Below are 112,955 nucleotides of genomic sequence, written 5' to 3'. Positions count from 1 at the left end.
TGCCACGGGCGTGGCAACGGGCTTCATCGTCGCCCCCGATCTGGCGCTCGACGGCGTGCGCTCGGTGATCGGCCGTTCCGTGCTGATCCACCGCGAACCGGACGATCCGGCGTTCCCCGATCACAGCGTCGGTCCGGCGCTTGCCTGCGGCACGATCCGCTAGCGGGCGCGGCGGCGAACGACGAGCGGCGGACGCCGCGAGGCGATTGAAACCAGCGAGCAGTGAAAGGCAGGCTCCGAGGCTAACGACACCTTTATGACAATCAAATCCGACAAGTGGATTCGGCGCATGGCCGAAGAGCACAAGATGATCGAGCCGTTCACGGCCGATCAGGTGCGCACGGCCGAGGACGGCCGCAGGATCGTGAGCTACGGCACGTCGAGCTACGGGTACGACATTCGCTGCGCGGACGAATTCAAGATCTTCACGAACATCAACACGACGATCGTCGACCCGAAGAACTTCGACGAAAAATCGTTCGTCGATTTCAAGGGCGACGTCTGCATCATTCCGCCGAACTCGTTCGCGCTCGCGCGCACGGTCGAGTACTTCCGGATTCCGCGCAACGTGTTGACGGTGTGTCTCGGCAAGTCCACGTATGCGCGTTGCGGAATCATTGTCAACGTAACGCCGTTCGAGCCCGAGTGGGAAGGCTATGTGACGCTCGAGTTCTCGAACACGACGCCGCTGCCGGCGAAGATCTACGCGAACGAGGGTGTCGCACAGGTGCTCTTTTTCGAGAGCGACGAGGTGTGCGAGGTCTCGTACGCGGACCGCGGCGGCAAGTACCAGGGCCAGCACGGCGTCACGCTGCCGAAGACGTGACGCGTCGTCCGTCATACTGTTGACGCATAGCGGCGAGAAGCTGTCAGGTTGTTCGAGCGACCGCTCGGCACGGAGCTGAAACCGGGCCGGCGGTCCTTGTTTTTGGAGATGCTTCATGAAGTTTCGTTTCCCCGTCGTCATCATCGACGAAGACTTTCGCTCCGAGAACATCTCGGGTTCCGGCATCCGGGCGCTCGCCGAGGCGATCCAGGGCGAGGGTGTCGAGGTGCTGGGGCTGACGAGCTATGGTGACCTCACCTCGTTCGCGCAGCAGTCGAGCCGCGCGTCGTGCTTCATCCTGTCGCTCGACGACGACGAGCTCATGCTCGGCGAGACCGGACCTGACGGCGAGCTGCCCGAGCTTGCGACGGCGATCATCGAGCTGCGCGCGTTCGTGACCGAAGTGCGGCGCCGCAACGCGGATATCCCGATCTTCCTTTACGGCGAGACGCGCACCTCGCGCCACCTGCCGAACGACATCCTGCGCGAGCTGCACGGCTTCATTCACATGTTCGAGGACACGCCCGAGTTCGTCGCGCGCCATATCGTGCGCGAAGCGAAGGTCTACCTCGATTCGCTTGCGCCGCCGTTCTTCAAGGAGCTCGTCAAATACGCGGACGAAGGCTCGTACTCGTGGCACTGCCCGGGCCACTCGGGCGGTGTCGCGTTCCTGAAGAGCCCGCTCGGCCAAATGTTCCACCAGTTCTTCGGCGAGAACATGCTGCGCGCCGACGTCTGCAACGCCGTCGACGAGCTGGGGCAGCTGCTCGATCATATCGGCCCCGTGGCGGCGTCCGAGCGCAACGCTGCGCGGATCTTCAGCGCGGATCATCTCTTTTTCGTGACGAACGGCACGTCGACGTCGAACAAGATCGTCTGGCACGCGACGGTGGCGCCGGGCGACATCGTCGTCGTCGATCGCAACTGTCACAAGTCGATCCTCCATGCGATCACGATGACGGGCGCGATTCCCGTGTTCCTCACGCCGACGCGCAACAACTTCGGCATCATCGGGCCGATTCCGCTCGACGAGTTCAGGCCCGAGAACATCCGCAAGAAGATTCAGGCGAATCCGTTCGCGCGCGAGGCGCTCGAGAAGAACCCGCGCCTGAAGCCGAGGATCCTCACGATCACGCAAAGCACCTACGACGGCGTCGTCTACAACGTCGAGATGATCAAGGAACTGCTCGGCGACTTCCTCGATACGCTGCACTTCGACGAGGCCTGGTTGCCGCACGCCGAATTCCATCCGTTCTACAAGGACATGCACGCGATCGGCGCGGGACGCCCGCGCACGGGCGCGCTCGTCTTCGCGACGCACTCGACGCACAAGCTGCTCGCCGGCATCTCGCAGGCTTCGCAGATCGTCGTGCAGGACTCGGCCGACGGTGCCTTCGATCGCCACCGCTTCAACGAGGCGTATCTGATGCATACGTCGACGAGCCCGCAATACGCGATCATCGCCTCGTGCGACGTGGCCGCCGCAATGATGGAGCCGCCGGGCGGCACGGCGCTCGTCGAGGAGTCGATCGCCGAGGCGCTCGACTTCCGGCGCGCGATGCGCAAGGTCGATGCCGAGTACGGCGACGATTGGTTCTTCCAGGTGTGGGGACCGGAGGCGCTCGCCGAGGAGGGGATCGGCTCGCGCGAGGACTGGGTGCTTCGCGCAAACGATCCGTGGCATGGTTTCGGGCCGCTCGCCGAGGGCTTCAACATGCTCGATCCGATCAAGGCGACGATCGTGACGCCGGGCCTCGATCTGGCGGGCGATTTCGGCGAGACGGGCATTCCGGCCGCGATCGTGACGAGGTATCTGGCCGAGCACGGCATCATCGTCGAGAAGACGGGCCTTTACTCGTTCTTCATCATGTTCACGATCGGCATCACGAAGGGCCGCTGGAACTCGATGGTGACGGAGCTGCAGCAGTTCAAGGACGACTACGACGGCAACCAGCCGCTCTGGCGCGTGCTGCCCGAATTCGTCGCGCAGCATCCTGCTTACGAGCGCATGGGGCTGCGCGATCTGTGTCAGGCGATTCACAGCGTCTACCGCGCAAACGACATCGCGCGGCTCACGACCGAGATGTATCTCTCGAACATGGAGCCGGCGATGAAGCCGTCCGATGCGTTCGCGAAGCTCGCGCATCGCGAGATCGACCGCGTGCCGATCGACGAGCTCGAAGGGCGCGTCACCAGCGTGTTGCTGACGCCTTATCCGCCCGGCATTCCGCTTTTGATTCCGGGCGAGCGCTTCAACAAGACGATCGTCAGCTACTTGAAGTTCGCGCGCGATTTCAACGAGCGCTTCCCCGGGTTTTCGACCGATATTCACGGGCTCGTTGCCGAACCGGTCAACGGTCGCTTCGAGTATTTCGTCGATTGCGTGCGTACGTGACCATGAGTGTTGCCGACCGGAGTTTCGGCCGCGCACTGTTGACAGTTGCCGCGGCCGTCGCCGTTCTTTACGGCGCTGCCATACCCACCCTCGGGCGCGCGGAAGCCGCGCCCGCGGACCCGATCGACACGGCGATGCGCGCTTGCCTCGCACGAGCCGATCGTTCGACGCCCGCGGGCCAGGCGCAATGCATGGACGCGGCGCGCGCTTCGTGGGAGGCGGCGATCGATTCCGCTTACCGGTCGATTATCGCCAATGCGCCGGACAAGGCGCGGCGCGGATGGCAGGAGAGCCAGAAGCGGTGGCTGGCTTGGCGCGAGCAGGAGACGCCGCTCGTGCATGCCGTGTTCGCCACGACAGATGGCTCGTCGTACCTGATCGCCGAAGCGAACGTGCTGTTGCAGCCCGTGCGCGATCGTGCGTTGCAGCTGCGGCGGGCGGCGGCGCAGTTTCAGGCGCAGGCGACGGGCGTGGCGGCCAGTGCTTCCGATCCCAAGTCGGAGAAGAAGTCTTCGCGTATGCGGTCTTGCGCGGCCGATGCTGCGTGCGAGCATGCGCTATTCGATCTCAATCGCTACGTGCATCGGCTCCGCGTGAAGCTGCCGGCGCAGTCGCGCACGGTACTCACGCGCGCGCAACGCGGCTGGCGCAGCTATTTCGATGCGACCGCGGGGCTCGGGTCGGAAACCGACCGCGTCGATCTAATCGGCGGGCGCGTCGCGACGTTCAAGCGGTTGTCGGATACGGTGGGGGGCGATTGAGGAGAAGCTGTTGCCAGTAGCCATCTCTCAAACACTGTGTCTGAATTCGTGCTGCAAATCTGGGCTACTGGCTCTTCGCCCAGACTTGCTAGTCAGCGATTGGCGCTCGAGAATCTCTTCTGTTGCTGCCTAATCTCGTCCCTATCGGGGAAAGTGCAAGTCGCTTGGCCGTATTCCTGCAGGCAGCGTAAGCCGACGGTCCGGAACGTTAACCTCGGAGTTCGGCCAGTGTGACCAGACCACGTCCGAACTTTTATCCAGCGTTACGGCTGTCCATGTCCCAGAGCTACCTTGCCGCGGAGCGCTAAGGTGCGGCGGCAGGTGAGGTGGCTGTACGCCGGCAGTTGGCCCAACCGCGACTGGATTTCTCCCAAGCGTCAAGCTGCTCGTATCGATTTTGCTGAAATCGAAGTTCGGTATTTCCGCTTCCGGCGGTAGCACGGCGATACCCTGACGAGAAGTGGCGAGGACCAAACCGCCATCTTTCATTTTCATGATTGTGGCTAGGCCTAACCGAGGATCGTAAAATTTTTCCTGGAACCGATCTCCGTTCCAAATCCGATCATGCGTCTGGTTGTTGTTATCGATCCAATGCTGCTCTGCCAATGGTGAATTGATGTCGGCAGAGGCATGGATCTCCTCGTAATACTTTCCATCTGGACGGACGATTTTTACGTGCAATCGACCCGCTGAATCAACGAATTGTTCTTGACTATTTGATGGGCGTATTTGTCTCACGTCGAATTCAATCAAATGTCCGAATTTGTCCCATGTCGCGGACTCCTTGAGGGTCCCGTCTGGATTGTAATTGAATACTGTTGCGCTGCCGTCCGCATTGAACATCCCGCGTACAGCATCTCGATTAAATTCCCCGTAGTTGGGTTGCATAATTTCTCCAGATGCGCTGACGACGATTATGCCGCTTCCATAATGTTGTATGCTGGTTTCCATAATTGCACCAGATGCGCTGGCGACGATTTGTTCTACAAATAGTGGTTTGAAGTTAGTTATCGTTCGAGTTCCATTGCGCTCTAAGACCATCCTGGCCGCCAAGCGGCCATCTGCATCATATAGCAGTGATTCCCAGTCCCCATCCTTATTCGCCGATTGCGTTAAGACGCTTCCTTCAAAATTGACGTGTGTTAGCGATTCTAAGATATTCCCCACATATGACCGGATCGAATTTCCGCCACTTCCGTTGTCCTCCACCGTGATGACTTGGTCTTCACTGAAGATTAACCAGGTGTAGTTGCGGCCATCGAGATCAAAGATGTGCTCGCCGACCAAGCGGAGGTTCGCTTGCACGCTCGGGGGCAAGGCCGTTCGGTCACGGACTGTGGGTTTGAAGCCAATCCGTTCAAGGATGGTCTGATGGAAAGAGGGACCTCTTTTGTCCAGCCCGATCGCTTCGGCATAAGCTTCCCAGGCAAGTTTTGCGACCGTAGCCGCAGTTACCGCTGCAAAGATGGCGGGTGCGACACTGACCGTAGCACTGCCGATGACTATCTCGGCCAGAATCGCCGCGCCCATCCCGGCCAACTCTCTGCCGACCGCGAACTCGCTCGCGTGCGGGTCGGCAATAGTCCACACGAATTGAACGCCTGTCACTACGGTGCCCAAACTACTCCCGATCTTGGCAATTAGCGAAGAGACATCTTTCGTTTTGGCCGCGGAGGCAAAGAGGTGGTCTGCTTTCCGTAGTTCTGTTCGGTAACTGTTTGCGTATGCTTGAAGTTGCGGCGAAAGCTTACTGAGATCCGCTTTTGACAATTGGCCGGAGATACCGACTTGCAACGCGTCTAGATTGTTGAGCAGCGACTTGATGTGTGCCGCCCGCTCCCTCGACTTGTCGGCCAGTGCTCCAATATCGTCCGCAATCTTTCGCAGTGCCGCTGCCGCCTCAGTGGAAACCTTTGCGGCGTATTTTGTGGCGGATTCTTGCGCCGCGGTGCTTGTAAATTCTTGATGATCGATTCTTATTGACATTTTTTGACTCCGATTTGTTTAAAAATGAGGATAAATGTGATAAGCGTGGTGCCGATCGTCCACCACCATGCACCGCCTCCGAAGACCCAACCGGTTAATGCAAGGTTGAGCTTGGAGTCTGCGACTGGCATCGATTCGAATTGAACTGGTGTGCTCGAGAAGAAAGTGATGTATAGACCTCCAAAGGAAATTATGGTTAGTAAGAACGCTGCAAAATAAGATTTGACAGGTTGCCTCGCCATCCGTGAGTGATAAAATATCCTCATTCTGTAGCTGTAAATCACGAATAAGGGTGTCAATAGATGCATCGTTGAGTAGTAGAGGCCCGCGACTTGTGGGAATTGAGACAGAGCCTGGTGTGATTTGATGGCAGGAAACCACATTGACATGTGGTCGACAAATTGGGCTAGGATTGCGTGACGGGTCAACACGTCGTCAGGGGCGACGAATGGAATGGCAATGCTAGATAGAAAGACTGTCAGGCTCTCCCAGCTGGTGAGCAGCAGCAGTAATTCGTTAGGTTTTCGTTGTTCGTCCTGCAAACCGGTAGCTCCTTTGCTCATAACAAGCCCCATTTCATTGATCGCAATGCGTTCTCCAAGCCGGACGACGAAGGTGGCTTGGTCGATCAGAAAGCTCAGCTTATGGCGAGCGCGCCGGAATTCCGGCTGCCTGCAACAAAATAGGACGAAGTGAAGGCCGCCCAAGTCGAAAGAGAAGTCTTCGCGTATGGGGTCTTGCATGGCCGATGCGGCCTGCGAACATGCGCTGCGACCGGAATCGCTCCGTTTGCTGACACGCGCGCAACGCGCCTGGCGCAGCTATTTCGATGCGACCGCGGGGCTCGGCTCGGAAACCGATCGCGTGGATCTAATCGGCGGGCGCGTGGCCACTTTCAAGCGGTTGTCGGATACGGTGGGGGCGATTGAGCGAGGCGGCTAAGGCCCCCGGGTGCAACGCCTGGGGACCTCGAGCCGCGCGTCACGCCAGCGGGATGGTCAGACCAGTTCCGGCTTATTGCGTTCGAGCCATTGCTTGACGTCGGAAAGCAGTTCGGTCGCGCTCTCGATGCAGGCTCTCACCGCCGAATCAGAGACGAGATCGCCCGAGTAGTCCGACAGGTTGCGCTGTTTGCGCAGAGCATCAAGCACGATGACCCGCTCCGCGGAAAGACCGACCGTCTTTGACAGCGTTTGAATCGCCGTCTGATGATGTCCGGAGCGGCTCGTCAAAGTACGGTAGCCGTGCGCGTGCAGTGCCAACATCGCCAATTGCATGACAGCTTTATATGCAGCATCGAATCGATTTTCGCTGCTGAGGCCAGCTAGCCTCGCGTCGGCCAGATTCCGTTCGGCTGCGGCGAGAAGTCTGGCAACGTGTCCGCGGTCGGGCTGAACGGCGTCGAGGCTAACGCCGAGCAAGTTCTCCAATGTCATGGTCATTACCAATCAGAAAGATTTTTGGTTTGCCCATGACATCTATCAGAAACGGCTCCAGATTACGTATAGCGTCGGTCCATTCGGACGGAGTCAGCACCTTTGGGTTGATCTCGCGACCGATGGTGGTTTGCGCCTCGTACAGTGCACGCACGGCATCGGCGAAGCTGATCGAGCCGATGATCATGACATCGACATCGCTGGCCGCGCTTTCTCGGGCGCGCGCGACTGATCCATAGATGAATGCAGCTTCGATCCCCTTCGACAGTGGGGCTAGCGCTTCGGCCAATACGTCTGCAAGCCCGGCTGTCTTGCGCATGATGCTCGCCAACTCCTCGAAAATCGGCGAGCTTCGGTTGGCGCAGTAGAGAATTTGATTGCCTCTTCGTTCGCGGCTGAGAATGCCCGCGTCGCCGAGCTTGCTCAGCTCCTTGTGAAGCGTTCCAGCGACGGTCCCCGTCAAACGAGCAATCTCGCGAACGTGATATGCCTTCTCAGGATGCAGCAACAGGAGGCTCAGCACGCGGCGGCGGTAGTGGCTAAAAAGAACGTCCGAGGGTGTCTGTAGCATGATCGGCTACAAATGTAGCACGTTTAGCTACGAATCCGCGAGAAACGATACTGTCGCCGCAGCGTGGCCGCTAGCCGACCCTAATTTCGCCGCTCCGCCGCTATCGCCTTCCGAACCGCGCTGGCGGCCGCCCGCACCTGTTCCGGCGCCGTGCCGCCGGGGTGATTGCGGCTTGCCACAGAACCTTCGAGCGTCAGATAGTCGAAGACATCCTCCCCGATCAGATGCGCGACGTTCGGCAACTCGCGACGCATTTCATCGAGCGTAAGGTCGGCCAAGTCGCACTGCCGGTCCACGCAGACGCGCACGGCGTGTGCGACGGCTTCATGCGCATCTCGAAACGGCAGCCCGCGCTTGACGAGGTAGTCGGCGAGGTCGGTCGCCGTCGAAAACCCCTGCAGAGCCGCCGCGCGCATCGCTTCGGGCTTCACCGTAATGCCCGCCACCATCTCGGCAAAGATCCGCAGCGTGTCCGCGACCGTGTCGACGGTATCGAAAAGCGGCTCTTTGTCTTCCTGGTTGTCTTTGTTGTAGGCGAGCGGTTGCCCCTTCATCAACGTCAGCAATGCCATCAGATGGCCGTTGACGCGCCCGGTTTTGCCGCGCGCGAGCTCGGGCACGTCCGGATTCTTCTTCTGCGGCATGATCGACGATCCCGTGCAGAAGCGATCGGCGAGGTCGATGAAGCCGACGCGCGGGCTCATCCAGAGCACGAGCTCTTCCGAAAAACGCGATACGTGCGTCATGACGAGCGCGGCCGCGGCGGCGAATTCGATCGCGAAGTCGCGGTCCGAGACCGCGTCGAGCGAATTCGCGCAAATGCCGTCGAAGCCGAGCGTACGCGCCACCGCGTGTCTGTCGATGGGATAGCTCGTGCCTGCGAGCGCCGCCGCGCCGAGCGGCAGGCGGTTCACACGCGCGCGGCAATCGCGCATGCGCTCCGCGTCGCGGCCAAACATTTCGACGTAGGCGAGCAGGTGATGGCCGAACGTGACGGGCTGCGCGACCTGCAGATGCGTGAAGCCCGGCATGATCGTCCCCGCGTGCTGTTCGGCAAGCTCGACGAGCGCCAGACGCAGATCGCCGAGCAAACCGCGGATGCGGTCGATTTCGCCGCGCAGCCAGAGCCGGATGTCCGTCGCGACCTGATCGTTGCGCGAACGGCCCGTATGCAGACGCTTGCCAGCATCGCCGACCAGCGCCGTGAGCCGCGCCTCGATATTGAGGTGGACGTCCTCGAGATCGAGCTGCCAGACGAACTCGCCGCGCTCGATTTCCCCCTTGATCTGCGCCATGCCGCGCTCGATGGCGGCAAGATCGTCGGCGCTGATGATCTTCTGCGCCGCCAGCATCTTCGCGTGCGCAAGCGAGCCTTCGATGTCGACGAGCGCCATCCGCTTGTCGAAGAAGACCGACGACGTGTAGCGCTTGACGAGCTCCGACATCGGTTCGGAGAAGCGTGCCGACCAGGCTTCGCTCTTTTTGTGCAGTTGGGACGTCATGGTGGTGGGACCGTTGGGTGGATCGAGGCGATGTTCGCTGATGCGGTGGCCTCAGTGGCCAGTACTCAGTACTATGCCCGCAGGGAAACGCTCGATTTTATCATTGCGCCGAGGCGCCACCGCGCAACGCGGGGTTGCCAGGCGGCGCGATTCGTCAAGACGAAGACGCGCTCAAGCCGTCGACATCAGCTTACCCGTGCAAACGACGGGGCCGCTCGGACCGTTGGCACTCGTCGAGCCGCCCGGCGGCTCGATCGACACGGCAAGCTTCACGAATGCGCTCATTCCGCGCACTTTCATATGAATGATCTTACCCGGCGGCAGCATGCCGAGCGATACGGGCTGTCCGTGCTCGGGGATTCCCCAAAGCTGCTCCGATTTGCCTGGTGGCGGAGCGTCGCCGCCGCTCATCCGGTGCGCGCTCATCATCGCGCTTTCGTCGTCCCACATGACGAACACCATCGTCTTGTTCGTCTTCACGTCGGCGAGGGCGGCGACATACGAGACGCGCTCGATAATGGGGCGGCCGGTGGCGGTGGTGACTTCGTCGTTGACCGCACCAGGCGAAACGGTGGGCGCCGTGGCCGGAGCAAACGGACGCACCGTCCAGGCGAGAACGACGGCGGCGACGAGTGCGAACCCTGTCGCGCCAATCGACCAGCCGCGCCAGAACGACAGGCTCTCGAACCAACGCGGGTTTCGGCGCTGGCCAAGAATCGACGTTGCGGTACCGCCACGGGCTTGCTGCTGGTCCTCTATCGCCGCGTTTGCCGAAGACAGGCCGAGCCGGCGCTCGAGCGATCGCCACGCACTCGCAGGCGGCTCGATTGCCGGCGCAAGCTCGGCGAGCGCTCCGATTCGCGCGGTCCACGTGTCGATGGCGGCGCGCACGGCCGGATCGCTTTCCGCGAGCCGCTCCAAACGGCGGCGCGCGCCGCCGCGCAGCACGCCGAGCGCGTACTCGCCGGCTAACCGGTCGATCAGATCGGGATACCGGTGCAGATCCATCTCACTGGCCTCCCATGCAAATTTTCAGTTTCTCGAGGCCTCTGCGTACCCAGGACTTGACGGTGCCGAGCGGCACGTCGAGCGTCTGCGCGATCTCGCCGTGGCTTTGATCGCGCAGGTAGGCAAGCGCCACGGCCTGCCTCTGGTTCGCATCGAGCCTCTTCATGCAAATCTCGAGTTGCCGCGCCGCTTCGCTCAAGAGCGCCGACTCGGCGGGATCTCGCTCGTCACCGGGCAGCAATTCCTCGAACGATTCGCTCCAGTCCTCGAGTGCGATCGTCGATCCGCCGCCAGCCGAGTTCATCCCTTCCGCACTTTCCCGCTCGACGGCTTCGGCCCGTCCGGTTTTCTGCCGGCGCAGGAAATCGAGGGCGCGATTGCGGACGATCGCCGTCATCCAGGTCAACGGCGCGGCGAGGTCTTCCCGATAGTCGCCGGCGTAACGCCAGATATTGATGAATCCGTCCTGCAATGCTTCCTCCGCCCATTCGCGCCTGCTCAATATACGAAGCGCGACGCCGAACAGTTTCGCGGCGGTGAAATCGTATAAGGTGCGCAACGCACCGGCGTCCTTCAGCGCGACACGCGCAAGCAGCGCCGTGAGGTCTCGCGGCGTGGGTTCGGGGGGCAGACGCGTCGTCATCGGGAAGGGTGAAAGGGCGGCATGGCGCGCAGTTTCGTCGGAATCCTGATCGCCAGAAAGCCGCTCGTTGCGGTCGTCGGCATTAAAGGGGCTGATCTCCACTGTCGGCCGCTATCTTAACCGCGCTTGACAACGTTCGCCCGCGCCGCGATCAGCGTCGAATCAGCACGACCAGCAGCAAGTCTTCGCGATGAGCGGGCTTGAACGTGATCTGGTGATAAACGATGCGCCCGTCGCGGGGATGATCGAACTCGCGCGCGCCGCCTTCGCGAACACCCACGTCCTGCGATGCCCAGAAGTGAGCGAACGCTTCGCTTTCGGCTGCCAGGGTGTCGATCAATGCGCGTGTCGGCGCGTCGTTGAGGTGACGAATCGAATCGGCGCGAAACTCGGCGACCAACCGTCGCGCACGCGTTTCCCAATCTACGATCAGTCTGCGCCCGGCGGGCTCCAGAAACGCGAAATAGAGCAGATTGCGGTCGTGGGCCGGCGCTTGGGCTTTGCCGGATCCATCGTCCGGCCCGGTGGGCTCGTCGAGCCAGCCGACGAAGAGCTCGGCCGCCTGCCTGTTCCAAGCCAGCGCGTTCCACTGGCGATCGAGCACGTAGGCGGGCGTGTCGAGGTGATCGACGGTCGCGATCAGCGTAGCCGGCGCGTCGGCGGCGGCCAGCGCGGGCTCCGCCGGATCGCGTTCGCCCGCGAGCTCGAAAAGATAAGCGCGTTCGGCACGCGAGAGCTGCAGCGCCACTGCGATGCGCGCCAGCGCCTCGGCCGAGGCGGACACGGGCCGGCCTTGCTCGATCCACGTGTACCAGGTCGCGCTGACGCCGCAAAGCTGCGCGACTTCTTCGCGACGCAGCCCCGGCGTGCGCCGCCGTGGTCCGGGAGGCAGGCCGACGGCGAGCGGGGACAGACGCTCGCGATGAGCACGGATGAACTCGCCGAGCGCGCGTGCCGGAGTATCGGTGATCGGTGTGGCTTTCGAGGCGCGCGCCTTTGCTGAGCGCCCGGCGAGGGTGGCGTTGGCCGGAGCGGGAGGCGCCGCTCGGTTGCGGGTGGTGGGTGGGCTAGCCATCGTTTTTCTCGTTGCGAATGCCAAAACAGAAACCAAAAGCCAAACAGATCGAAGCGCAAGCCATGGCGATTTCCTGACGATAATCGGGTGGCTTTGATACCAGGATAACTGGTTGTCTTGTACCGGTACTGTGACGACTCTATTGTAGCGACAAGCGCATCGCTTGGATCACGGTTATGCGGACTCGGTCGATGGCAGGTTTCCGCGCCGCGTGACGGGCGTCGCCCAACACAACTATCGCTGCTCGCGTGGCTAGCGTCACCGACTTTTCTGGAGGAACCTATGAAACAACACGATCAAGTCGCCGATGCCTTCGGCTCGACGGCCGCTGCCTATTTGGCGAGCCCTACGCATGCGAGCGGTGCCGATCTGGCGACGCTTGCTGCCGAGATTGCGTCGACGCCTGATGCGAAGGTGCTCGACCTCGGATGCGGGGCGGGCCACGTCAGCTTTGCCGTCGCGCCGCATGCCCAATCGGTGATGGCTTACGACATCGCGCCGCAAATGCTTGCGACCGTCGTTCTCGCGGCGCGCGAGCGCGGGCTTGCCAATGTCACGACGGAAGAGGGCCCGGCCGAGGCATTGCCGTTTGCCGATGCCTCGTTCGACTGGGTGGTGAGCCGCTTTTCGGCGCACCATTGGCACGACGTGCCGCGTGCGCTGGCGGAAGTGCGGCGGGTGCTCAAGCCACGCGGGCGAGCAATCTTCATCGATGTCGTGAGCGCGGCGCATCCCCTCTTCGACACGCACTTGCAGGCGGCGGAAGTGTTGCGAGACGGTTCGCACGTGCGCAACTATGGCGCTGATGAGTGGATCGCGTTTTTCGCGGGTGCCGGGTTCACCGCGAGCATTCGCGAGAACTGGCGCTTGCGGATGGAGTTCGACCAGTGGGTCGCACGCATGCGAACTCCCGAGGTGCGCGCCGCGGCGATCCGTTCACTGTGGTCCAACGCGCCCGACGAAGTGCGCGAGTATTTCGGCGTACAACCCGACGGGTCGTTCATGATCGATGTCGCGATGATCGAGGCAAGCTAGGCGGTCTCTCTTCGTTCCAGCATGCTCAACCACAATGAAAAAGCCGCCCTTTTTGGGCGGCTTTTCCGTCCTGAGCGAAGACTTGCACCCTCACCCCGTATTCCGCAACCCCGCCGCGATCCCGTTGATCGTCAGATGGATCCCGCGGCGCAACCGCGCGTTCGTATCCCCCGCGCGGTGGCGCTTGAGCAACTCGACCTGCAAGTGGTTGAGCGGATCGAGATACGGGAAGCGGTTCTTGATGGAGCGCGCGAGAAGCGGATTGTCGGCGAGCCGTTCCTCCTTGCCCGTGATTTGTTCGAGTGCCTGCGTCGTGCGTTCCCACTCTGCGACGATGCGCTCGAATACGTGCTTGCGCAGCTTCTTGTCCTCGACGAGTTGCGCGTAGCGCGAGGCCACGGCGAGATCGGTCTTGGCGAGCACCATGTCCATGTTCGAAAGCAGCGTCGAGAACAACGGCCAGGTCTTGTACATCTTCTTCAGCGTCGACAGGCGCCGCGTCCGCTCGGTTTCGCTGGAGGCGCCCCCGAGGTGCGCGGCGACCGCGCTGCCGAAGCCGTACCAGCCCGTCAGCAACAACCGGCATTGGCCCCACGAGAAGCCCCACGGAATGGCTCGCAAGTCTTCGATGCGGCGATTCTTCGGATCCTGCAGCTTGCGCGAGGCCGGGCGGCTGCCGATGTTGAGCTCGGCGATCTCCGCGATCGGCGTAGACGAGAAGAAGTATTCGGTGAAGCCCGGCGTCTCATAGACGAGCGCCCGATAGGCGCTCATCGCCGCGTCGGAAAGCGCCTGCATCGTCTCTTCGAAGACGGGCAGGTTCGTCGCGGGCGCGTTGCCGTGCGGCAGCAGGGATGCCTCGAGCGTCGCCGCGATGACCGTCTCGAGGTTGCGCCGGCCGATCTCGGGGTTGCTGAACTTGCTCCCGATCACTTCGCCTTGCTCGGTGAGGCGAATATGACCTTCAACCGTGCCCGGCGGCTGCGAGAGGATCGCCTGATAGGTCGGGCCGCCGCCGCGCCCGACCGTGCCGCCGCGGCCATGAAAGAGGCGCAGCTTGATGCCGTGCTCTTTGAAGAGCGAGACGAGCGCGAGCTCGGCGCGGTAAAGCTCCCAGTTCGACGTAAGAAAGCCGCCGTCCTTGTTGCTGTCCGAGTAGCCGAGCATGACTTCCTGCTCGCTCCCTTGGTGCGCGATCAGCGGCTTGACGCCGGGCAGCCCGAAGTACTCGCGCATGATGACGGGCGCGTTGCGCAAATCGGGAATCGTCTCGAAAAGCGGAATCACCATGAGCCCGCTGCGCGCGCCCGCGTGCTTGCCGGCGAGCGTGCCTTCGAGCAGCCCGGTTTCCTTTTGCAGCAGCAGGACCTCGACCAAATCGCTGACTGTTTCGGTGTGCGAAATGATGTAGTTGCGCACAGCGCGCGCGCCGAAGCGCTCGCGCACGACGCGCGCCATCTCGAGCACGCCGAGCTCGCTGCGAACGAGCGGCGAGTACTCGAGATAAGCCGAGCGCAAGAGGCGCGGCTGCTCGAGCTCCGCGAGCAGCAGATTCAGCTTGTCGGCCTCGGGCAGCGACGCATAGTCGTCGTGGACGTCCGCGCGCTTGAACAGTTCGGCGATCACGGCCTCGTGCACGTCCGAGCTTTGCCGCAAGTCGATGCTCGCGAGGTGAAAGCCGAAGACCTCGGCCGAGCGCGCGAGGGGGGCGAGCCGCGCGCCGACTAGGGATTCGCCGTGATGCGCGTTCAACGAATCGATCAGGACGTTCAGATCACGCGCGAATTCCGCGGCATCCGCATACGGCGTCGCGCGCACGGGCGGCACGCCGGGGCTCACGCCTCGCAACGGCACGGTGCCTTCTCCGAGCCGCACGCGCACGCTTGCCGCGAGCCGCGTATAGATGCCGATCAGGGCACGCCGGTAGGGCTCGTCGACGCGATGCGGCGATTGATCGGGCGACGCCTGCGCAAGCGCCTTCAATTCGTCGCTGCAGCCCGAGAGCAGGTTCGACACGGAAAGCTCGGCGCCGAGCGCATGCACTTCCTCGAGGTAATGCTCGAAGATGACGGCGGCCTGGCGCCTCAGCGCATGCTCGAGCGTCTCCGAGGTCACGTTCGGGTTGCCATCGCGATCGCCGCCGATCCAGCTGCCCATCTGAAAGAAAGGCGGCAGACGCCCTTCGAGCTGATGTCGTTCGGCCAGCGCCTCTTCGATGTCGGCATAAAGGGCCGGAATTTCGCGCAGGAACGTCGCCCGGTAATACGAAAGCGCGTTTTCGATTTCGTCGGCGACGGTCAGCCGCGAGTCGCGCAGCATGCGGGTCTGCCAGAGCGTCGACACGCGTGCACGCAACAGGGCCTCGTTGCGAGCGCGCTCGCGTGCGGTCAGCGGCTGGTCGCGCTCCGCCAGCAGCCACGCGATCTGGTGCTGGGCGTCGAGGATGCTCTTGCGTTGAACTTCGGTCGGATGCGCCGTCAGCACAGGTACGATCAATGCGTCGTCGAAGAAACGCTTCAGCGCTTCACCGTCGATGGTGCCCGCGAGCGCGAACCGCTCGAGCGCGTAGGCGATCGTGCCCGCCTGCGGCGCTGATCCCGCCAGCGCGTGAATGCGGCGGCGCCGGTTGTGATGACGATCCTCGGCGATGTTGGCGAGATGCGAGAAGTAGCTGAAAGCCCGCACGACGCTCACCGTCTGCTCGGGTGTGAGCGCGCGCAATTGCTTCTCGAGCGCGAGCGCGGCGCTGCTGTCGTCCTCGCGACGAAATTTCACGGCGTTCTGACGAATCGTTTCGACGACCTCGAAGACAGCGTCGCCCTCCTGCTCGCGGACGACGTCTCCGAGCAGGCGGCCGAGGTAGCGGATGTCCTGAAAGAGCGGTTGATCCTTGTCTTCGCGACCGCGGCTGGCGGGCTTCGGTGGCACGAGCGCGCCTGACGAAGCGGGGGGCACGGTCGCTGAAACGGGCAATGCATCGTTAGTGCGGCGGGCAGCGCGCGCCGATCCGGGGGACGTCACGATGGGTTTCCTCAGTGAAGCGCGGCGGCATCACGGCCGTCGCGAAAAATGGGGCAAGGCGTGCGTGCTACCATTCTTCGATGTTCGATCCCGTCATTCGAAGTATCTGTCGATGAATTCCGAGACGCATCATTGCGCGCCACCCGCCACGCTCGTCATCGCCTCGCGCGAGAGCCGTCTCGCGATGTGGCAGGCCGAGCACGTGCGCGACACGCTGCACAAATTATATCCATCTTGCGACGTGCGAATTCTAGGGATGACGACACGTGGCGATCGCATTCTCGATCGCACGCTCTCGAAGGTGGGCGGCAAGGGGCTCTTCGTGAAGGAGCTCGAGAATGCGCTCGCCGACGGTCGCGCCGATCTCGCCGTCCATTCGCTCAAAGACGTGCCGATGGAGTTGCCCGACGGCTTCTCGCTCGCCGCGATCATGGAGCGCGAGGATCCGCGCGATGCGTTCGTCTCGAACGCCTATGCGGCGCTCGATGCGTTGCCGCCCGGCAGCGTCGTCGGCACGTCCAGCCTGCGTCGCGAGGCGATGCTGCGCGCACGATATCCGCATCTCGCCGTCGAGCCGCTGCGCGGCAACCTCGACACGCGGCTCGGGAAGCTCGATCGCGGCGACTATGCCGCCATCATTCTCGCCGCCGCGGGCCTCAAGCGGCTCGGGCTCGGTGCGCGCATCCGCGGCTACCTCGACGCGGCCGACAGCTTGCCGGCGGCGGGGCAAGGGGCGCTCGGCATCGAAATTCGCTCAGGCAGACCCGAGCTCTCGGCTTGGCTGGCACCGCTGAACGACGAGGCGACGGCCCTTGCGGTCACGGCTGAGCGAGCCGTGTCGCGCGCGCTCGGCGGTAGTTGCGACGTGCCGCTTGCGGCTTATGCGCGCTGGGACGGCGGCGTTTTGCGCCTGGCGGGCCGTGTCTCGATGCCCGATGGCTCGCGCATCGCCGCGGCCGAAGCCGAATCACACGTTGCCGACGCCGACGAGGCGCAGGCGCTCGGCCGTGAAGTAGCAGGCGCGCTCGAGGCGCAAGGGGCGCGCGAGATCGTCGCTGTGCTCGCGGCGCAGCGGCCGGGCGAGTCGGCTGTTTGACCGGCGCCATGTTTACGGCCGTCCTCACGCGTCCCGCCGGTCAGTCGGCCGGACTCGCGGCGCGGCTGGCCCGCGACGGCATGGCCGTCCTCGAGTTCCCGCTCATCGGGATCTCGGCCGTCGAGGACGATGCGCCGCTTCGCGCCGCGCTCGCGGCGCTCGAAACTTACGGGCTCGTCGTCTTCGTTTCGCCCAATGCGATCGATCACGCGCTCGCCCGGTTGGACCGTGCGTGGCCGCGCGGCATCCCCGTCGGCGCGGTCGGCCCCGGCAGCATCGCCGCGCTCGCGCGGCACGGCATCGCGACGCCGGTGTATGAAGTCCTCTGTCCGAAGGGAGCCGATCGCGGCGAGGCCGGTTCGAGCGGAGGCGAACAGGACTTCGGCGCGCTCCCCGGCAACGAAGCGGCGACCAGCGCCGAGCACGCCAATGGGTCGGCGGGCACGGACGAAGGCACGCGCTTCGATTCCGAAGCGCTTTGGGCCGCGCTCGTGGCCCGATTCGGCGTAAAGGGCTTCGCGGGCCGCCGCGTGCTGATCGTGCGCGGCGACGGCGGCCGCGAATGGCTCGCCGATCGCTTGCGCGAGGCGGGCGCCGAGGTCGACTATGTCGCCGCCTATCGCCGCGTGGTCCCGCAGCCGTCGTCCGAAGCGTGGTCGCGCATTCGCGCGCTGCTCGCAGGCACGCCACACGCGTGGCTGCTGACGAGCTCCGAGGGGGTGCGCAACCTCGCGGTGCTCGCGCGAGCGCATCTGACCAAAACGGAGCGGGCGGCGCTTGCGAGCGCCCCTTTCGTCGTCCCGCACCCGCGCATCGCCGAGACGGCGCGGGAATTGGGTTTTGATAGGATTACGCCATCCGGCCCCGGCGACGAGCGTATCGCTACGGCGTTGCGCGGCTTGTCGGCATCGTCTCGCGCATCCCTCGATCAACCGGCTCACGCCTCATCCTCGGCTCATTCGCGCATGACTGATTCGAACCACGATTCACCCAGTACCGTTCCACCGCCGCCGTCGGCCGTGCCGCCGCTGCCGCCCAATGTCCCGTTTCCTTATGACGAACCGCGGCGCCGCGGCGGTGGCGTGCTGTTATGGCTCGTCGTGGTGCTCGTCGCCATCGCCACGGGCATCGGCGCCTACGCGCTCAACCGCAAGATGGACCGGCTCGATGCCCGTATGGCCGCGCGCCAGCAGGCGCTCGACACGCAGGCGGCGGAGCTGCGCTTGAAGATGGACGAAGCACTTGCGTCCGTGCATCAGATGAGCGGGCAGTTCTCGCAGCTCGAGGGCAAGCTCGCCGATGCGCAGACGGCGCAGCAGGCCTTGCAGAAGCAATATGACGATCTCGCGCGCAATCGCGACGACTGGACGTTCGCGGAAGTCGAGCAGATGCTGTCGGCGGCGAGCGAGCAGTTGCAGCTCACGGGCAATACGCAGCTCGCGCTCGCGGCGCTGCAAAGCGCCGATGCGCGGCTCGCGGCGCTGGCGAGCCCGCAGGCGCTCGTCGTGCGCCGCGCGATTGCGCAAGACATCGACAAGCTGAAGAGTGTGCCGTCCGTCGACCTCGCGGGCCTTGCGATCAAGCTCGACGATGCGATCGCGCGGATCGACTCGCTGCCGCTCGCCGGCGAAGCGCCAGTCGTTCACGCGGCGCCGAATACGGCGGCCCCCGCGACGGCGAGCTCGGCCGCGGCGGGCGAACCGCGCTGGAAAGCCTGGTGGCGAACGATTTCGGCTGCGGTCGGCGCCGAATTGAGAAGCGTCGTGGCAGTGCGGCGAATCGACAATGCCGATGCGATGCTGGCCTCACCCGATCAGGGCCGGTTCGTGCGCGACAACTTGAAACTGCGGCTCTTGTCGGCGCGCATTGCGCTGCTCTCGCGCGATCAGACGACGCTGAAGTCCGATCTGCAGGCGGCCGACGCGGCGCTTACGCGCTACTTCGACGGTTCGGCCAAAAGCACCGGCACCGTGCGCGAGCTCTTGAAGCAAGTCGGCGACGGTGCGGCATCGGTGCAGGCGCCCGACATCAACGCGAGCCTGCAAGCCGTACATAACGCGAAGGCCGGGGGGTGACGATGGCGGTGAGGGGACTCTTGTGGCTCGCGCTCTTGTTCGTGCTGGCGGCACTGCTCGCGACGGTGGGACGCTTCGACACCGGCCAGGTGCTGATCGTCTATCCGCCGTATCGCATCGACGTTTCGCTGAATTTCTTCGTGGTCGCGATCGTGGCGATCTTCGTCGCGCTTTATGCGCTCACGCGGATCGTCCGCAACGTCTGGATGATGCCGCAACGCGTGGCGGCCTACCGGGCGCGCTCGCGCACAGCGAAGGCGCATGCGGCGTTGCGCGAAGCGATCGGCAATCTTTATGCGGGACGGTTCTCGCGCGCTGAGAAGGCCGCGCGCGAAGCCCTTTCGAACGACGCGAACAAGGGCGCGGCGAATCTCATCGCGGCCGGCGCCGCGCATCGGATGCGCGAGTACACGCGGCGCGATGAATGGCTAGCGGCCATCGACGCGCCTGACTGGCAGGACGCGCGACTGATGGCGAGCGCCGACATGCGCGCCGACGGCCGCGATGCCGATGGGGCGCTCGCCGCGCTGACCGAAATGCAGTCGCAGGGCGCGCGCCGCATTCACGCGCAGCAGATCGCGCTGCGTGCACACCAGCAGGCGAAGAACTGGGGCGAAGTGCTCAAGCTCGTGAAGACGCTCGAAAAGCGCGAGGCGATCCATCCGGCCGTCGCGGTGCGGCTGCGCCAGCAGGCCGCCGAGCATCTGCTGCGCGACCGGCGTCACGATGCCGAAGCCTTGCTCGCGCTCTGGCAGTCACTATCGGCGACCGAGCGGCAGTCGCCGCGGCTCGCCGATCTCGCGGCCGAGTTGCTGATCGCGCTGAACCGGCACGACGAGGGGCGCAAGATCATCGAGGACGCGCTGCAGCACAACTGGGACGCGCGGCTTTTGCGCCGCTACCCGGACGCCGTGGCGGGGGATGCCCTGCCGCTGATCCAGAAGGCCGAGGCGTGGCACAAGACGCGGCCCGACGATGCCGACCTGCTGTTCACGCTCGGCCGTCTGTGCCTGAAACAGCAGCTCTGGGGCAAGGCCCAATCGTTCCTCGAAGGGGCGCTGCGGCTCTCGAACGACAATGAAGCATTGACGATCCGCACGCATCGCGCGCTCGCGCGGCTTTTCGAGGAGCTGGGCGACACAAACCGCGCGAACGAGCATTACCGTGCGAGCGCGCTCGCGATGAACGTCGTCTGAGATGTCTCCTCCCGAGCGCGCGGCCACATTGAAGCCGCGGCCGGGGGCCTCAGACGCAGCGGCCGCCGTCGACTTCCAGGCAGACGCCGGTCACGAATTCGGCCTCGTCCGACGCGAGAAAGAGCGAGGCGTTGGCGACATCCTGCGGCGTCGAGAACCGGCCGAGCGGAATCCCGGCGAGAAAGCGCCGGCGATTCTCGGGCGTGTCCTCCACGCCCATGAACTCGGTGAGCAGAGCCGTCTCGCCCATGACCGGGTTGACGCAGTTCACACGGATGCGGTCCGGTCCGAGCTCGGCGGCGAGCGCCTTGCTCGCGACGATGACGGCGCCCTTGCTGCCGTTGTACCAGACGAGGCCGGGGCGAGGCCGCACGCCCGCCGTCGACGCGATGTTGACGAAGACGCCGCCCCCTTGCTGACGGAAGTAGGGGACGAACGCCTGCACGCTCCAGTAGATGCCTTTCACGTTGACGGCGAAGACGCGATCGAACTCGGCTTCCGCGACTTCGAGCACGGGCTTGTTGCGATGCGTGGTGCCCGCGTTGTTGACGACGATCTGCACGGTGCCGAAGTCCTCGAGCGCCGCTTGGCGCAAGGTGTCCCAATCGGCGCGCTGCGTGACGTCGCCTGCAACGGCGATCGCACGCGCGCCGGCGAGCGCGATTTCGCTCGCCACGCGTTCGGCCGCGGCGCCGTTGAGATCGTTGACGACGACGTTCGCTCCCTCACGCGCGAACGTCTTCGCGATGCCTTCGCCGAAGCCCGAGCCGCCGCCCGTGACGATGGCCGTCTTGCCTTGCAGTCTCATCGGGATGTCTCCTGGTTTTCTTTCTTGCGTCTGGCTTGTTGATTCGGGGTGCCGCGCGTCTCGTGTGTCGCAAACCGTTGCTATCCGTGGCGAATCGCGATCGTTTTGAGGACCGTGAACCCGTAAAGTGCCTCAAAGCCTTTCTCTCGGCCGTAGCCCGATTGCCCGGTGCCGCCGAACGGCAGTTCGACGCCGCCGCCGGCGCCATAGTTGTTGATGAAGACCTGGCCGGCGCGCAGGCGCCGCGCGAGCCGCAGCTGGCGCGCGCCGTCGCGTGTCCAGACGCCGGCCACGAGCCCGTAAGCCGTGCCGTTCGCCAGCGCGACCGCATCGGCTTCATCTTCGAATGGCAAGGCGGCGAGCACGGGCCCGAAAATCTCCTCGCGCGCGATGCGATGCGTGCGCGGAACATCGGCAAGGAGCGTCGGCGGCTGGTAGAACCCGCCTGTCGGTGCTTCCGCGCTGACCGTGCCTTGTGCGGCGATGCGGATGCCGTCGCGCTTTGCCTCGTCGATGAACTGCGCGACGCGTTGCCGTTGCTTCGCGTTGATGAGCGGCCCGCAATCGGGATCGAGGCGTGCCGGCCCCGTGCGCAACGCGGAAAATGCCGCCGAGAGCCGCTCGACGAGCGGCTCGTAGATCGCTCGCTCGATCAGCAATCGGCTGCCCGCCGAGCACGTCTGGCCTGCGTTCTGGAGGATGGCCGACATCAGCGCCGGCATCGCCGCATCGAGATCGGCGTCGGCGAAGACGATTTGGGGCGACTTGCCGCCGAGCTCGAGCGTCACGGGCGCATGATGCTCGGCGGCCATACGCGCGACGAGCGCGCCCACCTGCGGTGAACCCGTGAACGAAATGTGATCGATGCCGGCGTGCTGCGCCAGCGCCGCGCCCGCTTCGGTGCCGTAGCCCGTGACGATGTTGAGCGCGCCCGCCGGCAGACCGGCTTCGGCCGCAAGCGCGGCGACGCGCAGCAGCGAGAGGCAGGCGTCCTCGGCCGGCTTGACGACGCAGGCGTTGCCGGCCGCGAGCGCCGCGCCGACACTGCGCCCGAAAATCTGCATCGGGTAGTTCCACGGCACGATGTGGCCCGTGACGCCGTGCGGCTCGCGCACGGTGAGAACGGTGTAGCCGGTTTGATAGGGAATGGTCTCGCCGTGCAGTTTGTCGGCGGCGCCCGCATAGAACTCGAAGTAGCGCGCGAGCGCGGCGGCATCGGCACGCGCCTCGCGCAGCGGCTTGCCCGTGTCGCGCGCTTCGAGTTCGGCGAGGTCGTCGCGGCAGGCGGCGACGAGCATCGAAAGACGGAAGAGCAGACGCCCGCGCTCGGCGGCGCTCAAGGCGCCCCAGTCGCCTTCGAACGCCGTGCGTGCCGCGGCGACGGCCGCATCGATATCGGCGGCGCTGCCGCGCGCAATCCGCGCGAACGGCAAGCCGTCGGCCGGATCGACCACATCGATGGTCTCGTGATTCGACGGCGCTGCCCACTGTCCGCCGATGAAATGCTTCACTTCCTCCATGCAGGCTCCTCCTCTTGGAAATCTTGGAAAGGTAGAACCGAGCGGCAATTATCGCGCCGATCAGCGCCGAAGTGGCGTGAGCTACGGGAATGCCCGCAGACATTGAAAGGCGGATGCAACGAAAGCAGGCATGCGAAAGCGCGCCGTGCCGGGCATGGAAGCTGGGCGTTTGCGACAGAGAATGAGGCGGGAGGGGCGTCACATGCGCTCGGCTATAATGGCGCGCATCGCCTTCGTCGGGCCGCCGCACCGTTTTTTACGCCTTTTGCCGCCCGTCGTCACCACGCTTCGTCAACGTTTTGTTTCCACCGTCCGTCGAGAAAACGTCATGAGCTTCAACAACGTCCCCGCAGGCAAGGATTTGCCGCACGACTTCAACGTCATCATCGAAATCCCCGCGCAGAGCGATCCGGTGAAGTATGAGGCCGACAAAGAACTCGGCCTGCTCGTCGTCGATCGCTTCATCGGCACCGGCATGCGCTATCCCGTCAACTACGGCTACATTCCGCAGACGCTGTCGGGCGACGGCGATCCCGTCGATGTCCTCGTCATCACGCCGTTCCCGCTGATTCCCGGTTGCGTCGTGCGCTCGCGCGCGCTCGGCATGCTGCAGATGACCGACGAGTCGGGCGTCGACGCGAAACTCGTCGCCGTGCCGCACGACAAGCTCTGCCCGATGACCGCGCACATGAAGTCGATCGACGATGTGCCCGCGTACTTGAAGGATCAGATCAAGCATTTCTTCGAGCAGTACAAAGCACTCGAGAAGGGCAAATGGGTGAAGGTCGAGGGCTGGGCCGATCTCGATGCAGCACACAAGGAAATCACCGAAGGCGTCGCGAACTTCAAGAAGTAATCGTCGTAGCTTCACCAGAGGCGAGCCTCGCGCCGAGGGGCTCGCCCATCCATCGGAACATCGCCCCTGCCGCGCTCCTTCGCGGCCCGGCTCTCGCCCCAATCTTCCCGCATTCCCCCTCTCCGCGAGCAGGTCGTTATCCGGCATTCGTGACTTCGGCGTGGTGGGTTCCCGAGCAATTCCTCTAATCTGTTACTAGAAATTACGTGCGCGCCTCAAATTGGTGCATTTCGGGCGCTCGTCCGCGCAACGACACGTCGCGACAACGTTGCTCAATGCGCCTCGGCGCGCAGTCAATAGACCCATCTGTACTGTTTGTGCACTAAAAGTGTGCGAGAAAAACGGCGCACTGCACCTGAACAGATTTTTATTCCATCAAACAAATTTTGACGCCTTCTTTGTGTCTTGATATGTTCGCGTCCATCTCGCGGCCGGGCAATTCGAGTTGAGCCAGCGAAACGAGCGGAAACGCTGGCGTCGGCTATTTGAATAGCAGTCCTAATTAATTTGTAAGCTAGACCGCGATGGAGAAGGCGAGGGGATGTCGGCGTATTGAATAGGACTCCTAATTAATTTGTAAGGAACGATCGACGTAAATAGCTAGGCATGCAGCGGCATGCCGACGGCTCTTGCTCGCCGATACGTTTCCTGCGCGACAACGGCATAGAAGGGGTGAAATGAAACTAACGATTTTGGGATCGGCCATACGGAAAATCCTATGGGCGGAAATGGCGCTGACAGCGGCATTGGGTGCGAATGCGGCGTTCGCGCAGACGGAGCCCGCCGCGACGGGGAATTCCAATGCTGCGCAAGCCGAGGCTCCGGCGGCCGCCTCCGGGGCAGCGGCCGCTGCGCCAGCTGCGGCGTCGGGGGCCGCGGCAACGGGTGCGGTTCACAAGATCCAAGGCATCCAGGTGACGGGATCGCTGATCCGCAGCTCCGACAAAGTCGGCTTCAACCAGGTTCAAACGATCACCCCGAAAGACATCCAGCAAAGCGGCGCGACGACTGTCGCCGACTTTCTGCGCAATGTCTCGGCCAATTCGGCCAATAGCTGGAGCGAAGGCCAGGCGGGCAACTTCGCGGCCGGCGCCGCCGGCATCGCGCTGCGCGGTCTGTCGGAGAAGTACACGCTCGTCCTGGTCGACGGCCAGCGCGTCGCGCCGTTCGCATTCTTCTCGAACAGCGTCGACTCGTTTTTCGACCTGAACACACTGCCGCTCAACGATATCGAGCGCATCGAGATCGTCAAGACGGGCGCCGTCTCTCAATACGGCTCCGATGCGATCGCCGGCGTGGTCAACATCATCACCAAGCACAACTTCCACGGTCTGCAGCTCGATGGCAGCTACGGCAGCGCCATCAACGGCGGCAACGGCGCCGGCACGACGAAGTTCGGCATTCTCGGCGGCTTTGGCGATTTGAACGCGGATCGCTTCAACGTCACGGTGGCCGCGAGCTACTACAAGTCGAACGGCTTCACGCTCGCCGATCGCGATTCGACGCGCAATCAGGATTTCACGAACAAGCCGGGCGGCTTCTCGCTGCTTGCGCCGTCGTACTGGAACATGCCCGATGGAAGCGCGCAAGCCCTGAGCGGGTGCCCGTTCGGCGGCTCGGTGCACCCGGCGGCGACCAACTCGCTGACGGCAGGCTTGCCGGGCACGGTTTGCTCGTACAACACGGCGGAAAGCATGTCGATTGCGCCGATGACGGAGCGCCTCAACGCAAAGCTTCACGCGGACTTCAAGATCAACGACACCACGACGGCGTTCGCTGATTTCCTCGAGAGCAACAACAGGACCACGACCAACGACGGCCTGTGGAACAACGTCATCGGGAATCCGCAGAACCCGGCGCTGGTCTGGAACCCGCAGACGCAACTCCTCTCGCCGTTCAACACGGTCGTGCCGGTCACGAACCCGTATAACACCACTGGCGCGGCGACGCCGTTGACCTATGCGTTCCCGGGCGCCGTGGCGGAAAAGACGTACTCCAACTATTGGCGCGCCGCCACCGGCGTGAAGGGAACGTTCTCGCTGCCGTACGGCGACTGGGACTGGGCAACGTCGGTCAGCCACTCGCAAAACACGGTCTCGAACGTCTTTACGAACCAGCTCAACGTTGCCGCGCTCAACAATATCTATCAGAACGGCACGCTGAACTTCGCGAATCCGGCGGCCACGCCGAACGCGCTCAACGGCTTGTACCAGGACGCGAACACGCTGGGCATCTCGAAGCTGGACACGATCGACGCGACGATTTCGACGCCAAACCTGTTCCACCTGCCGACCGGCGATGTCGGTATCGGCTTCGGTGCTCAGTTCACGCACCAGAGCGAAGCGCTGACGCCGGGCGCGGAGTATCTGTCCGGTGCCGTCATCACTCCGAACCTGCAGACGGTGAACGGTTCGCGCAATGTCGCGGCCGTCTATTACCAGGTCGACATTCCGATCGTGCGCAATCTGACGTTCAGCCAGTCGGGCCGCTACGACCATTACACCGACGTGGGCGGCGCGTTCTCGCCGCGCTTCGCGCTCCGGTATCAGCCGGTGCAGGCGTTGACGATGTACACATCGTATAACCGGGGCTTCCGCGCGCCGACGTTCGTCGAAGACAGCAAGTCGCAGACGCTCGGCATCCAGGTCGACCCCGCCACGGGTCAGAACTATACGTCGATCACCGTCGGCAACCCGAACCTGGCACCCGAGCGCACGCGCAACCTGAACATCGGCTTCCAGCTTTCGCCGAGCCGTTACACCGATTTCGGCCTCGACTGGTACAAGATCCGCATCGATAACGTCATCGGCCAGGGTGCGCCTTCTCAAATCGCCATCGATCCGACGACGGGGCAACTTCTGTACAAGGTCATTCCGTACCAGAACCTCGGATACCTCGACACCAACGGATTCGAAGCCACGTTCCGTCAGTCGCTGCCGGTCAAAACGCTGGGTACCTTCACGCTGTCGGGCGACTGGGCGTACGTCAAGAACTACCGCCTCGGCATTCCCGGTCAGGCTCCGGTCGACGGCGCGGGCAACAACTTCACGCTCACGCAGCCGTTCGGCGGCAGTTTCCCGCGTTGGCGCGGCAATACCACGCTGGATTGGAACTACCATCGCTGGGACGCCGCGCTGACGTGGCAATTCACGGGCCCTTACGCGCAGAACCTCTTCGCCGCGCCGGCTCCGACCAAAGTGGGTTCGTACAGCCAGTTCAACCTGATGGTGACGTACACGGGCTTCAAGCATTGGACGATTTACGGCGGCATCGACAACATCTTCAATCGCACGCCGCCGTATGACCCGATCTTCGCGAACGGCACGTTGGATCAGACCGGCTACGACACGTCGCTGTACTCGTACATCGGGCGATTTGCGCAGATCGGCGCGACGTATAAGTTCTAAGTCCCGAGCCGCGTATGAATGAGCTTGCCGCCCGCCCGCGCGAATTCGGACGCAGACAGCAGAACCCCGCGCGCCGCTTCGGCGGCCTCGCGGCTGTCATCGCGCTGCATATCGTCATCGTCTATGCGCTCGTCAACGGCCTTGCCAACAAGGTCGTGCGCGTGATCGAAAAGCCGATCGAGACGAAGATCATCGAGCCGGTCAAACCGCCGCCGCCTCCGCCGCTTCCGCCCGTGCAGCTGCCGCCGCCGAAGTTCGCGCCGCCGCCCCCGCCGTTCGTGCCGCCGCCCGAAGTGCCGGTCCAGGCGCCGCCGCAGCAGACGATCGTGCATCAGGCCACGCCGGTCGAGACGCCGAAAGCGGTGCCGCCCGCGCCGCCGGCCCCGCCCGCGCCCAAGCCCGCACCGTTGCAGACCTCGGTTGGCGTCGTATGTCCGAATTCGGACGAGGTCCGCAACTCGATCGTCTACCCAAAAGACGCGCAGGAAAACGGCGATACGGGCAACGTCGTGATCGAGTTCACCGTCGATCCGCAAGGACACATCACCAACGAGCACGTGGCGCAATCGTCCGATCACGACAGTCTCGATACGGCTGCGTTCCGGGCGGTCAAGCGGTTCAACTGCATTGCGCAAGGTCAGGCCGTTCGCGTCCAGGTGCCGTTCTCGTTCAATCTCAATTGATCATCGAACGCCATCGGACGCGCGCAACGCCTACCCAGCATTCGCGGCCGCCGCTGCGTCGTGCTATCGACAGCGGGCAACGGCGGCACATTGATCAACCGATCTTGGACCGGCTCATCGAGTGAGCCGGATTGGAGCAGAAGATGAAAAAGCGTTCCCTTACCGCACTGGCTGCCAGCCTCGTGATCGGCTTCGCCGCCGCAGAAGGTATCGTCGTGCCGACCGTAGCCCATGCGCAGGCCAGCGACGCGAGCGCCGCGGTGTCGGCCTCGAATGCCGCCACGGCCGCGGCGTCAGCGCCGGCGCCGCAAACCGCCGCCCCGTCCGCCGACAACACGGCTGCGCCCGACGCCTCGCCCGCGGGCGAGACCGTCACAAACCCCTACGGGCTCGGGGCGCTCTGGAAGAACGGCGATTTTGTCGCGCGCTTCGTGCTCGGGCTGCTCGTCATCATGTCGATGGGCAGCTGGTACATCATGATCACGAAGTTCTTCGAGCAACTGCGCGCGAACCGCCGCGCGAAGCATGCCGACGAGCAACTCTGGAGCGCGCCATCGCTTGCCGAAGGCGTCAAGCAGCTCGACGAGTCTTCGCCGTTCCGCTTCATCGCCGAGACGGCCATCGAGGCCGGCGCCCATCACGACGAGGCGCTGCTCGAAGCCGTCGACCGCAACACATGGATCGACGTCTCGATCGAGCGTGCGATCACGAGCGTCTCGAATCGCCTTCAAGACGGCCTCGCGTTCCTCGCGACGGTCGGCTCGACTTCCCCGTTCGTCGGGCTCTTCGGGACCGTCTGGGGCATCTATCACGCGCTCACCGCGATCGGCATCGCGGGGCAGGCATCGATCGACAAGGTCGCGGGCCCGGTCGGCGAGGCGCTGATCATGACCGCGATCGGCCTTGCCGTGGCGGTCCCGGCCGTGCTCGGCTACAACTTCCTCGTGCGTCGGAATAAATCCGTCATGGAGCGCGTGCGCGCGTTCGGCGCCCAACTCCATACGGTGTTGCTCGCGGGCGGCAAACGTCCCGCGCGTGCCGCGCACAAATCGCCGGCAGCCGTCGAGTAAGCGAGGTCAGTCATGGCAATGAGCGTTGGAGAGAGCGACGATGAAGTCATGTCCGACATCAACACGACGCCGCTCGTCGACGTCATGCTGGTGTTGCTCATCATCTTCCTGATCACGATTCCCGTCGTCACGCACACGGTACCGCTTCAGTTGCCGAAGGAACGGGTCCACCCGCTGCAGACGCAGCCGAAGAGCATCGAGATTGCCGTCAATCGCGACGGCGACGTCTTCTGGAACGAAGCGCGCGTCGACGCGCCGACGCTGCTCGCTCGCCTGAAGGCGGCCTCGGTCTCGACGCCGCAGCCGGAGGTGCACGTGCGCGGCGATCAGGAGACGCGCTACGAGTTCATCGGTCGCGTTATCACCGCATGCGAGCGCGCGGGCATCGCGAAAGTCTCATTCATCACGCAGCCGCCCGCGCGCGGCGAGTAGGAGATACGAACGATGGGGATGAACGTTTCTTCAGGCGGGCGCGGCGGAGAACCGGAAGTGATGGCCGACATCAATACGACGCCGCTCATCGACGTGATGCTCGTGCTGCTGATCATGCTGATCATCACGATTCCGATCCAGATGCACGCGGTCAAGATGGACCTGCCCGTCGGCAATCCGCCGCCTCCGGCCACGCCGCCGCAGGTCGTGCAGATCGATATCGACTTCGACGGCACGACGACGTGGAACGGTGTCGTCGTGCCCGATCGCGCGACGCTCGAAGCCAAGCTCGCACAGGTCGCGGCGGAGCCCGTCCAGCCCGAGATTCATTTGCTGCCGAACAAGCTCGCGCCGTACAAGACGGTCGCCGAGGTGATGGCCGCCGCGCAGCGCGAGGGCGCGACGAAGATCGGGCTCGTCGGCAACGAGCAGTACATGCAATAAAGGAAGTCGCAATGCATAGGATTCATCAACGGTTCCGCCGCGCGGCCGTAGCCGCTGCGCTCGGAGGCTTCCTCTTTTTCGGACTCGGAGGCCTCCCCACGGTGAGCGCAGCCGACACGCTGCGTCCCGAGGTCGCGAAGCCGCTCAACGCCGCGCAGGATCTCTATCGCGCGCATAAATATAAGGACGCGCTGGCGAAGATCGCCGCCGCGGCCGCGGTGCCGAACAAGACGCCGTATGAAACAACGATGGTCGAAGAGATGCGCGGCGCGACGGCGATGGCCGCCGGCGAAACGGGCACCGCCACGCAAGCCTACGAGACACTGCTCTCCTCGGGCCAAATCAAAGGTGAGGACGAAGTGCGGGTCACCGCGGCCCTCGCCGGCGTCTACTTTCAGCAGCACAACTACCCGAAGGCAATCGCGACGGCCCAGCGCTACATGAAAGCAGGCGGCGCCGATCCGCAGATGCGCACGCTGCTCGTCGAGGCCTACTATGAGTCGGGCGATTATGCCGATGCGACGAAGCTACTGAAAACGTCGATCGATGCACAGTTGCGCGCGGGCCATGCGCCCGACGAATCGGAGCTGCAACTGCTCGGCACGTGCGCCCAGCACGCCAAGGACGACGCGGCGTACCGCGGCGCGCTCGAAGCGCTCGTCGCCTATCATCCGAAGCCGTCGTACTGGCAGGACCTCTTCTCGGCGATACGAAGCAAGCCCGGCTACTCGTCGCGGCTCGACGTCGACATGTACCGACTGCGCCGCGTCACCGGATCACTGAGTACTGCCGACGATTATATGGAGATGACGCAGCTCGCGATCGTGGCAGGCAGCACGGCCGAGGCCAAACAGGTTGTCGATCAGGGCTTCACTTCAGGCGTACTCGGGCACGACGCGCAAGCCGAGCGCGAAAAGCGGCTGCAAGCGCTCGCGGCGAAGCGAGCACAGGGGGCGGGGCCGGCCGATGGCGCGAATCCTGTCGCACCGATCGACGAAGGGCTCAACCTCGTCTTCGCTGGAAAGGCCAATGACGGCATCGCGATGATGCAGTCGGCGATCGCGAAGGGCGGCCTCGATCATCCCGATCAAGCGCAGCTGCATCTCGGCGTCGCCTATTACGTTGCCGGACAAAAGGCACGCGCCGTGCAGGCATTCCGCGCGGTCAAGGGTAACGACGGGTCGGCTGATCTCGCGCGGCTGTGGCTGCTCGTTGCGTCGAAGTGAAGCGCGCGAACGCCCTCATGCCGATGCTCGATCCTGTGACATTCCGAAGGTCGCACCGCGTCAGTATCTGCGCCAGCGCAGGCCGATGGGCCTGCGCCGCGTTGCTCGCAGCGTCGTTGGCACTACCCGCGTACGGGGCGAGCGCCATCGCTCAGTTCGGGACTCCTAAGTATCCGCCGACTTTCACTCACTTCGACTATGCCGATCCTGATGCCCCGGCGGATGGCGAGCTCGTTTTCCAGAACTACGACGACCCGCAGAGCTACGATTCACTGAACCCGTTCATCGTGCGCGGGCTCGCGGCGCCCGACATCAAGAACCTGATGTTCGATACGCTGATGCAGCGGAGTTGGGACGAGCTCGCATCCGAGTATCCGCTGATCGCGGACGATGTCGAAGTGGCCGCGGATGGCCGCTCCGCGACGTTCCATATCAATCCGGCCGCGCGATTCTCGAACGGCGACGCGATCACCGCCACCGACGTCAAATACTCGCTCGACACGCTGAAAAGCCAACAGGCGTCGCCGCTCTTCGCGTCGCAGTTTGCCGTCATCAAGGACGCCGTCGTGCTCGATCGGCTGACCGTGCGCTTCGATTTCGCCGATGCGTCTCGAGCGAATCCGCTCACCGCCGGCGATCTGCCTGTGTTTTCCCAAAAATGGGGCGTACAGGCGGACGGAAGGCGATTGCCTTTCGATCAAATCGCAACCGATCCGCCGATCGCGAGCGGCGCGTATCTGATCGAGGCGCGCAAGAACGACAAGACGATCGTTTATTACCGCAATCCAAAATACTGGGCGGCGGACTTGCCTGTGCGTCGCGGCATGTATCGCTTTCGCCGAATCACGTTCAAGCTCTACCTCGACCAGTACACGAAGCTCGAAGCGTTCAAGGCCGGCGATGACGACGTCGACGTGGAATACAGCGCAACGCAATGGGCACGCAAGTATGTCGGCAAGAACTTCGACAACGGCATGCTCGCGAAGCGGATGTTCCGTGATGGTCCGGCGCAGATGCAGGGCTTCCTCATCAACACGCGCGAGCCACAGTTCAAGGACGTACGGGTGCGGCACGCGCTCGCCCTCGCCTTCGACTACGACTGGATGAACCGGATGATGTTCTACGGCCAGTACCGTCGCACGCACAGCTACTGGGAAGATAGCCCATTTGCCGCGAGCGGAGTGCCGAGCGAGAAGGAACTGAAGCTGCTCGAGCCGTTCCGCTCGACGCTGCCACCCGAGGTGTTCGGCCCAATGGTTCAGCAGCCGAGCACGCTGCCGCCCAATTCGCTGCGGGCGAACCTGCGTCAGGCGCGCGAGTTGCTGGCCGAGGCGGGCTGGCATTACCGCGACGGCGCATTGCGCGATACCAACGGCACGCCGATGCGAATCGAGATTATCGACGACCAGCCGGGCATGGACCGTCTCATCGTTCCTTATACGCAGGCATTGCAGACGCTCGGTATCGACGCCCATATGCGCGAGCTCGACAGCGCGCTCTACCAGAAGCGGCTCGACAATTTCCAATACGACATGACGACGTTCATCTATCCCGAGGTCACCATCCCTGGCGTCGAGCTCATTCGCCGCTTTTCGAGCGAGGCCGCATCACAGGTCGGCTCCGAGAACTATGCCGGCATCCGTTCCAACGCCGTCGATGCACTCGTGCATGCGGCCGTCGGCGCGACGACGCTCGACGACCTCGAAACGGCTACGCATGCGCTCGATCGCGTGCTGATCGACGAGTACTACCTGGTGCCGCAGTACTACATGCCGCATGCGCGAATCGGCTATAAAACCACGCTCGGATATCCGACCGTCGTGCCCGTGAGCTACAAGTACGAGGACTGGGTGATCGACTACTGGTACCGCAAGAGGCGGCCGCAGCCCTATGCGGCGAGCGCCTCGACCGCCTCATCCGCCTTGTCCGCAACCACGGTTCACTGAGGAGCGCCATGCTTGCCTACCTTCTCAGACGTCTGCTGCTGATGGTGCCGACGCTGATCGGCGTCGTCACGCTGACTTTCGTCGTGACGCAGTTCGTTCCCGGCGGTCCCGTGGAGCAGATGGTGATGCAACTGCGTCATGGTGCTCACCGTGGAGATGGCGGGGGAGGCGGCGGCTATCACGGCAGCCAGGGCGTCGACCCGCAACAGATCGAGCAGATCAAGAAGCAGTTCGGCTTCGACAAGCCGCCGCTCACGCGCTATGTCCTCATGCTCAAAAGCTACGCGACGTTCGATCTCGGACAGTCGTACTTTCAGCACGACAGCGTCTGGAACGTGATTCGAGGACGCTTGCCCGTATCGATCTCGCTCGGCGTCTGGACGATCGTGCTGACGTATCTCGTCGCCGTGCCGCTCGGCATCGCGAAAGCCGTACGCAACGGTTCCCGCTTCGATACGGCGACGAGCGTGCTCGTGCTCGTCGGCTACGCCATACCGGGCTTCGTGCTCGGCGTCTTGCTGCTGATGCTGTTCGGCGGGGGCACATTCTGGGATCTGTTTCCGATGCGCGGTCTCACCTCGGACGATTTCGACACCTTGAGCACGACGGGCAAGGTGCTGGACTACTTGTGGCACATGGTGCTGCCGGTCTGCGCCTCGGTGGTCGGCAACTTTGCGATCGTGACGATCCTCACGAAGAACACGTTCCTCGAGGAAATCGGTCGCCAGTATGTGCTGACGGCTCGCGCCAAAGGCGCGCCCGAGCGCGACGTGCTGTGGAAGCATGTGCTGCGCAACGCCGCAATTCCGCTGCTGACAGGCTTGCCGGCCGCGTTCGTCGGTGCGTTTCTCAACGGCAATCTGCTCATCGAGACGCTGTTCTCGTTGAACGGCATTGGCCAGCTTTCCTACGATTCGGCGATTCGCCGCGACTATCCGGTGGTGCTCGGATCGCTGTTTCTCTTCACGCTGATCGCCCTCGTAACGAAACTCATTGCTGATGCCTGCTATGTCCTCGTCGACCCCCGCATTCAATTCGACAGCGTCGATCGTTGACTCGACGGCGCCTGTCGCGCCGGTGTCGCCGTGGCGGCGCACCTGGCTGCGCTTCAAGTCCCAGCGGCTCGGCTACTGGAGCCTCGTCATCTTCGTGGCGCTCTTCGTCGTCAGCCTGTTCGGCGAGGTGCTCGTCAACGACAAGCCCCTCATCGTTCGATACGCGGGGCACTACTACTTCCCGGTCCTCGAGACCTATCCCGAGACTCAGTTCGGCGGCGACTTTCCCGCCAAGGCGAATTACCTCGATCCGTATATCCATTCGCGGATCACGTCGAACGGCAATTTCGCCGTCTATCCCATCGACCGCCACTACTACGACACCATCGACTATTTCGCCTCTCGGCCGTTTCCGGCGCCGCCGTCACCGGAAAACTGGCTCGGCACCGATCAGTTCGGTCGGGACGTGCTCGCGCGGCTGCTATACGGCTTCCGTGTCTCGGTGCTGATGGCCTTGGCGCTGACCGTATCGGGCGTTTTCTTAGGAGTCCTGACGGGCGCGCTGCAAGGCTTTTACGGCGGGCGCGTCGATCTGATCGGGCAGCGCTTGATCGAAATCTGGGGCTCCATGCCGGACCTGTACCTGCTCATCATCTTTGCATCGATTTTCGAACCGACGCTGTGGCTGCTCTTCGTCCTGTTGTCGATGTTCGGCTGGCTCGTGCTTTCCGATTACGTGCGCGCCGAGTTTCTGCGTAATCGCTCGCTCGACTACGTCAGAGCCGCGCGCACGATGGGGCTCTCGAACTGGCAGATCATCTGGCGCCACGTGCTCCCCAACAGCCTCACGCCCGTCATCACGTTCCTGCCGTTCCGGATGAGCGCCGCGATTTTGTCGCTCACCAGTCTCGATTTTCTCGGCCTCGGCGTGCCGCCGCCCACTCCCAGCCTCGGCGAGCTGCTTCAGGAGGGGAAGAACAATCTCGACGCCTGGTGGATTTCGATGTCGGCGTTCGCCGCGCTCGTCGTGACGCTGCTGCTGCTGACGTTCATGGGCGATGCGCTGCGCAACGCGCTCGACACGCGCAATCGCGGCTCGGCTTTCGGTGGGGCCGCACGATGAAAGCGAACGCGAATTCGAACTCGACCTCGGCCTCGACCTCGACCTCCAACCACGGCTCGCTCCTCGACATCCAAAGCTTCTCGGTCTGCTTCGGGCAGAAGCTCGCCGTGCGCAACCTGAATCTGTCCGTTGCGCGCGGCGAGCGCGTGGCGCTCGTCGGCGAGTCGGGCTCGGGCAAGAGCGTGACGGCCCTCTCGATCCTGAGGTTGGTCGAGCATGCGGCATTGAGCGGGCGCATCGTCTTCGATGGCGAAGATCTGCTCGCCAAGTCAGAGCAGCAGATGCGCGGCATTCGCGGCGCCGATATCGCGATGGTGTTTCAGGAGCCGATGACCGCGCTCAATCCGCTTTATACGATCGGTCAGCAAATCGCCGAAAGTCTGCGATTGCACGAAGGCTTGCGCGCCAACGCGGCGCGCGCGCGTGGCATCGAGCTCCTCGCGCGCACCGGCATTCCGGAACCCGAGCGGCGCATCGACAGCTATTCGCATCAGCTCTCGGGCGGCCAGCGCCAGCGCGCGATGATCGCGATGGCGCTTGCTTGCCGGCCGCGTCTCCTGATCGCCGACGAGCCGACGACGGCGCTGGACGTCACCGTGCGCGAGCAGATCGTCGACTTGCTGATCGAATTGCAGCGGCAGGAAGCGGACGAGCGCGGCATGGCCGTGCTGCTGATCACGCACGACCTTCATCTCGTGCAGCGTTTCGCGCAGCGCGTGGCCGTGATGGAGAAGGGCGTACTCGTCGAGACGAATACGACGGAAGAACTCTTCGCGAATCCGCGCCATCCTTACACGAAGCGGCTGCTCGATAGCGAGCCCGCGCGCGTCGTCGAGCCCGTTGCCGAGCACGCGCCTCGGATATTGAACGTGGTCGGCCTTGCCGTCGACTACCGCACGCGTGCGAAGGGAGTCGCCGGCATGTTCGGCAGCGCGAGGTTTCGGGCGCTGCACGAGGTCGGACTCTTCGTGAGGCAAGGCGAGACGCTCGGCATCGTCGGCGAATCGGGCTCGGGTAAATCGACGCTCGCGGCGACGGTGCTCGGGTTGCAGCGGATCGCGGAGGGCGACGTCAAGATCGGTGGCCGGTCGCTGGCGACCTATCGGACCTCCAACGACGAACGCCGCAAGCTGTGCGGACGCATGCAGGTGGTGTTTCAGGATCCGTTCGGTTCACTGTCGCCGCGCATGACGATCGAACAGATCGTCGGCGAAGGGCTGCGTGTGCATCGTCCCGAGCTCGACGAGAAAGCGCGCTCACGGCGCGTGGCCGAGCTGATCGCGGAGGTGGGCTTGCCCGACGATGTGTTGCCGCGCTATCCGCACGAGTTCTCGGGCGGCCAGCGTCAGCGCATCGCCATTGCACGCGCGCTCGCGGTGGAACCGGAACTCGTCGTGCTCGACGAGCCGACGAGCGCACTCGACGTATCGGTGCAAAAGCAAGTGCTCGGCTTGCTCGCGCGATTACAGAAGCGATACGGACTCAGTTATTTGTTGATCACGCACGACCTTGCCGTCATTCGGGCGATGGCGCATCGCGTCGTCGTCATGAAGTCAGGACGCATCGTCGAATCGGGCGAGACGCTGGCGCTCCTGAGCGCGCCGTCACGTCGATATACGCGAGCGCTCGTCGCCGCGTCGCTCCAATAGAAGGGAACATTCGATGACTTCTTCGGCTTCGCAGTCACGCGCATTCGCCACGGTCTTCCTCGTGGAAATTTGGGAGCGCTTCGGCTTTTACGGCATGGCGGCGCTGCTCGTCCTCTTCATGGTCGAGCGCGCCGGCTTCAGCGACGGCGAAGCCAATCTCGTCTGGGGGTCGTTTACGGCGCTCGTCTATGCGGCGCCCGCGATAGGCGGCTGGATCGGCGACAAGCTGCTCGGCACGCGCCGCACGATGCTGATGGGCGCCTTCGTGCTCGCCATCGGCTATCTGATGCTCGCGCTGCCCGACGACCGCATTTCGTTCATGTACGTCTCGCTCGGTGTGATCGTGGTCGGCAATGGTTTGTTCAAGGCGAATTCGTCGAATCTCGTGCGCCGCATCTATGAAGGCGACGACGCAAGCCTCGACAGCGCATTCACGATCTACTACATGGCGGTCAACATCGGCTCGACTGTATCGATTCTTGCTACGCCGTGGATCAAGGATCGGTGGGGATGGCACGCGGCTTTCGCCGTCTGCTGCGCGGGGATGGTCGTCGGCGTGGTCAACTTCCTGACGCGGTACCGCTCCCTCGTCCATGCCGGCTCCGCGCCCGATGACGCACCGATCGACTGGCGGCGCGTCGGTCTCGTCGCTGCGGGCGGCATCGCGCTCGGGCTCGCGTCGACCTACGTGCTCGCGCACGAAGCGCTTGCGCTGGCATGCGTCGATGCGGCCGCCGCCGCGGTACTCGTCGTCTTCGGCTACCTCATCGTCAAGTGCGAGCCGGCCGAGCGCGCCGGCCTCATTGCCGCGTTGATCCTCGTTTTGCAATCGATTCTGTTCTTCATCTTCTATCAGCAGATGTCGACGTCGCTCACGCTCTTCGCACTGCGCAACGTGGACCCCGACTTCACGCTCGCCGGCGTTCGGCTTTTCACTTGGAGCGCGGCGCAATTCCAGGCGCTCAACCCGATCTGGATCATGCTGTTGAGCCCCTTGCTCGCCTTCGCCTACACGCGCCTTGGCCGGCGCGGCCGCGATCTCTCCATTGCGGCCAAGTTTGCGGTCGGGTTCGTGGCGGTTGCGGCCGGTTTCTTCACCTACGCGCTGAGCGGCCGCTATGCGGTGGACGGGCGCGTCTCATCGTGGTTCATGGTCTGGGGATACGGACTCTACTCGCTCGGCGAGCTGCTCGTGAGCGGCCTCGGCACGGCCATGATCGCGCGCTACACGCCCGTGCGAATGAGCGGCTTCATGATGGGGGCCTACTTCATCGCCACTGGCGTGTCGCAGTATCTCGGCAGCGTCGTGGCGAATTTCGCGCAGTTGCCGTCCGAAGGAATCGAAGCGGCGCAATCGCTGCGCATCTACACGCGGCTCTTCGCCGAGCTGGGCTGGCTCGCCACCGCGGGCGCCCTCCTGACCATCGCGATGTTGCCGCTGATGCGAGCCCTTTCGAATCGGCATCGTCTCGCCGCAGCGTCGAGCGCGGTGGCGCTTGCGGCCGCGAGCGAGTGACGAACGCGAGCGAGTGACGAGCCTGAGCGCAATGCGCGCCGCGCGGCGTCGCGCCGACGTCAAAAAAGACGCGGAGAGCCGACCCACAACAGCGTCGTCTCGACGCTGCCCGTGTTCGCCCAGCTGTGTGGGACCGTGGATTCGTAATGGGCGCTGTCGCCGGTGCGCAGGCTGAACGTCTTGCCTTCGAGCGTCAACTGCAACTCGCCCTCGATCAAGTAGACGAACTCCTCGCCGGCGTGCGTCGTGACTTCCGATGCCTTCTTCTGTCCGGCGGGCAGCTTCACGAGCAGACTCTCGAGCTGGCTTCCGACCGACGAACTGGTTAGGCGTGCGAACAAATTGGCCGAGCCGGCGAAGCTGAAGAACCGCAGCTGCTCGGCGCGCCGCACCGTGCGCTCTTCGCTCGGCGTATCGACGAAATACTGCAGCTGAACGCCGAGCGCGTGAGCAATGCCCGCCAGCGAAGTCAGCGACGGCGTGGCGAGCCCGCGCTCGACCTGCGATAGAAACGGCTTGGAAATGCCTGCGGCGGTAGCGGTCTCGTCGAGGGTGCGCTTGAGGCGCTGCCGCAAGGCGCGGATCTTTCCCCCTAAATTCGGCGCCTGACGGGCGCTTTCGGCGGTCGAAACCATGAGGTGCTCGGATTTATAGTGAAGTCAACCACGCGCCGTATGTTGCCAGAGCCGCGGCGCCAAATGCAAAAAAGTATTACGTCCCCGTACTTTCGCGCAGTTTAGCGCATCTATCGAGCCCGACGTTCAGCCGTTCTTCCGTTACGTCGACAACACGGAGGCAAGCGAGCACTCGCCGGCGGCAAGCGCACGCTTTTTCGCCGCGGTGAGGCGCTTCACGCGAACCTCGGCACGCAATGCGCTCGAGCGGTCGCCGACTTCGAACGATGCGAGCAGCGCCACGGCCTTTTTCGCGCGCGTATAGCGTGCGCCGACTCCGTTCGCATGTTTCTCGAAGCGCGCGGCGACATTCGTGGCGATCCCTGTATAGACGCTGCCGTCCGCGCATTCGACGAGGTAGAGAAACCAGGTCATCTTCAACACTTGAACGGATTGTGCTCGCGCAGCTCGTCGACATGCGCGTGGATCAGGTTGGCCTCGTTGGCAAGAAAATGCGCGACCGCATCGGAGAACGCGGGATGCGCGAGCCAATGCGCCGAACGGGTGACGGTCGGCATGAAGCCGCGCGCCATCTTATGCTCGCCTTGGGCGCCGCCTTCGAAAACGGCGAGCTTTTCCTCGATGCAGAACTCGAGCGGCTGATAGTAGGCCGTTTCGAAGTGAAGGCAGGGGACGTGCTCGAGGGCACCCCAATAGCGCCCGTAGAGCGCGCCGCCCGTTTGCCCGTTGCGCTCGTAGACAACGAGCGCGCTCGCAATCGGCTTGCCCCGGCGCTCGGCCACGACGAGCAGCAGATTTTCGGGCATCGTCGCGCCGATCGTGCGAAAGAAGTCCAGGTTCAGATACGGTTGCGAGAAGTGCTCGCGATAGGTCTGCCGATAGCAGCGCGTGAAAAAGCGCCAGTCGTCGTCGGTGGCGTCTTCGCCGCGCACGCGTCTGAACGTGATTCCGGCTTCTCGCACCTTGCGCCGCTCGGCTCGGATGTTTTTCCGCTTTTTCTGCTCGAGCGTGAAGAGGAAGTCGTCGAAGTCGCGGTAGCCCGCGTTGAGCCAGTGAAACTGGATACCTTCCCGCCGCATCATGCCGAGCTCGGCGAGCGTGTCGCTTTCGGCCGGGGTGGGAAAGAGGACGTGCAGCGACGAGACGTCCGATTGCTCCGCGAGCGCGATGAGCGAGGCCGCGAGCCGCCGGCGCGCGGTATCGTCGACGGCGATGAGCCGCGTGCCCTGCACGGGCGTGAACGGTATCGCGCAAAGGAGCTTCGGGTAGTACTCGAGCCCGTTGCGCTGGTAGGCGTCGGCCCACGCCCAGTCGAAGACGTACTCGCCATAGGAGTGGCTCTTCAAATACACGGGCGCGACGGCCGCGAGCGCTTCGGTGCGCGCGTCGACGAGCGTGACGAAGCGTGGCGCCCAGCCCGTGCGCTCGGTGGCGCATTGCGTGCTCGTCAGCGCGCTCAGGAATTCATGGCGCAAGAACGGCGTGGGCTGAGCCTGGCGAGCGAGCAAGGCGTTCCATTGCGCCGCGTCGACCTCCTGGACGGAGGCGAGAAGACCCATGCGATAATCGATGCGTTCCTGTTTCAACTGTGTGACCGTGTCAGCGAAGCGGGCGGCACATCGTGTCGATCGATCGCCGCCCAATTGACCATGAAGACCCGAATCGCTCTCGCCCAAATCAATACCACCGTTGGCGACTTCGCCGGCAACATCGCGAAGATCGTCGAGGCCGCGCGCGCGGCGCATCGAGACGGCGCCAGGCTGCTCGTCACGCCGGAGCTCGCGCTCTCGGGCTATCCGCCCGAGGATCTGCTGTTGCGCCCCGCGTTCTATGGCGCCTGCGCCGCTGCGCTCGCCGAGCTGGCCGCGCAGTTGAAGCCGTTCACGGGCCTCGCCGTCGTCGTCGGTCATCCGCACCGCGATGGGGCCGAGGCCGACGGCGTCGCGAGCGCCGCGAGCGGTCATGGTAATGCAAACCGGCCCATCGAGCGCGGGCTTCCTCCTGTCGATACCTACAACGCCGCTTCGCTCGTCGTCGACGGGCGCATCGCGGGCACCTATCGCAAGCAGGACTTGCCGAACACCGAAGTGTTCGACGAGAAGCGCTACTTCGCTTCGGACGCGGCGCCGTTCGTGTTCGAGCTCGACGGGGTGAAGTATGGCGTCGTGATCTGCGAAGACGCCTGGCATGCCTCGGCCGCGCAATTGGCGAAGGCGGCGGGCGCCGAAGTCCTGCTGATCCCGAACGGCTCGCCGTACCATCTCAACAAGGAAGCGACCCGCATCGACATTTTGCGCGCGCGCATCGCCGAGACGGGGCTGCCGATGGTCTACGTGAATCTCGTCGGGGCGCAGGACGAGCTCGTGTTCGACGGCGGCTCGTTCGTGCTCGACGCGAAAGGCGAAGTCGTCGCGAAAATGCCGCAGTTCGCCGAAGGCAACATGGTCGTCGAATTCGACGGCGCGCATCCGAAAAAAGGCCGGATCGCCGCGAGCGAGTCGCTCGAAGCGCAGGTCTATGCGGCGCTCGTGCTCGGCGTGCGCGACTACATCGGCAAGAACGGATTCCCGGGCGCGATCGTGGGTCTCTCGGGCGGCGTCGACTCGGCGCTCGTGCTGGCCATCGCCTGCGATGCGCTGGGGCCTGAGCGCGTGCGCGCCGTGATGATGCCGTCGCGCTACACGGCCGATATTTCGATGCTCGATGCGGCCGACATGGCACGGCGCCTCGGCGTGCGCTACGACGAGATACCGATCGCGCCGATGGTCGATGCATTCCGGGGCTCGCTCGCGCGCGAATTCGAAGGGTTGCCCGAAGATGCGACGGAAGAGAACATTCAGGCGCGCATTCGCGGCACGCTGCTGATGGCGCTTTCGAACAAGTTCGGCTCGCTCGTGCTGACGACGGGCAACAAGAGCGAGATGGCCGTCGGCTACTGCACGCTATACGGAGACATGGCGGGCGGCTTCGCCGTCATCAAGGACATCGCGAAGACGCTCGTCTATCGGCTGTGCCGCTATCGCAACGAGGCGGCGCTCTTCGCTCAACGCGACGTCATTCCGGAACGGATCCTCACGCGCGCGCCGTCGGCGGAATTGCGCGAAAACCAAACCGATCAGGACAGCCTGCCGCCGTACGACGTGCTCGACGCGATCGTGCAGATGTACATGGAGGAGGACAAATCGCTCGCCGAGATCGTCGCGGCGGGCTTCGCGCGCGAAGACGTGACGCGCGTCACGCGCCTGCTGAAGCTGAACGAATACAAGCGCCGCCAGGCGCCGATCGGCATTCGCGTGACGCACCGTGCATTCGGTCGCGACTGGCGCTACCCGATCACGTCGCGCTACACAGAACCGATTCAGTGACTCGGCGATGGCGGGCGACCGTGGCGTAGAATCGATTCATTCATTCCAGAAAAAAGTGAGGAAGCCATGAAACGCGTCACAGCGATCATCAAACCATTCAAGCTCGACGAAGTCCGCGAGGCGCTGGCCGAGGTCGGCATGACCGGGCTCACCGTTACGGAAGTGAAGGGCTTCGGCCGGCAGAAGGGGCACACGGAGCTCTATCGGGGCGCCGAGTACGTCGTCGATTTTCTGCCGAAAGTGAAGATCGAGGTCGTGGTGCCGGACGGGCAGTGCGACCAGGTCATCGATGCGATCGTCGGCGCCGCGCGCACGGGCAAAATCGGCGACGGCAAGATCTTCGTCACTGACGTCGAGCGCGCCATTCGCATTCGCACCGGCGAAGAGAACGAAGCGGCGATCTGACGTCGTCCCTACCCCGGGGGGGAGGGATTCACACTACTGACGGTGTGCCCGCCGGGTTCTCCTGCGGGGCACACGCCGCGCCGGCATGCCTCAGTCGACTCAAATGCGCGCACCATAAAAAAACGGTGCGACGCCCTGACGGACACCGCACCGATACGCGCCTCTCGCAGCAGCGTTAAAACTTGGATCTGTGAAGCAGTTAGGTTCGCTATGTCGTTCGATTAGAACACGTGCTGGATGCCGACGTAGGCACCCGACTGGCTGTGACCAGCCACCGGGTTGTCGCTGCCGGACACGATGGAGTTCGGCTCCGTGAACGAGTTCGCCTCGAGGCCGAGGTTCGCGGTCTTGCTGTTGCGAACGGTAGCGATCTGGATGTCGAGCAACGTGCGCTTCGAAAGGTTATACGTGCCGCCGATCGTGTAGATCGTCGAGTTACCGAAGCCGTTGTTATAGTTGGCATGGTAGACGGCAGCGATGAGGGCTGCGGCCGGCGTGGCTTGCCACGTCACGCCACCCCATTCGTGGTCGACCGACGAGGGAGCAAGTCCGGTGGACGCGGCCGTATAGCCAGACGTGCGGAGCGCTTGGTAGGCGCCTTGAATCTTGAACGGGCCGAGGAACACATTGACGGCGGCCGTGTATTCGCGCGAGAACGAGAACGCACCGTCGGCACCGCTGAGGACGCCAGTGTTGTTGTTGCGGATTTCGTCGTAAATGCCGCGCACTTGGAACAGCGGGTTCGTGTAGGTCAGTTGGAGACCATCCATACGACCCTGGCCGTTCGGGTTGCTGTTAAAGCTCGTCGAGTTCGACAGTCCGTACTGGCCGTACACGTCGAAGCCGGCAAACTTCGGCGATTGATACGAGAAGACGTTGCTAACTTTGCCCCAGTTGCGGCCACGCACGAGCGACGCCGACGACCAAGCCGATTGACCGAACGGATCGAAGTCCCATACGCCGTTGGCGATGAAGAGCTCGCGGCCCATCAGGAACGTACCGAAGTTGTTGTTCGACAGACCGACAGTTGCCCAGCGATCCCAGATAGAGCCGGTAGTGCCGAGGCCACCGGTCATCGTGTTAAAGGCGCCTTCCAACTGGAACACCGCCTTAGTACCGCCGCCGAGATCTTCCGCGCCCTTCAAGCCCCACAGGCTCGTACCCCAGTCGCCGCTCTCGGCGCGCCACCGGGAAGTCGAGCCGCCCGAGCCGTTCGGCAGGCCGCTCATGTACTCGATGCCAGCGTCAAGGCGCCCGTACAGCGTCACGCTGCTTTGCGCATGTGCGATCACGCCAGCAGACATCAGCGCCGCGGCGAGCAATGCTTTCTTCATCTTCTCCTCCGTTACCCTGTCAAAAAGTGAAGCCACTACTGCGAATAGCGCCCAGGCGTTGTCAGGCGCATGGGCGGGAATCCGTACTCAGGGAGATCGCTGCGGAACGCGCGGGGGCTTCTCCGCTTGTCAGCGTTCCGGTTCGCTGTTATGGCAGCGCGGCGTCTCCGTGCTTGGAGTAAAACTACATTTGCAGCACTGCGTTTTGCTACTTTGGTTACTAATTTAGCAAAAATACACTTGCGTGGCGAAAGAAATCGCAGTCGTGCTAGCACCCTGTCTCTAAATTGCAATACTATTGTGGTCCGCTGCACTGCAACACCTCCCGAAAGAGGGCGCCAAGCCTTGTGGAATAAGGCGATTACGGGGCTTTCGGCGTTGAGTCAAGGAATCCCGGTATTGACTGGCCGGCGAGACGGCGTTATAAGCGCGCTCCAGCACCACAAAGGGGCGGTAATCGCGAAAACCATAAGAACGAAAAGCGGAAAACGCAAATGACAAAGGGCGCCGCAGGCGCCCTTTGTCATTGCTGAAGCCGGCCGCAACGCGCCGTGGAGTGGGATTGCCGACGACAATCCCGGCGAAGCGCCTATTTGAGACTGCCCGAAAGAAACTGCTTGAGCCGTTCGCTGCGCGTATTGCCGAATACCTCCGCGGGAACGCCTTGCTCCTCGATCCGCCCTTGGTGCAAAAATACGACGTGATTGGAAACGTTGCGCGCGAAGCCCATCTCATGCGTGACGACGATCATCGTGCGGCCTTCTTCGGCGAGCTTCTGCATCACTTTCAGCACTTCGCCGACGAGCTCGGGATCGAGCGCCGAGGTCGGCTCGTCGAAGAGCATGACGTCGGGATGCATCGCGAGGGCGCGCGCGATCGCCACGCGCTGCTGCTGCCCGCCCGACAGATGCGACGGGTATTGCTTCTCGAGCCGCGGCGCCAGGCCCACCTTTTCGAGGTACGTTCGCGCGCGCTCCTCCGCCTCGCGGCGCGAGAGCCCGAGCACATGAATGGGCGCCTCCATCACGTTTTCGAGCACGGTCATGTGGGCCCACAGATTGAAGTGCTGGAAGACCATCGCGAGCTTCGTGCGCATGCGCTGAAGCTGCTTCTGGTCGACGACGCGCAGTGCGCCCGCCTTGTCCTTGCTCGTGCGGACCTCTTCTCCGTCGAGGAAAATGCGGCCCGCGCTCGGCTGCTCGAGAAAGTTGATGCAGCGAAGCATCGTGCTCTTGCCGGAGCCCGACGAACCGATGACGCTGATCACGTCGCCGGCGTTCGCCTTGAGCGAGACGCCTTTGAGGACCTCGTGATCGCCGTAGTGCTTGTGGAGTTCGTCGATGAAGAGCTTTTGCATCGGGGAGAGTCCGGATTACTTGCCTGGTTACTTGCCCTGCGGCCGCAGAAAAGCGAGCCAGCGTCGCTCCGCGCGGCGGAAGAGCCCGACGAGGGCGAACGAGATCGCCAGATAGAGCAGCGCGGCAATGCCGAATGCCTGGAACGACATATAGGTGGCCGAGTTGGCGTCGCGCGCGATCTTGAGAATGTCGGGCACCGTCGCGGTGAACGCGACCGTCGTCGCATGCAGCATGAGGATCACTTCGTTGCTGTAGAGCGGCAGCGCGCGGCGCAGCGCCGACGGCAGGATCACGCGCCGGTAGACGGTGAAGCGTGACATGCCGTACGCGCGCGCCGCTTCGATTTCGCCATAGGCGGTCGCCTTGATCGCGCCCGCGAAGATCTCGGTCGTATAGGCGCAGGTATTCAGTGTGAAGGCGAGCAGCGTGCAATGCATGCCGTCGCGGAAGAAGTCGTTGAGCACCGCGTGCGAGCGCACGACTTCGAGGCTGTAGATGCCCGAGTAGCAAAGCAGCAGCTGCACGTAGAGCGGCGTGCCGCGAAAGATGTAGGTGTAGAGCCAGACGGCGCCGGCGAGCACGCGGTTTTTCGATACGCGCGCGACCGCGAGCGGCACCGACAGGCAAAAGCCGATGCTGATGGAGACGACGAGAAGCCAGAGCGTGACGACGAGTCCTGTTGCGCGGTAGCCGTCCGTGAAAAGGTAGTTGCGCCAGTAGTCGTGGATGAGCTCGATCATGGGTAGGGAGCGGGGTCTATAGCTCGGCTTTGCGGACGCCGATCGAATAGCGCTTTTCGAGCCAAAGCAGCACGAGGTTCGAAATCGTCGTGATCGCCAGATAGACCGCGCCGGCGATCAGCGTGAAGAAGAAAAAGCGCAGCGTGCCCTTGCCCGCGTCCTGCGATGCCTTGACGACGTCGGCGAGTCCGATGATCGAGACGAGCGCCGTCGCCTTCACCATGACCTGCCAGTTGTTGCCGATGCCGGGCAACGCGAAGCGCATCATCTGCGGGAACATGATGCGGGCGAACGTCTGCCAACCCGTCATGCCGAAGGCGGCGCCCGCTTCCAGCTGCCCGCGCGGCACCGACAGAAAGGCGCCCCGGAACGTTTCCGTGAAATAGGCACCGTAGATGAAGCCGAGCACGATGACGCCGGCCACGAACGGATCGATGTCGATCTGATCCCAGCCGAGCAGATCGGTCAGGTTGTTGAGCCAAATCTGGATGCTGTAGAAAAGCAGCAGCATCAGCACGAGGTCGGGCACGCCGCGCACGAGCGTCGTATAGGCCATGCCGAGGCCGTGTGCAAGGCGATTTTTCGCAAGCTTCGCCGCCGCGCCGACGAGGCCCAGCACGAACGCGAGCGCGAGCGAAAGGATCGCGAGCTTGACGGTCTGCCAGGTGCCGGCGAGGATCTGCGGGCCGTAGCCTTCAAGAAACATGGTCTGGAGTGGTAGTCCTTGGGCGGCGCGCGAGGGTAGCGCGCGCCGCGAAAATTCTAGCCGGCCAAAAATGGCCCGCCGCGAGCGCGGCCTACGGTTACAGCCGGATCTCGAGCGCGTCCGGCCCGGCGTCGGGGCCTCGCGGTGGTTTCGACATCCGAAAAGCGCGGTATTTTACCCGAAGCCGAGTGGCGCGCCACCGCGGCGAACTTTTAGCCACCCGCGCGCCAGCCAGGCATGCGGTCAAATGGAATCGCGGCGGAAGACGCTGAAAGAGAAACGCCGGATCGGAAACGCTGAATAAAAAACGCCGCGGCCCGAAGGCGCGCGGCGTTGCCGGCGGGGAAACCGAGGCGCCCCGTCCCGCGCTTCGCGTCGCCCGGACGCGAGTGCCGTGCGCGGCGGACGAGAGCGCGAGGCCGGGCCGGACGGCTTACTGACTCGTCGAGGGGCTGCTCGCCGCGGCGCCGTCGTGGTGCTTCTCCCAGCCCTCGCGCATTTTCTCGTGCCGGGCCTCCATACGCGCGAAGTGGCGCTTGAGCTCGGTGCTGACCGTCGTCTTCTGCTGGTCGTTGAGGCTATCGTAAAACGCCAGCCATGCCGTCTCCGTCTGCTCGCGCAGCTGCGCATTCTGCTGCTCGGCCTGCTGATGGGCGGCGTGAAGCGCATCGAGGTCGAGAATCGGCTGCTGCTCGGCGGCCTTGAATTGCTGCCGCATTTTTTCGTGGCTGGCGTGCATCGCTTCATGGTTCTGCTTCATCGTCGCAAGGGCGCTCTGCCACTTCTGCTCCTGCTCGGGTGTGAGGTGCAACTGGGTGTGCAGCGCTTCGAGCTGATGCATCATCCCGCCGCGTTGCCAGCCATGCATGCCGGCACCGTCCGCCGACATGCCGTCGCCGGCCGCGTACGCGGCGCCGAACGTGACGGCGAGCGCCGCGGATGCAACGGCGAGGTAGCGTGCCGTCGTACGGAAGATCGGGTTCATCGACAACTCCTGTCTATCTATGAATGAGAAAGGTCGCTCACGCGAAGGCGCACAAGCGGCGCGGCCTTCGTTGTCGATAGGCTAGTCATCGGCCGCCGACGTGGTGTTACGCCACCCGTCGAGGCGATTACGCGGCATTACGCCCTGGTTTGACGGTAACGTTCCGTAACCCTTTCGTCAGGTGGCGGCTTTCCGTACGGCAGGCGGCTCGCGCTAAACTTCAGCGCATGACCACGCAAATCCTTATCGTCGACGACGACGCCGAACTGCGCGACCTGCTGCGCGACTATCTCGTCAGGCAGGGCATAGAAGTGTCGGTGCTGCACGACGCCGCGAACCTCGAGCGCCGGCTCGAGCGCGAGCGTCCCGATCTCATCGTGCTCGATCTGATGATGCCGGGCGTCGACGGATTGACGGCGCTGCGCAAGCTGCGCGCGGCCGGCGACGACATTCCCGTGATCATGTTGACGGCGCGCGCCGACGACGTCGATCGCATCGTCGGCCTCGAGCTCGGCGCGGACGACTACCTCGGCAAGCCGTTCAACCCGCGCGAGCTGCTCGCGCGCGTGCAGGCCGTGCTGCGGCGCCGTCGCACCGTGCCGTCGGCCGCGCCGGAGCAGCGCGAGCCGTTCTCGTTCGGGCGCTTCGTGCTCGACTTCGAGACGCGCACGCTGAATATGGACGGCCGTCCGCTGACGCTCTCGGGCAGCGAGTTCGCGCTGCTCAAGATCTTCGTCAACCACCCGATGCGCACGCTCACGCGCGAACGACTGCTCGAATTGCTGCACGGCCCCGAGTACGACGGGACCGATCGCGGCATCGACGTGCAAGTCTGGCGCTTGCGCCGCATTCTCGAATCCGATCCGTCGACGCCGCGGTTCGTGCAGACCGTGCGCGGCCGCGGGTACGTCTTCGTGCCGAACGGCGAGCCCAATGCGCCGGCCAATTGATTCGCTGTTCGGGCGGCTCGCGCTGCTCGTCGTCGCGGTGCTGCTGGCTTCGCATCTCGCCGGCTACCTGATGTTTCGGTGGGACAAGAACCACTCGCAATCGCGCTATGCCGTCGAAGAGGCCGTATTTCTGGTCGAGGCCGTCCGCGAGCACGTGGCCCGAGCGGGCAGCACGCCATTGCCGCCTCGCGTGCGCGTCGTCAGCCTCTCGGCCTCCGATGTCCCGCCCCCACCGGCTCAGAACGACCTGTCTGAGTCGCTCACGCGGTTCATCAGCGACCTGAGCGACCGGATGCCGCCCGGCTCGCAAGTGCGCGTGACGCCGGGGCATCCGCCGATGCTTTGGGTTCACGAGGCGGCCGACTCGCATTGGATCGTCGTGCCGATGATTCCGATGCACCCGCCGCGCTCGCTCGATCGGCTCTTCGTCTGGCTAACCTCGATCCTGACGATCGCCGTCATCTGCGCGCTGTTCGTCGCGTGGCGGCTGCAGCGGCCGTTGACGGACCTCGCCCAAGGCGTCGCGCGTTTCGGCCGCGGCCAGCCCGTGCCGCCGCTCCCCGAGCGAGGCCCGCGTGAGGTCCGCGATCTGACGCATGGCTTCAATCAGATGGTCCGCGAAGTCTCTCGCACCGAGAAGGACCGCGCGGTCATGCTCGCCGGCATCGCGCACGACTTGCGCACGCCGCTCGCCCGCATGCGGTTGAGGGCCGAAATGATGGAGGACGCGAAGCTGCGTGATGGCGTCGTGCGCGATGTCGACTCGATGACGCACATCGTCGACCAATTCCTTGTTTTTGCGCACGATGGCGTGGACAGCAGCGAGATGGTCGAAGTCGACGATCACTGCGAGCGCATCGCGCGCAGCTATCGCGCGGTCGCGCCCGGCACGCCGACCGTGCGGACGGATCTCGCGGCCGGCGCCGGCTTTCGCCTGCCTACCGCGACGCTCGATCGCATCCTTTCGAATCTGCTCGACAATGCGCACGCGTACGGCGCACCGCCCGTCGTCGTCAGGACGGCGCGCACGGCCGATGGCTGGCTCCTCTCGGTCAGCGACCATGGCCAGGGCATCGCGCCGCAGGATTTGATTCAGGCGAGCCGCCCCTTCGTGCGGCTCGACCCGGCCCGCGGCGGCAACGGGCACAGCGGGCTCGGCCTCGCCATCGTCGAGCGGCTCGTGCGCCGGCTCGGCGGCGGCTGGGAGATCGGCAACGCCGAAAGCGGCGGCCTGCGCATCGTCATGACGTTCCCGCGCGACACGCTGGCGAGCGTCACGGCCCAATCGGAGGCGGCCTGGTAGACGCCGGCTTCGGCTCGCGCCGGACTCGCTAGGAGAAGAGGGCGTCGAGCGAGGAGGCCGCTTCGTTGTCGACGGTGTTATAGGTCACGCTGTCGGCGCCGAAGATGTAGTGCGTCGTGTACTTGCCGAGCCTTGCCAGAATGTCTTCCTGCACGTTCTCGGGCGCGGTGTCGAGTTTCAGGTACCACGCCGTGGAAGAGAGCTTGACCTGATACGCGCCGTACTCGGCCATCAACTGATCGAACGCTTCCGCGTCCTGGTCGCGACAAACGATGACCAGATTGCCCTTCATGCGCACCTCCAGGTAGTCCGCGGCTCGACGCCATCAAAACGCCGATGATACCCGCTCTTTCCGGCGCGCTGCGCGTTGCCGCGGCGGCGTGGGTTTTCCGAAAGCGTCGTTCCCGGCATAATTTCGCCGTTGTATCGGCGCAACGGCATTTTCCGCCAGCCCGGCCGGCCGTCGTCGGCTGGCGCGTGGGCCGTCTTGCGGTTGTGCCTGTCACAAAGGTTGTAGTAGTGTCGTGCCGTCAAAAAAGAGATCGAACCGCTGGGCAGTCATCGATCCGCAGCCAACGAATCACTGCATCCATTCGCTCCGTCATGCTCTTATTCCGCCATTCGGTCCGCCCAGACGTTTCGCGTGCCGCGCACGTCGCACGCTATTTGCCCGCATCCCATCACGCGGCCGCAGCCGGGGCGGCCCCGGTGACCCCAAAGACGTTCCATTGTGAGCGGGAGGCACGCTGATGGACTTCAGTTTCGATCCGAACCGCACGGCGAACGCGTCGGCCTGGCGGCTGTTGCCCAACCGCTGGGACTTCGTCGCGTTTCCCCTCATCATCTGCCTGATAGCGATGACGGCCATCGGCTTTCACCAGACGATGGCGCCGATCTCCACGCTCAAGACGCAGGTGATCTCGCTCGACCCGGCCAATCTGCCCGAGTACGCGCTGCGCACGACGCTGCGCATGCTTGCCGCGATGGTGGCCTCGCTCGTCTTCACGCTGGTGTACGGCACGCTCGCCGCGAAGAGCCGGCGCGCGGGCATGGTGTTGATCCCGATCCTCGACATTCTGCAATCGGTGCCGGTGCTCGGATACATCTCGTTCACCGTAACGTTTTTCCTCGCGCTTTTTCCGAAGCAGGTGCTCGGTGCCGAGCTCGCGGCCGTCTTCGCGATCTTCACGAGTCAGGCCTGGAACATGACGTTCAGCTTCTACCAGTCGCTGCGCACGGTGCCGCGCGATCTCGACGAGGTCTCGCGCGGCTTTCACCTGACCGCCTGGCAGCGCTTCTGGAAGCTCGAAGTCCCGTTCTCGATGCCGGGGCTCATCTGGAACATGATGATGTCGATGTCGGGCGGCTGGTTCTTCGTCGTCGCATCGGAGGCCATCACGGTCGGCAACAACACGATCACGCTGCCCGGCATCGGCGCATACCTGTCGCAGGCGATCGCCGAGCGCAACATGGGCGCCATCGGCTGGGTCATCGTCGCCATGACGGTCGTCATTCTGGCCTACGATCAGCTCATGTTCCGGCCGCTCGTCGCCTGGGCCGACAAGTTCCGGATGGAAACGACGAGCTCGGGCGATGCGCCGGAATCGTGGCTGCTCGACCTCGTGCGCCGGACGCGGCTCATTCATCAGCTGCTCGTGCCGGCCGGGTGGATCTTCTCGAAGCTCGCGCGTGTGCCGCTGCGCGTTTCGCTTCCGCAAGGCCTGCGGCTCGGGCAGCCCGCCGTGGCGAAGCGCGCGTCGTCGCTGGCGGGCGATGTCGTCTGGGCACTGATCCTGATCGCGGCAACGATCTACGTGGTCTGGCGCGTCGTGGCCTACGTCAGCACGGGCGTGACGGGCTCGGAAGTCGGGCATGTCTTTCTGCTCGGCGTCTTCACGCTGCTGCGCGTCGCCGTGCTGATCGTCATTTCATCGCTGATCTGGGTTCCGCTCGGCGTGCTGATCGGACTGCGGCCCGCCGTTGCCGAAAAGGTTCAGCCGCTCGCGCAGTTCCTCGCCGCGTTCCCCGCCAATCTGCTGTTTCCGGTTTTTGTGATCGTGATCGTCCGCTTTCATCTGAATCCGGACATCTGGCTCTCGCCGCTCATCGTGCTCGGAACGCAGTGGTATATCCTCTTCAACGTGGTCGCGGGGGCGACGGCCTATCCGAACGACTACCGCGAGGCCGCCACGAACTTTCGCATTCGCGGCTGGCAATGGTGGCGCCAATGCATGCTGCCGGGCATCTTTCCCTACTATGTGACGGGCGCGCTCACGGCTTCGGGCGGCGCCTGGAACGCGAGCATCGTCTCGGAGGCAGTCCAGTGGGGCGATACGCACGTCACCGCGCACGGGCTCGGCGCCTATATCGCCGAAACCACCGCTGCGGGAGACTTTCCGAAGATCATCCTCGGCATCGCCGTGATGTCGCTGTTCGTCACATTATTCAACCGAAGCGTGTGGCGGCCGCTTTATGCTTACGCGGAATCGAAGCTCCGGCTCGACTGATGCGAAAGAACGCCCGATAGGTCCATTCGAGAGTGAAGCGCAATGCAAAATCCCAAAGCTGAACTGAGCCCGGCGTCGTCCGCCTCTCCCGCATCGGTCGGCGCCGGCGCCGGCGCCGCACCCCGTCTCGGCGAGGAAGTGCTCAACGTGCGCGGTGTGCGCCGCGGCTTTTCGAAAGCGCAAGGCGAGCTGCTCGTGCTCGACGACGTCAACCTCTCGCTGCGCGAAGGCGAAATCGTTGGCTTGCTCGGACGCTCGGGCTCGGGCAAGTCCACGCTTTTGCGCATCATCGCCGGGCTGATCAAGCCAACGGACGGCCAGGTCGACTATCTCGGCAAGCCGCTTTCGGGTCCCGCGGAGGGCGTCGCGATGGTGTTCCAGACGTTCGCGCTCTTTCCCTGGCTGACGGTGCTGCAGAACGTCGAGGCAGGACTCGAGGCGCAAGGCGTTGGGGCACGCGAGCGACGCGAGCGCGCGCTCGCCGCGATCGACCTGATCGGCCTCGACGGCTTCGAGAACGCTTATCCGCGCGAAATGTCGGGCGGCATGCGCCAGCGCGTCGGCTTTGCGCGCGCGCTCGTCGTCGATCCGACGCTCCTGCTGATGGACGAGCCGTTCTCGGCGCTCGACGTGCTCACCGCCGAAACGCTGCGGACCGACTTGCTCGATCTCTGGACGCAGCGACGCATGCCGATCAAGTCGGTGCTGATCGTCACGCACAACATCGAGGAAGCGGTGTTCATGTGCGACCGGATTCTCGTGCTTTCATCGAACCCCGGGCGCGTGATCGCCGAGATCAAGGTGCCGTTCGCGCATCCGCGCAACCGGCTCGACCCGGCCTTCAAGCGTCTCGTCGACGACATCTACGCGAAAATGACGGCGCGTCGCACGGACGAGGCGACGAAAAAGGGGCTCGAGCTCGGCAGCTGGCTGCCGAGCGTCTCGACGAACCTCATGGCCGGTCTCATCGAGACGCTTGCCGCGCCGCCCTATCATGGCCGCGCCGACATGCCGGAAATCGCCCGCTCGCTGCATCTCGAGGTCGACGATCTCTTTCCGATCGCCGAAGTGCTGCAGCATCTCGGTTTCACCGACGTGCGCGAGGGCGACATTTTCCTGACGCCGCCCGCGCGCGTGTTCGCCGAATTCGGCACCCAGGAGCGCAAGATGATGTTCGCCGAGCATTTGCTGCGGCACGTGCCGCTTGCCGCGCGGATCAAGAAAGTGCTGAACGAGCGCCCCGGCCATCGCGCGCCGCGCGTGCGCTTCGAGCAGGAGCTCGAGGACTTCCTCTCCGACAGTGCAGCAGAGGAAACGCTCGACGCCGTCATCAACTGGGGCCGCTACGGCGAAATCTTCTCGTATAACGACCAGAGCGAGATCTTCAGTCTCGAGGACGTCGAGTCTTAAGGCGGACCGCGGTGCACGGTGCCTGAGCGGGCGTCAGCTTTCGCCCGCGGGCGGGTTGTCGTCCTCGTCCTCATAGGCGCCGAGCCGGTTATAGAGCGTTTTCAGGCTCACTCCGAGCGCCTTCGCCGCGCGCCGCTTGTCGCCGCCGCAATACTTGAGCGTGCCGAGGATGATCTGCCGCTGAGCCTCGGCGAGCGGCGTGCCGACCCAGATGCTCATCGCATCGCCTTGCGTGACGGCCTTTTTCGAGCGGGCGGCCAGGCGCGGATGCTCGATCTCGACCGTCTTCTCGGCAAGGATGAATGCCCGATAGACGCTGTTCTTCAGCTCGCGAACATTGCCGGGCCACGAGTAGGTGCGCAGTGTCTCGCGCGCACGCTTGCTGAACGACTTGTTCGTGTTTTCCTGCGCGTTGAGCTCGGCAAGGAAGTGCTGGGCGAGCAACTCGCGGTCGCCCTCGCGTTCGCGCAGCGGCGGCACGCGCAGCGGAAAGACGGCGAGCCGGTACATCAGATCCTCGCGCAGCCCGTTCTCCTTGACCGCGACCATCGGATCCCGGTTCGTGGCGGCGATCACGCGGACGTCGCTGTGCAGGAGCTCGTTGCCGCCCACGCGATAGAACGAGCCGGTTTCCAGCGCACGCAGCAGCTTCACCTGGCGCACGGGCATCATTTCGGTGATTTCATCGAGAAAGAGCGTGCCGCCGTTGGCATTTTCGAAATAGCCGGCGCGGCCCTGCACGGCGCCCGTGAAACTGCCGCGCTCGTGGCCGAAGAGCTCCGCCTCGATGAGGTTGTCGGGAATCGCGCCGCAATTGACGGCGATGAAGGGGCCGTCGCGCCGCGCGCCCCGATCGTGGATCGTGCGGGCGATCAGCTCCTTGCCCGTGCCCGATTCGCCGACGATCAGCACGGTTGCATCGGTCGCGGCCACGCGCTCGACCTGCTCGTACAGTTCGAGCATCGCGGGCGACGAGCCGTAAAGCATCCCGTACGATTCGAGCCCGGCCGAATCGCGTGCGAGAGCTTTGTCGAATCGCCGCGCGGCATCGCTCATGTCGGCTGCCGCGGGTGTGTCCAAGTCGCTTGACGACGCCATGTGTCGCAATCTTCCGCGAGCGACGGCCACGGCGGTTGCGCCGTTGTCGCCGATCCGTAAAGGGTGGTTGCAAACCCCTATTTAACCACGCATGACGGATCGTACACCCGCCAGTCGTCATGGCGGATATGGCATGAATCGTGCGGCACATTCCCGTTCCGCACGGAACTCGCGGACGCGGAATCGATCGGAATGAGAGTCGGCAGCCGGACGCCGGTGCTGGCTGCTCGGCCGTATCTTTCATACACTTCGGGCAATTGCGAAGGGGGTCAGATGGCTCGTCCCAGAATCGGCATCTTCGGCGCGCTCGTCGCAGTGGGGGGCGTGATCGCGTGGCGCTGGTCACAGAAGCACCGCGCGTCGCAAGCGCGGCTCGCTAGCGAATTGAGCCGTTGGGAAGGCGAGGGCGGCGCGGTGGCGTCGGTGACGCAAGCGGCACCGTCCACACCCGCATCGGCGTCGGCGCCGGCGGGCGGCCCGGTGCCGGACGGGGCCGCCCAAGTGGGCGGTACGCGCGACGCCTGGCTTTTCCCGCACAGCTGAGCGATGGGCGTCGCTCGTCGATGCTCTGGCTCCTCCAGGGCGGCGAGCGGATGCAAAATATGACCTGCTTCGAGCGCCGGCGCATGTCGCCGGCGTGTCGATCTCCTTGACCTTTTTATACGCGACCCAACCCGATGCCACATGTGCTGATTGTCGACGACGACCCGGACACGCGCGAAGCGCTCGTGTCGATCATCGCGGAGGACGGCCTCACCACGGCCATCGCCGGAGACTTGCGCGAGGCCCGCATTCAGCTCGTGCGGCAAACGCCGGATGTCGTCTTCACCGATTTGCAGTTGCCGGACGGCAGCGGCGTCGATTTGTTCGAAGACCTCGATCCGCGCTCGGGCGTCGAGATCGTCGTCATCACCGGCCACGCGACGGTCGAATCGGCCGTCTCCGCGCTCAAGATGGGTGCGTCCGACTACCTCGTGAAGCCGATCAACATGCAGCGCGTGCGGGCCGTGCTCGATCGTTTGCCGCGCGCGGGCGATTTGAAGGCGCAAATCGGCACGCTGCGCGGCGAGCTGCGGCGCATGGGCCGCTTCGGGCTCATGCTCGGCAGCTCGCCGGCGATGCAGTCGGTCTACGATCAGGTGAGCCGCGTCGCGCCGACCGCGGCGTCGGTGCTGCTCGTCGGAGAGTCCGGGACGGGCAAGGAGGTCGCCGCGCAGACGATTCACGAGTTGAGCCTGCGCCGCAAGCACGCGTTTCTCGCCGTCAACTGCGGCGCCATCTCGCCGAATCTCATCGAGTCCGAAATGTTCGGACACGAGCGCGGCTCGTTCACGGGCGCGGACCGTCAGCACAAGGGCTATTTCGAGCGCGCGAACGGCGGGACGATCTTTCTCGACGAGATCACCGAGATGCCGGCCGAGTTGCAGGTCAAGTTCCTGCGCGTGCTCGAGACCGGCATGTTCATGCGCGTCGGCACGACGAAGGAAATCGAGACCGACGTGCGTGTCATCGCAGCAACGAACCGCGATCCCGAACAAGCCGTGCTCGAGGGCAAGCTCAGACTCGACCTCTACCATCGGCTCAACGTCTTTCCGATCAGCCTGCCACCGCTGCGCGAGCGCGGCAACGACGTCTGGCTGCTCGCCGAGGCGTTTCTCGCCGAGCTCAACGAGCGTCACGGCACGAGCAAGCAATTTCCGCCCGCGACGAAGGAAATGCTGCTGTCATACCCATGGCCCGGCAACGTGCGCGAGCTCAAGAACTACGTGCAGCGCGCCTACATCATGGCGGGCGCCGATTCGAACACGACGGCTGCCGTACCGCTGCAGATCTCGCTATCCAAGCCGTCGACCGGTACGGCGGTGACGATTCCGTTCGGCACCTCGCTCGCCGCCGCGGACCGGCAGCTGATCCTCGCGACGCTCGAGCAGTGCGGCGGCGTCAAAACGCGCGCCGCCGAAATTCTCGGCATCAGCTTGAAGACGCTCTATAACCGGCTCGTCGAATACAGCGACGAGGCGGGCAAGCCACAGGCCGGCGAAGGCGATGCTGCCGGCGAGCCAGGGGAAGCGGGCGAGCCGGCGGCGGGAAAGTGAATCGCTCGCAGGCTCGGGGCGCTGCCGCTACCGGCTGCTGAGCACCTGGGCAAACCGATTGCTCGCATCGTCAAGGTAACGAACGGCGGAATTGCCGCCGCGCGCGACCAGTGCCCCGATGGCGAGCGTTGGCCGCGGTGACGCGCGACACGCCAAGGGGAATGTTCACGATGTCAGCATCCATGAGCGAGCCGTTGCGCGCGCATACGCCCGAGCCCGACCCGCCCGGGCCTCCACCGACGAAGGAACCGCCGGGCCCGCATCCCGAGCCCGAGCGTGAGCCTCCAGGGCCCCCGCAGCCGCCGATCGGCGATCCGCCGCCCTATCCTCCAGACGTTCCGCAGTGAAGGCGGCATATTCGGGAAGGGGCCTCTGTACGAGTTACAAATCTGACGCAATTGTTACCGCGCGAAACCGATTTCCGCGTTCTAGACTTCTATTCGATGCGCCCAATTCGGGCCCGCCTTCTGAAGGGAGGCATTCGATGAGACATCCAGCGTTGCGGCGCTCTCCGCGCCACGCATCCAAGCGCGCAGCAAAGCACGCGGACACGACGGCCGCGTCGCCTTCGCAGCCGCCGCACGATCCTTCCGCGCAAAACCGCGTCGCGCCCAATGCGCCGCCCGACGGGACCTACAACCAAGGCGGTGCGCGCCCTGAAGGGCTCGATTATCAGCGCGATCTAGGCGCCGAGCAGGACGCCTGAGCACGCCGGAAGCTTATTGCACGCTCGCCTTGCGCTCACCTGTCGGTGCGCGTGGGCTTGTTCCGCTCTTCGGTCGCAGAGCGGGGCGGCGCCGCATTGCGGTTGCGCATCGGGGCATGCGGCTTGCACACGACCAACCGAGCGGCGAAAAGTCGTCGCCATGCGAGTCAGCAACCCGAGAGGTGAAGCCGCAATGAGCAGACTTATCGTCGTGTCCAACCGCGTCGCGCCGACGCAAGAAGGATCGCCCGCCGCAGGCGGGCTTGCCATTGGTGTCCTGGATGCATTGAAGGAGACCGGCGGGCTTTGGTTTGGATGGAGCGGCGAAATCGTGGGGCATGGCGGTGCGCCGTCGATCGACCGGCAGGGTACCGTCACGTACGCCACCGTCGGTCTCACGAGGCGCGACTACGATCAGTACTACCGAGGATTCTCGAACGCGACGCTCTGGCCCGCGTTTCACTACCGCACGGATCTCTCGCGGTACGACCGACGGGAGTACGCGGGCTACCTGCGCGTCAATGCCATGCTGGCCAAGCAGCTCTCCACGCTCGTCGAGCCCGACGACGTGATCTGGGTGCACGATTATCACCTGCTCCCTTTTGCCCGAGCGCTGCGCGATCTCAATGTGACGAACTCGATCGGCTTTTTCCTCCATACGCCGTTTCCGGTCGGAGAAGTGCTGCGCACCGTGCCGCCGCACGAAGAGCTCGTCAAGGCGATGTGCAGCTATGACGTCGTCGGGTTTCAGACTCACTCGGACCGGCAATCGTTCGTCGATTACATCGAGCGCGGTCATTTTGGCGTTTCGACCGAAGAGGGGGTGATGCAGGCGTTCGGCCGCGTGCTGAAAGTCGGCACCTATCCGATCGGGATCTATCCGGATGCAATCGCGAAAGCGGCCGAGCAGCTTTCCGATCGCAAGGCCGTCGCTGAACTGCGTGACGCGACGCGAGGCCGGCGCATCATCATGAGCGTCGACAGGCTCGATTATTCGAAGGGGCTCGTCGAGCGCTTTCAGGCGTTCGAGCGGCTGTTGACCGATGCGCCCGAGTGGCAGGGAAAAGTGTCGCTCGTTCAGATAGCGCCGCCGACCCGCTCGGACGTGCAGACCTATCAGCGTATCCGGCAGGCGCTCGAAGGCGAGGCGGGGCGCGTCAACGGGCGTTTCGCTCAGCTCGATTGGACGCCCATCCAGTATCTGAACCGCAAGTACGAGCGCAATGTGCTGATGGCGCTCTTCAGGCTTTCGCAAGTCGGCTATGTGACGCCATTGCGGGACGGGATGAATCTCGTCGCGAAGGAGTACGTCGCGGCGCAGAATCCGGAAGACCCAGGCGTGCTCGTATTGTCTCAGTTCGCCGGTGCCGCGGAACAGTTGCCGGGCGCGCTCGTCGTCAATCCGTTCGACCTCTCGCAAATGGCCGACGCGCTGGCCAGTGCATTGTCGATGCCGCTCAGCGAACGCAAGGCGCGCCATTCGGACATGATGGCGCGCTTGCGGGCGAGCGATCTGTCGACGTGGCGAGATGCCTTCCTCGATGACTTGCGTCATGTCGCCACTGCCGCGTCGGTGACCCGCAAGGCGGTGAAGCTGGCCGATTTCGCGGCCTGACATCGTGGCCGGCTCGCAGCCGGTTTTCCGAAGGTTTCCGAAGAAGAAGGCTCCTTGGGCAGCGCCCCTTTTTGGGGGGGCGCATACCGAGAGGAGACGCTATCCCTGCTTGCGCAGTTGAGCGGGCGGAAGCTTCAACAGGTTGCGGTACTTCGCCACCGTGCGGCGCGCGACGATCATGCCCTCCTGCGTGAGCAGGCGAGCGAGCGTGACGTCGGACAGCGGATTGCGCGGATCCTCCTGCTCGATCATCTCCTTGATCAGCGCGCGGACCGCGGCGGCCGAGCACCGGCCGCCCGTCTCGGTCGCGAGCTCGCGCGGGAAGAAGTGGCGGAACTCGAAGATGCCGCGCGGCGTGGCCATGTACTTGTTGCTCGAGGCCCGTGAGACCGTCGACTCGTGCAGCCCGAGCTCTTCGGCCAGCTTGCTGAGCACGAGCGGCTTCAGCGCGATTTCGCCGTACTCGAAAAACGCTTTCTGGTACGAGACGATGCATTGCGCCACGCGCTGAATTGTCGTGAAGCGCTGCTCGGCATTGCGCAGCAGCCAACGCGCTTCCTGCAACTGTTGCGCGAGCGGCGTGCCGTTGCCGCCGGATTGGGCGAAGAGCTCCGCGTAGACGCGATGAATCCGCGCGCGCGGAAGCACCGCGGGATTGATCGTCGCGACCCAGCGGTTCTTCACCTTGCGCACGATGACGTCGGGAATCACATAGTTGTCATCGGTGCGTCCGTAATATTCGCCCGGCTTCGGGTCGAGTCGGCGCACGAGGGCGCACGCCGTGCGCAACGCCTCCGCCGAGCAGCCGATCTGCTTTTGCAACTCGGCATGTTCGCGCCGCGCGAGCTTTTCGAGATGATGCTGCACGATTTCGCGGGCGACGGCGCGGCCCGGCGTATCTTCCGGCAGCGCGTCGAGCTCCAGGCTCAGACACTCAGACAACGAACGTGCTCCGACACCGGGCCTGTCGAGCGTTTGCACGAGGCGCAGCGCGACGCGCAGCTCTTCTTCGGTCAACGGCGGGTCGGCTTCGAAGGCCTCGGCGAGATCCGCGAGCGAATCGCGCAGATAGCCGTCGTCATCCAATGCTTCGATCACGACTTGCGCCGCGGCACGGTCGCGCTCGTTGAGCGGGTAGAGATGAAGCAAGTTGTGCAGGTGCTCGTGCATGGTCGGCTGAGCGCGCGCCCAAGCACCGGGATCCACGTCGTCGGCATCGCTGTTATGGCGCGAGGCCGCGCGCATCGACCAGTCCTGCGCGAATTCGCCGGCCGCTTCATCGACCGGCGCCGCGGCCGCCGTCTCGGCGCCCGCCAGCCCATCGAAGCCGTCGACTGCCTCGGTCGGCGCGGGCGTATCGCTGACGACGGGCGTTTCATCGGCGCCGTGAGCGGGAAGCACGCCGTTCGTTGGCGGCTCTGTCTCTTCGCTTTGCGGCTCGTCGTATTCGAGGAACGGATTGCTATCGAGTGCCTGACGCAGTTCGCGCTGAAACTCCAGCGACGACAATTGCAGCAGCCGTACGGATTGTTGCAGGCGCGGGGTCAGCGCGACGTGTTGTTTGCTGCGCAGTTCGAGAGTAGGCGGCATATCGATGTCCTCGCGAATGGGTCCTCCCACTCAAGCAACGGACATACCATGCAGCGCTTCATGCGCTCATTGCGCTACGGGCGCCGGCAATGAGGCATTTGCTCAGCAGCTTTTACATCCGCCGTGCAAAAAACGCGCCGCGTTCGCTATGGAATCCCCCAGTTGCGTCGAAAACGCGCGGCGCTCGCATCGCCGCGGCGGCCATTTTCGGCATGAGGCTTGCGCGATTGAAAGGAGGGTACGACGGCGCGCGCAGCCAGTTGCGCGCGGATCGCCGGGCCCGAAGTCTTTTCAATCATTGAGCAGGAGTCACTGTGAAAGCGCTTCAGTCACTGAAAATCGCGTCCATCGTCGCCTCCGTCCTCTTTGCCGTCGGCGCGAGCGCGCAGACGATGGGCGGCGCATCATCCCAACGGACGGATTCAGCCTCGAACGGAACGTCGGCCTCATCGGAGTCGCTCGGTCAGCACATCGGTGACGGCGCGATTACGGCGAAGGCCAAGGCGGAACTCATCGGCGCGAAGGACGTCCACGCTTCGCGCGTCCATGTGAAGACGCGCCATGGCGTCGTCTCGCTGACGGGCTCGGTGCCGCGCGAGGCCGACAAGCAACGCGCGCAGGAGATCGTGCAAGGCATCTCCGGCGTTCAATCGGTCCACAACCGCCTGAAAGTCATCGAAGCGGGAGCCAGCGAATAAGCCAGCGGCGGCAATCGATCGGGCGGGCCGGCGCGCGCCCCGGGCGTTGCCGCGACTGGGGTGCGCGCGGGGGATCGTCGCTCAGGCCGCCGCGCGCCGCGGCTGCCTCAAGCGCATGAGGCTGACGCCCGATGCCAAGGCTGAGAAGGCGGCGGCGAGCTGGAGCGAGATCGTCGGACCAGCGGTCGGCGCAATGCCGAAGATGAGCGCGACGAGCGCCGCGCCGAGTGTTTGTCCGGTCAGACGGGCGGTGCCGAGCATGCCGCTTGCGCCGCCGCTGCGCTCGCGCGGCGCCGAGGACAGCATTTGCCGATTGTTGGGCGACTGAAACGTGCCGAACCCTACGCCGCATACCGCCATGCGCCATGAGATGTCGAAGGCGCTCGGATGCGGGCCGAGCGTGGCGAGCAGCACGAGGCCGATCGTGAGGACGACGAGCCCGATGCCGCCAAGTATTCCGGCGGAGAAGCGATCGGAAAGTGTGCCGGCGATAGGCGCGGCGAAGACGATCGCGCACGGCCAGGGCGTGATCAACAGACCGGTCTCGACCTGGCTGAGTCCGAGCGTGTTCTGGAACAGGAACGGCAGCGAGACGAACGCCAGCATTTGCGCGGTGAACGAGCAGACCGAGGTCGCGACCGAGAGCGCGAAAACCGGAATCTTCAGCAGATCCACGGGCAGCAGCGGCGCCTTTTGGCTCAACTGGCGACGCACGAAAAAATATCCCACGACGACGATCGCGATGAACTGTGCGGCCGTCCAGCGATGCGCTTCGCCGTGGCCGAGACCGTCGATCGTCACGATGAGCAGGCCGAACACGAACGCGTTCATGACCGCGCTGATGTAGTCGTACGGCGTGTCGTGGCCGATGTTGCGCGGCAGCGCCTTCACGGAGATCGCGGCGGCGACGATGCCGATCGGGACGTTGATGGCGAAAAGCCATGGCCACGAAGCGACCGAGAGGACGGCGGAAGCGACGGTCGGCCCGACCGCGGACGACACGGCGACGACCATCGCGTTGATCGCGACCCCGCGCCCGAGCATGTTGCGCGGGTAGATCGCGCGTACGAGCGCAGTATTGACGCTCATGATGCCGGCCGCGCCGAAGCCCTGCACGACGCGAGTCGCGGCGAGCGCGGCGAGCGACGTCGAGAGCGAGCAGCCGAGCGACGCGATCGTAAAGACAATCACTCCCGCCGTGTAGACACGTCGGTAGCCGATGCGATCCCCGAGCGACGCGAGCGGCAACAGCGAGATCGTGATCGACAGTTGGTAAGCGTTGACGACCCAGACGGATGCGGAAGCGCTCGCGCGCAGTTGGCGCGCGATAGTCGGCAGCGCAACGTTGGCGATGGCGCTATCGAGCACGGCGAGCGTGATGCCGAGCGCGATGACGACGATGGCCCAGTAGCGTTGGGGGAGGGGAAGGCCCTCTTCGGGTTCCATCGTCGGTGGGGCCGATGACGCTTGCGCAATACGTGTCACTTCAGCTCGTATAGGCCGGTGTATGTCGCCGAGTCGATTTCGTTGAGGTGGATCATGAAGCGCGCGACCGCGTTCGTCGTGTCGGGCGTGATCGGCAGATGTTCCGCCTTCAGCGCGTGCACCCGGAAGATATAGCGGTGCGGCTTGTCGCCGCGGGGCGGCGCGGCGCCGCCGAAGCCGGGCGTGCCGTAGTCGTTGCGGACCTGTATCGCGCCGGCCGGCAAGAGCGAGCCGTCGGCCTTGCCGGCGCCTTGCGGCAGCGAGCGCAATTGCGGGGATAGGTTGACGACGACCCAATGCCAGAAGCCGCTGCCTGTCGGCGCGTCGGGATCGTAGACCGTGAGCGCCAGGCTCTTCGCGTCCTCGGGGGGCGCTTCCCATTGCAGCGCGGGCGACGCGTTGCCACCGCTGCCATCCACGCCGAACAGCTTGTCGGCACATTCCTGCGCTTTCGGCATGAAGCCGTTGTTCGGGAAGTCGTCGGACCAGATTCTGAAATCAGCCATCGGAAGCCTCCTGAGGGAAACGATTCGATCTTGGAGCGCGGCCGCGAGGCGGCGGGCGAGGCGAGTGTATCACCGCGGCGCTTCACGCGCCGGCAGCCGATCCTCCGGCACCACCCGGCCGTTGCGGGGAAAGCGCAGAGAGAACGCCGTTTGCACGCCCGGCACGCTCGTCACCTCGCATTCCCCACCGTGCTCGTCCATGATCGACTTGACGATCGCAAGTCCCAGGCCCGTGCCCGAGGCCGAATTCTGGCGCGCCGGATCGGCGCGGTAAAAGCGATCGAAGATGCGCGTCAAATGCACGGCGGCGATGCCGGGCCCTGTATCGACTACGCGGATGACGGCGAAGTCGCCGCGGTTGGCGCATTCGATCGTCACGGTCGAGCCGGCCGGCGCGTGCACGCACGCATTCGAGAGGAGATTGCCGATGGCGCGCTGCACGAGTAGCGGCTCGCCATTGAAAATGCACTGCCCTTCGACGCTGATCGCGATATCCCGATCCTCGGCGATCGATTCGTAATAGCGCGCGACCCGCAACGCTTCGCGCGCGCCGTCGATGCGCCGCAGCCGCGCTGTGCGTTGACGGGCGTCGATGCGAGCCAGGAACAGCATGTCGTCGACCATGCGCGAGAGGCGCTGCAACTCTTCAATGCTCGATTCGATGATCGCGCGATATTGCTCGTTCGATCGAGGCTGCACGAGCGCAACCTGCGCTTGCGCGAGCAGATTCGTGAGCGGCGTGCGGATATCGTGGGCAAGATCGGAGGAAAACTGCGTAAGACGTGTGAACGATTCGCCGAGGCGAGCGAGCATTCGGTTGAAGGCCAGGCTCAGTTCGCGCAGCTCTCCGGTCATGAATCGATCCGACAGTGGATGCGCGAGCCGGCTCGTTGAAATCTCGTCGGCGCATGCCGCAAGCTCGGCGAGCGGCTGCAGCGCGAACGCCGCGATCCTGTGCGCCACCACTGCCGCTACGACGGCGCCACAGAACGTCGCCAAGGCGATGCAAATGGCGCAAAGGCGCAGGAACGCGCGCGTGCTGCGATAGTTGCCCTGGACGACGATGCGCGCCTCGCTCGAAACCTCGTCGTCGAGGTGCGCGGTGGCGACGAGGTACCGCACCGCCCGACGCGGATCGTCGATCCAGGTGGGCGTCGCGCCGGCGCGTACTCGACCGATCTCGCCAACGCCGCTGAAGCCGTCGCTTTTGACGACGACATTGCCCTTACCGTCGAGTATCGCGAAATCGAGATTCTCGTGGTCATCGGGCGCGGCATGCGCGGTCACGCCGCCGCTTCGCAACTCGGCCCAATCCCGGGCCGCGTTGACGTGCGCGGTCGTGCTGCGAACGCTTGCCTGCATCTCGTGCGCCAGCGAGTGGGCCGTGGATGTGACGAGCGCCCTATAAAGCAAGGTTCCGCTTACAGCGAGGATGATCGAGGTGGACAGCGCGAACAGCACGGCGAGCCGTGCCCGCATCGTATTCGGCCACCGCCACCTCATTGCGACGGCGCGCGCTCGCGCTTCTCGAGGACGTAGCCCATGCCGCGAACGGTGTGAATCAGCTTCGGCACGAAGGGATCGTCCACCTTCGCGCGGACTCGGCGAATGGCGGCGTCGACGATGTTCGTGTCGCTGCTGAAATTGATGTCCCATACCTGCGAGGCGATCAGCGAACGGGACAGGATCTCGCCCTCGCGCCGCATCAAGAGCCAGAGCAGGGAGAACTCCTTGGCGGTGAGCAGAATGGTATTGCCCTGGCGCCTCGCCTTGCGCCGAACGAGGTCAAGCTCGAGGTCGCCCACGCTGAGCACGGACTCTTCGCGGGCCTGGCCGCGGCGCAAAAGCGAACGCACTCGAGCCAGCAACTCGACGAAATCGAACGGTTTGGCCAGATAGTCGTCGCCGCCCACGTCGAAGCCTTTCACGCGATCGTCGACGTCGTCGCGTGCCGATAGGAACAGCACGGGCGTACGATGCGTCTTGCGCAATTCCTGCACGATGCTCCAGCCGTCCTTGCCCGGCAACATGATGTCGAGAATCGCGAGGTCGTACTCCTCGGTTTGCAACTGATGGAGCCCGGTGACGCCGTCCGCCACGCAATCACATACGAATCCTGCCTCGGTCAGTCCCTGTCCGAGATACGTTCTCGTCTTCCCTTCATCCTCGACTATCAGGATTTTCATTTCGGTTTTCCCTCAATTCCTTCAATATCTTTATTGGGGGCAGTTGCTCGATATAACGTAACTGAAATAGAAGAAAGCAGGGACATCGATTTATCTCAATAGTTCCGGGCGAATGTCACAAAAAATTCGAAGCGACGCAGGATCGAAGCGCCCGACGGGCGTGCCGCGGGCAATTCAGAAAATTCGCGTTGAGCGTCGCGAAAAGACGTGCATCTCGAATTGTGAAAAATGACGAGAATTTCATGCGAGAAACGTCATCTTCTCGTCATGTCGACGATCCACCGAATCGAGACAATTGCTCCCATCGACGTCGCAATCGCGATGTCCCTGATAAAGGAGTGAATATGAAAACCCGACTACTCATTGCAGCGCTTCTCGCGGCAGCCGTGGCTGCACCCGCGTACTCGGAGAGCATAACGGGGAAAACGCGCGCTCAGGTCTACGAGGAGCTCATCGAAGCCCAACGCAACGGCTTGCGATACATCACGAACACGTCGTACCCGGACGTATCGCGGATCTACGCTCCGCAAGCGGCCGAACGGGCCGACGAGGCGCTCGTCGCAGATGCGAAGGGGCCGTCGCCGGCAGCGGGGGCCGAGGCGTCGGGTTCGCCAGCGCGGGACTTGCATGCGGCGCCAGCCTGCCAGGGTCCCGCCTTTTTCTGCGAACCCTTTTTCGGTTCATAGAAGCGCGCTCGGCAGCCCCGTCACGGGGCCAGCCGCTCGCATTTCATCGCAAACGTAAGCCTCTTCGGTAAGGGATAAATATGGACTTTGCTGAGCAAATGCTTTCGCGAAACAGGGTATGGGCGCACGAGACGGCTCGTCGCGACCCCGCACTCTTCGGCCGTATGCGGCAAGGGCAGCGGCCCGCGATTCTCTGGATCGGCTGTTCGGACAGCCGGGTGCCCGCGGAGATCGTGACTGGCGCGGCGCCGGGCGACCTTTTCGTGCACCGCAACGTGGCGAATCTGTTTCTGCCTCACGATGACAATTCGATGAGCGTGCTCGAGTACGCCGTCCGCGTCCTCGAGGTCAGCGATATCGTCGTTTGCGGGCATTATGGCTGCGGCGGTGTCCGAGCCGCGCTCGAAGGAACGACCGGCGGGATGCCGCACGTCGAGCGGCGGATTGGCGCGCTGCGTGAGCTCGTTCGGCGGGAGCGAGAGGTGCTTGCGGCCATTCCAGGCATCGAGGAGCGGGCGAACTGGTTGGCCGAACTGAGTACCGTCGAACAGGCGAGGACGCTCAACCAGATGCCGCTCGTGCGCGACGCCGTATCGCGGCCCCGCGTGCACGCCTGGATCTTCGACATCCGGAGCGGGTTCATCCGCAGGCTCGCATCGTCCGGCGATTCGTCGCTCGGCATCAATGCCCAAAGGCCGGCCGCCAATGATCATCGCGAGACGACGTCCGTGTGGACGATCTGATCGCTTTCCCGGGTTGATACGATGACGAATGCCAAGTTCATGGCGACGCTGCCGCGCGATTGCTGCGCGGGCGTCGCGGTATTTCTCGTTGCGTTGCCTCTTTGCCTCGGTATCGCGCAGGCATCGGGCGTCAACGCCGTCGCCGGTCTTCTGGCAGGCGTGATCGGCGGCCTCGTTGTCGCACTGCTGAGCGGATCCCGTCTGAGTGTCAGCGGGCCGGCCGCCGGCTTGATCGCGATCGTGGTCGAAGGTCTTGCCAATGTCGGCGGTTTTTCCGCCTTCTTGAGCGCTGTTTTCGTGGCCGGCGTGGCGCAATTCTGTTTCGGCGCATTGGGATTGGGCCGTTTCGCGTCTTGCATCCCGTCGACGGTGATCAAGGGTATGCTCGCAGCCATCGGCCTGCTGTTGATCGTCAAGCAGTTCCCCGTCGCGCTTGGCTGGTTCGACGCCGATGCGAATCCCATGGGCGGCGGCACCGATGCACGGCTGGATACCCCATTCGGCTCGGTGTCGCTCGTCGCGTGCGCGCTGGCGCTTTTCTCGTTCGCCGCGCTGTGGGCATGGGACACCAAGTGGGTCCGCCGCAGCGCGCTGCTCCGTTCGGTCCCGGCGCCCCTCGCCGTCGTTGTGCTCGGCATCTTCGCCACGGTGGCAATCGACGCGTGGTTGCCGCAAATTGCGCTGCCTGCCGACCAGCGCGTGAATCTCGCGCCGATCGATTCCTTGGCGGCCTTGGCGCAATGGGTCACATTGCCGGATTTCTCGGCGTTGACGAGTGTCGAGGTATGGCGACTCGCGGGCACGCTCGCGATCGTGGCGAGCGTGGAGACGTTGCTAAGCCTCGAGGCGATCGAGCAGATGGATCCCAAGCGGCGCTCTGCGTCGCAGGACCGCGAGCTGCGCGCGCAGGGCGTCGGCAATATGCTGGCGGGCATGCTCGGCGCGCTGCCGATCACTGCGGTCATCGTCCGCAGCACGGCCAATCTGCATGCGGGCGCCGAAACCCGGGCGTCGGCATTCGTTCACGGCGTGCTGCTTCTCGCCAGCCTGTTCGCATTGACTTCGGTTCTGAACTTGATTCCGCTCGCATGTCTCGCCGCGATCCTGATCGCGACCGGTGCCAAGCTGGCCAAGCCTTCGGTCTGGGTCGAGACGGCCAAGAGCGGCGTGGATCGATTCGTGCCGTTCATCGCCACCATCGCCGGCGTGATGGCCACCGACTTGCTGATCGGTGTCGCCATCGGGGTGGCCTGCAGTGCCGTCCTTGCGCTTCGGTCCACGCTCAAGCAGGCATTCCTCATCGAGACGCGAGCGGGCCAGTTCGTCCTGCGGTTTCGCAAGGACCCTTCGTGCTTCATCAAGGCGGGCCTGAAGGACAGACTCGGCGCGCTCCCGGACGGCTCGACGCTCGTGGTCGACGCTTCGCGTGCCGACACGCTCGACGCCGACATCCGCGAGTACATCGGCGAATTCGCGCGGCGCTCCGCCGAACGAGGGATCCAAGTGCAGTGGCGAGACGCGGCCGCGCTCACGCGGAACGAGGAGGATGGCGAGTGGGGACGGCCGTCGCCGCGCGGCAACCGCGCTTTCGATCATCGGGTTCTCGAATAATTCAAATTCGAAATCGCGATTTGTCGCTATGAGGGTGCTCACCTACGATGTGACGGGCGGTTGCGGAAAGACCGCCGTGAATCGCACCAAGGGAGTGCCCGATGGATCGCCGGCAGCGCACGCGCAACGAGAGGCTCGAGGTCAAGACGACGACCTGCTACATGTGCGCCTGCCGCTGCGGCGTCCGCGTTCATCTTCGCGACGGCGAAGTGCGCTATATCGACGGCAATCCGGATCATCCGCTGAATCAAGGCGTCATCTGCGCGAAGGGCGCGTCGGGCATCATGAAGCAATACTCGCCGGCGCGCCTCACGAGGCCCCTCATGCGCAAGCCGGACGCCGAGCGCGGCAGCGCTTCGTTCGAGCCCGTTTCGTGGGAGGCGGCGCTCGCGACGCTCGAAGCCCGGCTTGCGCATCTGCGCGCCACCGATCCGAAGCGTTTCGCGCTGTTTACGGGCCGCGACCAGATGCAGGCGCTGACTGGTCTCTTCGCGAAGGAGTTCGGCACACCTAACTATGCGGCGCATGGCGGGTTCTGCTCGGTCAACATGGCGGCCGGGATGATCTATACGATCGGCGGCTCGTTCTGGGAATTCGGCGGCCCGGATCTCGAGCGGGCGAAGCTTTTCTTCATGATCGGCACCGCCGAGGATCATCATTCGAATCCGCTCAAGATCGCGATCTCGAAGTTCAAGCGTGCGGGCGGCCGCTTCGTTGCGATCAATCCGATTCGCACCGGCTATGCCGCGATTGCCGACGAGTGGGTGCCGATCCGTCCCGGCACCGATGGCGCGCTGCTGATGGCGCTCGTGCATGAGCTGATCCGAATGGAGACTTACGATCGTGAGTTCGTGAGCGACTACACGAACGCGGCCGAGCTCGTCGAGCTCGACGCGTCGCGCGACACGTTCGGTCTCTTCGTCGACGGTGACGAAACGGACGAGGGCAACCCTTGCCAACCGCGCAACCGTCTCTGGTGGGACCGGGTAACGCAGCGCGCCGTGCCGCGCCACAGCCCGGCCGCGAGGCCCGCGCTGAGCGGCCGCTACGCGCTGGAGGACGGCACGCCCGTCGCGCCGGCATTCGAGTTGCTGCGCGAGCGCGTCGCGCCGTGCACGCCCGAGTGGGCCGCCGCGATAACGGGCATCGCGGCCGATACGATTCGTCGTCTGGCACGCGAAATGGCCGACGTCGCCGATCGCCACAGAATCGTCCTGCCGATTCGCTGGACCGATGCCTGGGGGCGGACGCACGAGACGGTCACGGGCAATCCGATCGCGTTTCATGCGATGCGCGGATTGGCCGCGCATTCGAACGGCTTTCAGACGATTCGTGCGCTGGCCGTGCTGATGTCGTTGCTCGGCACGATCGATCGACCCGGCGGGTTTCGCCATAAGTCGCCGTTTCCACGCGCGACGCCCCCTTCGGCGAAGCCGCCGAACGACCCGGAGGCAGTGCGGGCGAACACGCCCCTTTCGAGGGGGCCGCTAGGCTGGCCCGCCTCGCCCGAGGACCTGTTCGTCGACGACGAGGGGCGCCCCGCGCGCATCGATCATGCGTTTTCGTGGGAGTACCCGCTCGCCGTGCATGGGCTCATGCACAGTGTCATCACGAACGCGTGGCGCGGCGACCCGTATCCGATCGACACGTTGCTGATCTTCATGGCGAACCTCGCGTGGAATTCGTCGATGAATACGGTCGAAGTGCGCAAAATGCTCGTCGACAAGCATGCGGACGGCCGCTACAAGATTCCGTTCATCGTCGTTTGCGATGCGTTCCAGTCCGAGATGACGGCCTTTGCGGATCTGATCCTGCCCGACACGACCTACCTCGAACGGCACGATGCGATGTCGCTGCTCGACAGGCCGATCTCCGAGTTCGACGGTCCCGTCGATTCCGTGCGCGTGCCGGTTCTGCCGCCCACGGGCGAATGCAAACCGTTCCAGGATGTTCTCATCGAACTCGCGAGCCGGCTGAAGCTTCCATCGTTCGCGACGGCGGACGGCCGCCGCAAGTTTCGCGGCTACCCCGATTTTGTCGTCAACTACGAGACGGCGCCGGGCTCGGGTATCGGCTTGTTGAGCGGCTGGCGCGGCCACGAGGGCGACAAGGCGCTCGTCGGCGCGCCCAACCCGCGTCAATGGGACGAATACGCTGCCCACGATTGCGTCTTCCATTACCGGTTGCCGGAAACGATGCAATACATGCGCAACTGCAACGGCCCTTACTTGAAGTGGGCGGTCGAAAAAGGATTTCGCAGGGTCAATGAGCCGATCGTCATTCAGCTCTATTCCGACGTGATGCAGAAATTCCGGCTCGCGGCGCAAGGCAGGACGCAGGGGCGGAAACCGCCCGAGCATCTGCGCGAACGCATCGAACGCTATTTCGATCCGCTGCCGTTCTGGTACCCGCCGCTCGAACAGGCCGCGACCGACGGCACGCGATATCCGCTGGCCGCCGTGACACAGAGGCCGATGGCGATGTATCACTCATGGGATTCGCAAAATGCGTGGCTGCGCCAGATTCACGGCGAAAACGCGCTCTTTGTGAACTCGAGCACGGCCCGCGAGAACGGCATCGAAGACGGGGCCTGGATCTACGTCGAATCGCAATGGGGCCGCGTGCGATGCATCGCACGCCACAGTGAGACCGTCGAGCCCGGAACCGTCTGGACTTGGAATGCGATCGGCAAGGCCGCCGGCGCCTGGGGGCTCGCGGCCGATGCGAACGAGGCGCGCCGCGGCTTTTTGCTGAACCATCTCATCACCGACGAATTGCCGGGCGCCGGTTGGCCGAACGAACGGATGTCGAACTCCGATCCCATCACGGGACAGGCAGGATGGTTCGACGTGCGCGTGCGTGTCTATCCGGCCGAGCGCGACGCCGATTGCACGTTGCCGCGGTTCGCGCCGATGCAGGCGTTGCCCGGCTCTCTCGGGCCGGTGCGCCGCCTCGTGCAGGCCTATTGCGCCGGACGCGGCCGATTCGCGGCGCAGCTCGAGGCAAGCGGCGAGCGACGCCGCGAGGATGGCGAACGGGCGCCGCATAACGAATCGAGGAAGGACAAATGACGCAGTTGGCACTCGTGATCGACTTGAACGTATGCGTCGGATGCCAGGCATGTGTGACGAGCTGCAAGGAATGGAATACCTCGGGGGAGGCGGGCAGTCTCGCGGATGTTCATCCTTACGATGCCGATCCGTCAGGCACGTTCTTCAATCGCGTGCAGACGTACGAGTCAGGCGTCTTTCCGCACGCGGAGACGATTCACTTTCCGAAGTCGTGTCTTCATTGCGAGGAGCCGCCATGCGTGCCAGTCTGTCCGACGGGCGCAAGCTACAAGCGCAAGGAAGACGGGCTCGTGCTCGTCGATTACGACAAGTGCATCGGTTGCAAGTACTGCGCGTGGGCTTGCCCCTACGGCGCGCGGGAGATCGACGAAGCACGCAAGGAAATGACGAAATGCACGCTGTGCGCCGATCGTATTCATAACGAGGCGCTCTCCGAGCGCGACCGCAAACCGGCTTGCGTGCTCGCATGCCCGACGTCGGCACGGCTTTTCGGCGACATTCACGATCCCGAGTCGGAGGTTTCGCGGACGATTCACGAACGTGGCGGCTATCAGTTGATGCCTGAATGGGGCACGCGGCCTTCGAACCACTATTTGCCGCGCTCGAAGACAGGTGAGGCCGGTTGCGCGAGCGAGGCCTGCGCATGCCGCTCGCAAACGAGCGAAAGTTCGACGCACGACCGGCGAGAAGCCATGGAGGGGGCGCGATGAAGCCCGCGTTTTCCGTCGTGTTTCTGACCACGCTCATCGGCGCGGCGCAGGGCTTGCTGATGATGCTCGTTGCCGTCGAGCTCGCCGGGGAATTCGGATGGCGGACGGCGGCCGCGGCGGCGTCGCGCTTTTACGTCGGCGGGGCCGCGCTGGCGTGCGCGCTCGGCGTATTGGGTCTTGCGGCGTCGTTTTTTCACCTCGGTCATCCCGAGAGGGCCTGGCGTGCCGTCGCGATGTGGCGCACATCGTGGCTCTCGCGCGAATGCCTGTGCTTGCCTGCGTTTCTCGGCTGCGCCTTCCTCTATGGCCTCGCTCACCTCGCGCACTCGCGCTACACGCTTGCGATCGGGATTCTGGGTGTTCTCGTCGGTACGGCGCTCTTCGTCTGTACCGCGATGATTTACGCGTGCTTGCGGTTCCTGCAGGAGTGGGCGAGCCCGCTCACGCTCGTGAACTTCGTGCTGCTCGGCTGCGCATCGGGCGCCACGCTCTGCGCCGCGTGCGCGGCGTGGCTCGCCCCTTCAGTGGCAAGCGTCCTCGCGACGAGCGCGAGCGTCCTCACGGCGGCCGGATGCGCGGGCCGCGTCGCGATGCTCGCGCGCAACGCGCGGCTCGTGCCCAAGTCGACGCTCGCGAGTGCAACGGGAATCGCCGGTCCGAATCTCGTGCAGAAATCGCGCGGTTTCACGGCACGATCGTTCAACACGCGCGAGTTCTTTCATGGCCGTTCCGCGCGCACGTTGCAATGGGTCAAATGGGGCTTCCTCTCGGGCGCGTTCGCGGTGCCGTTCACGCTGACGGCGATCGGGGCGGAACTGGCCGCGCACGCCGCGGCCGGTGCGCTTGCCGCGGCGTTCATCGTCCAATATGCGGGGCTCTTGGCGGAGCGGTGGTTTTTCTTTGCCGAGGCGAGGCACCCCCAGAACCTGTACTACGGACCCGGTTGAAGCGGATAAACTCTCGCCAACGCAACCGGAATGAGCCGCATAACATGCATCAAAGAAAAGCCCTCGAAATCCTGCTGGAACGCATCCTGTTCAAATCGCGCTGGCTGCTGGCGCCGTTTTATATCGGCCTCGTGCTGTCGCTCGTGATGCTGCTCGTGGCATTCGTCGGCGATCTCGCTCACGTCCTGCCGAATCTTCTTTCGACGGGCCCGGAAGAAATCATTCTCGCCGTCTTGACGCTCATCGATCTTTCATTGGCGGGCAACCTCGTCGTGATCGTGATGTTCTCCGGCTACGAGAACTTCGTCTCCAAGATCGATACGGGAACGAGCGAGGATCGCCCCGATTGGATGGGCACGCTCGATTTCTCGGGCCTCAAGATGAAGCTGATCGGCTCGATCGTCGCCATTTCGGCGATCTCGCTGCTGCGTGCGTTCATGAAACTGACCGAGCCCGGTGCCGTGATGGACGAAGCGCGCATCCGCTGGCTCGTGATCCTGCACGTGACGTTCGTGGTGTCGGGGCTTCTTTTCGCCGCGATGGACTGGGTGGCTGCGCAGGCGGAGAAACACTGATTGCGCCATTCGGCGACGATAGAAGATCGCCTGCGAGGGCGGGCAGCGCGCGAAGCGCGCGTCGGCGGCGTGTCGGTTCAGCCTTGCTTTTCGACGACCGATGACCGAAGCGCGGATCGAATGGCATCGACGATGAATGCCTGCCTTTGGCGCGACATCCGCTCGGTAGGCGCCGCCACGCTGATCGCCGCGATCGGATAGCCCCGGCGATCGCATACCGCGACGCCCACGCCGAGCGCGCCCTTGGCCGCATGATTGCCTATCACGGACCAGCCGCGCTCGCGCGCTGCCTTGACGAGCAGACGCAACGTCTCGCTGTTGAGCCCGCCGTAGCTCGACAGGGCGTCGCCATGTTGGGCGATCACCGCTTGCGCCTCGTCGTCGGGCAATGCGGCGAGCAACGCAAGGCCCGCGGCGCCGACGCCGAGCGGCTGGCGCGTCCCGACGTCCACGGCGAGGATCTGCACCGGGTAGCTGCCGATTCGGCGCGCGATGCATGACGACATCCGTCCTTCGCGAACCACGGCGAATGCGGCGTCTCCGCTCTCGGCGCTGACATGCTCGAGCACGGGCTCGAGCCGTTTAGCAATGATCGATTGCGTGAGCACATTGTCGGCGCGCCACCGGCGTATGGCTTCTCCCGCCACATATCGATAGCGGCCGCTGATTTCGACGTAGTCCGCCTCGACGAGCGTTGCCAGGATGCGATAGACCGTTGCCCGCTCCAATTGGCAGCGGCGCCCTATCTCGGCCACGCGCAGGCCCGCGCTACCGGCTTCGATGATGGAGGCGAGTACGTCGAGGCCGCGACGGAGCGCGCGCAACCCCCCGCTTTTGTTGTCGTCCAAAACGCCCGTCAGGCGAACGGTTGAATCGGCAGCGCTTGTTTGCATGAGAGAAGTCGTCGTGAAATGGCGGCCCACCATTGCAGATGCCGAATGGAGTCACAAGCAGGGAAAACACTAGTCGGCGAATCGCATATCATGCCCCCAAAACGTCCGCTTGACGGACGATTCGATTTCCCGTCGCCGCGCTCGCCGTGGCCTATCAGGCCATCGATCCGGCGCCGCAAAGCCGCGTCGGGATCTGCGCGGGCAACGGCAAGGCGCACCTGGTGGCGCTGCTTGCGACGCTAGCGAGCGGCAAGGTGTGGGTGCCGCTCAACCCGCGCAGCACGCAACCGGAGATTCGCAGAATCCTCGATACGACCGAGCCGACCATCGTCGTGACCGACGCGGCGTCGGAGCATCTGGTCGCGGGCGCATCCGGATATCGGATCCACTGCGACGAGCAGCGCCAAGAGGCCGGCGAAGGCGCTGGCGCGGGCGCGTCGCCGCTCGGGCCACGCGTATCGTTGAGCAGGCTGACCGCGGCGCATGACGGAGCGGCGCCGCGCACCTTCGATCTATTGCCCGACAGGGCGACGCAGGCCATCAAGTTCACGGGCGGCACGACCGGCATTCCCAAGGGCGTGATGCAGCCCTATCGTGCCTGGATGGCCAATGTGGCCAACCAGATCCAGACGTGGCGGCTCACCGAGCACGATCGTTATGTCGTTGCGGCGCCGATTACGCACGGCACCTCGACGTACGTTCTCCCGATTCTCGCGCAGGGCGGGTGTCTCGTCATTCCGTCACAAGCGGGTGCGCCCGGCGTTCGCGAGGCGTTCCGCGACGGCGGCGGCACCCTCTCTTTCATGCCGCCGACGCTGATTTACAAGCTGATGGGCTTATCGGGCGTTTCACGCCACGACTTTCCTCATCTGCGATTGCTGATTTACGGCGGCGCGCCGATGCCCGCCGAAAAGATCCGTGAGACGCGCGCGTTTTTCGGCCCCGTCCTCGCGACGCATTACGGGCAGACCGAAGCGCCTCAGATCCTGACGGCGATGCGTCCCGAAGATTTCGCCGATCCGGCGCGCTGGTCGTCCGTCGGCGCGGCGACCTGGTTCTCCGAGGTGGCGATCATGTCGGCCGACGGCAAGCGCTTGCCGCCGGGCGAAATCGGCGAGGTCGTCGCGCGCGGCGACTTGCTGATGACCGGATATTGGAGACTGCCCGAAAAGACGGCCGAAACGTTGATCGACGGCTGGTTGCACACGGGCGATCGCGGGTATATCGACGAAGCCGGCTTCCTCTATCTGAAAGATAGAATCCGCGACGTGATCATCACAGGCGGGTTCAACGTTTATCCGATCGACGTCGAAAACGCGCTGGGTCAACATCCGAGCGTGTTCGAGTGCACGGTGTTCGGCGTGCCGGACGACGTCTGGGGCGAAGCCGTCCAGGCTGCCGTCCAGTTGCGTCCTGGCAGGTCCGCCACCGAAGCCGAGTTGACTTCGTTCGTGCGAGAAAAGCTCGGCGCCGTTCATACACCGAAGCGCATTCACTTTTTCGACGATTTGCCGCGGTCCTCCGTGGGCAAGGTGGCGAAGAACGCTGTACGAGACCACGTGCTGTCCGGCGGCCGCCCCGTCAATGCGAAAGCTTGAAGACATGTGAGGTCTCACCAAACCTATGAAGCCTGAAATCAAGACCGAACGTCAAGGGCCCGTCACGCGGCTTTGCACGCATACGCTGACTTCGCTCCAATACGGCGAAGCCGATCTCGTCGAAGAGTTGATCGGGAAGAAGACCTTCACCGAGGTCCTGTTGCGGCAAATTCTCGGCCGTCCCATTCGTCCCGTGGATGTACGGATCGCCGACATGGCGCTCGTCGTGCTGATGGAGCATGGACTCACGCCGAGCTCCATCTCGACACGCCTCGTCTACATGAGCGCCCCGGAAAATCTCCAGGGTGCCGTGGCGGCAGGGTTGCTGGCGGTCGGCAGCCAGTTCGTCGGTACGATGGAGAACTGTTCGCGCCTCATCGACCGGATCCGCGATGCGGACGATGCGCGAGCGGAAGCGTCGGCGATCGCGCGGGAGTACGTGCAAGGTCGCAAGGCCATTCCGGGATTCGGCCATCACTTGCACAAGCCTGTCGATCCGCGCGCCTACAAGCTGCTCGATGTTGCTCGTGCGGAGCCCGAGCTCGCGGGAGCGCATATCGAGACGCTGATGCTGCTTTCGCGCGAGATCGACGCCACCTTCGGGCGGCCGATCACGATCAACGCGACGGGTGCCGTTGCCGCACTGCTCGGCGAAATCGGCGTAGCCACGGAGGTCATGCGCGGATTCGCCGTCATTTCGCGCGCGGCCGGCCTCGTATCGCACGTGGTCGAAGAGCGGCAATCTCCGTCGGGGCGCTTCATCTGGGAAACGGTGGAGGACGCCATCCCGTTCGTTTCGGGCGAGCCGGACCCGGCCTGACCGGGCCAGCCGGCTTCGGCAAGACAGACAACATACGACAAGCGAGGAGACGATTCATGAGCGCGATATCGGAGCAGACCGTCGCGGACCACGCGTTGCAACAGCGCACGATGGCGAAGATCGCGTGGCGCATCCTGCCCTTCCTTTGTTTCTGCTTTCTCGTCAATTACATCGACCGAACCAACGTGAGCTTTGCCGCGCTCACGATGAACCGCGATCTCGGCGTGACGCCGACGGGATTCGGCTGGATCGTCGGTGCGTTCTTCTTCGGCTACTGCATCTCGGAGATTCCCAGCAACCTTGCGCTGCAGCGATTCGGCGCGCGAGTATGGCTTGCCTGCATCATGATCGCGTGGGGGTTCATGACGATGGTGTGCGCGTTCGCTCGCACGCCCGCGGAGCTGATGGCCGCGCGCTTTCTGCTCGGCGTTGCCGAGGGGGGCTTCTCGCCGGCCGTCTTCATCTACCTTGCCCATTGGTTTCCGTCCCGATGGCGCGCCAAGGCGATCGCGACGTTCCTGCTCGGCGTTCCGCTCGCCGCCGTGATCGGCGGGCCGCTCTCCGGCGCGATCTTGTCGCTCGCCGGAGTCGGGGGCCTGAAACATTGGCAGTGGCTATTCATGCTCGAAGGAATCCCGGCGCTGGGTCTCGGCGCGCTTTGCTTGCGCACGCTGATCGATTCGCCTTCGAAGGCGGGCTGGCTCGATGCCGGCGAGAAGGCCTGGATCGAGTCCGAGCTGCGCGTCGAGCGCGCGGAGATCGAACGAGCCGGGCATATGACGCTCGGGCAATCGCTGTCCGATTTTCGTGTCGTCGTGCTGTCGCTCACTTACCTCACCGGGTTGATCGGCCTCAATGGCGTCTATTACTGGATGCCGCAGATCCTGAAGTCGTTCGGTCTCGATACCGTCACCGTCGGCTTCGTCAGCGCGGTACCGAATTTCGTCAGCGCGGTGGGTATGGTGCTCTGGGCCCGCAGCTCGGATCGCACCGGCAAGCGGGTCGGGCACGTGGTCGCCACGTGCCTCGTCGGGGCCGCCGCGCTTGCTGCCAGCAGCGTTCTCACCGATCCCAAGTGGGTGATGGCCGGCCTGACCGTCGCGCTGATCGGCGGGTTCGGGTTCCTCGCCACCTTTTGGGCGGTACCGTCGACGTTCCTGACGGGGCGCGCGGCCGCCGGCGGATTCGGGCTGATCCTGTCGATCGGCAACTCATCCGGCTTTTTCGGACCGTACATCGTCGGCTGGCTCAAGGAGGAGACGCACGGGTACGGCGGCTCGTTTTTCGCCCTGTCCGGGTTCCTGCTCGCCGCGGTGCTGCTCTCGCTGACGTTCGCATACCGGGCGAGGGCGACCGGCGCGGTTGCGGAAGCGGAGTCGTAACCGCGGGTGACCTATCCGGGCTCGATTTGGCCGCGGGCAGCGGCTATCCTGGTGGTTTGGGGTTGCGCCCGCAAATTGCTAGACCGGGAGACTGTCCATGTCTCAATCGCTTTCGTCGCACGATTGGCGTGAACATGGCGTTCGCGTCATCTCGGGCAATCAACTGGATACGAACGTTCCGCAGACTCCCGGCATGAACCGGGCCGCGGCGGTCAATTACGCGCGCGTCGGCGCCGAGAAGATCTGGGCGGGGACCGTCACGATCGAACCGAGCGCGAAGACCGGTGCCCATCATCACGGGCATGTCGAAAGCGTCATCTATGTCGTGCGCGGCAAAGCGCGCATGCGCTGGGGCGAGCAGTTGGAATTCGTCGCCGAGGCGGGGCCGGGCGACTTCATCTACGTGCCGCCCTATGTGCCGCATCAGGAGATCAATGCCGATCCGAGCGAGCCGCTCGAATGCGTGATTGTGCGAAGCGACAAGGAACCTGTGGTCGTCAATCTCGACATTAAGGCCGTCGAGCCGCCCGAGGCCGTCTACTGGGTCGATCCGGGGCATCCGCCGCCCGGCGATGCCTAAGGGCGAAAGCGGGGCTGCGCCGATCCGCATTGGCCGGGCGCAGGGGGACCGCTATCACCGGTGCGGCGAATTTCCCTTCGTCCTAGCGATGTCCCGGGTCGTACTTCTGCGATTGCGACTTCGTAGAGTCTCTCGCTGAGCGACCAAGGGTCGCTCGCGGGAATCCCCGCTGGTCATATCGGATATACGGGTTGATGAGCGTGCTTTCACGAGAAGAACTTGATGCTCGCCTCGAGACGATCGAGGCGCGGATGGATGCCAGGGTCGCCAATATCGAGGGCCAGGTCGCCGCTTTTATCGCTCGAGCCAATGAGCGTGACCTACGGCTGGCCGAGCACGAGGAGCGGCTGAACTTCATGTTCGAGGAGCGCGATAAGCGGGACGAGGAGCGGGAGAAGCGGCTCGCGGAGCGCGACAAGCGAATCGAATACCTCGCCGAGCAAGCGACCTCGGCGGCTCAGAGCGCCTCGACGTTGAAGGCGAACTTGTGGGCGGCGACACTGACGATCATTGTCTCGGTAGCCGGCATGGTCATGGCTGCGTACCACGCAAACCAGTCGTCCAACCTCGCTCTCATGCAAACGGTGATTTCAGCGTTTCAGCACGGCCAGCAAACGCTGCCGTCGAACCAATGAGCGCTTGGACTTTTGCTGGCTTTCGATGCTCTAATTTCGCTAGTCAGTCCGGTGGTATCCTATCGCCCGCCTGCAGTAAAGAATGTCAGCGGGTGTCAGATAAAAACATGAGAGAGAGCATATGGGCACAAAACTGTGCGGCGGGGTTTTATCCCGCATTCAAAGCCAATATGGAAGCGCTCGGCCTGCAAGTGCCGACCGGTCTGTTCGCGACACAGGAGAAAGCGCTCGGGACGATCACTGTGCTAACTGGCTTTGTGAAATCGTTCGGAATGAAGGTGACGATTCGTGAACTGATCGGTGCTGGGAAGCTAACCGAAATCCTTTCTGTCGCAGAGCCTACTACGTCTCCTACTACCTCGGTGCCGTACTTGGCAGCTTGCTCGTCGCAACAGACGAGGCCTACGCGTGCAAGTCGGGTGCGGCCGCATCGGCGCGCTTACATCAGAAGCTGATGAGTGTCGGCTTGCCGCTGCCTGCATCGATCACCCTCTTGCTTGCCCACCACCCAGAAGTATTCAAGCCGTTGCCGTGGCGGGCCGTGTATCGTGTTCGTGCAACCGCACCATCTGGGGCGAAACGATGAAATGGTTGATCGACCGCGGGTTGCTGTTGCTAACCGGGCTGGTCTTTGTCGGTTCGGCATGGTTTTTCACGCATTGGCTCGGGAGCGACCGCTTTTACTCGATCGTTAATACGGTCATGGTTGCAGCTCTATGGTTCGAAGTCGCGCGCCTTCGAAAGATTCTTCGGGAGAACGGCATCGACCCGAATATGAGACGGAAGGCGGGCGATGATGGGAAGCGCCAAGAGTGACGAACTGCGGGCACCCTGACGAGCACGGGGGCGTTTGCCTTGCCTCGCCGGCGGCTGGGACTTTCTTTGGTCCCCCCGACAGGAATCGAACCTGTATCTAGCGCTTAGGAGGCGCTTGTTCTATCCATTGAACTACGGGGAGAGGGCCGGATAGGGCGCGTGGCGCCGCTTGAATGTGCCGATGCGGCCAGAGTATAGCAAACATGCCGCAAACGCTTGCCCGGGGCATCCGCGCCACGCCGGACATCCATTATGTTTGCCCGGGCGCCCACCGCGCGCCGGACGCGCTCAAAACTCGACGACGCTGAATTCGCTCTTGCTCACGTCACAAAGCGGGCAGCGCCAGTCGTCGGGGATGTCGGCGAAACGCGTGCCCGGCGCGATGCCTTCATCGGGAAGCCCTTCCTCTTCGTTGTAAATCCAGCCGCAGATCAGGCAAACCCAACTCTTGTACTCGACTACATCACTCACAGCAAACCACCTTTCTCTATCCCGAAAATCGATACGATAGCGTCTTCGAGCCGTATTCTCGATCGGTCCAATCGTCGCAGCTTCGACTGCGTCGAGCGCTTTCATGCCGGCCGGGAATCTCCCGGACTGATGCTCAACGTCCTTGACGACCGATCGCGCGGCGAACGCGGCGCGCCATTTTACCCGAGCGTCGGTGCCGAAGCGCCATTCCGTCTAGCCGTACAATCGGGCTTTCGGATTTTTTCAGGCAGCGCTTTTCCATGTCGCTTTATTCCATCGCCGATGCCCAGCTCGCCTTCGGGCACGTCGCGCTTCTCGACCACGCCGATTTCTCGCTCGAGGCGGGGGAACGCGTCGGGCTCATCGGCCGCAACGGCGCCGGCAAATCGTCGCTTCTGAAGATCGTCGCGGGCCTCATGCAGCCCGACGATGGGCTCGTCTCACGCCAGCAGAATCTTTCGACCGTCTATGTGCCGCAGGAGCCGGAGTTCGCCCCTGACATGACTGTCTTCGACGCAGTGGCGGCCGGGCTCGATGAAGCGCGCACGGCGCTCGATGAATACGATGCAGTTGCCCACGAGCTCGCGGCCACGCCCGAGGGCGCCGCGCACGACACACTGCTCGCGCGCATGAATGCATTGCAGTCGAGGCTCGACGTCACGAACGCATGGAACTGGCGCACGCGCGTGGCAACGACGCTCGCGCAGTTGAGCCTCGATGGCGACGCGCGCGTCGGCGCGTTATCGGGCGGCATGCAAAAGCGTGTCGCACTCGCTCGTGCGCTCGTCGTCGATCCTGACGTGCTGCTGCTCGACGAGCCGACCAATCATCTCGACTTCGATGGCATTCGCTGGCTCGAGGATCTGCTCGTCGGGGCGCGCGCGGGACTCTTTTTCATCACGCACGATCGCGCGTTTCTCGATCGCGTCGCGACGCGCATCGTCGAGCTCGATCGCGGCAATCTCCTGTCGTATCCGGGAAATTTCTCCGCCTATCAGACGCGCAAGGCGCAGCAGCTCGAGGTCGAGCGAGTCGAGAACGAGAAGTTCGACAAGCTGCTCGCGCAAGAGGAGGTGTGGATCCGAAAGGGCGTCGAGGCACGCCGCACGCGCAGCGTCGGACGCATCGCGCGGCTCGTCCAGATGCGTCGGGAGCGCGCCGAGCGGCGCAACGTGCAAGGCAACGTGAAGCTCGACGTGGGGCAGGGCGAGCGCTCGGGCAAGATCGTCGCGGAGCTCGTCGACGTGACGAAGCGCTACGGCGCGCGCACGATCGTCGATCGCTTTTCGACGACGGTGATGCGCGGCGACAAGATCGGCTTCGTCGGTCCCAACGGCGCCGGCAAGACGACGCTGCTCAAGCTGATCCTCGGCGAGGTCGCACCCGACGAGGGCACGGTGCGCGTCGGAACGAATCTGCAAGTGGCCTACTTCGATCAGATGCGCGCGCAGCTTGATCAGGAAAAGAGTCTCGCCGACACGATCAGCCCCGGCAGCGACTGGATCGAGATCAACGGCGCGCGCAAGCACGTCATGAGCTATCTTGGCGATTTCCTGTTCGCGCCGGAGCGCGCGCGTTCGCCGGTGAAGTCGCTTTCGGGCGGCGAGCGCAATCGCCTGCTGCTCGCGCGGCTCTTCGCGCGTCCCGCGAACGTGCTCGTGCTCGACGAGCCGACGAACGATCTCGACATCCCGACGCTCGAGCTGCTCGAGGAATTGCTCGGCGATTACGACGGGACGGTGCTGCTCGTCAGCCATGATCGGGCGTTCCTCGACAACGTCGTGACTTCGGTCATCGCATCGGAAGGCGGTGGGCGGTGGCGCGAATACGTCGGCGGCTTCACGGATTGGCAGACGCAGCACGAGCGCGCGACCCGGCTCGCGGAGGAGGCGGCCGCGGCGCGCGCGCCTTCGGCGCCGCCGCCGCGCGCGGCGCAATCGCAAGAGGCCGCGGCGGGCCGCGCCACTCAACGCGCCGCGAAGCTCTCTTACAAGGAACAGCGCGAGCTGGAAGCGCTGCCCGAGAAGATCGCGGCGCTCGAGGCCGAGCAAAAGGCGATCGGCGTGCAGCTCGAGGACGGCTCCATCTTCGCGAAGGACGCGCGCGAGGGCGCCCGGCTGACCGAACGCTATGCCGCCATCGACGACGAGCTCATGGCTGCGCTCGAGCGATGGGAGGAGCTGGAGGCGAAGCGCAAATGAGCGCCAAACGAGCGGCGCGACGAGAGTCGGGGCCGGGCCACCTGACCGTTGAGCCGAATTGCTCCTCACGTCGAACAAAGTAAAATACGCCGCGTTTCCCGGGACGCCAGGGCGCGGCTCGGCTTGTCTTCGCCTGATTCGCCCGTTGCGCAGGCACGCCCGTCGCACCCTTTGTTCCGATTCGATTTTTTTGATCTTTCAACGTTTTGTCCACGCGGATATCCACAGCCGCTGTGGACAACGATGACTTAACGACACGATGCCCACGAAAAAGCCAAGCGCCGCGTACAGCGAGGCGTCGATCAAGGTGTTGAAGGGCCTGGAGCCGGTCAAGCAGCGGCCCGGCATGTACACGCGCACCGAGAATCCGCTGCACATCATTCAGGAAGTCATCGACAACTCGTCCGACGAGGCCCTCGGCGGCTACGGTCGACAGATCACGGTGACGCTGCACGCCGATCACTCGGTCTCGGTAGAGGACGACGGCCGCGGTATTCCGTTCGGACTGCACCCCGACGAGGGCGTGCCCGTCATCGAAATCGTGTACACGCGCCTGCACGCGGGCGGCAAGTTCGACAAGGCGGCGGGCGGCGCCTACACGTTCTCGGGCGGCTTGCACGGGGTCGGCGTTTCGGTGACGAACGCGCTTTCGTCGAAGCTCGACGTGACAGTCTGGCGCGACGGCAAGGTCGCCAAGATCGGCTTCTCGAACGGCGATGTCGTCCGTCCTCTCGAAGTCCGCGCGGCCGAAAAGGGCGAAAAGCGCTCGGGCACGTGCGTCACGGCGCTGCCCGATCCGAAATATTTCGATTCGTCGAACGTGCCGCTCGGCGAGTTGCAACGCCTCTTGCGTTCGAAGGCGGTGCTTTTGCCTGGCGTGGAAGTGACGCTCGTCATCGAGAAGACGGGCGAGCGTCAGAGCTGGAAGTATGAGGACGGCTTGCGCGGCTACTTGCTGGAAGGCATGGCCGGCAGCGATCTGTTGATCCCGCTCTTCGAGGGCGAGCGATATGCGGAAAGCGCGCGCACGACCGAAGACGCGTTCGCCGAAGGTGAAGGCGCGGCATGGGTCGTCGCCTGGAGCGAGGAGGGCCCGCTCACGCGCGAATCCTACGTCAACCTCATTCCGACGCCGGCAGGCGGGACGCACGAAGCGGGCCTGCGAGACGGGCTGTTTCAGGCCGTCAAGAGCTTCGTCGAACTGCACAACCTGCAGCCGAAGGGCGTGAAGCTGCTCGCCGAAGACGTGTTCGCGCGCGTGTCGTTCGTGCTGTCGGCCAAGGTGCTCGATCCTCAATTCCAAGGGCAGATCAAGGAAAGGCTCAACAGCCGCGACGCCGTCAAGCTCATCTCTTCGTACGTCAAGCCCGCTCTCGAGCTCTGGCTCAATCATCATGTCGAGCACGGCCGGAAGCTGGCCGAGCTCGTCATCAAGCAGGCCCAGGCGCGCACGCGCGCGGGCCAAAAGATCGAAAAGCGCAAGAGCTCGGGCGTGGCCGTGCTGCCGGGCAAGCTGACTGATTGCGAGTCGACCGACATTTCCCGCAACGAGCTCTTTCTCGTCGAAGGCGATTCGGCCGGCGGCTCGGCCAAAATGGGCCGCGACAAAGAGTACCAGGCCATCTTGCCGTTGCGCGGCAAGGTGCTCAATACGTGGGAGACGGAGCGCGACCGGCTTTTTGCCAACAATGAGGTGCACGACATCTCGGTGGCGATCGGCGTCGATCCGCATAACCCTGACGACGAGGGGGATCTCTCGAACCTGCGATACGGCAAGATCTGCATCCTGTCGGATGCCGACGTCGACGGCGCCCACATCCAGGTGCTGTTGCTCACGCTGTTCTTCAAGCATTTCCCGCAGCTCATCGAGCGCGGCAACGTCTACGTGGCGCGGCCGCCGCTCTTTCGCGTCGACGCGCCGGCGCGCGGCAAGAAGCCGGCGCAAAAGCTCTATGCGCTCGACGAAGGCGAGCTGGAGGCCATCCTCGACAAGTTGAGGAAAGACGGCGTGCGCGAATCCCAGTGGTCGATCAGCCGCTTCAAAGGGCTCGGCGAAATGAGCGCCGAGCAGCTTTGGGATACGACGATGAACCCCGACACGCGGCGCCTCATGCCCGTCGCGCTCGGCGAGCTCGATTACGATTCGACGGTCTCGCGCATGACGATGCTGATGGGCAAGGGCGAAGCGGCCGCGCGCCGCAGCTGGCTCGAAGAGAAGGGCAACGAAGTCGAAGCCGACATTTGAAGCGATTGGCCACGGCCGAACACGCTCCTCCTGAATACGGACACCATTTTCGATGGCTCAACAAGACGATTTGTTCGCCCCGGCCGTTGTGCCCGACGGCGAATCCCTGACGCTCGGCCACTATGCCGAGCGGGCCTATCTCGACTACGCGGTGAGCGTCGTGAAAGGCCGCGCGCTGCCCGACGTGAGCGACGGCCAGAAGCCCGTGCAGCGGCGCATCCTCTATGCAATGAACGAAATGGGCCTCGCGGCCGATGCCAAGCCGGTGAAGTCGGCGCGCGTCGTCGGCGATGTACTCGGCAAGTATCATCCGCACGGCGACCAATCGGCCTACGACGCGCTCGTGCGCCTTGCGCAGGATTTTTCGATGCGCTATCCGCTCATCGACGGCCAAGGCAACTTCGGCTCGCGCGATGGCGACGGCGCGGCGGCGATGCGTTACACCGAGGCACGGCTCACCCCGATCGCGCGGCTTTTGCTCGATGAAATCGATGAAGGCACGGTCGACTTCATGCCGAACTACGACGGCTCTTTTCAGGAGCCGAAGCTTTTACCGGCGCGCTTGCCGTTCCTGCTGCTGAACGGCGCGTCGGGCATCGCGGTCGGCCTCGCCACGGAGATTCCCTCGCACAACCTGCGCGAAGTCGCGGCAGCGGCCGTCGCGATGATTCGGCATCCGAACATTTCGCACGCCGAATTGATGGAGCACCTGCCGGGTCCCGATTTTCCGGGCGGCGGACAGATCATCTCGAGTCCCGCCGAGATTGCGGCGGCCTATGAGACAGGGCGCGGGAGCCTCAAGGTACGGGCGCGCTGGAAGATCGAGGAACTCGCGCGCGGCCAGTGGCAACTCGTCGTCACCGAGTTGCCGCCGAATACGTCGGGACAGAAGGTGCTCGAGGAAATCGAGGAACTGACGAACCCGAAAGTGAAGCTCGGCAAAAAGACGCTCACACCCGAGCAGTTGACGCTCAAGCAAACGTTGCTCGCGCTGGTCGACACGGTGCGCGACGAATCGGGCAAGGATGCGCCGGTGCGGCTCGTCTTCGAGCCCAAGACGAGCCGCATCGATCAGACGGAGTTCGCAAACTCGCTGCTCGCGCATACGAGCCTCGAATCGAACGCGCCGCTGAACCTTGTCATGATCGGTGGGGACGGGCGGCCGAAGCAAAAGGGGTTGATCGAAATCCTGAGGGAATGGGTGGGGTTCCGTTTCGCGACCGTCACCCGGCGCACGCGTCATCGGCTGACGAAGGTCGACGATCGCATTCATATCCTCGAAGGGCGGATGATCGTCTTCCTCAATCTCGACGAGGTCATCCGCATCATTCGCGAATCGGACGAGCCGAAGCAGGCGCTCATCGCGGCGTTCGGCCTTTCAGACCGTCAGGCCGAAGACATTCTCGAAATCCGGCTGCGCCAACTCGCGCGGCTCGAGAAGATCAAGATCGAGAAGGAGCTTCAGTCGCTGCGCGACGAGAAGGCGAAGCTCGAGGAGCTGCTGGCGAGCGATACGGTCATGAAGCGGCAGATCATCAAGGAAATCGAAGCCGATGCGAAGCAGTATGGCGACGAGCGCCGCACGCTGATTCAGCAGGAAAAGCGTGCGACGTTCGAGGCGCGCGTCGTCGACGAGCCGGTGACCGTCGTCGTTTCGCAGCGCGGCTGGGTCCGCGCGCTCAAGGGTCATGGGCTCGATCCGGCGGGCTTTTCGTTCAAGGACGGCGACAGCCTCTATGCGGCGTTCCAGTGCCGCACGCCCGACACGCTGATCGCCTGGGGCAGCTCGGGACGCGTCTACTCGGTTGCCGTCGCGATGCTGCCGGGCGGGCGCGGCGACGGCGTGCCCGTGACTTCGCTCATCGAGCTCGAAGCGGGCACGCACTTGCTCCACTACTATGCGGCGAATGCCGAGCAGGCGCTTTTGCTGGCATCGAGCAACGGCTTCGGATTCATCGCCAGGGTGAGCGACATGGTAAGCCGCGTGAAGGCGGGCAAGTCGTTCATGACGATCGACGCGGGCGCCGCGCCGCTCGCGCCGATGCCGGTGGTGCCCGATGCCGTGCAGGTGGCCTGCCTGTCCAGCTCGGGACGTCTGCTCGTGTTCGGAATCGACGAGATGAAGACGCTGACAGGCGGCGGACGCGGCATCACGCTCATGATGCTCGACGAAAAGGAGACACTCGTGCAGGCGCTCGCGTTCGGTGCGGCCGGACTGATGCTGCTCGGCACGGGGCGCAGCGGCAAGCCGCAGGAGGAGACGTTCGCGGGTGCGGCGCTCGAGCCGCACGTCGGCAAGCGCGCGCGCCGCGGCCGCGCACCCGATACGCGGCTCAAGGTGAGCGCATTGCGGCCGGCGCTCGGCTGACACGGCTCGCCGCATGCCGGGAGCGGTATCGTTCGTTCGGACACCTGAATTTCGGAGAGACGCCTGATGTCGATCGCCATGAACGTTGCGTTGTTTCTGCATCTCGCCGCCGTCGCGGTTTGGGTCGGCGGGATGATCTTCGCGCAGTTTTGTCTGCGCCCGTCGCTCGCGGATGTATCGCCGCAGTTGCGGCTGCCGCTGATCGAAGCGGTGTTCGGGCGATTCCTGACCTGGGTCGGCATCGCCGTGATCGCGATTCTGCTCTCGGGCGGCTTCATGATGGCGCGCTTCGGCGGCAGTCATGCACCCTGGCCATTGACGCTGATGGCGGTGCTCGGCGTCCTCATGATGCTGAACTTTGGGCATCTGCGCTTCGCGGTCTTTCCACGCATCCGGCGTGCGGTGCAGGCGCAGAAGTGGCCCGACGGGGCCCGGGCGGTCGACACGATGCGGCGGCTCGTGGCGATCAATCTCGTCCTTGCCGTCGTCACCATCGGCGCGGCCGTCTATTCGCGCGGGTTTTGATCGCGACACATCCGTCGGCTCATCTCCCTTTGCGGGAGATGTCTCGCCGCGCGCTTCACGGGAGCGAGAGCGCCGTCGAAGCGGTGTAGACGATCGCCACGACCAAATAGACGGCATAGACGGGCATCTTGAACCGGGCCAGCGCGATCAGCGAGAACACCGCGGTGCCGAGAGCGGGGGCCGTGAACGGCACGTGTTCATAGACGTGCGCGACGGCGGCGACGAGAAATGCCGTCGTCGCGGCCCGCAGCACGCGCATCCCATGCTCAAAGCGAATATTCGTCTCGAGCCGCTGCAAGTGTCGCCGTGCGAATACCACCAACGCGCCTGAAGGGACGAAGTACGCCAGCGTGGCGGCGGCGGCTCCCGCCACGCCGTGAATCAAGTAACCGAGAAACGGCACGACGTTGAGCAGTGGCCCCGGCGAAACAGGCGAGAGCGCAAACGCGAGCGTGAAGTCGCGCAGCGTCACGCCGACGCCAGGCGCGACGAAGAGCATCTTCAGCACCGGCAACGCGGAAAACCCGCCGCCGAAGAGCGTCAGCGCCGCGCCCGCGAGCCGTGGCAGAACCAGGAGCGACTGATAGCGCCCCGGGACGGGCAGCGCGAATATCGCGATCAATGCGGTCAGCGCCGCGAGCAGCACCTTGTCTGAACGCGTGAGCGAGAACGCCAGCCGTCGCCCCGTGCGTTCGGGGCTAGCCACCCAGCCGGCAAAGAACGCGCAGACGAGCAGCAGCACGAACACGCTGCCTACCTGGGCGTATATAAGCACCGCCGAGGCGAGCAAAGCGGCGATCCATTCGATTCGAGAATGCATGAGCGTGCGCACCTGACGGTACCAGGTCAGGGCGATCAGCGTGCCCAGTACGACGGCGAAATGATTGATCAGCGCAGGCGTCGCGAATGCGCGAACCACCGGCGAATGGTAGAAGGCGGCAAACGCGGTCATCACGCAGAAGAACGGCAGCACCGACGCCGCGCCGGCGATCCACGCTCCGGCGCCGCCGGCCAGCGCGTGACCGACGAGCACGGCGACATTGCACCCGACAGCACCGGGCGATATCCAGGCGAGCGCGACGAGATCGGAGAATTCGTTGCGTGTCAGGCGGCGCACCCGCTCGACATAGTGGAGCTCGAGCTGTGCGATCAGCGCGATCCCGCCCCAGGAAAGCGCCGAGAGAGCGAAGACGGAACAAAAAAGCGCCCAGCGTGGCTCGCGCCGCGGCTGCACGGCCGCGTTCGGCGCCGTTTCCTCGGGCGTGGCCGCGGCGCGACGTTCGGCGCTGCGCTGTTCGGTCTCGGTCGTTGCTTCCTCGGACATCGGCTCGATCCTCGTGCAGCGCGCGGCGAACATCTCGTCGCGGGCGCCCCGCGATCATCTTTTCAAGCGGACTGGCCGCTCGTGCTCTTTTGACTGCTGCCGTTGCCATAGACAGCAAGCGGCTCACGCAGTCCACATACGCCGAATCGGTCGAGCAACGTGGAGATGCCGTCGGCCGGGACTGGGCGTGAGAAGAGAAAGCCTTGCGCCTGGATGTTGCCGAGCGCGGACAGCCACGCGATCTGCTCTTCGGTTTCGGTGCCTTCGACGACAACCGTGAGCCCGAGCGAGCGCGCAAGATTGACGATGGCCGACACCATCACGCAGACGCTGCGATCGGCAGGAATGGCCTGCACGAACGATCGATCGACCTTCAGCGTATCGACCGAGAAGCGGTTCAGGTAGGAAAGCGATGAGTAGCCGGTGCCGAAATCGTCGAGCGCGATGCTGACGCCCAACCGCTTCTTGAGCGCCGCGATTTTCTCGGATACGAGATCGGGGTACTCCATCATGGCTGTCTCGGTGATCTCGAGCTCGAGCCGGTGTGCAGCGATCCCTGTTTCCTCGATTGCTCGCGCGATCGTCTCGTAGAGATCGCCGCGCCAGAACTGCACGGCGGAAATGTTGACGGCAAGCGTCAGCGTCTCGTACCCCTGACTTTGCCACGCCGCCAGTTGCCTGCAGGCCTCGGCGATGACGAAATCGCCAATCGGCACGATAAGGCCGGTCGATTCGGCCACGGGAATGAACTCGCTCGCCGAGATCACGCCCTGCTGCGGATGATTCCAGCGCGCGAGCGCTTCGAAGCCCGTGATGCACCGCCGCGCAAGATCGATCTTCGGCTGATAGACGAGGAAGAGCTGGCGTTCCGTGAGCGCGACGCGAAGCTGCTGCTCCCACTGCATCAGGTGATCGGCCCGATGCGACAAATGCGGCGAGTAGAACTGATAGCAGTTCTTGCCCGCGTCCTTGGCGCTGTACATCGCGAGATCGGCTTTCTTGAGCAGATCGATCTCGCTTTCGCTCGCGACCGAATAAAGTGCGATGCCGATGCTCGCATGCAGCACGAACGAAGTGCCGCGGACATCGAACGGCTGTTCGAACACGTCGCGCATGCTTTCCGCGAGCTGAACGGCTTGCCGCTCGACGTCGCCGCCTTTCAGCACGACGACGAACTCGTCGCCGCCGATGCGTGACAGCACGCCCGCGTTGCCGACGGTATCGGCGAGTCGCGAGGCCGTCATCTGCAACACGATGTCGCCCGCGTTGTGGCCGAGCGTGTCGTTGACCGTTTTGAAGTTGTCGAGATCGATGAAGAGGATCGCGAGCCGGCCGACGTTGGCGGGATCGCCTACGTCGTGGCGCAGACTCTGCAGCGTGGCGTAGCGGTTGCGCAGGCCTGTCAGCAGATCGTATTCGACGAGATGCGTCATCTCCCGCTCGCGGCCGAGCAGTTTGCCGATGAGCCCGGTCGCGACGGCGAAGAACCCCAGCATCGCGAGCGAGATGAAACCGGCCATCAGCAGATAGACGTTGCGCGTGTGATGGTAGTCGGCGAACTCTTCCGCTTCGGAGAGCCCGACGAGCACGCCCATCGGATAGCCATCGATATGTCGATAGGACACGATGCGCTTGATGCCGTCGATCGGATCGGTCTGCGTGCCCGAGACGTGCTCCGAGATTGGATAAACGCCCGTTGCCGAAAACGAGGTGGACGATCGAGCTGCGCCGGTGCGGCGCGCGAGCACCGCTCCGCTGTCGGCCACGACGGCGATCACGCCGTCCTTGCCGATTGCCGCGTTGTTGTAGAAGTCGCCCGTGAAATAGCCGGGATTTTCCGATACGACGACGACCCCCGCGAACGAGCCGTCCAGGTGATTCAGGCGGCGCGTCATCTGCAGGGTCCATTGATGCGAGACGCGGCCGAGAACGGGCGTGCTGATATAGAGCTGGTCGTCGTTTTCGTGCTCGTGCACCTTGAAATGCTCGCGATCGGAGAGGTCGATCGGCGCCGGATTAGCCTCGGCCGTCGACGCGACGAGCGTGCCGTGCTCATTGATGATCGAGACTTGGACGAGCGTATCGCTCTGGACGACACCTTTTTCGACAGTGCCGCGCAGGTCGAAGTGCTCGGGATTTTTTTCGAACTCGAACTTGACGAAGCGCGTGATCTGGTCGACCTGATGAATCGCCTTGATCGTGTGCTGCTCGAGCGCGGCGGAAAGAATGGCGGCTGAAGCGGCCGCTTCCCGGTAGGTCGACTCGCGCTCCATCGAAAGGCGCGCCGAGATGACGGTCCACAGCAGCACGAGCACGAGCAGGCCGAGCACCGGGATCGCAACGAGGGCACGGCGTCGCGAGCCGACCGGGTCGTGCCTCGCGCGCGCGTCACGGGCGGAATGGGACCGGGAAAAGTTCATCGGGGCCGGGGCCTAGCAAGCGGCGAGAGGGAGAGAGTGTCCTACTAGCATGGCAGATTCATTCATTGGCTGCATGGCAAGCATCTGCGGTGGCTGACCGCGGCGCCATGTGAAAGACATCCACAGTCGCCGGCTCACCCCGCGAGCCTCGGACGGAGCACCTTTTCGTAGGCTCCCTGATGAAGTCCTCGCGGGGGCTCCCCGACGCGAGCATCCTATCGGGGCTTTTCAAAGAAGTCCTCTCGGGGGTTCCCGGAGAAGTCCCTGTTTGGATCGGGCAGTCTTCAGAAGGATATTACTGAATGGTCAGCAATTTAGATAGCCTGACTTAATCGGGTAAACGTGTGGAATGCCGGGCACGTTTTCGGCGGCGAAGACATTTTTTCTCATGGAACGCGCTTTTTGTCCGGCTCATGCCCGGCAGCGCATGCCTGTAGGGCGGCATTGCCTCGACGTTGGGCAACGGCGCACCGACGTGGAAGAGGAATTCCTCGGCGTCGCGGAAACGGCTGATTCGGAAGAAGGACCGCCGGCGCCGCGGCGGGGGGCCGCATGGAGTTGAGCCGGCGGTACTGGGCACAATAGAGAAGACGCCCGATTCAGGGCAGTTGGATCGTTCCGTCGACGATCGTCGCCGCGGCTCCGCCGATCCAGATTTTGCCGCGCGTGTCATCGTATTCGACAAAGACGCGACCGTCGCATCCGAGCGCGGTGCCCTGCCGCACCGTATAGCGCTCGCCGTGGCGGCGCCCGTGAGCGGCGAAAAGGCTCGCGAGCCCCGCGTTGGCGCTTCCCGTCACGGGGTCTTCATAAATGGAGAGGTTGCCTTCGACGACGATGCAGCGCACCTCGAGCGTCGCGGGTCCGCCCTCGCTGTGCGAGGCGTACAGCGCGACCCCGCTGGTACCGGTGCGCTCGGCGAGGCGGGCGAGCGCGCCGGCATCGGGTGCGAGCGCGACGCACGTTTCGGGCGAATCGATGCCGACCATGAGCCAGTGCACGCCATTGTCGACGGACGTTGGCGCAATGCGGCCGAAATCGATCTTCTCCGTACCCAGTGCTTCCCTCAGTGCGGCCCAATCGGCTTCGGCCAACGGCGTGAGCCGGGCCGGCGGTGCGCTGAATGCTCGCACGCCCGCTGCGCGCTCCTCGATTTCCACTAGACCGACGCCGCACTGCTGCACGAGACGGCCTGCCGTTATGGGGCGGTAGCCGCTATCGACGAGCGCGTGCGCCGTGCCCAGGGTCGGATGCCCCGCGAACGGCAGTTCATAAGCGGGCGTGAAGATACGGACGAGATAATCGGCCGACGGGTCGGTCGGCTTGCAGACGAACGTGGTCTCCGAGAGATTCGTCCATCGTGCGATCGCCTGCATCTGATCGGTGCCGAGCCCGTCGGCATCGAAAACGACCGCCAGCGGATTGCCCTTGAAGGGCGCCGCTGAAAACACGTCGACCTGCTTGAAGCGAACCTGGCGTGAAGGCATCCAGCCTCTCCCTTATGCCACTTCGGCGATGAGCTCGATTTCGACGCAGGCGCCGGTGGGGATTTGCGCGACGCCGAAAGCCGAACGTGCGTGCTTGCCGGCTTCGCCGAATACGTCGACGAAGAACTCCGACGCGCCGTTCGTCACGATGTGCTGCTCGGTGAACTCGAGCGTCGAATTGACGAGGCTCATCACCTTGACGATCCGCTTCACGCGATTGAGATCGCCCGTGAATGCGTGAAGCGTGGCGAGCAAATCGATCGCGATTGCGCGGGCGGCCTTTTGGCCCTCTTCCGTCGTCATCGTCGAGCCGAGCTTGCCCACCCACGGCTTGCCGTCCTTCCTGGCGATGTGGCCGGACACGTACACGGTGTTGCCTGTTTGCGCGCACATGACGTAGGCGGCGGCCGGCGTAAGTGCCGTGGGCAGCTCGATGCCGAGCGACTTGAGCTTGTCATATACGTTTTGCTGAGCCATGAGATGTCCTCGAAAAGTAATTGAATTGACCCACCGGCAAAGCGATTCGGCGGCTTTCGCGCGGACCGGAGCCCGGAGCGCAAAAGCCGCCGTTGCGCCGCCGGTCAGAGGCGTTCGCGAATCAACGCGGCAAGGCGAGCGATGCCTTCGTCGATGCGTGCGGGCGGGACCGTCACGAACGAGAGTCGCAACGTATTCGATGCCGCTTCATTCGCGAAGAACGGTGCGCCGGGCACGAAGGCCACATTATGCGCGATGGCGGCTTCGAGCAACTGCATCGTGTCCACGCCTGCCGGCAAGGTGACCCAAAGAAACATGCCGCCTTCGGGCCGATTCCAGGTCACCCCCTGGGGCATGTGGCGCGCGAGCGCGTCGAGCATGGCCTGGCACTGGCTCGCATAGAGCGCGCGAATGGTAGGCACCTGCTCGTCGAGGAAGCCGTCCTTGATGACTTCGTGGACGATGCGCTGCGTGAGGCTCGGCGTATGCAGATCGGTCGCCTGCTTGGCCTGCACGAGTTTGTAGTGGAGCTCCTCGGGCGCGACGATGTAGCCGAGCCGCAGCCCTGGAGCCAGTATCTTCGAGAAAGTGCCGCAATGGACGATATGGTCGGGCGCCATCGAGAGCAACGTCGGCAGCGGCTTGCCTGCGTAGTCGAGCGCGCCGTAGGGATCGTCCTCTACGACCGGAAACACGCTGCTCTTGGCGAACTCGGCGAGCGCGAGACGCCGCTCGAGTGTGAGCCGGCGGCCCGTCGGATTCTGAAAGTTCGGCTGCGCATAGAGCAGCCGTGCACCGTTGACGAGCGCTGAAGTCAGCGCCTCGGGAATGAGCCCGTCGTCATCGGTCGGCACCTGCACGTAGCGCGGCTCGTAGAGCGAAAACGCCTGAAGCGCGCCGAGATAGGTCGGCGTTTCGACGAGCACGGGGCTTGCCGGATCGATGAGCGCTTTGCCGATCAGATCGAGCGCCTGCTGCGAGCCCGTCGTGATCAGCACCCGCGATGGGCGGATCGTCGCGCCTCCCGTCGAGCATCGCGCGGCGATCCATTCGCGCAGCGGCGCATAGCCTTCCGTTGCGCTGTACTGCAACGCGGCGGCCGGCGCTTCGCGCAGCACGCGATCGGTGGCCGCGCGGATTCGCTCAGCGGGGAATGTGGAAGGCGCGGGCAAGCCGCCCGCGAACGAAATGACCTCGGGCCGTTCGGTGACTTTCAGGATCTCGCGGATGGCCGAGCTCGTCAGCTTGCGGGCGCGCTCGGAAAGCTGCCAGTTGCGGTGTGGCAAGTCGCTTTGATCCATGAAAGTCTCCTTATGGCGGGTGGGGAAGAAGCGGCGAGCGCATCGGTGAGCGGCCCGCTGCGTTGCTTGGCGAAAGCCGCGATTATCGCTCCAGTCGCAGGCCCGGGCGAGCAGGGCTTGCCGTGCGGACGGCCGCCTTTCGGCCGATGAGCACGGTCGCGATCACGGCGGCGGCGAAAAACCACGTGGACGGCGCGACCGACTCGCCGAAGAAGAGCGTTGCGAAGGCGATCGTGAAAAAGATCTGCAACAGCTGCACTTGGCCCACGCGCGCGGTGCCGCCCATCGCGAGGCCGGCATACCAGGCGAAAAAGCCGATGAACTGCGAGAAAAGGGCGACATAGCCGAACGCAAGCCAGGTCTTGAGCGCGACCGGGCCGGGGTGATGAATGTGCTGCTCCCAGCCGAGCCAGCCGACCGGCACGACGAGAAACGGCGCGGCGACGACGAGCGCCCAGCAGATCACCTGCCATCCGCCCAGTTGACGCGCGAGGCGCGCGCCCTCCGCATAACCGAGTGCGCCGACCGCCACCGCCGCGAGCATCAGCGCATCACCCGGGGCGAGCGCGCCGCCGCCGGCGTGCAGCGCGTAGGCGACGACGAGTGCGCTGCCCACCACCGCGCTCGCCCAGAAAGCCGGCGATGGGCGCTCATGTGAGAGCCACGCCGCGTAAAGCGCGACGAAGATCGGCTGCAGCCCCACCACGAGCGCGCCGTGTGACGACGGGACCGTCTTCATCGCCCAAGCCGAAAAGACGGGGAACGCAACGATGCAACCCAGCGCGACGACGAAAAGGCCCTTCAATTGCGCGCGCGTCGGCAATGGCTCGCGTCGCCAGGCGAGCAGCGCGCCCGCCGGCACCGACGCGGCGAGCGCCCGGCCAAGACCGTTGAGCAAGGGATGGAACTCCTGCACCACGATGCGCGTCATTGGCAGCGTCAGGCTGAAGACGATCACGCCGACGAGACCGAGCAGCATGCCTTGCGATTCGCGGGAATTCATCCTCATAAAAGTCCGGACCGTTGTTGTTGGAAAGAGGTTGGAAAGAGGTTGGAAAAGAAGAAGCAGCGTCCACTTTAATCGCCCGCGCCAGCACAGTAACGGTACAATTGCAGCGATACTTTTCTGTACAGTTCATGATGCCGCCATGTCCGTTCCCCTCGATCTGATTCCCGCTCCGCACGGCGCCGCGTCGCTCACGCTCGTCGATCAGCTCGTGCAGTGGGCGCGCCGCCGCATCGACGAGCGCGTATTCAGGCCCGGCATGCGCATGCCGTCGATCCGCAAACTCGCGCAGGACAAGGGCGTATCGCGGTTTACCGTCGTCGAGGCGTACGAACGGCTCGTCGCGCAGGGCTATATCGAATCGCGGCGAGGCTCCGGCTTTTACGTGCGCGAGCGCTCGGCCATCGGCGCACCCGATGCGAGGCGTCGGCAGGAGACGCGCGCCGAGCCGGCCCGCAGCGCGATCGACGTGGCCTGGCTCGTGCGCAATACACTGCAAACGAGCAGCCCGGAGAAGGGGCCGGGGCTCGGGTACCTGCCGGCGCGCTGGCTCGACGGCGAGCTCGTGGCGAGTGCGCTGCGCACGCTCGGCCGCCAAAGCGCCACGCAGTGGCTCGGCATGGGTACGGCGCAGGGCTTCTTACCGCTGCGTCAGCAATTGCAGACGCGCCTCGCGGAGCTCGAGATCGGCGCGACGCCCGAGCAGATCGTGCTCGTCTCCGGCATTACTCAAGCGATCGATCTGATCGCGCGACTCTATGTGCAGGCGGGCGATACGGTGATCGTCGGCGATCCGGCCTGGTTCCAGATGTTCGGCCGCTTCGCCTCGCAGGGCGCGCGGCTCATCGGCATGCCCTATACCGCGGCCGGGCCCGACGTCGATGCGCTCGAGGCGCTGGTCGCGACGTGGCGGCCGAAAATGCTTCTGATCAATTCGGTGCTGCACAACCCGACGGGGACGTCGGTATCGCCCGCGCAGGCATTTCGCATCCTGCGGCTCGCCGAGCAGTACGACTTCGTCATCGTGGAAGACGACGCGTACGGCGATCTCGTGCCGCCGGGCTACCCCGCTACGCGCCTTGCAAGCCTCGATCAATTGAAGCGCGTCGTCTACCTCGGGAGCTTTTCGAAGACCCTGACCGGCAATTTGCGTGTCGGTTTCGCGGCATGCTCGCACGAGATGGCGCGGGTGCTTGCCGATCAGAAGCTGCTCGTCGGCATGACGACACCCGAGCTCAACGAACGGCTGCTCTACAAGGTGCTGACCGAGGGGCACTACCGGCGCCACGTCGAGCGGTTGCGCGCGCGGCTCGACGGCGTGCGCGACAAGGCGGCGCGGATGCTTGAAACGGCTGGCATGAAACTCTTCACGATGCCCGCGGCCGGCATGTTCCTCTGGGCCGATACGGGCGTCGACGCCGACACGCTCGCGGCGGCCGGGCAGGAGGCCGGATTCGTGCTTGCGCCGGGGAGCCTCTTTTCGCCGCACCAGTCGCCGACGAGCTGGATGCGCTTCAACGTCGCCAACTGTGGCGATCCGGCGCTGCCTGGATTTCTCGCCGGCTATCTGGACGGCCGGCGCGCCGCGAAGCCCTTGAAAACGGCGGTGGCCGTCCCCAGTTGAGCGCCGGTCAATCCTCTTTCACGAAAAATAGGGAACCGAGAGCATGGCACAAGAAACCCTCAGCTTTCAGGCGGAAGTGAAGCAGCTTCTGCAACTGATGATCCATTCGCTCTACAGCAACAAGGAGATCTTCCTGCGGGAGCTGATATCGAACGCGTCGGACGCGGCGGACAAGCTGCGATTCGAGGCGATCGCGAAGAGCGAGCTGTTCGAGGACGATCCGAATTTGCGCATTCGCGTTTCGTTCGATAAGGCCGCGCGGACGGTGACGGTCGACGACAACGGAATCGGCATGAGCCGGGATGAGACGATCGCGCACCTGGGGACGATCGCGCGCTCGGGGACGAAGGAGTTCTTCGCGCAGCTTTCCGGCGATCAGCAAAAGGACGCGGCGCTGATCGGCCAGTTCGGCGTCGGTTTCTACTCGGGGTTCATCGTCGCCGACAAGATCACGGTCGAGACGCGCCGCGCCGGCCTGCCGGCCGCCGAAGGCGTGCGCTGGGTCAGCGCGGGAGAGGGCGACTTCACCGTGGAGGCCATCGAGCGCAAAGCGCGCGGCACGACCATCACGCTGCATCTGCGCGAAGGTGAGGACGAGCTGCTCTCGGGTTACCGGTTGCGCTCGATCATCCGCAAATATTCCGATCACGTCGCGCTGCCGATCCTCATGAAGCAAGAGGAGTGGGACAGCGAAAAGGGCGAGCTCATCGAGAAGGACGAGGACGAGACCGTCAATCAGGCGAGCGCGCTTTGGACGCGTCCGAAGGCCGAGATCACCGAGGAGCAGTACAAACAGTTCTATCAGCACATCTCGCATGATCACGAGGATCCACTCTCGTGGACGCACAATCGCGTCGAGGGCCGCAGCGAGTATATCCAGTTGCTGTATGTGCCGAAGCGCGCGCCGTTCGATCTCTGGAGCCGCGAGCGCCACGGCGGCCTCAAGCTCTATGTGAAGCGCGTGTTCATCATGGACGACGCCGAGCAGCTGCTGCCGTCGTATCTGCGCTTCGTCAAGGGAGTCGTCGATTCGAGCGATCTTCCGCTCAACGTTTCGCGAGAAATTCTGCAGGAAAGCCGCGACGTGAAAGCGATTCGCGATGGCGTGACGAAGCGCGTGCTGTCGATGCTCGAGGAACTCGCTAATGCGGAGAGCGATGAGGACAAGGCGAAGTATGCCGCGTTCTGGAAGGAGTTCGGCCAGGTGCTGAAGGAAGGGCTCGGCGAGGATTTCGCGAACCGCGAGCGGATCGCGAAGCTCGCGCGCTTTGCGACGACGCACACGGACACGCCTGAGCAGACCGTTTCGCTCGCCGACTACGTCGCGCGGATGAAGCCCGAGCAGACGAAGATCTACTACGTGAGCGCCGACAGCTGGCAAGCGGCGAAGAACAGCCCCCATCTCGAAGTGTTCCGCAAGAAGGGCATCGAGGTGTTGCTGCTGTCGGATCGCGTCGACGAATGGGCGCTGGCGTACTTCACCGAGTTCGACGGCAAGCCGCTCGCGAGCGTTGCGCGCGGCGACCTCGATCTCGCCGCCTTCGACGATGAGGAGAAGAAGGCGCATGAAGCGATGAACGAGACGATGAAGCCGCTCGTCGACAAGATGAAAGAGGTGCTCAAGGACAAGGCCAAGGACGTCCGCCTCACGTTTCGCCTGACCGATTCTCCGTCGTGTCTCGTCGCGGACGAGGGCGAGATGAGCGGCTATCTGCAGCGGATGCTGAAGGCGGCGGGGCAAAACACGCCCGAGTTCAAGCCCATCCTCGAGGTGAATCCCGACCATGCGCTCGTCAAGGCGCTCTCCCCAGAGCGCGGCGATTTCGGCGACTGGTGCCATTTGCTATTCGATCAGGCGATGCTGGCCGAAGGCGGTGCGCTCGAGGATCCGGCGAGCTTCGTGAAGCGCACGAACGCGCTGCTGCTCGCCCGATGATCCGTGCACGACGGCTGCGCCTTGCGGCCGCGCGCGGAGCGTGGCGCGCGACGCCGCGTCCGTCGTTCACCTTCGACCAGAAGGACTGGCTTACGCGCGGTGGCTCGTTGACGGCGCATTTGCGCACGCTCGGCACCGTCACGTTGCGCGTGACGCGCGAAGCGGTTGCCTGCGCCTGGGCCGATGAACGGGCGGCGCTCGGGGTCGCGCCGCGCGAACGCGTGTGGGTGCGCGAGGTCGTCCTGCTCGTGGACGGGGTGCCGTTCGTCGCGGCGCACAGCATCGCACCGCGCGCGGCGAGCCGCGGCGTCTGGCAGTCGATGCGCCGGCTTTCTGCCCGGCCGCTCGCCGAGCTGCTCTATGACGATGGCAGCGTGTCGCGCTCCGCGCTCGTCAGCGTGCGGTTGACGTCGCGGCATCCGCTGTTCGACCTGGCGCGTCGCGAGATCGCCGGTCAGCCGCCGCAGGGGCTCCTTGCGCGCCGCTCGGTGTTCCTGCGCCGCGGAAAGCCGCTGATGGTGACGGAGTGCATGCTGCCGGCGCTATGGGCGCATCTCGAAGCGTGGAAGTCGCGTGAAAAGGGGGCGTCGCCTGCCCTGCGGCGGTTGGCCGGAGAAACAGCGGCGACTGCTCACGACAGACGCGGACGGCTCGCGCGGCCGTTGCATGCGCGGCATCCGCATTCGGTTCCCCGTAAGTCATCGTGATGCTGAAGCGTTCGTTTGCGCCGGTCGTCGATGAGCACACTCGCGTGCTCGTGCTCGGCAGCCTGCCAGGCGAAGCCTCGCTCGCGCAGGGGCAGTACTACGCGCATCGGCAGAACCGGTTTTGGCATTTGATTGGCGATGTGATCGGGGAAGATTTGCCTCGGATGGCGTACGAGGCACGCCTGCAGGCGCTGCTCTATCATCGCGTGGGGTTGTGGGATGTGATCGCCGAGGCGCGGCGCGAAGGGAGCCTCGATAGCCGCATTCGCGATCATGCGACGAACGATCTGGCGACGCTCGTGGCTGGGTTGCCGAGTCTTGCTGCGGTTGCGTTTAACGGTGGCACGGCGGCGAAGATCGGGATGCAGGCGTTGGCGGAAAGCCGCATGTCGCTCGATCTCATCAGACTGCCGTCGAGCAGCCCGGCATATGCGGCTGTGCCTTACTCCGAGAAGTTGAGGGCGTGGGAAGCGTTGCGTAAGTGGCTACCGGTGTAGCTTCGCCTAAAGCACTCGGCGCTCAAGCGGTCGAGCGGCTGTAATCGACCCGTTCCCGCCCTTCAGTTAGTCTCCGCGATCGTCACTGCCACGCTCCATAACAGCCGATCGACCCGGCGGCGGCGATTGCCCACTCGCCTGGTTGACGGGGACGGCGCCCGAAATCGGCGGCATCGTGGGCGGAACATAGTAGATATAGGCACTGGCGACGCAGGCCGGCTGCCCATTGGTTGTAGCGGAACAGCCGTTTAGGATGATATTGCCGTATGCATCGGTGGCCGTGAATGCCGGGTCGGGCATCACGTTGTCGTAAGGCAGCAGCTCATAGTTCTGGCGCAGGTCCCACACGATGGTGTGCCAGGCCTGATAGGTATGGAATTGGTAGCCGCCGCCGCGCCCCGATCCGCCGCAGCTGGTCCACGCGTAGACCTCGCCGTGGATATACCCGTTAGCGTCGAATCCCGTGACATAGCTGGCCACATGTACACCGCCGCACGAGACCCCGAGGAGCGTTGGGTATCCCGCTGGCAACGGCAGGGTGACCTGAGCCTGCGCAGCGGCACTCGCCAGTAGTGTCAGCAAACCAATCATCTTCATGTCGTGCCTCCCGACTGGTTGAAGTGGCGTGGCAGGCGGGTCGAACTGACAAAAAAGTCCCCTCGGGACTTGTGCCCGAGAGGCGGACGGTGCTTTGTGGATAGCCAATAGGCCGTTCGAGGGCCGGTTGCAGCATGTTTCCCACCTGTTCTGTCTTTCTTATAGGCAATTTCAGGTGGTGCAACCGGACGGATCGCAGGAGTCGTCGGCCAGAATTCTGCCTGCGCCGCCACACACAGCGCTTGAAAATGAAGCTGGTCTGCCCGACGAACCGTCGGCCGCCATCGCTTCCGCCAAATGGCGCCCGGTCGCTCATCAGCAGACGTTCGCTATGCGACTGGGAAGCATCGCTTTTGGCCGATCCCTGACGAAGCGACGAAAGGATGAGGTGTTGATAACTGAGGCAAACCACGCAGTGCGTCTGTGCCTTATGCCGAGAAGTTGAGGGCTTGGGAGGCGTTGCGTAAGTGGCTGTCGGCTTAGCTTCGCTGCCGAGCATGGAATGCGAGGCGCGGTTGCCAACGCTCTTTTAACCGCGCCTGCATGCGCTATTTTTGCAACTCGGCGGCGTTTGCCAGTGCCGACTGCAGTTTGGACACCGCATCGGCCGTTGCGAGCTGCCCTGCAAGACCCAGGTTGTGCTTGAATTGGCTAAACTCGGCGTGACCGGTACCCGTCACATCCTCGGTGACCACGGTCTGACCGCTCGGGTCCGCCACGGTGCAGGCGAGCGTGACCGAGAAATCCGTCGGCGGCCACGTGAGAAGGCTGGGGGACGACGACGTGGTCGTGATTGTCGGCGTGATGACGTAATCAAGATGCTTGGCCTGAATCGTTGCTGCATCCGGTGCGCTCTTGAGCTTAGTCACATTCTTGAAAACATGACCGAGGCCGACGTAGATGGGTAGTTCGAGGTCGTGGTACGGGTGATAGCTCACCTTGTCACCGCCGCCCCCGGGAGTAATTACCTCCTTTGACATCTGTTCATCTGTGATGACGAGACCCACTGTCTTGTTGAGCGGGGATGTCGAGAGCGCCGGAATTTTGCTTGCGTCGCCGGTCAGCGAAATCTCGTGCGCACACCCCGATAGTGCTGCGATTATGCTTGCTGCCGCGATCGTTCGAATCAATGTCATTGTGTTGGGCTCCTCGTCGTGTAGTAGTGCTGTTATTGAATCGCCTCGAGGAAGGCGGGGTCGGCGTATAGCTCGCTGAGCAACTTCTGCACGGCGAGCGGATATTCTTCGCGCGCTTTCGGTACAGCAATCATTGCGGCGAACGCGGAATCCCATTGTGTGTGAGCGGATTTGACCTGGTCATAACGTACCGTTCCGCTTCTCGTCACGATGAACCGTGCCGACAGTCTCGCGGCGCCGGTTGCGATACCGACATCGATGTCGTTTTCCAATAAGGTCGCCGAGATCTCGACATCGCTTTGCGGCGAGAGCTTGCCGGCCATCATCAATTCCTTCGTCATCGCGTCGGCAAGGTATGCGCCGAATGACCCTCCAACCGGGGACCTCAACAAATTTGCGCGCAAGGGCACCGGGTACGAGTTTTGGGTGCCTTTGCGAGATTCGAACTCTCCGATTTTCGCGTGAGCGGTAGTGACGTTCTTGAGCGACTGAATGTTGTCGACAGCGGGGGAGTACGGCGGAGCGACCAAAGAACAGGCGGATAACAGCGCAATCGGTGCGATCAGGCCGATTGCACGCACAAAGTTGGGCATGTTTGGTTTACCTAATGTTGTTAGAGCCGACATACGCGGCGACCTAGGAAGCAATATCGGCTGATGGGTGTCGGTCGCGTGCGGTCTTGCCTGGCGGGTCGAATTTGGCTCCTTTTGGGGATATCGGCGCGAAACCGCGAATCTTGAATCGCGCGGGATTCGCAGAAGGCTGGACGTCTGGCGGATCGGTGCCAGATTCACCAAAGGTCAACCGGTTTTTGCATTTGATTGGCGATGTAATCGGGGAGCCGCTGCCCAGCATGGAGTACGAGGCGCGGCTGCAAGTAGCGGCCGACCGAAACTCCGAACCAGTGATTCGAAGATCTTGCTGATTCGCCCGGAGTCCGTGGGTGTCCCCTGGTTTTGAGATATATCCGATGATATGGTGACGCTTTCGACGCGATGAGAGACAGCGAGGGACAACATCCATTGAGCACTGATTCTGCCCGCATGGCGCATTCCACCAGTGTATGATAGTGTCATACAGAACGGATAGGGAGCCAAATCATGGCTAGCGAACGCTTGACGATTACGTTGACGCCTGAACTGCTCGACTTCGTCCGCGAGCAAACTGCGGGCGGTGACTACAACAGCGATAGCGAGGTGATTAGAGACGGGCTTCGGTTGCTGAAGGAGCGGGACAAGGCTGTTCGGCAATGGCTAGCCCAGGAGGTGGTGCCTGCTTACCTCCAATATACGGCCAACCCCGGAACTGCGATGACCCGAGAGCAGATCGAGGAAAAGCTGAACCAAGAGCGCCGCAAACGTCGCGGGAATAAAACGGGGCCTACTGGGTGAGGAAGTTTAAAGTTCAGTACTTGCAGTCGTTCTACGAAATGCTTCAGAACATAGAGTCCTACATGGTTGATCATGGCCGCTCGGATGCTTCAATTGATCGTTACAGGTCCACCGTGTTCGATACGTGCGAAAGTTTCGCCACATTTCCGAATCGTGGTACCGGTCAAGGTGCCCTGATGGCTGGGCTTAGAACATGGAACATCGAAGGAGAGACTATCCTCGCATACGCCGTGGATGACTCGGCGTCGACGGTTACGTTCGCGGGCATCACGTACGGCGGCCAAAACTGGACCGAGATCTTCTCTATGCATCAGTCGGGATCCTGGCCTGCACATCATTGACGGTCGCATCGATGTGGGAACGGTCGGCGATGCGATCGCATTTGCTATAAAGCAGAACTGACAGAACATGGGCGGGCTATGGCTGTCAGCCAACGAATCTGGCTTTGAGGATTCGTGATTGTTACGCAAAGGGGTGACTTGGCGGCACGCTTAAGATGTATGCCGATGAGCGGCTGCAATCGACCCTCTCCCGCCATTCGCCGATGCACCGTCCAAGCGGCAGCTTTCGAAGTACAGCCGCCGCTCGCCTCGTCGAGTCAGTCGAGAGGAACCGATCCGCTGGAACCGTCGATCGGCTGGTTTCGGCTGGCGCCGTTCACAATGGTCAGCAGGACCGGTCTCCGTTAATTGATTACGACGATGCGGATTCCTATACTGCACCGGCTGAAAGGAAATCACGCGTGAACGTACGGCCGGTCGCGCGATAAGCGTTCATACCGCTCGCCGCTCTTTGCTAGTGGAGACAGGCAATGAAGAAGACCTTGAGGTACCTCGGCGCGTGCGGCCTTTGCGCGCTATTCACGCTGGTGGCACCACATCCCACCCTTGCTCAGGACAAGCTTGTCGAGGAAGCGAATGCAAGTTGGAACAAGTACTTCAACAAAGGCGACGCCCACGGGCTCGCCGCGCTATACGACGAGAAGGCGGTCGTATCGCCGGGTAACGGCAAGACCGTTCAAGGACGCGAGGAAATAGAAAAGCTCTTCAAGAGCTACTTCGACGCGGGCGTTCACGATCACACGATCGACGTGGTCCGCGCGAGCCGGGTCGGCAACGTGATGTACGAAACGGCCAATTGGACCGCCGTGGCGGAGAAGGACGGCAAGAGGACGCAATACAAAGGGGTATTGCTGAAGGTGATGACCAAGAGCGCGGACGGCAAGTGGCGCACGACTGCGCATACGTGGAACGCGGAAGAAAACAAGTGAAGCCACGTTCACCGCGCTCTGGTCTACTCTAGTCGGGACGCGCGATCGCCCGCACCTGCCGACCACAAAAGATCAAACCGCTTGGCCGAAGTGCCGTCCGTCGCCTTACCTTACATCTTTGGGCGGGCGATCGTCGCGCACCGAGGTTCAGGCGGCGCCCGCTGCGTGCAAGCCGATGAGGCGGCAAGGCTTACTTGCCGGGACCCGATTAGCGTGTCGCGGATCGGCATATTCGGTTCGTGACCGCGAATTACCCGAAACCTCAATGAACCCGAGACGGGTATGTCGCGAATGACATGCTCGGCGCACGAAAGTCCGCTGCCTGGTGCTGATCCAACGTTCGTGTGTCCGTACGGCAGCGTGGGCCAACGGCCGCTGATGGCCGATTACTGACGAAGCGCCGACAGTGTGGCGTGTTGGTAACTGAGGCGAACCGTGTGGTCAGAGATGCTCGATTGGTCAAATTTCGCAATCGACGGAGATGAGATCGTTGAGCCGCTGCCGGGTATGGAGTACGAGGCGCGGCTGCAAGCGTTGGTCGATCGTCGGGGTGGGGTTGTGGGACGTGATCGCGAAGGCGAAACGGGAAGGCAGTCTCGAAAGCCGCATTTGCGATCATGCGAAGAATGATCTTACGGCGCTCGTGGCTGCGATGCCGCGGCCGTCGCCTTTAATAGCGGCAGGGCGGCGAAGATCTGGATGCTGGCTTTGTCGGAAAGCCTCGTGTCGCTCGACCTCATCGGGCTCCGGCCAGCCCGGCGTATGCGGCTGTAGCTTACGCTGATAATCTGCGTGCGTTGGAAGTGTTGCTCAAGTAGCTCGCGATCGATTAGGCACCCCGAATGTCAGCTGCAAGGGACAGGCGGTTTGCTTCCCAATTCAATCACAAAACGAGGAACCTTCGTCAAAGCCGCGCTTCCATTTCCTGATTCTGACGGAGTCCGCAGGCACATCACTGGCCGTACGGTCGGAGTTGATCTGCATAACCTTGATTGAGCACATACCGTGCTCGGATACCAATTCCGCAGTATACGAAGTGCCGCTCTTCGGTACAAACGTCACCGTGGGATTGCATCCCAGAGCGATGAAGCCAATCGGCACCGGAATTACTGCCTTGTCTACGCCCATTGTAATGGATAGAGGGGCATCAGCTTTTACAGTAACGCTCTTCTCTGTATCGGAGCGAAGTAACGCGATCTTATGTCGTAAGGAGCACGTTTCGGCCTGCTCATAGGTTTGAATGCCGGTGGTCGAATCCTTGTATTTCTTGAACGTGAGTTGTGCCACGGGTCCCGATGCCGGTGGGACGTATGAACTTGCACATCCAGCAATGCCGACGGCCGCGACCAGGGAGATGCTAAAATGCCAAATTTTCATATTTCCGTCCTATATAACGAGTCAACTGGATTATTGATCCTCTTGGTAATACGTTAACGACAGTGTTGGCGGATACTTTAGATAGCCGGAACCGGGGGACGCGGCGCGGTTGCAGTTGCTGCTCGGTCATCGCGTGGGGTTATGGGATGATCAACGCAAGCAGCGAGCGGTTTCTATCGGAAAGCGCCTGCGCGAGCGTTTCGAGCGACCGAAACCAGATTTTGGGCTCATCCGGGCTCGGCACATAGTCACCTCGGGCGATTGCCATCGTCCGCGCTTTGTATTGCTCCAATGATGCAATCCCGACCTTCAAGACGTTGGCTGTACTCATGCTGACTGCTCCTTCTAGCGAGAATCGCTTCAACTTCGACCCAGAAATCCGCCACCAACTTCGCGGGGTCCTCGTAGCAATAGAAAGATGCTAACGAGGGAATCCGTCCTCGCGGCGCATTCGCCTGTATCTAAGACCGAATGCCACGCCTGCGCCATTCGACTCTGCGTGGGTCAATCTGCCGGCTGCGTTGCAAGTGGCTGGCGGTCTAGCGCCTTAGCTGGATCGAGCTGATTTCCAGCACGATCGAGCTAGGTTCTGGCTCGGTGGCACTGTGCGGCGGGTTCCGGTGCCGGCTCGACGGTTGGAAAATAAATGGGGCGCGAACCAACTCGCATTGGCGCCGCCTCTTAGCTTCCTGAGAGGTCGTCTCTCACCTTGACCTTGATAAAGGAAGCAAACCCATGTTTTACGTCAAGAATGTTCCCGGCTGGGAACGCGTTGTCCGTATCATTCTCGGTGCCGTGGGCGCGGCGTTGTCCGTCCTGTTTCTCAAAGGTGTTCTCGGAATCGTCGGCGCGCTGGCCGCCGCGGGCGTGACCATTTCCGGCCTTGTGGGGTTTTGCCCCGCCTGCGCGATGGTCGGCCGGCGCCTCGCGAAACAACAGAGACGGTGACATGCCCCTCGACGAGCAAAGACAAGCGGCCATCGATGCAGCACGTTCTGGCGATCCCCTTGCGCTCGAGCGCCTGCTGCGCCTCTTTCAGCCGGACATACGTCGCTATGCGCAGCGCAATTGCTTCATTTCGGACGTGGACGATGCGGTCCAGGAAGTCCTGCTCATCGTGGCACGCAAATTCGAGTCGGTCCGCGCCGTCGCCGCATTCTCCGGCTGGCTCTTCAGCGTCGTGCGCCATGAGTGCAGGCGACTCGGTCGGAAGGCGTTGAATTTCGATCCCTACAACGAGGAGGAGGTCGATCGATGGCTGGCACGGCACGACACCGATTCGCTGCGCCGCGAACTCATCGACGCTTTGGAGTCGCTACCGGCCGATTACCGCGACGTCCTCTTGCTCCGCGACTTCGAGGAACTCACGATCGGCGAGATCGCCGCGCGTCTCGGCTTGTCGGTCCCGGCGACGAAAAGCCGCCTGCATCGCGCACGCACGCTGGCACGCGAGTATCTGCTTGCCTGACTGCGCCAACCGATTTGGGCCCGCTTTATAGGGGCTCCCGGCGTTGCCCCCAATGCCAACTCGACCCAAACATCAACTTTCACCGTCAGAGTTCGAGCGCGAGAAACCGGGTTCCTTCTACCGGATTCTCGTAAAAAGGCGTGATTTCGACGAAGCCCAACCGCTCGTAAATGCGCTGTGCGAAACGTGTTTGCGGAACCGAGTCGAGAACCAGCTTCGAGAAACCCAATGTCTTCGCTTTCCGAATCACCGACGTAACCAGCGTTTCGCCGAGAGAGAGCCCTCGGAATGCTTCGCGAACGTAGAGCCGCTTGAGTTCGGCGGTCTCGGCCGTGTGACGAAGCAGGCCCGCGCAACCGGCAACCTCGCCATCGGCGTCGGCAATGAAGAACATGCCGGATGGCAGCGTATAAATTCGCTCGAACGCGTTCATTTCGGCATCGAACCCCCGGTACGACAGATCCATATCCAGCCAGCGGACATACTCGTGGATCACGGCGACGAGGGCGCGCGTATCCGCGGGAAAAACGGCTTCCCGGACGATCGGCGTCAGCATTCGCATGGCGGTCTCACAGCCAGACGTCGTTTTCGGCCGTTCTTTCGTTGACCGTATCGCCGGTATTGACGACGCCCCGCGGTTCGATCAGCAGCATCTTCACCTCGGATTCGGCATACGGCTTATGCTCGACGCCCTTCGGAACCACCGCCATTTCGCCGGCACGCAGTTCGATCGAGCGATCTCGGAGGTCGATGCGCAACCGGCCTTCGAGGACGATGAACGTCTCATCGGTATCGGCATGCTTGTGCCAGATGAAGTCGCCGAGTATTTTCACGACCTTGAATTGATAGTCGTTCATTTCGGCAACGACGCGTGGCTGCCAGTGGCTGTCGATCTGACTGATCTTGTCGAGCAAATCGACGGTCTTCAGTTGGCCGCGTTGTGCCGGCGTGGGCTGGGAATCGGTGTGCATGTTGGCTCCGTTCGGGCAATACCAGTAACCGAGCTTATGCCGACTGTCGGCGAGTGTCTTGAACGATCGTGCAAGCTCTGCGCTAGCCGGCGCGGCGAGCGCGCATCATTGCAAGCCAACGTGCGGGAGGGAGTCCGTATGCGTCGCGAAAATGCCGCGTCATGTGGCTCTGGTCGGCAAAGCCGGCAGCGGCCGCCGTGTCCACGAGGGAAAGGCCACGCAGCATCATCGCGCGCGACGCGTCGAGCCGGCGCATGATCAGGTAGTGATAAGGACTGGTGCCGTAAAAGGTTCGGAAATCGCGCGACAGGCTCCAGCGGTCCTGTCCGCTGACCGCGGCAAGTTCATCTAGCGTGACGGCGCGGGTGCAAGAGGCGTCCAGATATTCCCGCGCCCGTTGCGCCGCCGCGAAATCCGCGGACTTACGCGTCGGTCGCGCGCCCGACGCGCAATTCAGCGCGAGCGCGAGACCGGCGAGCGCATCGTCTCGTTCGAGCGGCTCCGCTTTGCCGCGCAACTGGCGCAGCGCTGTCTTCGTCGCTTCGAACAGGCGAGGATCGTTCGTGACGCCGCCTTCGACGAACGGTAGGGGCTGGCCACCGAGGAATTGCTGGATCGCGGCGGGCTGTACGTAAATCATCTGATAACGAAATCCCTCACGCGTGCCAGCCTGACCGTCGTGCGCTTCATCCGGATGCAGGACCATCGTCTGACCCGGCAGACTGCTGCGCAAGCTGCGCCGATAATGAAAGCACTGGACGCCGGCGAGAGTCACACCAATGGCATAAGTATCGTGCCGATGCATCGAGTACGCGTTGCCATGGAAGAAGGCTTCGATGCGTTCTACTCCGCCGGTCGATTCCGAACGGGAGATCCAGTCGGATCGGGCATTCGTGGTATCGCCATCCATCGCACTCTCCGGGTCCGTTTGGTCGACCTGCGAGAACATCCGCATCGAATCATTGTATCGGCGGACGGGTGCAAAACGCCGAGATGGATCATCCGTTCGTCATAGGGGTGCATATGCTGCTTGCCGGACAGCTAAAATGGCGTGCTTCGTACCCAATGCCTCCCACGAAATCGCCGCCCTGCAATGACCGATAAGTCCGTTCTATCATCCGATCCCGCCACCGATCTGACTGCCGATTCCGCCGCTGAAAGCCATGTCTCGGAAACCCCTGAAACGCTGCACGAGGACGGTCTGTGGCGCGACGGCGGCTGGACCGCGCGCGTCATCAAGAACGAGGACGACGATGGGTGGGCCGTCGAAATGATCAAGGACGGTGAGCCTGAGCCCGCGCTTGTCGGTCCATGGACGATGGGGCGCAACAAGAAGGATCCGAAGCCGCTCGATGCTTCAGCGTTCAATACGCTCGTGAAGACGGCGTCAGAGGTATTGCGCCGACATGAGCAGCAGCTTCGCGCGCAGTTGCATAAGAGCCTGACGGTGCCGGCGGCAACAGGCGATGGCGAATTGGAAATCACGCTGGACATCGTTCCCGACGAGAACGAGCCTTATGCGCTGCTGACTGCCCTTGACGCCCTTGGGGAGCAGCTGGCTCAGGTGCAGGTGGCGGCGAACTTCAAGCTCAGCAAGGCGAGCGCCGCGAGCTGGGTGGAAAACGAGTTCCGCCGGCCGAGCGGATCGTGAATGATTTGACTGACTCGATGCAGACTTCCCGATTAGGACGACGGAGCTTTACGGCATGGCAATGAAGAAAACCGACCTTGAAAAAAACAAGGCGCTGAAACTAACCCACTCGATGAAGCAGACCCGCTCCGAACGTTTCGGCAAGGGAGCGGCCGACGCGCCGCTCGGCCGGCGTGAGCAGCGAAAACTAGATCAGGAAAAAGGGCTCGTGCCATTTGCCTGCAAGCTCGATGGCGAGTTGGTGCGCATGCTCAAGGAGCGGGCCGCCACTCACCCGGAGGGCATGACAGGCTTGCTCGACGAGTTGTTGCGGCAAGGTCTGGCGGCGACGAGCGGCGGCGCCTGAGCGAGGCTGCTATTCTCTCGTCCGTTCCAACGAGGCGCGACGCAGCGCCACCACGATCCCATGACGAACCTCATCAAGCGTGCTTCGGCTGAAGCGCGCGCGTTCCGCCGCAGCGGCAAGACCCGGATTCACGACGACACCGCCTCGACGCGAAAGCTCAAACGCGCGAACGGCAAACCGGCGCTCGATGTCGATGCCGGTCCTCGTATCGACATACCACGCAAGCCCCGCTTCGCTCCCGTGACATTCTCGGAAGAGGGTGGCGTCCGCTATCTGCATTTCGGTACCGAATGGGTGCAAGGGGCGATGCGGCTCCGGAAGCCCGACCATATCGAGCTCGAGTATGCGCAGCAGATGATGGCATGGCTGCTCTTTCTCGAGACGCCGAAGCGCATCGTGCAACTGGGCCTCGGAGCGGCGGCGCTGACGAAGTTCGCCCATCGCTTCCTGCCGCGTGCCCGCGTGGACGCGGTCGAGCTGAACCCGGCCGTCGTCGTGGCGGCGCGGACCATGTTCGCATTGCCGCCTGACGATGCCCGATTGAGCGTCCACGAAGCCGATGCCTGGGATTTCGTCAACGATCGCGCCAATCACGGCACCATCGGCGCGCTGCAAATCGACCTCTACGACGCCACGGCCCGTGGACCGGTGCTCGATAGCGTCGCTTTCTATCGCGCCGCGCGCGCATGTCTGACCGAAGCGGGCGTCGCGACGATCAACCTCTTCGGCGATCACCCGAGCTTCGTGCGCAACATGAAGCATCTGAAGACAGCCTTCGAAGGCCGCGTGATCGCGCTGCCCGAGGTCCACGAGGGCAACCGCATCGCGCTCGCGTTCTCGGGACCGGCGCTTTGCGTACCATTCGCCGCGCTCGAGACTCGCGCGAAGCTGATCGAAGAGAAACTCGGCCTGCCGGCGCGCAAGTGGGTCAAGGGACTCGTCGCCTCGCTCGGCAAAAAACCGGACTTTTTCGAGATCTAAATCCGGCGCAGACCGGAAGCGCCGCATGCCGACACCCTTTCGGCTGCCCCGAGCCGGGCCGGACGCCCCGGGTCCGCCCTGCTTGACCGTCGGTGTGGCACTCCTATACTCTTGCCAGACTTTTGAGAGGCC

Annotated in this window: 102 protein-coding genes, 1 tRNA gene and 1 pseudogene (1 of these 104 only partly in view); 61 read left to right on the top strand and 43 right to left on the bottom strand. The window is 63.7% G+C overall.

All coding sequences use genetic code 11. The features are described 5' to 3' along the window. The 4 genes from C9I57_RS17535 to C9I57_RS17520 form a co-directional block, all read left to right on the top strand. Positions 1-163: the end of a superoxide dismutase family protein gene (locus tag C9I57_RS17535; RefSeq protein ID WP_018443102.1), read on the top strand. 383 nt of this gene lie to the left of the window's left edge; the window shows 163 of its 546 coding nt (coding positions 384-546); the start codon falls outside the window, past its left edge; it ends in the stop codon at positions 161-163. A gap of 93 nt (positions 164-256) precedes the next feature. Then, positions 257-826, top strand: a complete 570-nt coding sequence (gene dcd, locus C9I57_RS17530; protein ID WP_107151905.1) for a dCTP deaminase — start codon at positions 257-259, stop codon at positions 824-826. A gap of 115 nt (positions 827-941) precedes the next feature. Beyond that, positions 942-3,221 (top strand): arginine/lysine/ornithine decarboxylase, encoded by a 2,280-nt coding sequence (locus C9I57_RS17525; RefSeq protein WP_018443100.1) that lies wholly within the window; start codon positions 942-944, stop codon positions 3,219-3,221. 2 nt (positions 3,222-3,223) lie between these two features. Then, entirely contained in the window at positions 3,224-3,982 is a 759-nt protein-coding gene (locus C9I57_RS17520; protein ID WP_181321866.1) for a lysozyme inhibitor LprI family protein, read from the top strand. Between the two features lie 141 nt (positions 3,983-4,123). On the opposite strand, the gene C9I57_RS17515 is transcribed toward C9I57_RS17520, so the two are convergent. Continuing rightward, a complete protein-coding gene (locus C9I57_RS17515; protein ID WP_107151903.1) occupies positions 4,124-5,968 on the bottom strand; it encodes a hypothetical protein in 1,845 nt (614 codons plus the stop codon). Continuing rightward, entirely contained in the window at positions 5,959-6,711 is a 753-nt protein-coding gene (locus C9I57_RS17510) for a hypothetical protein (protein WP_146166230.1), read from the bottom strand. The genes C9I57_RS17515 and C9I57_RS17510 overlap by 10 nt, the downstream gene beginning before the upstream one ends. Between C9I57_RS17510 and C9I57_RS17505 the strand changes: the two genes are divergently transcribed. Next, positions 6,710-6,910 carry a hypothetical protein gene (locus C9I57_RS17505; RefSeq protein WP_258187694.1) on the top strand — a complete coding sequence of 67 codons (201 nt, stop codon included), beginning with the start codon at positions 6,710-6,712 and terminating at the stop codon, positions 6,908-6,910. The two genes, C9I57_RS17510 and C9I57_RS17505, sit on opposite strands and share 2 nt — an antisense overlap. A 56-nt stretch (positions 6,911-6,966) precedes the next feature. Here the strand turns inward: C9I57_RS17505 and C9I57_RS17500 are convergent, their stop codons facing one another. The 6 genes from C9I57_RS17500 to C9I57_RS17475 form a co-directional block, all read right to left on the bottom strand. Next, positions 6,967-7,404 (bottom strand): HEPN domain-containing protein, encoded by a 438-nt coding sequence (locus C9I57_RS17500; RefSeq protein WP_107151900.1) that lies wholly within the window; start codon positions 7,402-7,404, stop codon positions 6,967-6,969. Beyond that, on the bottom strand, positions 7,376-7,975 hold the full coding sequence (locus tag C9I57_RS17495) for a DNA polymerase subunit beta (RefSeq protein ID WP_107151899.1): 600 nt from the start codon (positions 7,973-7,975) through the stop codon (positions 7,376-7,378). Before C9I57_RS17495 ends, C9I57_RS17500 begins: the two co-directional genes overlap by 29 nt. Before the next feature lie 80 nt (positions 7,976-8,055). Continuing rightward, positions 8,056-9,477, bottom strand: a complete 1,422-nt coding sequence (gene argH / locus C9I57_RS17490) for an argininosuccinate lyase (protein WP_107151898.1) — start codon at positions 9,475-9,477, stop codon at positions 8,056-8,058. 171 nt (positions 9,478-9,648) lie between these two features. Further along, entirely contained in the window at positions 9,649-10,485 is an 837-nt protein-coding gene (locus C9I57_RS17485) for an anti-sigma factor (RefSeq protein WP_107151897.1), read from the bottom strand. A 1-nt stretch (position 10,486) separates the two neighbouring features. Next, positions 10,487-11,128, bottom strand: a complete 642-nt coding sequence (locus C9I57_RS17480; RefSeq protein ID WP_440130220.1) for a sigma-70 family RNA polymerase sigma factor — start codon at positions 11,126-11,128, stop codon at positions 10,487-10,489. 151 nt (positions 11,129-11,279) lie between these two features. Further along, a complete protein-coding gene (locus C9I57_RS17475) occupies positions 11,280-12,203 on the bottom strand; it encodes a helix-turn-helix transcriptional regulator (RefSeq protein WP_107151895.1) in 924 nt (307 codons plus the stop codon). Between the two features lie 282 nt (positions 12,204-12,485). Between C9I57_RS17475 and C9I57_RS17470 the strand changes: the two genes are divergently transcribed. Next, positions 12,486-13,238 (top strand): class I SAM-dependent methyltransferase, encoded by a 753-nt coding sequence (locus C9I57_RS17470; protein ID WP_107151894.1) that lies wholly within the window; start codon positions 12,486-12,488, stop codon positions 13,236-13,238. Positions 13,239-13,328: 90 nt separating this feature from the next. Here the strand turns inward: C9I57_RS17470 and ppc are convergent, their stop codons facing one another. Further along, entirely contained in the window at positions 13,329-16,259 is a 2,931-nt protein-coding gene (ppc, locus tag C9I57_RS17465; protein ID WP_440130216.1) for a phosphoenolpyruvate carboxylase, read from the bottom strand. A gap of 112 nt (positions 16,260-16,371) precedes the next feature. Here ppc and hemC point away from each other — a divergent pair, with 112 nt between their 5' ends. Genes hemC through C9I57_RS17450 form a run of 3 tightly spaced genes read left to right on the top strand, consistent with a single transcriptional unit; the run spans position 16,372 to position 20,626 of the window. Then, complete coding sequence (gene hemC, locus C9I57_RS17460; RefSeq protein ID WP_107152068.1) at positions 16,372-17,355, top strand: hydroxymethylbilane synthase; 984 nt, start codon at positions 16,372-16,374, stop codon at positions 17,353-17,355. A gap of 8 nt (positions 17,356-17,363) precedes the next feature. Next, positions 17,364-19,430 carry a fused uroporphyrinogen-III synthase HemD/membrane protein HemX gene (gene hemDX / locus C9I57_RS17455; RefSeq protein WP_107151893.1) on the top strand — a complete coding sequence of 689 codons (2,067 nt, stop codon included), beginning with the start codon at positions 17,364-17,366 and terminating at the stop codon, positions 19,428-19,430. Between the two features lie 2 nt (positions 19,431-19,432). Beyond that, positions 19,433-20,626, top strand: coding sequence for a heme biosynthesis protein HemY (locus C9I57_RS17450; protein WP_107151892.1), 1,194 nt, complete (start codon positions 19,433-19,435; stop codon positions 20,624-20,626). 49 nt (positions 20,627-20,675) lie between these two features. On the opposite strand, the gene C9I57_RS17445 is transcribed toward C9I57_RS17450, so the two are convergent. Both C9I57_RS17445 and C9I57_RS17440 read right to left on the bottom strand, forming a co-directional pair. Next, the gene (locus C9I57_RS17445; RefSeq protein WP_107151891.1) at positions 20,676-21,434 is read right to left on the bottom strand and encodes an SDR family oxidoreductase; all 759 of its coding nucleotides are present in this window, start codon (positions 21,432-21,434) and stop codon (positions 20,676-20,678) included. 80 nt (positions 21,435-21,514) lie between these two features. Then, positions 21,515-22,954 carry an aldehyde dehydrogenase family protein gene (locus tag C9I57_RS17440; RefSeq protein WP_107151890.1) on the bottom strand — a complete coding sequence of 480 codons (1,440 nt, stop codon included), beginning with the start codon at positions 22,952-22,954 and terminating at the stop codon, positions 21,515-21,517. A gap of 328 nt (positions 22,955-23,282) precedes the next feature. On the opposite strand from C9I57_RS17440, the gene ppa reads away from it, so the two are divergent. From ppa to C9I57_RS17380, 12 genes are all read left to right on the top strand, one after another. Then, the gene (ppa, locus tag C9I57_RS17435) at positions 23,283-23,810 is read left to right on the top strand and encodes an inorganic diphosphatase (protein WP_107152067.1); all 528 of its coding nucleotides are present in this window, start codon (positions 23,283-23,285) and stop codon (positions 23,808-23,810) included. Between the two features lie 677 nt (positions 23,811-24,487). Next, positions 24,488-27,217: a TonB-dependent receptor gene (locus tag C9I57_RS17430; RefSeq protein ID WP_107151889.1), complete on the top strand. Its 2,730-nt coding sequence runs from the start codon at positions 24,488-24,490 to the stop codon at positions 27,215-27,217. A 14-nt stretch (positions 27,218-27,231) separates the two neighbouring features. Continuing rightward, a complete protein-coding gene (locus C9I57_RS17425) occupies positions 27,232-27,900 on the top strand; it encodes an energy transducer TonB (RefSeq protein WP_107151888.1) in 669 nt (222 codons plus the stop codon). Between the two features lie 143 nt (positions 27,901-28,043). Further along, positions 28,044-28,970, top strand: a complete 927-nt coding sequence (locus C9I57_RS17420; protein WP_107152066.1) for a MotA/TolQ/ExbB proton channel family protein — start codon at positions 28,044-28,046, stop codon at positions 28,968-28,970. 12 nt (positions 28,971-28,982) lie between these two features. After that, the gene (locus C9I57_RS17415) at positions 28,983-29,402 is read left to right on the top strand and encodes an ExbD/TolR family protein (protein WP_018443081.1); all 420 of its coding nucleotides are present in this window, start codon (positions 28,983-28,985) and stop codon (positions 29,400-29,402) included. Between the two features lie 12 nt (positions 29,403-29,414). Further along, positions 29,415-29,846, top strand: coding sequence for an ExbD/TolR family protein (locus C9I57_RS17410; protein WP_107151887.1), 432 nt, complete (start codon positions 29,415-29,417; stop codon positions 29,844-29,846). A gap of 11 nt (positions 29,847-29,857) precedes the next feature. After that, the gene (locus C9I57_RS17405; RefSeq protein WP_107151886.1) at positions 29,858-31,072 is read left to right on the top strand and encodes a tetratricopeptide repeat protein; all 1,215 of its coding nucleotides are present in this window, start codon (positions 29,858-29,860) and stop codon (positions 31,070-31,072) included. Positions 31,073-31,095: 23 nt separating this feature from the next. Beyond that, the gene (locus tag C9I57_RS17400; protein ID WP_107152065.1) at positions 31,096-33,018 is read left to right on the top strand and encodes an extracellular solute-binding protein; all 1,923 of its coding nucleotides are present in this window, start codon (positions 31,096-31,098) and stop codon (positions 33,016-33,018) included. A gap of 8 nt (positions 33,019-33,026) precedes the next feature. Next, on the top strand, positions 33,027-34,073 hold the full coding sequence (locus tag C9I57_RS17395) for an ABC transporter permease subunit (RefSeq protein WP_107151885.1): 1,047 nt from the start codon (positions 33,027-33,029) through the stop codon (positions 34,071-34,073). Further along, positions 34,027-35,136, top strand: coding sequence for an ABC transporter permease (locus C9I57_RS17390; protein WP_107151884.1), 1,110 nt, complete (start codon positions 34,027-34,029; stop codon positions 35,134-35,136). Before C9I57_RS17395 ends, C9I57_RS17390 begins: the two co-directional genes overlap by 47 nt. Next, on the top strand, positions 35,133-36,785 hold the full coding sequence (locus tag C9I57_RS17385) for an ABC transporter ATP-binding protein (RefSeq protein WP_258187692.1): 1,653 nt from the start codon (positions 35,133-35,135) through the stop codon (positions 36,783-36,785). The genes C9I57_RS17390 and C9I57_RS17385 overlap by 4 nt, the downstream gene beginning before the upstream one ends. 13 nt (positions 36,786-36,798) lie before the next feature. Further along, positions 36,799-38,301 (top strand): peptide MFS transporter, encoded by a 1,503-nt coding sequence (locus tag C9I57_RS17380; protein ID WP_107151883.1) that lies wholly within the window; start codon positions 36,799-36,801, stop codon positions 38,299-38,301. A gap of 59 nt (positions 38,302-38,360) precedes the next feature. On the opposite strand, the gene C9I57_RS17375 is transcribed toward C9I57_RS17380, so the two are convergent. The 3 genes and pseudogenes from C9I57_RS17375 to C9I57_RS17365 all read right to left on the bottom strand — a co-directional run bounded on the left by C9I57_RS17375 (position 38,361) and on the right by C9I57_RS17365 (position 40,522). Continuing rightward, the gene (locus tag C9I57_RS17375) at positions 38,361-38,936 is read right to left on the bottom strand and encodes a helix-turn-helix domain-containing protein (protein WP_018443073.1); all 576 of its coding nucleotides are present in this window, start codon (positions 38,934-38,936) and stop codon (positions 38,361-38,363) included. Positions 38,937-39,086: 150 nt separating this feature from the next. Beyond that, positions 39,087-39,350 (bottom strand): annotated as a pseudogene (locus C9I57_RS17370) (GIY-YIG nuclease family protein); the annotation flags it as partial. A gap of 2 nt (positions 39,351-39,352) precedes the next feature. Further along, positions 39,353-40,522, bottom strand: coding sequence for a GNAT family N-acetyltransferase (locus C9I57_RS17365; RefSeq protein WP_107152063.1), 1,170 nt, complete (start codon positions 40,520-40,522; stop codon positions 39,353-39,355). Positions 40,523-40,585: 63 nt separating this feature from the next. Here C9I57_RS17365 and C9I57_RS17360 point away from each other — a divergent pair, with 63 nt between their 5' ends. Both C9I57_RS17360 and C9I57_RS17355 read left to right on the top strand, forming a co-directional pair. Next, a complete protein-coding gene (locus C9I57_RS17360; protein WP_107151881.1) occupies positions 40,586-42,301 on the top strand; it encodes an NAD+ synthase in 1,716 nt (571 codons plus the stop codon). 66 nt (positions 42,302-42,367) lie between these two features. Continuing rightward, positions 42,368-42,706, top strand: coding sequence for a P-II family nitrogen regulator (locus C9I57_RS17355; RefSeq protein ID WP_018443069.1), 339 nt, complete (start codon positions 42,368-42,370; stop codon positions 42,704-42,706). Between the two features lie 221 nt (positions 42,707-42,927). Here the strand turns inward: C9I57_RS17355 and C9I57_RS17350 are convergent, their stop codons facing one another. The 5 genes from C9I57_RS17350 to C9I57_RS17330 form a co-directional block, all read right to left on the bottom strand. Next, entirely contained in the window at positions 42,928-44,040 is a 1,113-nt protein-coding gene (locus C9I57_RS17350) for a porin (RefSeq protein WP_107151880.1), read from the bottom strand. A gap of 589 nt (positions 44,041-44,629) precedes the next feature. After that, positions 44,630-45,397, bottom strand: coding sequence for an ABC transporter ATP-binding protein (locus tag C9I57_RS17345; protein ID WP_107151879.1), 768 nt, complete (start codon positions 45,395-45,397; stop codon positions 44,630-44,632). Between the two features lie 27 nt (positions 45,398-45,424). After that, on the bottom strand, positions 45,425-46,138 hold the full coding sequence (locus C9I57_RS17340) for an ABC transporter permease (protein ID WP_107151878.1): 714 nt from the start codon (positions 46,136-46,138) through the stop codon (positions 45,425-45,427). A gap of 16 nt (positions 46,139-46,154) precedes the next feature. Beyond that, positions 46,155-46,844: an ABC transporter permease gene (locus tag C9I57_RS17335; protein WP_107151877.1), complete on the bottom strand. Its 690-nt coding sequence runs from the start codon at positions 46,842-46,844 to the stop codon at positions 46,155-46,157. Between the two features lie 433 nt (positions 46,845-47,277). Then, positions 47,278-47,829, bottom strand: a complete 552-nt coding sequence (locus tag C9I57_RS17330; RefSeq protein ID WP_181321865.1) for a periplasmic heavy metal sensor — start codon at positions 47,827-47,829, stop codon at positions 47,278-47,280. A gap of 227 nt (positions 47,830-48,056) precedes the next feature. Between C9I57_RS17330 and C9I57_RS17325 the strand changes: the two genes are divergently transcribed. Both C9I57_RS17325 and C9I57_RS17320 read left to right on the top strand, forming a co-directional pair. Then, positions 48,057-48,779, top strand: a complete 723-nt coding sequence (locus C9I57_RS17325) for a response regulator (RefSeq protein WP_107151876.1) — start codon at positions 48,057-48,059, stop codon at positions 48,777-48,779. Beyond that, the gene (locus C9I57_RS17320) at positions 48,763-50,082 is read left to right on the top strand and encodes an ATP-binding protein (protein ID WP_107151875.1); all 1,320 of its coding nucleotides are present in this window, start codon (positions 48,763-48,765) and stop codon (positions 50,080-50,082) included. Before C9I57_RS17325 ends, C9I57_RS17320 begins: the two co-directional genes overlap by 17 nt. A gap of 28 nt (positions 50,083-50,110) precedes the next feature. Here the strand turns inward: C9I57_RS17320 and C9I57_RS17315 are convergent, their stop codons facing one another. Further along, a complete protein-coding gene (locus tag C9I57_RS17315) occupies positions 50,111-50,374 on the bottom strand; it encodes a hypothetical protein (RefSeq protein WP_018443060.1) in 264 nt (87 codons plus the stop codon). Positions 50,375-50,831: 457 nt separating this feature from the next. Between C9I57_RS17315 and C9I57_RS17310 the strand changes: the two genes are divergently transcribed. Together C9I57_RS17310 and C9I57_RS17305 are read left to right on the top strand one after the other, a co-directional pair. Next, entirely contained in the window at positions 50,832-52,589 is a 1,758-nt protein-coding gene (locus C9I57_RS17310; RefSeq protein WP_107151874.1) for an ABC transporter permease, read from the top strand. Between the two features lie 42 nt (positions 52,590-52,631). Beyond that, a complete protein-coding gene (locus C9I57_RS17305) occupies positions 52,632-53,999 on the top strand; it encodes an ABC transporter ATP-binding protein (protein WP_181321864.1) in 1,368 nt (455 codons plus the stop codon). A gap of 33 nt (positions 54,000-54,032) precedes the next feature. On the opposite strand, the gene C9I57_RS17300 is transcribed toward C9I57_RS17305, so the two are convergent. Then, a complete protein-coding gene (locus C9I57_RS17300; RefSeq protein WP_107151873.1) occupies positions 54,033-55,097 on the bottom strand; it encodes a sigma-54 interaction domain-containing protein in 1,065 nt (354 codons plus the stop codon). 273 nt (positions 55,098-55,370) lie between these two features. On the opposite strand from C9I57_RS17300, the gene C9I57_RS17295 reads away from it, so the two are divergent. The 5 genes from C9I57_RS17295 (at position 55,371) to otsA (ending at position 59,514) form a co-directional block, all read left to right on the top strand. Then, on the top strand, positions 55,371-55,640 hold the full coding sequence (locus C9I57_RS17295; RefSeq protein ID WP_107152060.1) for a hypothetical protein: 270 nt from the start codon (positions 55,371-55,373) through the stop codon (positions 55,638-55,640). 134 nt (positions 55,641-55,774) lie between these two features. Then, complete coding sequence (locus C9I57_RS17290) at positions 55,775-57,193, top strand: sigma-54-dependent transcriptional regulator (protein ID WP_107151872.1); 1,419 nt, start codon at positions 55,775-55,777, stop codon at positions 57,191-57,193. Between the two features lie 170 nt (positions 57,194-57,363). Continuing rightward, positions 57,364-57,540 carry a hypothetical protein gene (locus C9I57_RS17285; RefSeq protein ID WP_181321863.1) on the top strand — a complete coding sequence of 59 codons (177 nt, stop codon included), beginning with the start codon at positions 57,364-57,366 and terminating at the stop codon, positions 57,538-57,540. Between the two features lie 137 nt (positions 57,541-57,677). Then, positions 57,678-57,899 (top strand): hypothetical protein, encoded by a 222-nt coding sequence (locus C9I57_RS17280; protein ID WP_107151870.1) that lies wholly within the window; start codon positions 57,678-57,680, stop codon positions 57,897-57,899. A gap of 193 nt (positions 57,900-58,092) precedes the next feature. Further along, a complete protein-coding gene (gene otsA / locus C9I57_RS17275) occupies positions 58,093-59,514 on the top strand; it encodes an alpha,alpha-trehalose-phosphate synthase (UDP-forming) (RefSeq protein ID WP_107151869.1) in 1,422 nt (473 codons plus the stop codon). A gap of 99 nt (positions 59,515-59,613) precedes the next feature. Here the strand turns inward: otsA and C9I57_RS17270 are convergent, their stop codons facing one another. Further along, positions 59,614-61,104, bottom strand: a complete 1,491-nt coding sequence (locus tag C9I57_RS17270; RefSeq protein WP_107151868.1) for an RNA polymerase factor sigma-54 — start codon at positions 61,102-61,104, stop codon at positions 59,614-59,616. 314 nt (positions 61,105-61,418) lie between these two features. Between C9I57_RS17270 and C9I57_RS17265 the strand changes: the two genes are divergently transcribed. Continuing rightward, positions 61,419-61,802 carry a BON domain-containing protein gene (locus C9I57_RS17265; protein ID WP_107151867.1) on the top strand — a complete coding sequence of 128 codons (384 nt, stop codon included), beginning with the start codon at positions 61,419-61,421 and terminating at the stop codon, positions 61,800-61,802. A gap of 81 nt (positions 61,803-61,883) precedes the next feature. On the opposite strand, the gene C9I57_RS17260 is transcribed toward C9I57_RS17265, so the two are convergent. From C9I57_RS17260 to C9I57_RS17245, 4 genes are all read right to left on the bottom strand, one after another. Then, a complete protein-coding gene (locus C9I57_RS17260) occupies positions 61,884-63,248 on the bottom strand; it encodes an MFS transporter (protein ID WP_107151866.1) in 1,365 nt (454 codons plus the stop codon). A 35-nt stretch (positions 63,249-63,283) separates the two neighbouring features. Further along, positions 63,284-63,793: a YbhB/YbcL family Raf kinase inhibitor-like protein gene (locus C9I57_RS17255; protein WP_107151865.1), complete on the bottom strand. Its 510-nt coding sequence runs from the start codon at positions 63,791-63,793 to the stop codon at positions 63,284-63,286. A 69-nt stretch (positions 63,794-63,862) separates the two neighbouring features. Continuing rightward, on the bottom strand, positions 63,863-65,296 hold the full coding sequence (locus tag C9I57_RS17250) for a heavy metal sensor histidine kinase (RefSeq protein WP_107151864.1): 1,434 nt from the start codon (positions 65,294-65,296) through the stop codon (positions 63,863-63,865). After that, on the bottom strand, positions 65,293-65,979 hold the full coding sequence (locus C9I57_RS17245) for a heavy metal response regulator transcription factor (RefSeq protein ID WP_107151863.1): 687 nt from the start codon (positions 65,977-65,979) through the stop codon (positions 65,293-65,295). Before C9I57_RS17245 ends, C9I57_RS17250 begins: the two co-directional genes overlap by 4 nt. 344 nt (positions 65,980-66,323) lie before the next feature. On the opposite strand from C9I57_RS17245, the gene C9I57_RS17240 reads away from it, so the two are divergent. The 7 genes from C9I57_RS17240 to C9I57_RS17210 all read left to right on the top strand — a co-directional run bounded on the left by C9I57_RS17240 (position 66,324) and on the right by C9I57_RS17210 (position 74,322). After that, on the top strand, positions 66,324-66,665 hold the full coding sequence (locus C9I57_RS17240) for a DUF4148 domain-containing protein (protein WP_258187691.1): 342 nt from the start codon (positions 66,324-66,326) through the stop codon (positions 66,663-66,665). Positions 66,666-66,745: 80 nt separating this feature from the next. Further along, the gene (locus C9I57_RS17235; protein ID WP_107151862.1) at positions 66,746-67,408 is read left to right on the top strand and encodes a carbonic anhydrase; all 663 of its coding nucleotides are present in this window, start codon (positions 66,746-66,748) and stop codon (positions 67,406-67,408) included. A 21-nt stretch (positions 67,409-67,429) separates the two neighbouring features. Next, a complete protein-coding gene (locus tag C9I57_RS17230) occupies positions 67,430-69,019 on the top strand; it encodes a SulP family inorganic anion transporter (RefSeq protein WP_107151861.1) in 1,590 nt (529 codons plus the stop codon). Between the two features lie 101 nt (positions 69,020-69,120). Then, positions 69,121-72,090: a molybdopterin oxidoreductase family protein gene (locus tag C9I57_RS17225; RefSeq protein ID WP_107151860.1), complete on the top strand. Its 2,970-nt coding sequence runs from the start codon at positions 69,121-69,123 to the stop codon at positions 72,088-72,090. Further along, complete coding sequence (locus C9I57_RS17220) at positions 72,087-72,800, top strand: 4Fe-4S dicluster domain-containing protein (protein WP_107151859.1); 714 nt, start codon at positions 72,087-72,089, stop codon at positions 72,798-72,800. The genes C9I57_RS17225 and C9I57_RS17220 overlap by 4 nt, the downstream gene beginning before the upstream one ends. Continuing rightward, positions 72,797-73,747 carry a dimethyl sulfoxide reductase anchor subunit family protein gene (locus tag C9I57_RS17215; RefSeq protein ID WP_107151858.1) on the top strand — a complete coding sequence of 317 codons (951 nt, stop codon included), beginning with the start codon at positions 72,797-72,799 and terminating at the stop codon, positions 73,745-73,747. The genes C9I57_RS17220 and C9I57_RS17215 overlap by 4 nt, the downstream gene beginning before the upstream one ends. 44 nt (positions 73,748-73,791) lie before the next feature. Continuing rightward, positions 73,792-74,322 carry a TIGR00645 family protein gene (locus C9I57_RS17210; RefSeq protein WP_107151857.1) on the top strand — a complete coding sequence of 177 codons (531 nt, stop codon included), beginning with the start codon at positions 73,792-73,794 and terminating at the stop codon, positions 74,320-74,322. A 77-nt stretch (positions 74,323-74,399) separates the two neighbouring features. On the opposite strand, the gene C9I57_RS17205 is transcribed toward C9I57_RS17210, so the two are convergent. After that, positions 74,400-75,215, bottom strand: a complete 816-nt coding sequence (locus C9I57_RS17205) for an IclR family transcriptional regulator (RefSeq protein WP_107152059.1) — start codon at positions 75,213-75,215, stop codon at positions 74,400-74,402. Between the two features lie 119 nt (positions 75,216-75,334). Here C9I57_RS17205 and C9I57_RS17200 point away from each other — a divergent pair, with 119 nt between their 5' ends. From C9I57_RS17200 to C9I57_RS17170, 6 genes are all read left to right on the top strand, one after another. Next, complete coding sequence (locus tag C9I57_RS17200) at positions 75,335-76,813, top strand: class I adenylate-forming enzyme family protein (protein WP_440130219.1); 1,479 nt, start codon at positions 75,335-75,337, stop codon at positions 76,811-76,813. A gap of 25 nt (positions 76,814-76,838) precedes the next feature. After that, on the top strand, positions 76,839-77,633 hold the full coding sequence (locus tag C9I57_RS17195; RefSeq protein ID WP_107151856.1) for a citryl-CoA lyase: 795 nt from the start codon (positions 76,839-76,841) through the stop codon (positions 77,631-77,633). Positions 77,634-77,689: 56 nt separating this feature from the next. Beyond that, on the top strand, positions 77,690-79,015 hold the full coding sequence (locus tag C9I57_RS17190) for an MFS transporter (protein ID WP_107151855.1): 1,326 nt from the start codon (positions 77,690-77,692) through the stop codon (positions 79,013-79,015). A 97-nt stretch (positions 79,016-79,112) separates the two neighbouring features. After that, positions 79,113-79,595, top strand: a complete 483-nt coding sequence (locus C9I57_RS17185; protein ID WP_107151854.1) for a cupin domain-containing protein — start codon at positions 79,113-79,115, stop codon at positions 79,593-79,595. 251 nt (positions 79,596-79,846) lie between these two features. Then, the gene (locus C9I57_RS17180; protein ID WP_107151853.1) at positions 79,847-80,230 is read left to right on the top strand and encodes a hypothetical protein; all 384 of its coding nucleotides are present in this window, start codon (positions 79,847-79,849) and stop codon (positions 80,228-80,230) included. A 582-nt stretch (positions 80,231-80,812) separates the two neighbouring features. Next, entirely contained in the window at positions 80,813-81,046 is a 234-nt protein-coding gene (locus C9I57_RS17170) for a hypothetical protein (RefSeq protein WP_107151852.1), read from the top strand. Positions 81,047-81,113: 67 nt separating this feature from the next. Here C9I57_RS17170 and C9I57_RS17165 read toward each other — a convergent pair. Both C9I57_RS17165 and C9I57_RS33275 read right to left on the bottom strand, forming a co-directional pair. Further along, positions 81,114-81,188, bottom strand: a tRNA-Arg gene (locus C9I57_RS17165). Positions 81,189-81,334: 146 nt separating this feature from the next. Continuing rightward, positions 81,335-81,517, bottom strand: a complete 183-nt coding sequence (locus tag C9I57_RS33275; protein WP_258187689.1) for a rubredoxin — start codon at positions 81,515-81,517, stop codon at positions 81,335-81,337. Positions 81,518-81,777: 260 nt separating this feature from the next. Between C9I57_RS33275 and C9I57_RS17155 the strand changes: the two genes are divergently transcribed. The 4 genes from C9I57_RS17155 to C9I57_RS17140 all read left to right on the top strand — a co-directional run bounded on the left by C9I57_RS17155 (position 81,778) and on the right by C9I57_RS17140 (position 88,856). Then, positions 81,778-83,718 (top strand): ATP-binding cassette domain-containing protein, encoded by a 1,941-nt coding sequence (locus C9I57_RS17155; protein ID WP_107151850.1) that lies wholly within the window; start codon positions 81,778-81,780, stop codon positions 83,716-83,718. A 259-nt stretch (positions 83,719-83,977) separates the two neighbouring features. Continuing rightward, complete coding sequence (locus tag C9I57_RS17150; RefSeq protein WP_107151849.1) at positions 83,978-85,963, top strand: DNA topoisomerase IV subunit B; 1,986 nt, start codon at positions 83,978-83,980, stop codon at positions 85,961-85,963. Positions 85,964-86,015: 52 nt separating this feature from the next. Further along, the gene (gene parC, locus C9I57_RS17145) at positions 86,016-88,331 is read left to right on the top strand and encodes a DNA topoisomerase IV subunit A (RefSeq protein ID WP_107151848.1); all 2,316 of its coding nucleotides are present in this window, start codon (positions 86,016-86,018) and stop codon (positions 88,329-88,331) included. 66 nt (positions 88,332-88,397) lie between these two features. Further along, the gene (locus tag C9I57_RS17140; protein ID WP_107151847.1) at positions 88,398-88,856 is read left to right on the top strand and encodes a CopD family protein; all 459 of its coding nucleotides are present in this window, start codon (positions 88,398-88,400) and stop codon (positions 88,854-88,856) included. Between the two features lie 55 nt (positions 88,857-88,911). On the opposite strand, the gene C9I57_RS17135 is transcribed toward C9I57_RS17140, so the two are convergent. The 6 genes from C9I57_RS17135 to C9I57_RS17110 form a co-directional block, all read right to left on the bottom strand. Then, positions 88,912-90,180: a chromate transporter gene (locus tag C9I57_RS17135; protein ID WP_258187688.1), complete on the bottom strand. Its 1,269-nt coding sequence runs from the start codon at positions 90,178-90,180 to the stop codon at positions 88,912-88,914. A gap of 62 nt (positions 90,181-90,242) precedes the next feature. Further along, complete coding sequence (locus C9I57_RS17130) at positions 90,243-92,600, bottom strand: bifunctional diguanylate cyclase/phosphodiesterase (RefSeq protein WP_107151846.1); 2,358 nt, start codon at positions 92,598-92,600, stop codon at positions 90,243-90,245. 599 nt (positions 92,601-93,199) lie between these two features. Next, the gene (locus C9I57_RS17125) at positions 93,200-94,087 is read right to left on the bottom strand and encodes a PhzF family phenazine biosynthesis protein (protein ID WP_107151845.1); all 888 of its coding nucleotides are present in this window, start codon (positions 94,085-94,087) and stop codon (positions 93,200-93,202) included. Between the two features lie 12 nt (positions 94,088-94,099). Then, positions 94,100-94,564 (bottom strand): RidA family protein, encoded by a 465-nt coding sequence (locus C9I57_RS17120; RefSeq protein WP_020566466.1) that lies wholly within the window; start codon positions 94,562-94,564, stop codon positions 94,100-94,102. A gap of 104 nt (positions 94,565-94,668) precedes the next feature. Continuing rightward, complete coding sequence (locus C9I57_RS17115) at positions 94,669-95,865, bottom strand: aminotransferase-like domain-containing protein (RefSeq protein WP_107151844.1); 1,197 nt, start codon at positions 95,863-95,865, stop codon at positions 94,669-94,671. 82 nt (positions 95,866-95,947) lie between these two features. Continuing rightward, positions 95,948-96,868, bottom strand: coding sequence for a DMT family transporter (locus tag C9I57_RS17110; RefSeq protein WP_107151843.1), 921 nt, complete (start codon positions 96,866-96,868; stop codon positions 95,948-95,950). Positions 96,869-97,013: 145 nt separating this feature from the next. Between C9I57_RS17110 and C9I57_RS17105 the strand changes: the two genes are divergently transcribed. Genes C9I57_RS17105 through C9I57_RS17090 form a run of 4 tightly spaced genes read left to right on the top strand, consistent with a single transcriptional unit; the run spans position 97,014 to position 101,635 of the window. Further along, positions 97,014-98,495: an aminotransferase-like domain-containing protein gene (locus tag C9I57_RS17105; RefSeq protein WP_107151842.1), complete on the top strand. Its 1,482-nt coding sequence runs from the start codon at positions 97,014-97,016 to the stop codon at positions 98,493-98,495. Positions 98,496-98,538: 43 nt separating this feature from the next. After that, positions 98,539-100,431: a molecular chaperone HtpG gene (gene htpG, locus C9I57_RS17100; protein WP_107151841.1), complete on the top strand. Its 1,893-nt coding sequence runs from the start codon at positions 98,539-98,541 to the stop codon at positions 100,429-100,431. After that, on the top strand, positions 100,428-101,138 hold the full coding sequence (locus C9I57_RS17095) for a chorismate--pyruvate lyase family protein (RefSeq protein WP_107151840.1): 711 nt from the start codon (positions 100,428-100,430) through the stop codon (positions 101,136-101,138). The genes htpG and C9I57_RS17095 overlap by 4 nt, the downstream gene beginning before the upstream one ends. Then, positions 101,135-101,635, top strand: coding sequence for a DNA-deoxyinosine glycosylase (locus C9I57_RS17090; protein WP_107151839.1), 501 nt, complete (start codon positions 101,135-101,137; stop codon positions 101,633-101,635). The genes C9I57_RS17095 and C9I57_RS17090 overlap by 4 nt, the downstream gene beginning before the upstream one ends. A 66-nt stretch (positions 101,636-101,701) precedes the next feature. On the opposite strand, the gene C9I57_RS17085 is transcribed toward C9I57_RS17090, so the two are convergent. The 3 genes from C9I57_RS17085 to C9I57_RS17075 all read right to left on the bottom strand — a co-directional run bounded on the left by C9I57_RS17085 (position 101,702) and on the right by C9I57_RS17075 (position 103,994). Continuing rightward, a complete protein-coding gene (locus C9I57_RS17085) occupies positions 101,702-102,232 on the bottom strand; it encodes a hypothetical protein (protein WP_258187687.1) in 531 nt (176 codons plus the stop codon). Positions 102,233-102,780: 548 nt separating this feature from the next. Continuing rightward, positions 102,781-103,368: a hypothetical protein gene (locus C9I57_RS17080; protein ID WP_107151838.1), complete on the bottom strand. Its 588-nt coding sequence runs from the start codon at positions 103,366-103,368 to the stop codon at positions 102,781-102,783. Between the two features lie 32 nt (positions 103,369-103,400). Then, the gene (locus C9I57_RS17075) at positions 103,401-103,994 is read right to left on the bottom strand and encodes a hypothetical protein (protein ID WP_258187686.1); all 594 of its coding nucleotides are present in this window, start codon (positions 103,992-103,994) and stop codon (positions 103,401-103,403) included. A 474-nt stretch (positions 103,995-104,468) separates the two neighbouring features. Between C9I57_RS17075 and C9I57_RS17065 the strand changes: the two genes are divergently transcribed. Both C9I57_RS17065 and C9I57_RS17055 read left to right on the top strand, forming a co-directional pair. Next, a complete protein-coding gene (locus C9I57_RS17065; RefSeq protein WP_107151836.1) occupies positions 104,469-104,759 on the top strand; it encodes a type II toxin-antitoxin system ParD family antitoxin in 291 nt (96 codons plus the stop codon). Positions 104,760-105,570: 811 nt separating this feature from the next. After that, entirely contained in the window at positions 105,571-106,029 is a 459-nt protein-coding gene (locus C9I57_RS17055) for a YybH family protein (protein ID WP_107151834.1), read from the top strand. 879 nt (positions 106,030-106,908) lie between these two features. On the opposite strand, the gene C9I57_RS17045 is transcribed toward C9I57_RS17055, so the two are convergent. After that, positions 106,909-107,406: a hypothetical protein gene (locus tag C9I57_RS17045; protein WP_107151833.1), complete on the bottom strand. Its 498-nt coding sequence runs from the start codon at positions 107,404-107,406 to the stop codon at positions 106,909-106,911. Between the two features lie 139 nt (positions 107,407-107,545). Next, entirely contained in the window at positions 107,546-107,737 is a 192-nt protein-coding gene (locus C9I57_RS17040; protein WP_181321862.1) for a hypothetical protein, read from the bottom strand. Between the two features lie 404 nt (positions 107,738-108,141). Here C9I57_RS17040 and C9I57_RS17035 point away from each other — a divergent pair, with 404 nt between their 5' ends. Together C9I57_RS17035 and C9I57_RS17030 are read left to right on the top strand one after the other, a co-directional pair. Continuing rightward, on the top strand, positions 108,142-108,354 hold the full coding sequence (locus tag C9I57_RS17035) for a YgaP family membrane protein (RefSeq protein WP_107151832.1): 213 nt from the start codon (positions 108,142-108,144) through the stop codon (positions 108,352-108,354). A 1-nt stretch (position 108,355) separates the two neighbouring features. Then, positions 108,356-108,874: an RNA polymerase sigma factor gene (locus C9I57_RS17030; protein ID WP_107151831.1), complete on the top strand. Its 519-nt coding sequence runs from the start codon at positions 108,356-108,358 to the stop codon at positions 108,872-108,874. 85 nt (positions 108,875-108,959) lie between these two features. On the opposite strand, the gene C9I57_RS17025 is transcribed toward C9I57_RS17030, so the two are convergent. The 3 genes from C9I57_RS17025 to C9I57_RS17015 all read right to left on the bottom strand — a co-directional run bounded on the left by C9I57_RS17025 (position 108,960) and on the right by C9I57_RS17015 (position 110,755). Further along, the gene (locus C9I57_RS17025; RefSeq protein ID WP_107151830.1) at positions 108,960-109,436 is read right to left on the bottom strand and encodes a GNAT family N-acetyltransferase; all 477 of its coding nucleotides are present in this window, start codon (positions 109,434-109,436) and stop codon (positions 108,960-108,962) included. A gap of 7 nt (positions 109,437-109,443) precedes the next feature. Beyond that, complete coding sequence (locus tag C9I57_RS17020) at positions 109,444-109,845, bottom strand: cupin domain-containing protein (protein ID WP_107151829.1); 402 nt, start codon at positions 109,843-109,845, stop codon at positions 109,444-109,446. An 82-nt stretch (positions 109,846-109,927) separates the two neighbouring features. Next, positions 109,928-110,755: an AraC family transcriptional regulator gene (locus C9I57_RS17015; protein ID WP_107152057.1), complete on the bottom strand. Its 828-nt coding sequence runs from the start codon at positions 110,753-110,755 to the stop codon at positions 109,928-109,930. A gap of 183 nt (positions 110,756-110,938) precedes the next feature. On the opposite strand from C9I57_RS17015, the gene C9I57_RS17010 reads away from it, so the two are divergent. From C9I57_RS17010 to C9I57_RS17000, 3 genes are read left to right on the top strand one after another with little or no spacing between them, the layout of a single operon-like run. Next, on the top strand, positions 110,939-111,496 hold the full coding sequence (locus C9I57_RS17010) for a hypothetical protein (protein WP_181321861.1): 558 nt from the start codon (positions 110,939-110,941) through the stop codon (positions 111,494-111,496). A gap of 55 nt (positions 111,497-111,551) precedes the next feature. Continuing rightward, positions 111,552-111,842: a hypothetical protein gene (locus tag C9I57_RS17005; protein ID WP_107151828.1), complete on the top strand. Its 291-nt coding sequence runs from the start codon at positions 111,552-111,554 to the stop codon at positions 111,840-111,842. Between the two features lie 60 nt (positions 111,843-111,902). Further along, a complete protein-coding gene (locus C9I57_RS17000; RefSeq protein WP_107151827.1) occupies positions 111,903-112,823 on the top strand; it encodes a spermidine synthase in 921 nt (306 codons plus the stop codon). The last annotated feature ends 132 nt before the right edge of the window (positions 112,824-112,955 follow it).

This window comes from Trinickia symbiotica, assembly GCF_003028655.1.
GTDB lineage: Bacteria > Pseudomonadota > Gammaproteobacteria > Burkholderiales > Burkholderiaceae > Trinickia > Trinickia symbiotica_A.
The sequence above is the reverse complement of the archived record's forward strand: the minus strand, read 5'-3'. Positions and strand labels throughout refer to the sequence as shown.

What these genes read in the sequence shown, in the direction of transcription:
- C9I57_RS17125 (WP_107151845.1), bottom strand. Translation starts at nt 94,087, where the DNA reads ATGCCTTCACGCCAGGTTCGCTTCAAGCAGGTCGACGTGTTTTCAGCG.
- C9I57_RS17280 (WP_107151870.1), top strand. Translation starts at nt 57,678, where the DNA reads ATGAGACATCCAGCGTTGCGGCGCTCTCCGCGCCACGCATCCAAGCGC.
- C9I57_RS17260 (WP_107151866.1), bottom strand. Translation starts at nt 63,248, where the DNA reads ATGGAACCCGAAGAGGGCCTTCCCCTCCCCCAACGCTACTGGGCCATC.
- otsA (WP_107151869.1), top strand. Translation starts at nt 58,093, where the DNA reads ATGAGCAGACTTATCGTCGTGTCCAACCGCGTCGCGCCGACGCAAGAA.
- C9I57_RS17525 (WP_018443100.1), top strand. Translation starts at nt 942, where the DNA reads ATGAAGTTTCGTTTCCCCGTCGTCATCATCGACGAAGACTTTCGCTCC.
- C9I57_RS17400 (WP_107152065.1), top strand. Translation starts at nt 31,096, where the DNA reads ATGCTCGATCCTGTGACATTCCGAAGGTCGCACCGCGTCAGTATCTGC.
- C9I57_RS17030 (WP_107151831.1), top strand. Translation starts at nt 108,356, where the DNA reads ATGCCCCTCGACGAGCAAAGACAAGCGGCCATCGATGCAGCACGTTCT.
- C9I57_RS17445 (WP_107151891.1), bottom strand. Translation starts at nt 21,434, where the DNA reads ATGAGACTGCAAGGCAAGACGGCCATCGTCACGGGCGGCGGCTCGGGC.
- C9I57_RS17245 (WP_107151863.1), bottom strand. Translation starts at nt 65,979, where the DNA reads ATGAAAATCCTGATAGTCGAGGATGAAGGGAAGACGAGAACGTATCTC.
- C9I57_RS17500 (WP_107151900.1), bottom strand. Translation starts at nt 7,404, where the DNA reads ATGACATTGGAGAACTTGCTCGGCGTTAGCCTCGACGCCGTTCAGCCC.
- C9I57_RS17395 (WP_107151885.1), top strand. Translation starts at nt 33,027, where the DNA reads ATGCTTGCCTACCTTCTCAGACGTCTGCTGCTGATGGTGCCGACGCTG.
- C9I57_RS17000 (WP_107151827.1), top strand. Translation starts at nt 111,903, where the DNA reads ATGACGAACCTCATCAAGCGTGCTTCGGCTGAAGCGCGCGCGTTCCGC.
- C9I57_RS17495 (WP_107151899.1), bottom strand. Translation starts at nt 7,975, where the DNA reads ATGCTACAGACACCCTCGGACGTTCTTTTTAGCCACTACCGCCGCCGC.
- C9I57_RS17355 (WP_018443069.1), top strand. Translation starts at nt 42,368, where the DNA reads ATGAAACGCGTCACAGCGATCATCAAACCATTCAAGCTCGACGAAGTC.
- C9I57_RS17225 (WP_107151860.1), top strand. Translation starts at nt 69,121, where the DNA reads ATGGATCGCCGGCAGCGCACGCGCAACGAGAGGCTCGAGGTCAAGACG.
- C9I57_RS17480 (WP_440130220.1), bottom strand. Translation starts at nt 11,128, where the DNA reads ATGACGACGCGTCTGCCCCCCGAACCCACGCCGCGAGACCTCACGGCG.
- C9I57_RS17215 (WP_107151858.1), top strand. Translation starts at nt 72,797, where the DNA reads ATGAAGCCCGCGTTTTCCGTCGTGTTTCTGACCACGCTCATCGGCGCG.
- C9I57_RS17315 (WP_018443060.1), bottom strand. Translation starts at nt 50,374, where the DNA reads ATGAAGGGCAATCTGGTCATCGTTTGTCGCGACCAGGACGCGGAAGCG.
- C9I57_RS17330 (WP_181321865.1), bottom strand. Translation starts at nt 47,829, where the DNA reads ATGAACCCGATCTTCCGTACGACGGCACGCTACCTCGCCGTTGCATCC.
- C9I57_RS17420 (WP_107152066.1), top strand. Translation starts at nt 28,044, where the DNA reads ATGAAAAAGCGTTCCCTTACCGCACTGGCTGCCAGCCTCGTGATCGGC.
- C9I57_RS17095 (WP_107151840.1), top strand. Translation starts at nt 100,428, where the DNA reads ATGATCCGTGCACGACGGCTGCGCCTTGCGGCCGCGCGCGGAGCGTGG.
- hemDX (WP_107151893.1), top strand. Translation starts at nt 17,364, where the DNA reads ATGTTTACGGCCGTCCTCACGCGTCCCGCCGGTCAGTCGGCCGGACTC.
- ppa (WP_107152067.1), top strand. Translation starts at nt 23,283, where the DNA reads ATGAGCTTCAACAACGTCCCCGCAGGCAAGGATTTGCCGCACGACTTC.
- C9I57_RS17130 (WP_107151846.1), bottom strand. Translation starts at nt 92,600, where the DNA reads ATGAACTTTTCCCGGTCCCATTCCGCCCGTGACGCGCGCGCGAGGCAC.
- C9I57_RS17055 (WP_107151834.1), top strand. Translation starts at nt 105,571, where the DNA reads ATGAAGAAGACCTTGAGGTACCTCGGCGCGTGCGGCCTTTGCGCGCTA.
- C9I57_RS17270 (WP_107151868.1), bottom strand. Translation starts at nt 61,104, where the DNA reads ATGCCGCCTACTCTCGAACTGCGCAGCAAACAACACGTCGCGCTGACC.
- C9I57_RS17410 (WP_107151887.1), top strand. Translation starts at nt 29,415, where the DNA reads ATGGGGATGAACGTTTCTTCAGGCGGGCGCGGCGGAGAACCGGAAGTG.
- C9I57_RS17515 (WP_107151903.1), bottom strand. Translation starts at nt 5,968, where the DNA reads ATGTCAATAAGAATCGATCATCAAGAATTTACAAGCACCGCGGCGCAA.
- C9I57_RS17345 (WP_107151879.1), bottom strand. Translation starts at nt 45,397, where the DNA reads ATGCAAAAGCTCTTCATCGACGAACTCCACAAGCACTACGGCGATCAC.
- C9I57_RS17290 (WP_107151872.1), top strand. Translation starts at nt 55,775, where the DNA reads ATGCCACATGTGCTGATTGTCGACGACGACCCGGACACGCGCGAAGCG.
- C9I57_RS17475 (WP_107151895.1), bottom strand. Translation starts at nt 12,203, where the DNA reads ATGGCTAGCCCACCCACCACCCGCAACCGAGCGGCGCCTCCCGCTCCG.
- C9I57_RS17190 (WP_107151855.1), top strand. Translation starts at nt 77,690, where the DNA reads ATGAGCGCGATATCGGAGCAGACCGTCGCGGACCACGCGTTGCAACAG.
- C9I57_RS17440 (WP_107151890.1), bottom strand. Translation starts at nt 22,954, where the DNA reads ATGGAGGAAGTGAAGCATTTCATCGGCGGACAGTGGGCAGCGCCGTCG.
- C9I57_RS17430 (WP_107151889.1), top strand. Translation starts at nt 24,488, where the DNA reads ATGAAACTAACGATTTTGGGATCGGCCATACGGAAAATCCTATGGGCG.
- C9I57_RS17425 (WP_107151888.1), top strand. Translation starts at nt 27,232, where the DNA reads ATGAATGAGCTTGCCGCCCGCCCGCGCGAATTCGGACGCAGACAGCAG.
- C9I57_RS17220 (WP_107151859.1), top strand. Translation starts at nt 72,087, where the DNA reads ATGACGCAGTTGGCACTCGTGATCGACTTGAACGTATGCGTCGGATGC.
- C9I57_RS17085 (WP_258187687.1), bottom strand. Translation starts at nt 102,232, where the DNA reads ATGAAGATGATTGGTTTGCTGACACTACTGGCGAGTGCCGCTGCGCAG.
- C9I57_RS17320 (WP_107151875.1), top strand. Translation starts at nt 48,763, where the DNA reads ATGCGCCGGCCAATTGATTCGCTGTTCGGGCGGCTCGCGCTGCTCGTC.
- C9I57_RS17295 (WP_107152060.1), top strand. Translation starts at nt 55,371, where the DNA reads ATGGCTCGTCCCAGAATCGGCATCTTCGGCGCGCTCGTCGCAGTGGGG.
- C9I57_RS17105 (WP_107151842.1), top strand. Translation starts at nt 97,014, where the DNA reads ATGTCCGTTCCCCTCGATCTGATTCCCGCTCCGCACGGCGCCGCGTCG.
- hemC (WP_107152068.1), top strand. Translation starts at nt 16,372, where the DNA reads ATGAATTCCGAGACGCATCATTGCGCGCCACCCGCCACGCTCGTCATC.
- C9I57_RS17340 (WP_107151878.1), bottom strand. Translation starts at nt 46,138, where the DNA reads ATGATCGAGCTCATCCACGACTACTGGCGCAACTACCTTTTCACGGAC.
- C9I57_RS17120 (WP_020566466.1), bottom strand. Translation starts at nt 94,564, where the DNA reads ATGGCTCAGCAAAACGTATATGACAAGCTCAAGTCGCTCGGCATCGAG.
- C9I57_RS17235 (WP_107151862.1), top strand. Translation starts at nt 66,746, where the DNA reads ATGGACTTTGCTGAGCAAATGCTTTCGCGAAACAGGGTATGGGCGCAC.
- C9I57_RS17110 (WP_107151843.1), bottom strand. Translation starts at nt 96,868, where the DNA reads ATGAATTCCCGCGAATCGCAAGGCATGCTGCTCGGTCTCGTCGGCGTG.
- C9I57_RS17415 (WP_018443081.1), top strand. Translation starts at nt 28,983, where the DNA reads ATGGCAATGAGCGTTGGAGAGAGCGACGATGAAGTCATGTCCGACATC.
- C9I57_RS17010 (WP_181321861.1), top strand. Translation starts at nt 110,939, where the DNA reads ATGACCGATAAGTCCGTTCTATCATCCGATCCCGCCACCGATCTGACT.
- C9I57_RS17025 (WP_107151830.1), bottom strand. Translation starts at nt 109,436, where the DNA reads ATGCGAATGCTGACGCCGATCGTCCGGGAAGCCGTTTTTCCCGCGGAT.
- C9I57_RS17185 (WP_107151854.1), top strand. Translation starts at nt 79,113, where the DNA reads ATGTCTCAATCGCTTTCGTCGCACGATTGGCGTGAACATGGCGTTCGC.
- C9I57_RS17375 (WP_018443073.1), bottom strand. Translation starts at nt 38,936, where the DNA reads ATGGTTTCGACCGCCGAAAGCGCCCGTCAGGCGCCGAATTTAGGGGGA.
- C9I57_RS17335 (WP_107151877.1), bottom strand. Translation starts at nt 46,844, where the DNA reads ATGTTTCTTGAAGGCTACGGCCCGCAGATCCTCGCCGGCACCTGGCAG.
- C9I57_RS17405 (WP_107151886.1), top strand. Translation starts at nt 29,858, where the DNA reads ATGCATAGGATTCATCAACGGTTCCGCCGCGCGGCCGTAGCCGCTGCG.
- C9I57_RS17115 (WP_107151844.1), bottom strand. Translation starts at nt 95,865, where the DNA reads ATGGATCAAAGCGACTTGCCACACCGCAACTGGCAGCTTTCCGAGCGC.
- argH (WP_107151898.1), bottom strand. Translation starts at nt 9,477, where the DNA reads ATGACGTCCCAACTGCACAAAAAGAGCGAAGCCTGGTCGGCACGCTTC.
- C9I57_RS17360 (WP_107151881.1), top strand. Translation starts at nt 40,586, where the DNA reads ATGAAGACCCGAATCGCTCTCGCCCAAATCAATACCACCGTTGGCGAC.
- C9I57_RS17015 (WP_107152057.1), bottom strand. Translation starts at nt 110,755, where the DNA reads ATGGATGGCGATACCACGAATGCCCGATCCGACTGGATCTCCCGTTCG.
- C9I57_RS17255 (WP_107151865.1), bottom strand. Translation starts at nt 63,793, where the DNA reads ATGGCTGATTTCAGAATCTGGTCCGACGACTTCCCGAACAACGGCTTC.
- parC (WP_107151848.1), top strand. Translation starts at nt 86,016, where the DNA reads ATGGCTCAACAAGACGATTTGTTCGCCCCGGCCGTTGTGCCCGACGGC.
- C9I57_RS17045 (WP_107151833.1), bottom strand. Translation starts at nt 107,406, where the DNA reads ATGAAAATTTGGCATTTTAGCATCTCCCTGGTCGCGGCCGTCGGCATT.
- C9I57_RS17390 (WP_107151884.1), top strand. Translation starts at nt 34,027, where the DNA reads ATGTCCTCGTCGACCCCCGCATTCAATTCGACAGCGTCGATCGTTGAC.
- C9I57_RS17035 (WP_107151832.1), top strand. Translation starts at nt 108,142, where the DNA reads ATGTTTTACGTCAAGAATGTTCCCGGCTGGGAACGCGTTGTCCGTATC.
- C9I57_RS17210 (WP_107151857.1), top strand. Translation starts at nt 73,792, where the DNA reads ATGCATCAAAGAAAAGCCCTCGAAATCCTGCTGGAACGCATCCTGTTC.
- C9I57_RS17300 (WP_107151873.1), bottom strand. Translation starts at nt 55,097, where the DNA reads ATGGCGTCGTCAAGCGACTTGGACACACCCGCGGCAGCCGACATGAGC.
- C9I57_RS17285 (WP_181321863.1), top strand. Translation starts at nt 57,364, where the DNA reads ATGTCAGCATCCATGAGCGAGCCGTTGCGCGCGCATACGCCCGAGCCC.
- htpG (WP_107151841.1), top strand. Translation starts at nt 98,539, where the DNA reads ATGGCACAAGAAACCCTCAGCTTTCAGGCGGAAGTGAAGCAGCTTCTG.
- C9I57_RS17155 (WP_107151850.1), top strand. Translation starts at nt 81,778, where the DNA reads ATGTCGCTTTATTCCATCGCCGATGCCCAGCTCGCCTTCGGGCACGTC.
- C9I57_RS17510 (WP_146166230.1), bottom strand. Translation starts at nt 6,711, where the DNA reads ATGCAAGACCCCATACGCGAAGACTTCTCTTTCGACTTGGGCGGCCTT.
- C9I57_RS17380 (WP_107151883.1), top strand. Translation starts at nt 36,799, where the DNA reads ATGACTTCTTCGGCTTCGCAGTCACGCGCATTCGCCACGGTCTTCCTC.
- C9I57_RS17385 (WP_258187692.1), top strand. Translation starts at nt 35,133, where the DNA reads ATGAAAGCGAACGCGAATTCGAACTCGACCTCGGCCTCGACCTCGACC.
- C9I57_RS17075 (WP_258187686.1), bottom strand. Translation starts at nt 103,994, where the DNA reads ATGTCGGCTCTAACAACATTAGGTAAACCAAACATGCCCAACTTTGTG.
- C9I57_RS17250 (WP_107151864.1), bottom strand. Translation starts at nt 65,296, where the DNA reads ATGAGGTGGCGGTGGCCGAATACGATGCGGGCACGGCTCGCCGTGCTG.
- C9I57_RS17065 (WP_107151836.1), top strand. Translation starts at nt 104,469, where the DNA reads ATGGCTAGCGAACGCTTGACGATTACGTTGACGCCTGAACTGCTCGAC.
- C9I57_RS17170 (WP_107151852.1), top strand. Translation starts at nt 80,813, where the DNA reads ATGAAATGGTTGATCGACCGCGGGTTGCTGTTGCTAACCGGGCTGGTC.
- C9I57_RS17005 (WP_107151828.1), top strand. Translation starts at nt 111,552, where the DNA reads ATGGCAATGAAGAAAACCGACCTTGAAAAAAACAAGGCGCTGAAACTA.
- C9I57_RS17505 (WP_258187694.1), top strand. Translation starts at nt 6,710, where the DNA reads ATGGCCGATGCGGCCTGCGAACATGCGCTGCGACCGGAATCGCTCCGT.
- C9I57_RS17485 (WP_107151897.1), bottom strand. Translation starts at nt 10,485, where the DNA reads ATGGATCTGCACCGGTATCCCGATCTGATCGACCGGTTAGCCGGCGAG.
- C9I57_RS17325 (WP_107151876.1), top strand. Translation starts at nt 48,057, where the DNA reads ATGACCACGCAAATCCTTATCGTCGACGACGACGCCGAACTGCGCGAC.
- C9I57_RS17020 (WP_107151829.1), bottom strand. Translation starts at nt 109,845, where the DNA reads ATGCACACCGATTCCCAGCCCACGCCGGCACAACGCGGCCAACTGAAG.
- C9I57_RS17450 (WP_107151892.1), top strand. Translation starts at nt 19,433, where the DNA reads ATGGCGGTGAGGGGACTCTTGTGGCTCGCGCTCTTGTTCGTGCTGGCG.
- C9I57_RS17040 (WP_181321862.1), bottom strand. Translation starts at nt 107,737, where the DNA reads ATGAGTACAGCCAACGTCTTGAAGGTCGGGATTGCATCATTGGAGCAA.
- C9I57_RS17310 (WP_107151874.1), top strand. Translation starts at nt 50,832, where the DNA reads ATGGACTTCAGTTTCGATCCGAACCGCACGGCGAACGCGTCGGCCTGG.
- dcd (WP_107151905.1), top strand. Translation starts at nt 257, where the DNA reads ATGACAATCAAATCCGACAAGTGGATTCGGCGCATGGCCGAAGAGCAC.
- C9I57_RS17240 (WP_258187691.1), top strand. Translation starts at nt 66,324, where the DNA reads ATGAAAACCCGACTACTCATTGCAGCGCTTCTCGCGGCAGCCGTGGCT.
- C9I57_RS17520 (WP_181321866.1), top strand. Translation starts at nt 3,224, where the DNA reads ATGAGTGTTGCCGACCGGAGTTTCGGCCGCGCACTGTTGACAGTTGCC.
- C9I57_RS17180 (WP_107151853.1), top strand. Translation starts at nt 79,847, where the DNA reads ATGGATGCCAGGGTCGCCAATATCGAGGGCCAGGTCGCCGCTTTTATC.
- C9I57_RS17140 (WP_107151847.1), top strand. Translation starts at nt 88,398, where the DNA reads ATGTCGATCGCCATGAACGTTGCGTTGTTTCTGCATCTCGCCGCCGTC.
- C9I57_RS17350 (WP_107151880.1), bottom strand. Translation starts at nt 44,040, where the DNA reads ATGAAGAAAGCATTGCTCGCCGCGGCGCTGATGTCTGCTGGCGTGATC.
- C9I57_RS17135 (WP_258187688.1), bottom strand. Translation starts at nt 90,180, where the DNA reads ATGTCCGAGGAAGCAACGACCGAGACCGAACAGCGCAGCGCCGAACGT.
- C9I57_RS17150 (WP_107151849.1), top strand. Translation starts at nt 83,978, where the DNA reads ATGCCCACGAAAAAGCCAAGCGCCGCGTACAGCGAGGCGTCGATCAAG.
- C9I57_RS17195 (WP_107151856.1), top strand. Translation starts at nt 76,839, where the DNA reads ATGAAGCCTGAAATCAAGACCGAACGTCAAGGGCCCGTCACGCGGCTT.
- C9I57_RS17305 (WP_181321864.1), top strand. Translation starts at nt 52,632, where the DNA reads ATGCAAAATCCCAAAGCTGAACTGAGCCCGGCGTCGTCCGCCTCTCCC.
- C9I57_RS17080 (WP_107151838.1), bottom strand. Translation starts at nt 103,368, where the DNA reads ATGACATTGATTCGAACGATCGCGGCAGCAAGCATAATCGCAGCACTA.
- C9I57_RS17230 (WP_107151861.1), top strand. Translation starts at nt 67,430, where the DNA reads ATGACGAATGCCAAGTTCATGGCGACGCTGCCGCGCGATTGCTGCGCG.
- C9I57_RS17205 (WP_107152059.1), bottom strand. Translation starts at nt 75,215, where the DNA reads ATGCAAACAAGCGCTGCCGATTCAACCGTTCGCCTGACGGGCGTTTTG.
- C9I57_RS17470 (WP_107151894.1), top strand. Translation starts at nt 12,486, where the DNA reads ATGAAACAACACGATCAAGTCGCCGATGCCTTCGGCTCGACGGCCGCT.